Below are 113,771 nucleotides of genomic sequence, written 5' to 3'. Positions count from 1 at the left end.
CAGGTCCACCCGGCGTGCGCGAACTTCACGCGGTACGCCGAGTGGGACTTCGAGGCCACCGTGGGCCGGTACCCGCTCATCCTCGATCCACCGACGCGGATTCTTTGGTGATTGATTTCGGGTCGGGGCCGTTCACCCCTGGGTGGGCGTGGGGTAGTCGCCGGTGTGCCCGGCCTTTTCCACTTCGGTGTGTTTCCTCGTGCGGTCAGGAACTGCGGCTCAGGCCGCGGGGGCGAGCGGTGGAGCGAAGGCGGCGTCGTTGAGGGCGCGCCAGGGGTGCTCCCAGGGCCAGTCCTTGGGCAGGTGGAGGCGCAGCCGGCGGGCGGAGGTCGCGAGACGGGCCGGGACGGTGATCAGATGCTTGCGGATGGTGGCGGTCCGGGCTCGGGCGTGCCGGGTCGAGGCGAGGGTGCCGGCGGCGCGGGTGAGGTTGAACGCGATGGCCGCGAGCACGGTCCAGGCCGAATTCGCGGTGAAGACCCCGGAGGGGAGGTGAGCGAGCGGGCCGTCCTTGAGGTCGGCGATGACCTGCTCGATGATCGCGTGGTCGCGGTGGGAGGCCTCGGCCTCGAGCATGGCCAGCTCGGTGTCGGTGAAGACGGCGTGGTGGCGGTAGGCGGCGAACATCTCGCCCTGCCCGGCCGGGACCGACCTGGGATTCAGGCGCTTGACCCGGCGCACGATCAACCGGGCGGTGACGTGCTCGGCCTTCCGGCGGGAGGTGAACGCGACGAAGGGGACCTCGGCGACCTCGGCGTCGGAGATCCACCGTTGCTCGTCGGGGTCCCAGATCGCCGCGGGGTACTTGATCCCCACCCAGTCGGTCTCGGGGATCCGGGAGATTGCCGCGACCACCGCGGGGTCCATCCGGGCGGTGACGGAGAACCGGGCCCCGCCCCTGGAGGCGGCGGCGACGACGGCGTGGGTGTAGTACGCGCTGTCGGCCCGCACGGTGATCTGCCCGCTCACCCCGGCCCGGCGTGCGGTGCCCAGCGCCTCGGTGATCAACGACTTCGCCCCGTGGGGCGAGGAGACGTTGCCCCGGCGCAGCCGGGTGGCGGCGATCACCGGCGCCGCCAGCGGGGTCGAGACCGCCGCGAGCTGGGCGTTGAGGCCCTTGGTCTTGTTGTACCCGTAGGCCACGCCCTGCTTCTGGTACCCGTGGGTCTGCCGCATGGTGTCGTCAACGTCGAGGTAGGCCACCTCCTCGGAACCCTTGAGCAGGTCCGGGACCTCCCCGGCCAGGCCAACCAGAACGGCCGCGGCGACCGAGTCGAGCTGGCGCACATGCCCATGGGTATACGCGCGCAGATGCGTGCCCAACGTCGACGGTGCCCGCAGCCCGGCGAAGACCTTCCCCATGCCGCCGTGGCGCAACAGGTCCATGTCATCGATGCTGTCCGCGCCCGCGACCATCCCCGCCACCAGGGCCGGGACCTTCATCGCGGCATTGGCGCCCGCATCGCCAGGCACCTTCACCCGCTGCCCCGCCAGGTCATGCAGCCCGGCCCGCCGCGCCAACGCCATCGTCGGGACCAGACCCGCCACCGACACCAGATTCGGGTCATCAAAATCCGTGGAAACCTTGTGAGAGACTCGCACCTGCGAAGTGCCCTTCTATCTGCGACGCGGAACCTTAGACAAGTCCCATCGTCCCAGGTCAGAAGGGCACTCGTGCGTCACGACCCGCCCACCCCACCGGTGGATCGAGGCTCATGCTCCACGCGCCCTACGTCCAGCTCTACCGCAAGCAGGTGGTCAAGCAGGCCGACCTCGTCCTGGCGATGGTGTGGCGCACCGACGCCTTCACGGCCGAGCAGAAGGCCCGCAACCTCGACTACTACGAGCGGCGCACCGTGCGCGACTCCTCCCTCTCGGCCTCGCCCCAGGCGATCGTCGCCGCGGAGGTCGGCCACCTCGACCTCGCCCACGACTACCTCCACGAGGCCGCCCTCGTCGACCTGCACGACCTCCAGCAGAACACCGCGCACGGGCTGCACATCGCCTCCCTCGCGGGGGCCTGGACCGCCGCCGTCAGCGGGCTCGGCGGGCTCCGCGAGGACGGCGACGCCGTCCGGCTGGCCCCCGCCCTGCCCGGCCCGGTGCGGCGCATGGCGTTCGGGCTGCGCTGGCGCGGCGCGCTCCTGCGCGTCGAGGTCACCCACGAGCAGGTGCGCCTGTGGCTGCCCGACCAGCCCGGGGCGAGCGTCCCGGTGCTGCTGTACGGCGAGGAGGTGAAGGTCACCGACGAGCCGGTCGAGCACCCCGTCCGGGTGCCCGAGCCGCTGCTGCCGCGCCCCCCGCAACCGCTGGGACGCGCGCCGCGGCCGGCCGCGATCGCCATCGACCACCCCGCCTGAGCCCACCCCGGGTCCGCGGCCCGGCGCCGCCGCCCGGTGGACGGCGGTGACGACGACACCGGATCCACGATGTACCGTCAGCCGCGAGAGATCCGGCCGCGGCCGGCCGCCCACGCCTCGAAGGACGTCATGCCCACCTCCCGCAAGCTCGTGATCGTCGAGTCCCCCGCCAAGGCCCGCACCATCGGCGGCTACCTCGGCCCGGACTTCGACGTCGAGGCCTCGGTGGGCCACATCCGCGACCTGCCCCAGCCCTCGGAGCTGCCGGCGGACATGAAGAAGGGGCCGTACGGCAAGTTCGCCGTCGACGTCGAGGGCGACTTCGACCCCTACTACGTCGTCGACCCGGACAAGAAGAAGAAGGTCGCCGAGCTCAAGCGCCTCCTCAAGGACTCCGACGAGCTGTACCTGGCCACGGACGAGGACCGCGAGGGCGAGGCCATCGCCTGGCACCTCCTGGACGTCCTCAAGCCCAAGGTGCCGGTCAAGCGGATGGTCTTCCACGAGATCACCAAGGAGGCGATCACCCGGGCGCTGGAGCACACCCGCGAGCTTGACACGCGCCTGGTCGACGCCCAGGAGACCCGCCGCATCCTCGACCGGCTCGTGGGCTACGAGGTCTCACCCCTGCTGTGGCGCAAGATCAAGCCGGGCATCTCCGCCGGACGGGTGCAGTCGGTCGCCACCCGCATGGTCGTCGAGCGCGAGCGCGAGCGGATGTCCTTCCGGTCGGCGTCGTACTGGGACGTGCGCGGGGTGTTCACCGGTGGCACGGAGCCGCGGCCGTTCGAGGCCCGTCTGGTCACCCTCGACGGGAAGAAGGTCGCCACCGGCCGGGACTTCGGCGACGACGGCGCGCTGACCGCCTCCGCCGCCCGGGCGGGGGTCCTGCACCTGGAGCAGGCCACCGCGACCGCCGTCGCCGCCGCGCTGGAGGACGCGCAGGCGCGGGTGGTCTCGATGGAGACCAAGCCCTACACGCGCCGTCCGGCCGCCCCGTTCACCACCTCCACTCTGCAGCAGGAGGCCTCCCGCAAGCTGCGGATGAGCGCCCGGGAGACCATGCGCACCGCGCAGGGGCTGTACGAGAACGGCTACATCACCTACATGCGTACCGACTCCTCGGCGCTCTCGGGGCAGGCGATCGCCGCCGCCCGGCGTCAGGCGGGGGAGCTCTACGGGGCCGAGTACGTCCCGGACAAGCCCCGCACGTACGGCAAGGCCGCCAAGGGCGCGCAGGAGGCGCACGAGGCGATCCGGCCGGCGGGTGACTCCTTCCGCACCCCGGCCCAGGTGGCGAACCAGCTCACCGGGTCGCAGTTCAGGCTCTACGAGCTCATCTGGAAGCGCACCGTCGCCTCGCAGATGGCCGACGCCCGGGGCTCGACCGCGACCGTCCGGCTCGCCGCGACCGCCGCGACGGCGGAGGGCGACCGGCGCGCCGAGCTGACGGCGTCGGGCACGGTCATCACCTTCCGCGGCTTCATGGCCGCGTACGAGGAGGGCCGCGACGCCGAGCGCTACGAGGCCGGCGAGGGCCGCGACGAGAAGGAGACCCGGCTGCCCGTCCTGGCCGAGGGCGACCTCGTCGAGACCGACCGGGTCAGCGCCGAGGGCCACGAGACCACACCGCCGCCGCGCTACACCGAGGCTTCCCTCGTCAAGGCGCTGGAGGAGCGGGGCATCGGCCGGCCGTCGACCTACGCCGCGACGATCTCGGTCATCACCGACCGCGGGTACGTCGACCGGCGCGGGCAGGCGCTCGTGCCCACCTGGCTGGCGTTCTCCGTGGTGCGCCTCCTCGAGGAGAACCTGCCGCGCCTGGTGGACTACGACTTCACCGCCGAGATGGAGTCCGACCTCGACCGCATCGCCACCGGCTCGGAGGAGCGGGTGGACTGGCTGGCGCGGTTCTACCGCGGCGACACCGCCACCGAGCGGCCCGGCCTGAAGAACCTCGTCGAGGGCCTGGGCGACATCGACGCCCGCGCCGTCAACAGCATCGACATCGGCGAGGGCATCACGGTGCGGGTCGGGCGCTACGGCCCCTACCTGGAGGTGGCCGGCACCGACGGCGAGGAGGGCCGCCGCGCGTCCGTCCCCGACGACGTCGCACCGGACGAGCTCACCCCCGCCAAGGCCCGGGAGCTCCTCGAGCGTCAGGCCGACGACGGCCGCGAGCTGGGGACCGACCCGGCCACCGGTCACACGATCATCGCGAAGAACGGCCGCTTCGGCCCCTACGTCACCGAGGTCCTCCCCGAGGAGGACGCGTCGGCCCCCGCCGAGGGGGCGAAGAAGCCGGCCCGGAAGAAGGCTGCGGCCAAGCCGCGCACCGCGTCGCTGCTGAAGTCGATGCAGCTCGAGACCGTCTCCCTCGACGACGCGCTGCGGCTGATGTCCCTGCCGCGGGTGGTCGGCACCGACCCCGAGGGCCAGGAGATCACCGCCCAGAACGGGCGCTACGGTCCCTACCTCAAGCGCGGCACCGACTCGCGGACGCTGGAGTCGGAGGAGCAGGTCTTCGACATCACCCTCGCCGAGGCCCTGGCCATCTACGCCCAGCCCAAGACCCGCCGCGGCGCCACCGCCAAGCCGCCGCTGCGCGAGCTCGGCGAGGACCCGGTGAGCAGCCGGCCCGTCGTGGTCAAGGACGGCCGCTTCGGCCCCTACGTCACCGACGGCGAGACCAACGCGACCCTGCGCAAGGACGACGACGTCGAGACGATCACCCCCGAGCGCGGCTTCGAGCTCCTCGCCGAGAAGCGCGCCAAGGGGCCGGTCAAGAAGACCACCACACGCAAGGCGCCCGCCAAGCGGGCCACGACGCGCAAGACCCCCGCGAAGAAGGGCTGACCCGCGGCAGGGCCGTCCCGCGGGCTCCCAGGCACGGCGTGCCGGTCATCCGGGTCGCTGGCAGGATCGCCCCGTGACCGTCGCAGCGACCTTGACCGTGCAGGCTCGGACCGAGGGGTTCATCGCCCGGCTCCGCCGTGCCCTCGCCACCCCGGTGCTCAGCGTCGACGGCGTCGAGACGGACCTGTCCTGGTTGGGCGAGCGGCGCCTCGTGGTCGCGCCCGGCACGCACGAGGTCGGGGTGCACTACCGCAACCGCCGCTCGACGCACGGCCGGGCCACCACCAGCCTCACCGTCGCCCCGGGCGGGGAGGTGGCGCTGGACGCCGTGCTCGTGGACGGGACGTTCCGGCTCGCCGTCAGGCCCTAGCCTGGCCACCATGAGCCTCCTGGCGACGACGCCGCCCTCCCTCCCGATGCCGCCCGACCCGCGTGACGCCCCCGCGCTGCGCTGGGGGATCCTCGGTGCCGGCGGCATCGCGGGCACCTTCGCCCGTGACGTCCCCTCACGTTCCGCCCAGCGCGTCGTCGCCGTCGGCTCCCGCAGCGCGGACAAGGGCGGCGCGTTCGCCGCGGCGCACGGCATCGAGCGCGTCCACGGCAGCTACGAGGACCTCGTCGCGGACCCCGAGGTCGACGCCGTCTACGTCGCCACGCCGCACAGCCACCACCGCGACCACGCCGTCCTCGCGCTCGAGGCCGGCAAGCACGTGCTCGTGGAGAAGGCCTTCACGCGCAGCGCCGCCGAGGCCCGGGAGGTCCTGGCCGTCGCCGAGCGGCAGGGCCTGTTCGCCATGGAGGCGATGTGGACCCGCTTCCTGCCCCACATGGTCGCGCTGCGCGCGGTCGTCGGCTCCGGCGCCCTCGGCGAGATCTGCACCGTCACCGCCGACCACGGGCAGCGGCTGGACCACGTCGAGCGCCTGTTCGCTCCCGAGCTGGCCGGCGGCGCCCTGCTCGACCTGGGCGTCTACGACGTCTCGTTCGCCCACCTGCTCCTCGGCGCACCGGCCGGCGTGCGCGCCGCCGGGGTGCTCACCGACCGCGGGGTCGACCTGCAGGAGGCGGTCGTGCTCACCTACGACGGCGAGCACGAGCGGGCGCTCGCCGTCTGCACCGCCTCGATGTGGACGGCCAGCGCCACGGGCGCGTCGGTGGTGGGCACGGACGGCCGCATCGACGTCGCCGGGCCCTTCTACGGCTCGACCTCCTTCGTCGTCACGCCGCGGGGCGGGGAGGCGTGGCAGTGGCCCCCCGCCGAGCTCGCGGGCCACCGGTACGGCTTCGAGTACGAGGCCGCCGAGGTGGCCCGGTGCGTGAGCGCGGGCCGGCAGCAGTCCGACGTCATGCCCTGGAGCGCGACGCTCGAGGTCATGGGGACCATGGACGAGATCCGCCGCCAGCTCGGCGTGGTGTACCCGGGCGAGTGAGAGGCAAGGCGGGAGCGGTAGGTGTCCACACCGCCGGCGCCGGGCCGGGCCCGCCGGTGGTTACGCTGACCCGGTGACCGACGGCCCGCCCCCCGCCCCCGACCCGGCCGCCGCGACGGCCACGTCCCGCGGGTGCTTCGTCTCCTTCGAGGGCGGTGACGGCGCCGGCAAGACCACCCAGCGTGACCTGCTGGGGCAGTGGCTGCGGACCCTGGGCCACGACGTCGTCCTCACCCGCGAACCGGGCGGGACCGAGCTGGGGCAGGTGCTGCGCGACGCGCTGCTCCACGGCGACGACGTCGACCCGCGCACCGAGGCGCTGCTCTACGCCACCGACCGGGCCCACCACGTCCACCACCTCGTGCGCCCGGCCCTGGACCGGGGAGCCGTCGTGGTGACGGACCGGTACCTCGACTCCTCGGTGGCCTACCAGGGCGCCGCCCGGGCCCTCGGCGCCGACGAGGTGCGCGCCCTGTCGCTGTGGGCCACCGACGGCCTCCTGCCGGATCTCACCGTCCTGCTCGACCTCGAGCCGGTCGTCGCGGCCGCCCGCCGCACCGGACGGCCGGACCGGATCGAGCGCGAGCCCACCGCGTTCCACGCGCGGGTGCGTGAGCACTTCCTCGAGCTCGCCGCGGCGGAGCCGGACCGGTACCTCGTCGTGGACGCCACGCTGGCGCCCGAGGAGATCCAGGAGCGGGTGCGTGGCCGGCTGGCCCCGCTGCTCCCGGCCGTCACCGAGGCAACCCGGCCGTGAGCGTCTGGGACGAGGTGGTCGGCCAGGAGCAGGTCGTGGCCACCCTGCGCGACGCCGTCGCCGCGGCGCGCAGCGGCGGGCCGGGGATGTCCCACGCGTGGCTCGTGACGGGGCCGCCCGGCTCGGGCCGCTCGGTCGCGGCCCGGGCCTTCGCCGCCGCCCTGCAGTGCACCGACCCGGACGAGCCCGGCTGCGGCCGCTGCCAGGGCTGCACGACGGCGCTGGCGGGCACCCACGGCGACGTCACCCTCGTGGGCACCGAGAAGGTCATCTTCAGCATCGACGAGATCCGCCCCCTCGTCTCCCAGGCGCAGCGCGCCCCGTCGCAGGGCCGCTGGCGCGTGATGCTCATGGAGGACGCCGACCGGATGGTCGAGCGCACCTCCAACGTCCTGCTCAAGGCCATCGAGGAGCCCCCGCCGCGCACCGTGTGGCTGCTGTGCGCGCCGAGCCCGGAGGACGTGCTCACGACCATCCGGTCGAGGTGCCGGGCGGTGCACCTGCGGGTGCCCGACCCGCGGGCGGTGGCCGAGCTCCTCGTGCGCCGCGACGGCCTGCCCGCCGACGTCGCGCTCTCGGCGGCCCGCGCCGCGCAGTCCCACATCGGTCTGGCGCGCCGCCTCGCACGGGACCCGGAGGCCCGGGAGCGGCGCCGTCGCCTCCTGGCCGTGCCGACGTCGATCCGCGGGGTCGGCGACGCCGTGCTCGCCGCGGCCGACCTCATCGAGATCTCCACGGTCGACGCCCGCCGGGCCACCGAGGAGCGCGACGCGGCCGAGCGCACGGAGCTCCTGCGCACGCTGGGCGCCGACGCCGGCTCCCGGCTCCCACCCGCCCTGCGCGGCCAGGTCAAGACCCTCGAGGACGACCAGAAGCGCCGCGCCACCCGCGCCCAGCGCGACGTGCTCGACCGGGCGATGGTGGACCTGCTCTCCCTGTACCGCGACGTCCTGGTGGTCCAGCTCGGCGCCGACGTCGACCTCGTCAACACCGACGCCGCCGAGGAGGTCCGGCGCCTCGCCGCCGGCTCGACGCCGGAGCAGTCCGTGCGGCGGATGGACGCCGTCGGTGTCGCGCGCGAGCGGCTCGCCGGCAACGTCGCCCCCCTGCTCGCGGTGGAGGCCATGATGGTGGCCCTGCGCCCCCAGGGATGACGTCCCACCCTGCGGTGGTCTCGCCCACAGACCCGGGCGGCCGGGTGCGGGCGGCACCGGCGGGAAGGTAGCGTGACGGGGTGCGCCGCCCCCGCCCCGCCCCGGCTCTCGTCGCCGCCGCCCTCGTCCTGACCTCGTGCACCTCGGTCTCCGGCGACGAGCCCGCGGCCGCACCGACGACGCCATCGGCGCCGTCCTCCGAAGCGCCGTCGGCATCGCCGACCGCCGGCGGCGAGGCGGACGACGTCCCCGAGGCGCTGGCCGAGTACTACGGCCAGGAGGTCGCCTGGGCCTCGTGCGGGGAGACCTTCGAGTGCGCCGAGATCACGGTGCCGCTGGACTACGACGACCCCGGTGGGGAGAGCATCACCCTGGCCGCCAAGCGGCTGCTCGCGTCGGGGGAGAAGCAGGGGTCGCTGGTCATCAACCCCGGCGGGCCGGGCTCCTCCGGGATCGAGCTCGCGGAGGCCGCCCCCAGCTACTTCACCGCCGAGCTGCGCGACGCGTACGACGTCGTCGGCCTCGACCCCCGTGGCGTGGGTGACTCGACCCCGGTGGACTGCGTCTCGGACGCCGAGCTCGACCGCCTCCGGGCGGCGGAGTACGACCTCGAGACGGACGAGGGCCTGCGGGCCTACCAGGCCGACGCGCAGCTCATCGCCGACGGGTGCGCCTCGACCTCCGGCGACCTCGTGGCCAACGTCGACACCGTCTCGGCGGCCCGGGACCTCGACGTCCTGCGCCACGTGCTGGGCGAGGACGAGCTGGACTACCTCGGCTTCTCCTACGGAACCTACCTCGGGGCGACCTACGCCGAGCTGTTCCCCGAGCGGGTCGGCCGGCTCGTGCTCGACGGGGCCATGGATCCCAGCCTCTCCGCGCACGAGACCACGCTCGCGCAGGCGGTCGGTTTCGAGAGCTCCCTGCGCGCCTACGCCGAGGACTGCCTGGCGGGGCCCGACTGCCCGCTCTCCGGCAGCGTCGACGACGCCGTCGGCCAGGTCCGCACCCTCCTCGAGCTGACGGGCGACACGCCCCTGCCGACGGCGGACGGTCGTGAGCTCACGGCCTCGCTCGCCTTCTCCGGCATCATCGCCCCGCTGTACGACGACTCCACGTGGTTCGCCCTCACCGCCGCCCTCGACCAGGCCATCAACGAGGGGGACGGCTCCCAGCTGCTCTTCCTCGCCGACCTCCTGGCCGGTCGCGAGGCCGACGGCTCCTACCCGGTCAACACCACCGAGGCGAACTGGGCCGTCAACTGTCTCGACTACCCGGTCGAGGGTGACCTCGCCCGGTGGAAGGCCGAGGCGGACGAGCTCGAGGCCGCCGCCCCGACGTTCGGGCCGATCATGGGCTACGGCGCCGTGCTGTGCGACGCCTGGCCCGCGCAGGACCGGGCGGAGCGGGAGCCGGTCACCGCGGCGGGCGCGCCGCCGATCATGGTGGTCGGCACCACCGGCGACCCGGCCACCCCCTACGAGTGGAGCGTCGCGCTCGCCGACCAGCTCGAGAGCGGCGTCCTCCTCACCTACGACGGCGGCGGGCACACCGCGTACGGCCGCTCCAACGACTGCGTCAACGCCGCGGTCGACGGTTTCCTCCTCGAGGGCGTGGTGCCCGAGGAGGGCACGACCTGCTGAGGACGGCCCCGGTGGGCCGCGGGGCCGTTTTGTCGCCGCCCCGGACCTGCCGGTAGAGTGGTCGGGCCGCGCCCGGGAGCTCCCGGGCGAGCACGCCGCCTTAGCTCAGTCGGCAGAGCGATTCACTCGTAATGAATAGGTCGTGGGTTCGATTCCCACAGGCGGCTCCAGATGGTCAGGCCCACCCCGGTGCGGGGTGGGCCTGACCCATTTCCGGGGCGTCGCCGAAGCGGTTCGTCCCGTGCGTGCAGTGCGTCTGGCCGGGCACCGGAGGCATTTTCCGTGGGGAGCTTCGGGAATTTCGTCGGGCGTGCCACCGGCGTCGCCCCCTCAGGTCGGGGCAGTTCTTGCGCCCATTCTGAGGACTGCATCACGTCATTTTGTGGACGGGCCAGTTCTGATATCTACGCCGGCTGACGGTGTATTCGGTCCGTGCGTGAGCGCGGTGAGCCCGGCACCTCGTGACGGCGGGCCACGTGCCCGTCGCTGCGGCTCCGACGCCTCCCCGCCCGGATCGGTGCCTGTCGCGGGCCGGGACCGGCGCACGTCGTGCCTGGCCGGGCAGCCGTCGCCCCGACGTGGACAGAGGTGGCACGTAGACTCCAGGTGTGGACTACCTCATCGCGCTCATCCCGTCCGTGGGCACCGGATTTCTCTTCTTCGTCGTCATTCGCGCCATGGTCAACGCCGACCGGAATGAGCGCGCGGCGCTGGAACGGATGGACCGCGAGGCGGCGAAGCGTCCCGACGGAAGGGACGGATAGCTTCTCCACAACTTCTCCGTGATTGGCGTGACAATGACGTTGCCGCCAATTAGTGTTCTCGGTGGGTGGACCGGTCCCGTTCCACCGCAGGGGGTACTCACTCCGGCTCACACCGGAATGACGAGAGAAAGAATCGAGAAACATGGCGCAAAAGGTTCAGGTGACTCTGGTCGACGACATCGACGGTTCGTCGGCGAGCGAGACGGTGACGTTCGCGCTCGACGGCGTCTCGTACGAGATCGACCTCACCGACGAGCACGCGAACGCCCTTCGTGAGTCCTTCGCCGAGTGGATCGGGCACGCCCGCCGCGCCGGCGGCCGCAAGGCGCCCGCCAAGCGCGGGGCGCAGGCCGGCGCGGGCCGCGCCTCGTCCGGCTCCGACGCGGGGAAGATCCGCGACTGGGCCCGTGACAACGGGTACGAGGTCTCCGAGCGTGGCCGGATCTCGGCCGAGATCCGCGAGGCCTACGAGAAGGCGACCAACTGAGGTCTCCCCGACGCAGGACGTCCTCCGGACGCCTGTACCCGGCCGGCTCCCTCACGGGGGCCGGCCGGTCTGCGTGAGAGGCCGGTGAGTGAGGTCCCTCACCTCGTGACCTGGGTCCCCGGGCCGCCCGTGGTCGGGGATGGAAGAATGGCCGCCATGACCTACACCCTGGTACTGCTCCGCCACGGCGAGAGCGAGTGGAACGCCAAGAACCTGTTCACCGGCTGGGTGGACGTGCCGCTGTCCGAGAAGGGCGTCGCCGAGGCCAAGCGTGGCGGCGAGCTCCTCAAGGAGGCGGGGGTGTCCCCGGACATCCTCCACACGTCGCTGCTGCGCCGCGCGATCTCGACGGCCTACTACGCCCTCGACGTCGCCGACCTGCACTGGATCCCCGTCAAGCGCGACTGGCGCCTCAACGAGCGTCACTACGGCGCCCTGCAGGGCAAGAACAAGAAGGAGATCCGCGAGGAGTACGGCGAGGAGCAGTTCATGCTCTGGCGCCGCTCCTACGACGTCCCGCCGCCGGAGATCGAGCTCGGGTCGCAGTACTCCCAGGACGCCGAGCCCCGCTACGCCGGCGAGCCCATCCCGCGCAGCGAGTGCCTCAAGGACGTCCTCGAGCGGGCGCTGCCGTACTGGGACGCCGAGATCGTGCCCGACCTCAAGGCCGGGAAGACCGTTCTCGTCGCGGCGCACGGCAACTCGCTGCGCGCGATCATCAAGCACCTCGACGGCATCGACGACGAGACGATCGCCGGGCTCAACGTCCCGACCGGCATCCCGCTGGTCTACGAGCTGGACGAGAACCTCACCCCCGTCACCAAGGGCGGGACCTACCTGGACCCCGACGCCGCCGCCGAGGCCATCAAGGCCGTCGCCAACCAGGGCAAGTGAGCCGACCGGCGCGCCCCTGACACGGCAGAGCCCCCGCACCTGGTGGTGCGGGGGCTCTCGCGTGCTCCGACCTGGTGGGCGGCGATCCTGACCGGCGTGCCAGGGCGCCTTCCTGACGGTGCCGGTGCCGGCTCCGGTCAGTCGCGGTGGGCGTCCGTCTCGCCGTCCTTGTGGTCGGTCTCGAACACGGTGTCACCGGTGACGAGATAGGACACCCGCCGCGCGACCGAGACGGCGTGGTCGCCGAACCGCTCGAGGTAACGACCGAGCAGGACGGCGTCGACCACCTGCTGGCGGGTCATGGGCACCGACTCGTCCAGGACGATCTCGAACGAGCGGCGGTGCAGCTCGTCGAGGACGTCGTCCTCCCGCTCGATCTCGGCGGCGAGGTCGAGGTCCCGGTTCTCCAGCAGCTGGGTCACCCGCTGGGCCACCTTGACCGCCTGGGAGCCCATCTCCGAGACCAGGTCGCGCATGGGGCCGTCGAGCGCCGTCTGCGGGTAGCGGCCCCGGGCGACGTAGGCGACGTGGCGGGCGAGGTCGCCCATCCGCTCGATCGTGGCGGACAGGCGCAGCCCCGAGACGACCACGCGCAGGTCGGTGGCGACCGGCTGCTGGCGGGCGAGGACCGAGATGCCCTGGTCGTCCAGGGCGCGCTCCATGCCGTCGATCCGGCGGTCGGCGTCGATGACCTCCTCGGCGACGAGGAGGTCGGCGTTGTCGAGGGCGGACGTCGCCTTCTCGATCGCGACGGCGACGTGGTTCGCCATCTTGACCAGGTCGTCGCGCAAGGCCTCCAGCTCGTGGGTGAACATCTCGCGCATGGCTTCCTCCAGGTGTGCGGTCCAGCCGTCGGCTCGTGACCGGTTCGTGCCGTTGCTCTGCTTCCTACCGTAGTCAAGCCATCCTGGGTGTACACCCGGTGGCGCGCGGGTGAACGGCCGGCGGCCTGCCGGGGCGGTCTCGGTGAAGACGTCCGGCGGGCCGTACGCTCACGGCGTGGACCAGATCTGGCAGCTCGTGGGGGTGGCCCTCCTGGGGGTGCTCGTCGGCGCCGTGGGGGTTCTCGCGTTCCGCCTGAGCGAGCGCGAGCAGCGCGGTCCCGGGCGTTCCGACGACGGGACCGTCGACGACGACGTCGTCTCGGTGCTGAGCGTGCTGCCCCAGAGCGTCATCGTCCTCGAGCCCGACGACGAGGTGCTGCGGGCCTCGCCGGCCGCCTACAGCTTCGGCCTGGTACGCAACGACGCCCTCGTCCCCGCCGAGCTGAGGGCGCTCGTCGAGGGCCTGCGCCGGGACGGGCAGATCCGCGACACCGAGCTGACCCTGCCGCGCAGCACCGTCGAGGGTGCCGGCACGTTGCGGATGCAGGTGCGCGTCGCCCCCCTCAAGGCCGGCCGGGTGCTCGTGCTGGTCGAGGACCGCACCGCCGCCCGCCGCGTCGAGGAGATGCGTCGTGACTTCGTCGCCAACGTCTCCCACGAGCTCAAGACCCCCGTCGGTGCCATCTCGCTGCTCGCCGAGACCGTCGCGGACAGCGCGGACGACCCCGGCACCGTGCGCCACTTCGCCGGCCAGATGGGCAAGGAGTCCCGTCGCCTGGCGGCCCTCGTCCAGGAGATCATCGAGCTCTCCCGGCTCCAGGAGCCGGACGCGCTCGTCGAGCCGGAGCTCGTCCACGTCGACGACGTCGTCACGGAGGCGGTGGACCGGGTCCGCGTCGCCGCACGGGACCGCCGCGTGTCCGTCGTCGTCGGCGGGACAACCGGGCTGAAGGTCTACGGCGACGCGTCCCTGCTCACCACCGCGGTGCGCAACCTCCTCGACAACGCCATCCGGTACTCCCCGGCGCAGTCCCGGGTGTCGGTGGGGGTGTCCCGGCACGACGCCCTGGTGCGCATCGCCGTCGTCGACCAGGGCACGGGCATCCCCGTGGACCAGCGCGAGCGGGTGTTCGAGCGGTTCTACCGCCTCGACGAGGCGCGCTCGCGCGAGACGGGCGGCTCCGGGCTGGGACTGAGCATCGTCAAGCACATCGCCAGCGACCACGGCGGCCGGGTCGAGCTGTGGTCCGCCGAGGGCCGCGGCTCGACCTTCACCCTCGTCCTGCCCGAGGCGATCGAGCCCGGCGAGAGCCCGGATGAGGCCGGCGGGACCGAGGACGCCGACGACCGTGACGACGCCGCCGTCCCGGCCCGCGGCACCGGCCCGGCCGGGCCGGGCACCACCTCGCGCGACGAGGTCGGCGACGCCGACGACGAGACACGCGCCGCGCGGCGGCGCGGCAGGAAGGAAGCACGCCGATGACGACGATCCTGCTGGTGGAGGACGAGCAGTCCTACCGCGAGCCGCTGACCTACAAGCTGGAGCGCGACGGGTTCGAGGTCGTCCCGGTGGCCGACGGGCTCGAGGCCGTGGCGGCGTACGAGCGCGGCGGGATCGACCTCGTGCTGCTCGACCTCATGCTCCCCGGGATGTCGGGGACGGAGGTGTGCCGGCAGCTGCGCCAGCACGGCAACGTCCCGGTCATCATGCTCACGGCCAAGGACAGCGAGATCGACAAGGTGGTCGGCCTCGAGCTCGGCGCCGACGACTACGTGACGAAGCCCTACTCCTACCGCGAGCTCCTCGCGCGGGTCCACGCGGTACTGCGCCGCACCGCCGGCGACGACGACCTCGGTGAGCCCGCGGTTCTCACCGTCGGCCGCGTGCGGATGGACGTGGACCGCCACGAGCTCCAGGTCGACGGCGACCCGGTCGCCATGCCGCTGCGGGAGTTCGAGCTGCTCGAGCTGTTCCTGCGCAACCCCGACCGGGTCCTCACCCGCGGCCAGCTCATCGACCGCATCTGGGGCGCGGACTACGTCGGCGACACCAAGACGCTCGACGTCCACGTCAAGCGGGTACGGGCCAAGATCGAGGAGGACCCCTCCCGCCCGGCCATGCTGCAGACCGTCCGCGGGCTCGGGTACAAGCTCGTCAGCGCCCCGGCCTAGCGGCACCCGCGACAGCGGGCGGCGGCCAGGTCAGCCCTGGTCGAGGACGTCGTCGTAGGGCGGGACCGTGCCGTCCAGGACCGGCACCGGAACCTCGACCGCGCCGCCGACGTCGGTCGAGACCGAGGACGGGAGCACCGCACCCGGCGGCACCTCGAGGGAGGCGACGGACAGCCCGGCCTCACCCAGGCTCACGCTCTCGCCGGCGGCGACCTCGACCGGCACCTCGCCGCCGCCCTCGCCCAGGCTGAGGGTGACCTCGACGTCCTCGCGGGAGCGGTTGACCACCGAGCCGATGACGAGGCCCTCCTCGCCCTCGCCCTCGGCGAGGATCATGAGGTTCTCCACCACGACGCCGTCGGTGACCTCCACCCGCACCCCGTCGCTGGGGGCGTAGGGGACGGCGGTGGTGATGGGGTTGGCGACCGAGCACCCCGCGAGCGTGAGCGTCGCGGCGGCGGAGGCGACGGCGACCGTGCGGGCGCGAGGGGCGGTGCGGGCCACGAGATCTCCTTCTTCGGGTGCGGGGCGAGGTGGAGCGCGGCGCTCGCCCACCGCGAGATTACCGGAGAGCGCCAGTCCTTCGTGACGATCCGTCACCTCCGGGGGCGGCCCGGGCCGGGAGCCGCCCGTCAGGTCCCCTCGAGAGCCGCGGAATCTCGCCATTTCGGCGTGTTAGAATAGCCTTACTCACGACTTAGGGAGCACCACGAAATGACCTTCGCTGTCGGCGAGACCGTTGTCTATCCGCACCATGGCGCCGCTCTCATCGAGGAGATCTCGACCCGCATCATCCGCGGGGAGGAGAAGCTCTACCTCCACCTCCGGGTCGCCCAGGGCGACCTGACGATCCAGGTGCCGGCGGAGAACGTCGACCTCGTCGGTGTGCGGGACGTCGTCGGCAAGGAGGGGCTCGAGAAGGTCTTCGACGTGCTGCGCGCGCCGTACACCGAGGAGCCCACCAACTGGTCGCGCCGGTACAAGGCGAACGTGGAGAAGATCGCCTCCGGCGACGTCATCAAGGTCGCCGAGGTCGTGCGCGACCTGTCCCGCCGCGACACCGACCGTGGCCTCTCCGCCGGCGAGAAGCGCATGCTGGCCAAGGCCCGCCAGATCCTCGTCTCCGAGCTCGCGCTCGCCGAGAAGACCGGCGAGGACAAGGCCGAGGCCATCCTCGACGACGTCCTCGCGTCCTGAGCCGCTCCGCCCGCGCCGGTCGTCGTCGCTGACCCGTCGGTGCCTCCCGTGCAGGGTGATGTCGCCGTGAGCCGGCGGGGCAGCGCCGCCGTCCTCACGGCCGCCGGCTCCGGGACCCGGCTCGGCGCGCGTGTGCCGAAGGCGCTGGTCGAGCTCGGGGGCGTCCCGCTCGTCCTGCGGGCAGCACGGGGCCTCGCCGAGGCGGGCTGCCTCGACGCGCTCGTCGTGACCGTCCCCGCGGCCGAGCTCGGTGCCTTCGCGGCGCTCTTCCCCGGTGGTCACGTCCCGGGCACCACCCTGGCGGTCGCGGTCGTCCCCGGGGGCGCCACCCGCCAGGCCTCGGTCGCCGCCGGACTGGCGGCGCTGCCCGCCGAGGTCGACGTCGTCCTGGTCCACGACGCCGCGCGGTGCCTCACCCCGCCGGGGACGGTCCGGGCGGTCGAGGCCGCGGTCCGCGGCGGCCACCGCGCGGTCGTGCCGGCGCTGCCCGTCACGGACACGGTCAAGCGGGTGGGGCCGGCCGACGCCACGGGCGCCGAGCCGGTCACCGCCACGGTGGACCGTGCGAGCCTGCGGGCCGTCCAGACCCCGCAGGGGTTCGACCGCTCGCTGCTCGAGGCCGCGCACGTCGCGGGGGCGTCGAGGGCCGGCGACGAGGCCGCGGCTGCCTCGGACGACGCCGGCCTCGTCGAGGCGCTCGGCGAACAGGTGTGGGTGGTCCCCGGCGACGAGCGAGCCCTCAAGATCACGACACCGCACGACCTGGCCATCGCGGAGCTGCTGCTGTCCGACCGCGGCTGAGCGCACGGGCGTCACCGGCCGCGCCGGGAGCGGTGTGGTGTCGGCAGCGCTGGGACGTCGTGCCCAGGGCGATGTGACGTGGTTGCGGCAGCGGTGTAACGGAGTGGCGGAAGTTCCTCGGCACAGAGCAGCAACAGCGTGACATCGAGCCGAGCCCGCGGTGCCGTCGGCACTGGTGCGGTCCGCAGAGCGAGGGAGCCGGGTGGTCAGCGGCTGGCGCTACGGTTTCGTCCATGCTGCCGCGCACCGGGATCGGGACCGACGTCCACGCCTTCGCCGAGCCCGGCTCGGGGCGCGAGATGCACCTGGCCTGCCTGCGGTGGCCCGGCGAGGTGGGTCTGGAGGGCCACTCGGACGCCGACGTCGCCGCCCACGCCGCGTGCGACGCCCTGTTCTCCGCAGCCGGCCTGGGTGACCTCGGCAGCCAGTTCGGCACCGCGGACCCCGAGTGGGCCGGCGCCGCCGGGGAGCGCCTCCTCGCCGAGGCCGCCCGCCGCGTCCGGGAGGCCGGTTTCGACATCGGCAACGTGGCGGTCCAGGTGGTCGGGGCGCGCCCCAAGGTGGGCCCGCGCCGCGCCGAGGCCGAGGCCACCATGGCCCGCGCGGTCGGCGCCCCGGTGAGCCTGAGCGCCACCACCACCGACGGCCTCGGGTTCACCGGCCGTGGCGAGGGCGTCGCTGCCGTCGCCACGGCGCTCGTGGTCTCCGCGCGGGAGCCAGGCGCCTGAGTCGAGGCTCGTCAGCTCTTCGAGGTGACGCCCGGGATGCGGAGCGGCCAGATCGCCGCCAGCCCCAGGGCGAGGGTGAGGATGATCCCGAGCAGGCCCATCCGCGCTCCCGCCACGGCGGTGAAGATCGCGATGAGCGCCGGGGAGATGAAGCTGACGGCCCGGCCGGCGGTGGCGTAGAGACCGAAGGTCTCGTTCGCCTCGTGCGGGGGCACCACGCGGGCGAGGAGGGTGCGCGAGGCCGACTGCACCGGCCCGACCAGCGCGGCGATGGCCATCCCGAACACCCAGAACACCGCCGTCGAGTCGACCGCCACGATGACCAGGCCGAAGCCGATCATCGCCGCGAGCGACCACACGATCACCGGGCGCGGCCCGACCCGGTCGTCCACCTTGCCGAAGACCCACGTCCCGGCCGCGGCGACGACGTTGGCCGCGATGCCGAAGATCGCCACCTGCACGGTGTCCATGCCGTAGGAGGTGGCGGCGATGACGCCGGCGAAGGAGAACACGGCGGAGAGCCCGTCGCGGTAGACCGCGGAGGCCACGAGGAAGTGCAGGAGCGGGCGCTCCTGCCGCCACATCCGCACCACCCTGGTCGCGATGTCGCGGTAGGCCTGCGCGGGACGGAACGGCTCACGCACCCGCGCGGCGTCCGGGACCTCCTTCGGGCCCCAGATCATCACGGGGATCGAGAAGACCAGGAACCAGGCCGCGCACAGCAGGGCGACGGCGCGGGCGTTGGCGGCGTCCTCGGTGGGGATGCCGAGCATCCCGCCGTCGAGGATGAACCCGAACAGCGCGACGACCAGCGCGATGACGCCGCCCACGTAGCCCAGCGCCCACGCGGTCCCCGAGATGCGCCCGATCGTGCCGGCCGTCGAGATCTGCAGGAGCATGCCGTTGTAGAACACCCCGGCGATCTCCGCGATGACCGAGGCCAGCGCGATGAGGCTCACCCCGAGCAGGAGGTAGGAGTTCTCCGGCCGGACGAACCACATCAGCGCCATGGTCGTGACGACGGCGAGGGTCGCCACGGTGAGCATGAGCCGGCGGTTGCGCACCCGGTCCGCCCAGGCCCCCATGAGCGGAGCGAGCAGCGCCACCCCCAGACCCGCCACCGTCTGGGCGTTGGAGTAGACCTGCTGGCCGTTCTCGGGGTCCGCGGCGACCGCCTGGGTGACGTAGACCGAGAAGACGAACGACAGGATGACGGTGTTGAAGGCGTTTGAGCCGAGGTCCCACAGGCTCCACGCGGCGATCGTGCGCCGTGGTGCGGGCTCGCTCGCGAGCTCCGGGACCACGAGACCGGGGGAGACCGCCGCCGCCGCGGCCTCGGGCGGGGGTTCGGGTGCGTTCGTCACGAGCGCACCGTAGCGGCCCGGGCGCGCTCCCGGGCGCCGACCGGGGAAACGGCACGTGGCAGGGCGCGCCGGTAGCCTGGGCGGGTGAGCCTGCGCCTGTACGACTCCGCCACCCGGTCGGTGCGTCCCTTCGAACCCGTCGAGCCGGGGTCGGTGGGCATCTACCTGTGCGGCGCGACGGTCCAGGGCTCGCCCCACATCGGCCACATGCGCTCCTCGATCGCGTTCGACGTCCTCGCCCGCTGGCTGCGCCGCGGCGGGCTCGACGTGACCCTGGTCCGCAACGTCACCGACATCGACGACAAGATCCTCGCGAAGTCCGCCGAGGCCGGCGTGCCCTGGTGGGCCTGGGCGTACCGGTTCGAGCAGGAGTTCACCGCTGCCTACGACGCCCTCGGCGTCGCCCGACCCACCTACGAGCCCCGGGCCACCGGCCACGTCACCGAGATGGTCGAGCTCATCGACCGGCTCGTCGAGCGCGGTCACGCGTACACCGGTGAGACGGGGAACGTGTACTTCGACGTGCGCTCCCTGCCGGAGTACGGCTCGCTCACCCGGCAGACGCTGGAGAACCTCACGCCCACCGAGGACGGCGACACCGAGCCCGACAAGCGTGACCCGCGCGACTTCGCCCTGTGGAAGGCACCCCGCCCCGGCGAGCCGGCCACCGCGGCCTGGCCCACGTCCTACGGCCGCGGCCGGCCGGGCTGGCACCTGGAGTGCTCGGCCATGTCCCAGCGCTACCTCGGGCAGACCTTCGACATCCACGGCGGCGGGATCGACCTGCGCTTCCCCCACCACGAGAACGAGCAGGCCCAGTCCCACGGCGCGGGGTACGGCTTCGCCCGGTACTGGGTCCACCACGCCTGGGTGACCATCGGGGGGGAGAAGATGAGCAAGTCGCTCGGCAACTCCCTCGTCGTGTCCGCCCTCCTCGAGCACACCCCTGCCGTCGTCCTGCGCTACGCCATCGGGACGGTCCACCACCGCTCCACCGTCGAGTTCTCCGAGGTCACCCTCGCCGAGGCGGCGACGGCGTGGGAGCGGTTCTCCGGGTTCGTCACCCGGGCCGTGGAGGTGGTGGGGGAGGTCCCCGCCGAGGAGGTCGCGGCCCTGGGCCGCGCCGAGCTCCCGGCACCGTTCGTCGAGGCGATGGACGACGACCTCAACCTCGCCGCCGCCATGGCGGTGGTGCACGAGCACCTGCGGGCCGGCAACACCGCCCTCGCCGAGGACGACCACGCCGCCGCCCGTGGTGCCCAGCTCAGCGTCCGGGGGATGCTCGACGTCCTCGGCCTGGACCCGCTGGCCCAGCCGTGGCGCACCGGCGCCGGGGCCGCCGGCTCCGCCGAGCACGAGGCCCTCGACGCCCTCGTGTCCACCGTCCTGGCCGAGCGGGTCGAGGCCCGCCAGGCGAAGGACTGGGCCCGGGCGGACGCCCTGCGCGACCAGCTGGCCGCCGCGGGCATCGTCGTCGAGGACTCCAACGCCGGCGCACGCTGGCAGCTGAAGGGAAAGAACTGATGGCCGGGAACTCCCAGCGCCGCGGCGCCGTCCGCAAGCCGGGCTCGAAGAAGGGGCAGGTCGTCGGCTCCGGCGGCCAGCGCCGCCGGGCCCTGGAGGGCAAGGGCCCCACGCCCAAGGCCACCGAGCGCCCGCACCACCCCGCCGCCAAGCGCAAGGCGGCCGTCGAGCGTGCGGAGGCCAAGGCGCCGGCCCGGGCGGGCCAGGCCGGGCGCGACGCCGCACGCAGCGCGACGGTCGCCGCGAAGGTCCGCGAGGCGCTGCGGGTGGGCTCGGACCACGAGCTCATCGCCGGGCGCAACCCCGTCACCGAGGCCGTGCGGTCGGGCATCCCCCTGGCGAAGGTCTTCCTCGCGGGCAACATGGCCAGCGACGAGCGTGTGGCGGAGGTGGTCCGCACCGCCACGGCCCTCGGCGCCCCGCTCGTCGAGGTCTCGCGCTCCGACCTGGACAACCTCACCGAGGGCGCCGTGCACCAGGGCGTCGTCATCGAGGTGCCCGCCTACGCCTACCGGGACGTGGAGGACCTGCTCGCGCGGGCCGAGCGCGCCGGCCACCCGCCGCTCATCGTCGCCCTGGACTCGGTCACCGACCCGCACAACCTCGGTGCCGTCCTGCGCAGCGCCGGTGCCTTCGGCGCCGACGGCGTCCTGCTGCCCGAGCGGCGCTCCGCCGGGGTCAACGCCACGGCGTGGAAGGTCTCGGCGGGCGCGGCCGCCCGGGTGCCGGTCGCCCGGGCGACGAACCTCGTCCGGGCCCTGACCGACCTCAAGGACGCCGGGTGCTTCGTCGTCGGGCTCGACGGCGACGGGCCCACCGCCGTGGGCGACCTCGAGCTGGCCGACGGCCCGCTCGTGCTCGTCACGGGTTCGGAGGGCAAGGGCCTGTCCCGCCTCGTGCGCCAGACCTGCGACGTCGTCGCCTCGATCCCGATCGCCGCACAGGTGGAGTCCCTCAACGCCGCCGTGGCCACCGGGATCGCCCTGTACGAGGTGTCGCGGCGCCGTGCCGCGACCCCGCCGGTGGCCTGACCACCGGCGCACCCCACCGCCGAGAAGGAGTGAGCACGTGAGCGAGACCGTCACCTGGACCGTCCACAGCGGCGGGCTCTACGGCGACGCCGTCGACCATGCCGCCCTCGAGGAGGCACTGCGCGAGACGAAGGCCGTCGCGCTGGTCCGGGAGGAGTCCCCGGACGCGCTCGGGGTGGTCCTGGCCGTCACCGGCCGCACCCGCCGCGTGGCCGTGGTCGAGGGCGGCGAGGTCGTCCCCGGCCCACCGCTGTTCCGGTTCGTCGACGACCTGGCCGCCGCGAGCGGTACCGAGGTCGCCGTCGGCGACGTGTGGGCGGGCGGCGAGGTCTACGTCGACGACCTGGACGAGCTCGAGGCCGACGGCGAGGACCTCGGTGCGGAAGGGACCGGCATCGGCCCCGCCGGGGACGTCGCGGGGACCGACCTCGCCGACGAGACGGACACCGATAGGACGGACACCGACGAGACGCCTGACGCCGGCCCGGACGAGGCGCAGCCGGGCGCCGAGCCCGTGACCCGGCGCGGCCGCCGGGGCCGGCGGCGCGCGGCCGACGACGACGCCGAGCACGTGCGCGTCGCCGCCGTCACTGCGATGCCCCTTCGTGAGGTGCCGTTCTGGACCGAGGACCTCGGCGTCCCCGTGGCCGTGCTCGACCGCGGCGACCGCCGCCTGGTGCTCGCCGAGCGGCCGCTCGGCGTGGGCGGCTGGGGGCGCCACGCGCTGCCGGTGGTCGAGCTCGACGTGCAGGACGGCGAGCCCTCCGTCGTTGTCACCCGCCCCGCCCCGGCCCAGCCACGGACGTGGCGGTGGGTGCCCGGCTGGCGCCCGCTCGGGCTCGTCGGGGACGCCGACGGCAAGGCCGCCGCGACCTTCGCCGAGGACGTCCTCGGTGCCGGCGGCATGGCGACCGCGCTCGCCGACGCGCTGCCCGACCTCGACCGCACCGCGGTGCGCGATGCACTCCTGGACCGCACCGACGGCCTCAGCCGGCTGGCGCGGGCGCTGGGCCTCCCGCAGGAGGCCGACGACGTGCTCCACGGCCGGCTCACGCCGCTCGCGGTGCCGGGCGCGCGGGTCTACGAGCCCCGCGGCATCGCGCACGCCATCGGCGAGACCGTCGCCCTGGAGACCCGTGGCTACGGCGCCGTCCCGGCGTTCTGGCGCACCTACCGCGGCATCGCCGTTGACCGGCCGTGGGTGATGCGCGGTGCCACGGCCACCGAGGCCCTCATCGGGGCCGCGGCGCTGACGACGGCGCTGCGCAGCGCCGGGCGGACGCGCCGGGTCGGTGCGGCCGTCGGTGCGTGGATGCTCGTCGACGCCGCGGCCGAGCTCGCGGCCGCCCGCTGGGTCTCGCGGCACACGACGCCCGAGGGCCGGTTCCTGCCGCCCGGCGGTCCCGGCCGCGAGGACGGCTGACCCCGCGGCAGCCGCCCGCGCCGGCTGGTCCCGGCCCCGACGCCCGCGCCGCCTGCTGCCGGCCCCGACGATTCTGCTCGCCTGGTCGTGGATGACGACCGGATGAGCAGAATCGTCGGAACGAGGGCCGGGGGGACGGCCGGACCGCCGGCCGGGGGGACGACCGGACTGCTACGGCTCCGTGGCCTCGTCGGCGATGCCGCCGTGGTGGAGGAACGAGCGCTCGTCGGGGCGGTGGCGCAGCACCGTCTCGACGTAGTCCTGCACGGCCTCGGCGGTCGGCACGTCACGCCGCTCGCGCTGGGACATGAACCAGCGGTGCTCGAGCAGCTCGTGGAAGATCTCGGCGGGCTCGAGCTTGCGTCGCAGCTCGCGGGGCACGGCGCGCACGGTGGGCTCGAACACCTCGGCGAGCCAGTCGTGGGCGACGACGACGGCGTCGTCGTTCTGCCGGTCGGTCAGCGCCCGGTAGGACTCGAGGTCGTTGAGCATGCGCCGGGCCTGGTTCTCCTGAACGTCCAGGCCCGTGAGCCGCATGATCTGACGGTGGTAGTGACCGGCGTCGACGACCTTGGGCTGGATCGAGACCGTGGTGCCGTCGATGTCGGTGGTGATGGTCAGCTCGCCCACGTCGAAGCCGAGGTCGTTGAGGCGGTTGATCCGGCGGGTCACGCGCCAGCGGTCGCCGGACTCGAAGGACTCCTTGCGGGTCAGCTCGGCCCACAGCGACTCGTAGCGCTCGACGATCTGGTTGCCCACGGCGATGGTGTCGACGTCCTCGTCGAGGACCTCGCCGGCCTGGAGGTCCATGAGCTCGCCGATGATGTTGGTCCGGGCGAGGTCGAGGTCGTAGGCGCGCTGCCCCGGGGTGAGCGTGGGGTGGAGCTCGCCCGTCTCGGCGTCGACGAGGTAGGCGGCGAACGCACCGGCGTCACGGCGGAAGAGGGTGTTCGAGAGCGAGACGTCGCCCCAGTAGAAGCCCAGCAGGTGCATGCGCACGAGGAGGACGGAGAGGGCGTCGATGAGCCGGTCCGCCGTCTCGGGACGCATGTACTGGCTGAAGAGCGCGCGGTAGGGCAGCGAGTACTGCAGGTGCTCGGTGACCAGGGCGGAGTTGAGATCCTCCCCGCTGTGGTCGCGCCGTCCGGTGATGACCGCGAGGGGCTGGACGGAGGGGGCACCGAGGCGGCCCAGCGCCCGGAGCTGCTCGTACTCGTGGTAGGCGACCGTCTCACCGATCTCCTTGACGGCGATGATCCGTCCGCCGAGCTTGACGAACCGCACCACGTGACGCGAGAGGCCCCGGGGGAGTGCGGCGAGGACCTCGCCGGGCCACTCCTCGAGCGGGACGTCCCAGGGCAGGTCGAGCAGCGCGGGCTCCACCGAGGCGGCGGTGATCTGGAGCTCCTGGGCCATGCGGCCATCCTCCCAGGTGGTCCGGTCGTCGCGCGGGGTGCGGGCGCGACGGTGGTGTGACGTGCCCGACACGAACGCACGGGGCGGGTCCTGCTGGACCCGCCCCGTGCGGGGTTCGAACGACGTGCGGCCCTACGGGCCGGACGTCACTGCGGCAGGCGCTTGCCCGTCGCGGAGGAGAACACGTGCTGCTCGCCCTCGCGGATGCTCACGTGGATCGTCTCGCCCTTGGCCGGGACGTCCCGGGGGTCGATGCGGACGATGATCTGGCTGGAGTCCTCGCCCGAGCCCAGGTGCTCCTTGAGCTCCTTGGACCCGGCGAGCTCGCCGTAGACGAACGCGTCGGAACCGAGGTGCTCGACGATGTTGACCGTGACCGGGATGGTGCCCTGGCCCGAGCCGGACGCCCGGTCGAGGGACTCGGGCCGGAACCCGAGGACGACCTTGCCGTTGTCCTCGGAGGTGAGGGCGTCGAGCGTGGTGCGGGTCAGCGGGACGTTGGCCTCGCCGAGGACGGCGTGGCCGTTCTCGATGTGGAAGTCACCCAGGTTCATCGCCGGGGAGCCGATGAAGCCCGCGACGAAGACGTTCGCCGGGGTGTCGTACATCTGCGCCGGGGTGCCGACCTGCTGCAGGACGCCGTCCTTGAGCACCGCGATGCGGTCACCCATGGTCAGGGCCTCGGTCTGGTCGTGGGTGACGTACACCGTCGTGACGCCCAGGCGGCGCTGGAGCGAGGCGATCTGCGTACGGGTCTGGACGCGGAGCTTGGCGTCGAGGTTCGACAGCGGCTCGTCCATGAGGAACACGCGCGGCTGGCGGACGATCGCGCGGCCCATCGCCACACGCTGACGCTGGCCGCCGGAGAGGGCCTTCGGCTTGCGCTGGAGGTACTCGGTGAGGTCGAGGATCTTCGCCGCCTCCTTGACGCGGGTCTCGATCTCGGCCTTGGGGGTGCCGGCGATCTTCAGGGCGAAGCCCATGTTGTCCGCGACGGACATGTGCGGGTACAGCGCGTAGTTCTGGAACACCATGGCGATGTCCCGGTCCTTGGGCTGGACGTCGGTGACGTCGCGGTCACCGATGAAGATGCGGCCGGCGTTGACGTCCTCGAGGCCGGCGAGCATGCGCAGCGACGTGGACTTGCCGCAGCCGGAGGGCCCGACGAGGACGAGGAACTCGCCGTCGGCGATCTCCAGGTCGAGGGCGTCCACCGCGGGGCGCTCGCCGCCGGGGTAGATGCGGGTGGCTTTGTCGAAGGTGACTGAGGCCATGGTGATGTACATCCCTTCACCGGCAGGTACGTGCCGGACGATCCGTTGTGGAGGGTGTCGAGAGCGTGTCCGCACTGACACAGCGGGCGGCCCCCGGGAAGGGGCCGTCGCTGGGGTCATCCTTGCACAGGTTTGTTACGAACGCGTGACGGAGGTCTCTTGACGCAGCTCCGCCAGGCGGACGAGGACGGCGGAGAACTCCTCCGGGTCGGCCACGCGCCAGCCGGCCAGCGTCTCGCCGTCACCGACCTTGATCCCGACGTCGTCGCCGGTCAGGACGGCGAAGGCGTCCTCGTCGGTGGTGTCGTCCCCGGCGTACAGCACGGCGTCCGCGCCGACGTCGGAGCGCAGCGTGGTCACGGCGTCCCCCTTGGTCACCGCGAGGACGGCCATCTCGACGACCTCCTTGCCCACCACGACGTGGACGCCGTCGTGGGCGGCCGGCCCGGCCAGGACCCGCCGGGTGAGCTCGGCGCCGTCCTCCGGGGCGGCGGGGCGGGTGTGCAGGACGACGGCGGCGGGCTTGGCCTGGACCCAGGCGCCCTCCACCGCGGCGGCCAGCTCCTCGGTCTCGCGCAGGAGCTCGGCACGCAGCGCGGCCTGGTCCTCGCTCAGGCTCAGGGCCTCGGCGTCCACCCCTCGCTGCCCGTCCGGGGTGAGCGTGACCCGGCCGAGCTCGGCGCCGTGGCTGCCGATGACCCGGGTGCCGTCGGGGACGTCGGCGAGCGTGGCGAGGTCCGCGGCGTTGCGGCCGGAGACGAGGACGACGTCGACGCCGTCGAGGACGGCGAGGTCGGCCAGCGCCCGCGCGGAGACCGGCAGGATCCGCGACGCCGTCGGGTCGACGACGATCGGGGCGAGCACGCCGTCGAAGTCCAGGGCCACGAGGAGCCGGCCGGCGCCGGCGAGGTCGCGCAGTGCGGCGTCGAGCCCCTCCTCGAGGTGGGCGGTGAACAGCGGCGCGTCCACACCCGGGCCCGGCACGCCGGCGTCGTCGGGGGCGCGCTCACCGTGCGGGACGTCGCGGTCCGGGCGGTCGGGGGTGGGGGCGGGCTCGGTGGTCACTGGGTCTCCGTGGGGGCGGTCATGGCGAGGTAGCCGAGGAAGTCGTCGGCCCACCGCTGGACGTCGTGCTCGAGCACGCGCCGGCGGAGGCTGCGCATGCGGCGGCGGCCCTCGCGGGGGTCCATCCCGATCGCGCGCATGACGGTGGCCTTCGTGCCGTCGATGTCGTGGGGGTTGATGAGCAGGGCCTGGGCCAGCTCGTCGGCGGCGCCGGTGAACTCGCTGAGGACCAGCGCCCCGCCGAGGTCCGAGCGGGCGGCGACGTACTCCTTGGCGACGAGGTTCATGCCGTCGCGCAGGGAGGTGACGAGCATGACGTCGGCGGCCCGGTACAGGGCGGCCATCTCCTCCATCGGGTAGGAGTGGTGGAGGTAGTGCACGGCGGCGCGCCCCAGGGTGCCGAAGTCGCCGTTGATGCGCCCGACCGTGACCTCGACCTCGTCGCGCAGCTGGCGGTACTGCTCCACCCGCTCCCGGGACGGGCTGGCCACCTGGACCATGGCCGCCTCGGGCACCCGCAGCTGCCCGTCCTCGAGGAGCTCGCCGAAGGCCTTGAGCCGGTGGCGGATCCCCTTGGTGTAGTCGAGCCGGTCCACACCGAGGAGCAGGACCTCCGGGCTGCCGAGGTTCCTGCGGATCTCCTCGGCGCGCGCCAGCACCTCGGGCGTGCGTGCGAGCTCGTCGAAGGAGGCGGCGTCGATGGAGATCGGGAAGGCCTGGGCCCGCACCTGGCGGTCCGGGCGCGACCAGCGGCCGGGGATGGTCACCTGCGGGCCGCGGACCTGGAGGTCGGTGAGCCGGCGGACGGCGCGGAGGAAGTTCGAGGCGTCGCCCGGCCGCTGGAAGCCCACGAGGTCGGCCCCGAGGAGGCCCTCGACCACCTGGCGCCGCCAGGGCAGCTGGGCGAAGATCTCGACCGGCGGGAACGGGATGTGGTTGAAGAACCCGATCTTGACGTCGGGGCGCAGCAGCCGCAGCACCGACGGGACCAGCTGGAGCTGGTAGTCGTGCACCCACACCGTCCCGCCCGGGGCGGCGGCCTCGGCCGCGGCGGCGGCGAAGCGCCGGTTGATCGAGACGTACGCGTTCCACCAGTTGCGGTGGTACTCCGGCGCCACGATGACGTCGTGGTAGAGCGGCCAGAGGGTGGCGTTGGAGAAGCCCTCGTAGTACTCGGCGACCTCGCGCTCGCTCAGCGGCACCGGCCACAGGCGCATGCCCTCGGCGTCGAACGGCTCGTGCGTGAAGTCCGGCTGGCCCGACCAGCCCACCCAGGCGCCGTCGTTCTTGCGCATGATCGGCGCCAGGGCGGTGACGAGGCCGCCCGGCGAGCGCTCGGTGCGCAGGCCCCCGTCCGGCTCGACGGTGATGTCCACGGGCAGTCGGTTCGCGACGACGACGAACTCATGCTCTCCGGCCGGCATTGGTGACTCACAGCTCCCTGGTCGACTTCCGTCCCACCGTATCCGTGCCCGTGGTGACGTGCCCGGTGGGGCGGGGGCCACGTCCCGCACGTGGCCGGGCACGGCGGGTGTCCGGCCGGGCCCTCGGCGGACCGGCCGGACGGGCCGGCTGGGTACGTTGGACCCATGACGGCGCAGGCCTCCGGGCGCTCGGTGGGCGGCTACCGGCTCGTGCGCACCCTCGGTGCCGGCGGGATGGGCACCGTCCACGAGGCCGTGGACGGCGAGGGCCGGCACGTGGCGATCAAGCTCTTGCACCCCCACATCGGCGCCGACCCGCAGGCGCGCCGCCGGCTGGCGCGGGAGGTCGCCCTGCTCCACCGGGTGCGCGACGCCGGGGTGGCGAGGGTCCTGGACGCCGAGGTGGAGGACGCCGAGGCGTTCGTCGTCACCGAGCTCGTCGAGGGACCCACGCTCGAGGAGGACGTCGCGCGGGACGGGCCCTTCGACGCCGAGGAGCTCTCGGTCCTCGCGCACGGCCTCGCCGACGCGCTGCGCTCGATCCACGCCGTCGGGGTGGTCCACCGCGACCTCAAGCCGGGCAACGTCATGATGAGCGACACCGGGCCGGTGGTCATCGACTTCGGCATCGCGCAGGTCGCCGACGACGCCCGCCTCACCCAGACCGGGATGGTCACGGGCACGCCGGGCTACCTCGACCCCGAGATCATCGCCGGCGCGGAGCCCGGGCCCGCGTGCGACTGGTGGGGGTGGGCGGCGGTGCTGGTCTTCGCCGCCACTGGCCGGCCCCCCTTCGGCCGGGGCCCGACCGACGCCGTCCTCGCCCGGGTGGCCACCGGCCAGGTGGACACGGCCGGGCTGCCGGCCGGCACCGCCCGCGCCCTCACGGCGGCCCTCGCCGCCCGGCCCGGCGACCGGCTCGGCCCCGACGACGTCCTGGCCGCGCTGGACGGGCGACCCGGGTCGGCCGAGCTCACCCGAGTCCTGGCCGCCGCGCCGCGCGTCCCCGGCCACGCCGCCCCCGGTGATCCCGAGGAGTGGCGCACCCGGGCGCTGCCGGACGTCGCCGGAGCCGGGCCGGCCACCCGCACCCTGGGCGCCGCGGAGGCGGCGACCGCGCCCGTGTACCCCCCGGGCGTCCCGCCCGTGCCGCGGCGGGAGGACGGACCGCGACGGCCCGTCGAGCAGCCCACCTGGCCGGGAGGCGCACCGGTCGAGCCGCAGGTCCGGCCGGGCCAGGTCGGGCCCGCGGCGCGGTGGGCGCCGCCGGAGCGGTGGGCGCCGCCGGCGCACGACACGCACCCCCAGGAGTGGGCCCCGGAGGGCCCGCCCGTCGCCCCGCGGTGGGCCGTGCCGCCGCGGCGGCGCAGCCTGCTCGTCGGCGTGGTCGGGCTGGGCGTGGCCGCCATCGCGACCTCCTACCCCGGTGTCTTCCTCCTCGTCGCGGCCGTCGCGCTCGTCCTCACGGCCACCGCCGGCTGGGCCGGCCGCTCGCGCCGCACCGCCCGGCTCCGCCGTGGCCCGCGGCCCGGCGACGACGCCCGCATGCTCGCCGGCGTCCCCTGGCACCTCCTGCGGGGCCTGCTCTCGGTCGTGCCCGGCCTGGTGCTCGGCCTCCTCACCGGCGCCGCCGCCTGGTGGGTCGGGATCTCGGCGGGGGATCCGCGTCTCACCCCGCCGCTGGTCCTGTGGGGCGCGGCGGCGGCGGCCCTGGGCGTGGCCTGGCTCACCCCGACGACGCTGCCCGCCCGTGAGGGCGCCCGCGCGGCGGTCGACGTGCTCACACCCACGGCCGGCTTCCGGGCGCTCCTGGCCGTGCTGGTCCTCGTCGTCGTCGTGGCGGTGGCGGCGGTCGTGCTCCTCGCGCCGCCGTCGCCGACCTGGGCGCCGCTGCCGGAGCCTGCCTGGCCCCGGTGACCACCGCTGGTCCCGCACGAGCGGGGCGCCGGGCGCCCTACCCTTGTCAGGTGCGCCGTCGCCGTCGCCGTCGCCGCACCGGACCCACGAACAGGAAGAGTCATGCCGAGCAACCCCACCAAGGCCGAGCGTCGCGAGGCCGCCCGCGAGCAGGCCGAGCAGCTGCGCGATGCGCAGGCCCGGCGTGACCGCCGCAACCGGAACATCCTCATCGGCGGTGTCATCGCCCTCATGGTGGTCGTGGCCATCGCCCTCTACGTGATCATCAGCCAGGGCTCGAAGACCGTCGCCGAGAGCGTGGACACCGTGCCGGCCAACGTCTCGGTGGAGGACGGCGGCATCTCGCTCGGTTCGGACCTCGTGGCCGGCACGGCCAACGAGGGTGCCCCGGTGCTCGACGTCTACCTCGACTACACCTGCAGCTTCTGTGCGATGTTCGAGGAGATCAACGCCGGCGACGTCGAGGAGATGGTGACCGCCGGCGACGCGACGGTCGTGTTCCACCCCGTGGCGATCCTCGACCGGACCGGGGAGTTCTCGGGCTACTCGGGCCGGTCCGCCCAGGCGGCCGCCGTCGTCGCGGACGCCGCGCCCGAGGCGTTCGCCGACTTCCACGCCGCCCTGTTCGCGCTCTGGGCCGAGGCCGTCGACGCCGGGGCGAGCGAGTCCGGCGGCGACGTCGAGCCCACCGACGAGGACATCGCCGCGGCGGCCGTCGAGTCCGGTGTCCCCCAGGACGTGGCCGACTCCATCGCCGAGGGCCGCTTCACCGAGTGGGTCTCGGCAACCACCGAGCAGTTCGGCCGGGACGGGTTCACCGGCACGCCGACCGTTCTGGTCGACGGCGAGGTCTTCCAGGAGTGGAACACCCCCGGCGCGCTCGTCGAGGCGGTCACCGGGGAGTGACGGCTCGCGGGGTGGCCGGCCGTCCGCCGGCCACCCCGCGCCGCGCAGCCCGGCTCGGCCCGGCCTCGCCGGTCATGGCAGACTGCTGCCCGCCCCGCCGCCTTAGCTCAGCTGGTAGAGCACCCGCCTTGTAAGCGGACGGTCGTCGGTTCGATTCCGACAGGCGGCTCCACAGCATGTCTGACGACTCCCGGGCATGACGGACGACGCCCGGGCATGACGGACGACGCCCGGGCATGACGGACGACGCCCGGGCCGCTCGGCTCACTCACGGGCCGGCCGGATCACTGCCGGGCCGGTCGGACGACGTCCGGGCCCGGTGCGTGAGGACGTGCCGGTCAGATGATCGAGCCCGAGTCCTGGCCGGAGTCGCCGTGGACGAACTCGTCCTCGTCGTCCGGGCCCGCGCCGACGAGCTCGGAGTCCCGTCCGTAGCTCTCGGCGTCGGTACGGGGCGCGCCCGCGGCGTGACCGCCCTTGAGGAGGTCCCGGACCGGGTGGTCACCGTGCTCCTCGGGCCGCACGAGGCCGCGGTGCACGAGGGCGTCGTTGACCAGCTCCGGGCGCCACCCGGGCTCGCGCGTCGTCTCCGGGGTTCCCATGGTCTCCTCCTCGAGGGGGCCGGCCCGACGGTCGGTGTGACCCCCGGTACTCATGATGCCCCGCGACGCCGCGGGCGTGCGACACGACCCCGCGTGGCGGACACCCCGTCAGCCGGCGAGCGACCAGTCCACCGGCTCGGCCCCGAGCTCGGCGAGCAGCGCGTTGGCCCTCGAGAACGGCCGGGAGCCGAAGAATCCGCGCGAGGCGGACAGCGGGCTGGGGTGCGCGGACTCCACGACCGGGGTGTCACCGAGGACCGGCTTGAGCGTGGCGGCGTCGCGGCCCCACAGGATCGCCACGAGCGGGGTGCCCCGGGCCACGAGCGCCCGGATGGCGTGCTCGGTCACCTCCTCCCAGCCGCGCCCCCGGTGCGAGGCGGGCGTGCCCGGGCGCACGGTGAGCACGCGGTTGAGCAGCATGACGCCGTGCCTCGCCCAGGGCGTGAGGTCGCCGTCGTCGGGGGCGGCCACACCGAGGTCGTCGTGGAGCTCGCGGTAGATGTTGCGCAGCGAGCGCGGGACCGGCCGCACGTGCGGCTGGACGGAGAACGACAGGCCCATGGGGTGTCCCGGGGTGGGGTAGGGGTCCTGGCCGACGACGAGGACGCGCACGTCGGCCATGGGGTAGGTGAAGGCCCGCAGGACGTCCGGCCCCTCGGGCAGGTAGCCGTGACCGGCCGCGAGCTCGGCGCGGAGGAAGTCGCCCAGGGCGTGGATGCGCGGCTCGACCGGGGCGAGGGCGTCGGCCCAGGCCGGGTCCACGGGGAGTGGGCTCATCGCGACGAGGCTACCGGCGCGCCGGTGTGGTGGGATGTCGGCCGCGCCCGTCGCGGGAGGTGCGGGTGGTCCTCGAGCGCGGGCCGGGCGAGGTGCCGCCGGGCTACGGCCGGTCGCAGGGCCGGGCCTCGGCCCCGGCGCAGGTCGCCTCCTTGCGGCGCGTTACCGGCTCACCGACGTGGGGCCCGCGTCGCGCGGGGACGACCGCCGCATCCTCCGGCTGGTGTGGGCGGGCGACGTCGCGCAGCTGCTGGTCGACGGCGTCGTCGTCGCCGACCGCGGACGGCTCGCCGTGGGACGTCGACCTCGACGTGCTGCCGGGCACCGAGCGCGACCGGGTGAGCGTGCGGATCCTGCCGCTGCACCCCCGCGCGGAGGTCTGGCTGCCCGCCGAGGCGCTCGACCGGGCGCCGGTCGGTCCCCGACGCGCCGACGCGACGCGCTGAGGAATGACACGGGTGTCGTTCGCTGCTCTAGCATGACGGTGGTCGGTGTGCGCCCGGCCCGAGAGGTCCCAGCGAGGAGGAGAGCCGTGACGGCAGCCCAGGCACACGAGGTCACCCCGGCCGACGCCCTCAGCGAGACCGAGCAGCAGATCCTCGCCTTCGAGCGGCAGTGGTGGAAGTACGCCGGCGCCAAGGAGACGGCGATCCGCGACCTGTTCGACATGACCGCCACCCGGTACTACCAGGTGCTCAACCAGCTCCTGGACTCCGAGGCCGCGCTCGCGGCCGACCCGATGCTCGTCAAGCGGCTGCGCCGCATGCGCTCCGCCCGCCAGCGCGAGCGCTCCGCCCGCCGGCTCGGCTCGGGGCTGTAGCCCACCCTGGCCGTGCGCCGTCACGGCGGGGGATGCGCGGGCGTGTCCACGGAGCAGATAACCTCACCTGCGTGAGCACGCACCACGAGGACTACGAGGACGAGTTCGACGTCGCCGGCCGCGACCGCGCCCCCGAGGGCGTCCACCGCAGCCCCCGTCCGCTCTGGCGCGCGCTGCTTCCCGTGGTCGCCGTCATCGTCCTGGCCCCGCTGCTGGCGTGGGGGGCCATCTCCCTGCTCGGCGGCGGCGAGGACCCCACGGCGGCACCGACCGTGGCCGCGACATCCACCGCCGTGGCCACCGAGGGCGGCACCGACAGCGCGACCGAGGGCGCGACCGAGGGCGGCACGGCCACCGCCGAGCCCACCGGCGGCGCGAGCGAGGAGCCGACGGGCGGCGCCGCCACGCAGACCCCGGAGGAGACCGAGCCGGCCGCGGGCGTCGAGCTCGGCACCCCGATCGCCGTGCTCAACGGCGCAGGCGTCGGCGGGCTGGCCGGTCAGGTCGTGGACCAGTTGGCGGCGGAGGGCTTCACCGGAGGCATCCCCGACAACTACGCCTCGGCGACCCCCGCCACGACCACCTTGTACTACAACAACGCCGGCCTGCAGGCCACCGCCGAGGAGGTGGCCTCGGTCCTGGGCATCACCAACCTCGTGGAGTCCGCGAGCGCCACCCAGGCGATCGCCATCGTCCTGCGCGCGGACTTCACCGGCTGAGTGCCGTGACGGCCCGGCGGGAGGTGCGCGACGCCGTCGTCGTGGGCGCCGGGCCCAACGGCCTGGCGGCCGCCGTCACCCTCGCGCGGGCCGGCCTGGACGTGCTCGTCCTCGAGGGGCAGCCGACGGCCGGGGGCGGCTCGCGCACCGTCGACCTCGGCCTCGCCCCGGGCATCGTGCACGACCTGTGCTCGGCGGTGCACCCCCTCGCCCTGGCGAGCCCGTTCCTGCGGGCGTTCGACCTCGCGGCCCGCGGCGTCGAGCTCGTCGTCCCCGAGGTCTCCTACGCCCAGCCGCTGGTCGGCCGGCCCGCCGCGCTGGCCTACCGCTCCCTCGAGCGCACCGCCGAGGAGCTGGGAGCCGACGGCGCCGCCTGGCGCCGCCTGCTCGGGCCGCTGGTGCGCGGGCGCGAGGCGGTCGTCGACCTGGCGCTGGGCGACCACCGGTCGGTGCCGCCGTCGCTGCTGACCCCCGCCGGTGCGCGCGCCGCCGTCGCGTTCGCCGCGGGCGTCGTCGAGCAGGGCGGGCCGTGGTGGGGGGCGCGCTTCCGGGAGGAGGCGGCGCCCGCCCTGCTGACCGGCGTCGCCGCGCACGCCATCACCGCGCTGCCGTCCCTCGCCGGCGCCGGCACCGCGCTCATGCTCGCCACCCTCGCGCACGACCCCGGCTGGCCGGTCCCGGCCGCCGGTAGCCAGGCCATCGCCGACGCCCTGGTGGCCGACCTGCGCGCGCACGGCGGCGAGGTGCGCACCGGCGAGCCCGTCCGGACCTGGCGGACGCTGCCCCGAGCGCGCGCGTACCTCTTCGACACCTCCCCGGCCACGCTCGCGTCGGTGTGGGGCGGGCGGATGCGCCCGTCCGCACGCCGCGGCTTCGGGCGGTTCCGCTACGGCGACGCCGCCACGAAGGTCGACTTCGTCCTCTCCGGCCCCGTGCCGTGGTCCGACGAGCGGGTGGGCGCGGCCGGCACGGTCCACGTCGGCGGCACCCGGGCCGAGATGGTCGCCGCGGAGCGCGACGTCGCCGCCGGGCGGCTGCCCGCCCGGCCCATGATGCTCGTCTCCGACCCCACGGTCGTGGCACGCTCGCGCGGCGCCGGCGGGCTGCGGCCGCTGTGGACGTACGCGCACGTCCCGGCGGGCTCGGCCGCCGACGTCACCGAGCTGGTGACGGCGCAGCTCGAGCGGTTCGCACCAGGCTTCCGCGACGTCGTCGTCGCCGCGCACGTCATCCCCGCCGCCCGCATGCCGGAGCACGACGAGGCGTTCGTGGGCGGCGACATCGCCTCCGGCGCCGTGACGATGCGGCGGATGGCCCTCGGCGCCCGGGTGGCGTGGGACCCCTACGACGGCGGCGTGCCAGGGGTGTACCTCGCCTCGCAGTCGACCGTCCCGGGTCCCGGCGTGCACGGCATGGCGGGCTGGTACGCCGCCCGCCGGGCGCTCGCCGAACGGTTCGGGCGCGACGTCCCCGACCTCGGACCGGTCACGCCCCGTGAGGCGCTCAGGTCCGGGGCGTGAGGACGACCGGCTCGACGTGCTTGGGCGGGCGGGTGTCGCCCGAGGATCGGCGCCGCAGCCGCCGGCCGATCCACGGCGTGGCGTACTGCCGGGCCCAGAGCAGGTCGGACCGGAGCCGCTCGGCACGGGCCACCGGCGGCAGGGGAGCCAGAGGGTCGTCCCAGGCCGGGTCGTCGGCCCCCACGCCCAGCGCCACGAGCGCCGCCTGCGCCACGCGTTCGTGACCGGCGGTCGTGAGGTGGATGCGGTCGGGCGCCCACATGCGCCAGTCGCGGAGCGAGCGCATGCCCCACACGTCCACGACGGACGCGCCGTGGCGACGGGCGAGCGACCAGACGTGGGCGTTGTACACCGCCACCCGCGCGCGGGTGGCGCGCAGGAGCGGTGAGCCGTGCGGGTCCATCCCGGTGGCGAGCAGGACGTCGGCGCCGGTCGCGCGCACCCTGACCACCGCGTCCTCGAGGACGCCGGCGAGCGCGTCCGGGTCGGACCCGGGGCGCAGGAGGTCGTTGCCGCCACCGACGAGGCTGACCAGGTCCGGGCCCAGCGCCAGGGCCTCGGGCAGCTGCTCTTCGACGATGGTGCCCAGGAGACGGCCCCGGACGGCGAGGTTGGCGTACACCAGCCCGTCGTCACCGTCCGCGCTGCTGGCGTCCCCGGGTGCGGCACCGGCCGCGAGACGGCCGGCGAGGATGTCCGCCCACCCGCGCAGACGGTCGGGGCGGGCCGGGTCGGGGAGGTCCCACAGGCCCTCGGTGAAGGAGTCGCCCATGGCGACGTACCGCGACCACGTGGGGACGGCGCCCGTCGGGCCGGGCGGCGGTTGCGTGCTGCTCACGCCCACGATCCTGCCCCGCCCGGCCCTCGTCGCGCGAGCGCTGCCGCCTCGGGGCACACCGGGACCTGGGTCCCTGGTGAATGACAACGGTGTCGATAGGTTCGGCTAGACGTCCGTCCCGACCCGCGCGAGCGCGGGTCCACCTCGAGGAGCCCTCGTGACCCCTGGCCAGATCTTCCCCCCGGCCGACGACCAGCGTGAGCGCAGCGTCCAGGACGGCGTCGACCTCGAGTAGCCCTCCCGCCCTCCTGCAGCCGGGCCGCCGGGCGCTGCCGCCCTACAGGGCGCCGGCGTCCTCCAGCGCGGCCACCGCCAGGACGACGTTGGCGCTGGACCACGTCAGCGGGGCGACCGCGGCGGGGGCCCCGCCGGCGAGGACCTTCTCAGGGATGGCTCCCGAGCCGGTGCGGTGGGCCGAGACCCAGTCAAGCCACGCCGTCGCGCGCTCGGGGTGGTCGTTGCGGGCCGCCGTCAGCGCGTACAGCGTGGTCTCGGGGGTCCAGGAGATGCCGTCGCGCTTCCATCCCGAGCCCGGTGCGAGGCCGCCCGCGGGCCGGGCCATCTCCTGCGCCGAGGCCAGCCAGGCCTCCTCCGCGCCGGCCGGGGGCTCGGCGACGAACGGCGGCAGCAGCATCGCCGTGGCGGCGTCGCGGCCGTCCCCGCCCAGCAGGGCCGTCATCGGTCCGCCGTCGCCGGCGTAGCGGGTGTAGCCGTCGGGTCCGAACGTCTCCTCGACGGCGGTGCGGAGCAGCCCGGCACGCTCGGTCACCGCGTCGGCGCGGTCCGGCTCACCCGCACCGGCGTAGATCCGTGCGGCGGCCTCGAGCCCGGCGAGCATCGGTGCGGCCGTGCCGAGGGTGAGCTCGTCCTCCTGGACCTCCCAGTAGTCCGCCGACGGCGGGGGCAGGTGCGGCGGGTCGTCGGTGAGCTCGAGGATGCGGTCGGTGGCGCGGTCGATCAGGGGGCGCAGCCGCTCCAGCGCCGTCTCGCGCGGGGCGCCGTCCGGCAGGGTGTCCAGGACGGTGGCGGCCGACCACAGCACCCAGCCGGTGCCGTCGAGCTGGATCCCCCGTCCGTCCGGCACGCCCGAGGCGTCCGGGAGGTAGCGGGCCTGGAAACCGCCGCCCGCGCTCTGGGCCTGCTCGACGAACCCGAGGACCTCGACGGCGTCGTCGGGGTGGCCGGACCGGGCCAGCGCGGCCGCGACGAAGGAGGCGTCCCGCGGCCAGACGTACCGCCAGCGGTCCGTCCAGCCCGCCACCGCCGCGCCGGGGGCGGCCGCCGTCTCGCGACCGGGGTCGTCGAAGGTGGCCCCGGTGAGGGTGCGGATGTCCAGGAGGGCGGAGGAGACGAGCTCCTCGTACCTCGTCCCCTCGCCGGGCACCGAGCCGGCGGCGAGCCAGTCGCGCTGCTCCTGGGCGAGCGCGCGCGCCCGGGGGTCGTCGGCGTCCCGGGCCAGCACCCGGCTGCCGGGCAGGTACTCGACCGACTCGCGGGCCGGGACGTCCCCGACCGTCCCGTCGGCGCTCAGGTGCACGCCGTCGAGGTAGAGGTCCACGAAGGCCTCGGTGGACTCGGTTGCCGTGAGGTGGAAGGACCACAGCGCGACGACGGCGTACACCACCACCGCCGCCGCCCACCCGACGGCTCGGCGGAGCCGCCGACGACGGCGCGGCGCCGGGCTCTCGACCGGTGCGGCGGTCCGGGGCAGAGTGGCGACCGACATCCCAGAAGGTTACGTCCACGGCCGGGGGCGCCTTGCACTCGGACAGGGAGAGTGCCAGACTCGGCGTTAGCACTCTCGGTCCGAGAGTGACAGAACATACCGGCTGGCCGGTGAGGCCGGGCGGGTGGCGGGACGTGACCGCCACCTGTCTGGTCGTCCGTCGCGGGCGCTCGCCAGCTGCGTCAAACCGCCACCACTGGAGGAACGAACGCATGGCCAAGACCATCGCCTTCAACGAGGAGGCCCGCCGCGGAATGGAGCGAGGCCTCAACATCCTCGCCGACACCGTCAAGGTCACCCTCGGCCCGAAGGGCCGTAACGTCGTGCTGGAGAAGAAGTGGGGCGCCCCCACGATCACCAACGACGGTGTGTCCATCGCCAAGGAGATCGACCTCGAGGAGCCGCACGAGCGCATCGGCGCCGAGCTCGTCAAGGAGGTCGCCAAGAAGACCGACGACGTCGCCGGCGACGGCACCACCACCGCCACCGTGCTGGCCCAGGCCCTCGTCAAGGAGGGGCTGCGCAACGTGGCCGCCGGCGCCAACCCGATCGCCCTCAAGCGGGGCATCGACAAGGCCGTCGAGGCTGTCATCGAGCACCTCTTCAAGCAGGCCAAGGAGGTCGAGACCAAGGAGCAGATCGCCGCCACCGCGTCGATCTCCGCCGGCGACCCGGCCATCGGCCAGCTCATCGCCGAGGCCCTCGACAAGGTCGGCAAGGAGGGCGTCGTCACCGTCGAGGAGTCCAACGCCCTGGGCCTGGAGCTCGAGCTCACCGAGGGCATGCGCTTCGACAAGGGCTACCTGTCGGCGTACTTCGTCACCGACGCCGAGCGTCAGGAGGCCGTCCTGGAGGACGCGTACGTCCTGCTGGTCGAGTCCAAGATCTCCAACGTCAAGGATCTGCTGCCGCTGCTGGAGAAGGTCATCCAGTCCGGCAAGCCGCTGGCGATCATCGCCGAGGACGTCGAGGGCGAGGCCCTGGCCACGCTCGTCGTGAACAAGATCCGCGGCACCTTCAAGTCCGTCGCCGTCAAGGCCCCGGGCTTCGGCGACCGCCGCAAGGCGATGCTGCAGGACATGGCCATCCTCACCGGTGGTCAGGTCATCTCCGAGACCGTCGGCCTCAAGCTCGAGAATGCCGACCTCGACCTGCTCGGCCGCGCCCGCAAGGTCGTCGTCACCAAGGACGAGACCACCATCGTCGAGGGTGCCGGCGACGCGGACCAGATCGAGGGCCGCGTGGCCCAGATCCGCGCCGAGATCGACAACTCCGACAGCGACTACGACCGCGAGAAGCTGCAGGAGCGTCTGGCGAAGCTGGCCGGCGGCGTCGCCGTCATCAAGGCCGGTGCCGCCACCGAGGTCGAGCTCAAGGAGCGCAAGCACCGCATCGAGGACGCGGTGCGCAACGCCAAGGCCGCCGTCGAGGAGGGGATCGTCGCCGGTGGTGGCGTGGCCCTCATCCAGGCCGCCAAGGACGCGTTCGAGGGCCTGTCCCTCGAGGGTGACGAGGCGACCGGCGCGAACATCGTCCGCGTCGCGGTCGACGCTCCCCTCAAGCAGATCGCCATCAACGCCGGCCTCGAGGGCGGCGTCGTGGCGGAGAAGGTCCGCAACCTGCCCGCGGGTTCCGGCCTCAACGCCGCGACCGGCGTGTACGAGGACCTGCTGGCGGCCGGCGTCGCCGACCCGGTCAAGGTCACCCGCTCCGCGCTGCAGAACGCGGCGTCCATCGCCGGCCTCTTCCTCACCACCGAGGCCGTCGTCGCCGAGAAGCCGGAGAAGGCCGCGGCCGCCCCGGCCGGCGGCGGGGACGACATGGGCGGCATGGGCTTCTGATCCCGTCCGTCTGACCCCCGACCGGACCGTTCCGGACCGGCCGGGGAGCACGGCACACCGAAGGGCGGCACACACGTGCCGCCCTTCGGCGCGTCACGGAGCGTGCCGCCCTTCGGCGCGTCACGGAGCGTGCCGACCCTCGGTGCGGGGGGTGCTCGTCCTCGGCGCGGTGACGCAGGTGCCGGCCCGTGCGGCGTGCGCGCCGCACGGGCCGGGCGGCTCAGGCCGCGTCGAGGCGGTGCCGGGTCCCGTGCTGGGCCAGGTGGGTCATGTGCTGGAGGTGCTCCAGGGGGTACGGGTGCAGCCTCGCCGGGGCGACGAGGGCGTCCGGGCCGGGGAAGACCAGGGCGACGTGGCCGTTGTCCGACCAGCGCACCAGGAAGGGCGGGGTGCCGTCCGGGCCGCGGGCCTCGAGGACCTCCCCGTCGCGGGAGACCGCCCCGAGGCTCCGGGACTGGATGACGATGCGGTCACCGGGCTCGGCGCGCATCACGCTCACCTCCGCTCCGCCGGGACCCCGTGTCGGGGCCGTGCGTCACCTCCAGCGTCGGAGGCCGCGGCACGGGTCGCAAGGGTCGTTGGTCGCGACCGGCCGCCCAGCGGTGCCGGCCCTAGCCGCGGACGAGAGCGTCGTAGAGGGCGGCGAACCGTGCCCCGCGGTCGGCGTAGTAGCCGGACCGTCCGGCGACGGGCTCGTACGTGGCCCCCGTCTCCGGCGACGACCTCGCCACCCCCGGGGCCAGGACGTCGAGCGCGATGAGGGCCGTGCCGCGCAGGGTCGAGCGGCGCGCCGTGACGTGCGTGACCGGCCGGCCCAGCACGTCGGCGAGGATCTGCAGCCACTCGGGCAGGTCCTTGGCCACCCGGCCCGAGGCCATGATCCGGTCCGCGCGCGGCGCGGCCGGCGCCAGACGGTCCGCCACCCGGGCGTAGGTCAGCGCGACACCCTCCAGCGTGCCGCGGTAGAGGTCGTCCGGCGTGGTGGCCGCCCCCACGCCGGTGAGGACGGCGCGGGCGTCACCGGCCCAGCCCGGCGCGCGTTCCCCGGAGAGGTAGGGCAGCACGAGGGGGGTGGTGGCGGAGGGTTCCGCGAGGAGGACGGCGCCCCGCGTGCCGTCGATCCGGAGGGTCTCGGAGAGCCAGGTCACGGCGCGGCCGACGTCGTTGAGCGCCCCGCCGAGGAGGGAGCGCCCGGCGTCGACCCGGTAGCTCCACAGCCCGTCGGGGACCTTCTCCGGCGGGGCGTCCAGGAGCACGCGCAGGGCCCCCGAGGTGGCTGCCGCGGCCGCGATCGAGGTCGCGTCCACGGCGCCCGCCCCGACGTTGCTCGCGAAGCCGTCCGAGACGACGGGGAACCACACGGCCCCGGCGAGGGTGGGCCACCGCCGGGCGACCGCGCCGGTGGCCGGGGTCAGGGGCGCGCCCGGGTCGTGGACGGGCGAGAACCGCTCGGGGCTGGTCCGGGTCGCCTCGAGCAGCTCGGTGTCCCAGGCACCGGTCCGCCGGTCGAGCAGGCCGGTCCACGCCGCCGTCGAGGTGCCAACGGCGGTCGTCCCGAGAAGGTGGAAGTAGACGTACTCGCCGAGGGACCACCACGACGACGAGCGCGCGACGTCCGGTGCGGTGGCCGCCAGCCACCGCAGGCGGGGCGCGTGGTACGAGGGGTGGATCATCGTGCCCGTGCGGTCGTGGACCGCGCGGACGTCGAGCTCCTCGCGCAGGGCGGCGGCATGGGCGGCGCTGCGCGAGTCGGCGTAGGTCAGGCAGGCCGTGACGGCGGTCCCGGCGGCGTCGACCCCCACGAGGCTTGCCGCGAAGGTGTCCAGCGCGACGCCGCGGACCCGGGCGCCGAGCCGGCTGTCGTCGAGGGCGTCGAGGATGTCCGCGACCTCCCTCAGCACCTGCGCCGGGTCGATCTCGGACGTGCCGTCGGGCCGGGTGGTGAACGCGTGAGGAACCTTGTGGCGCAGGCCGCGCACCGGGCGGCCCGTGGCGTCGTAGACGCCGCCGCGGGTGCCGGTCGAGCCGACGTCCAGGGCGACGACGAGCGGGTCGATCGCCTCGGCGAGCCCGATGCTCGTCGTTGCGGTCACGGCTGGCCCTCTCACTGTCGGCCTCCTCGAGCCTGATGGCGCTCCATCATGCCGCTTCCGGTTCGCGGCGGCGCGCGCTCGAGCCCGCGTGCGTCGGGGCCGGCCTACCGGGCGAGATGGACCCGGTGGTGCTCCAGCGCGGAGATGTCGTCCGAGCTCGCCCGGAGCAGGCGGTCCGCCAGGTCGCGCAGCGCTCGCGCGGCGGCGAGCTCCTCGCCGACCTCGGGCACGTCCGGGTCACCGGGGTTGCGCCTGGCGCGGCCGTACCCGTTGAGGGTCGTCCCCGCGGACGTCGTCAACGTCGCGTGGGCGGTGGTGAGGGGTTCGTCGGAGCGGACCTCGCCGGCGTTGAAGAGGTCGATCTGCACCTTCCACGTGTGTGCCACCGTTCTGCTCCTCCCCGCCCACCGGCCCGGTCGCGCCGGTCCGGCCTCGCCGACCTGACCTCTCCATCGTCCGGCCCGGGCGACGGGGAGGCCAGGGACCATCGGGCAGCCGCCCCTCAGCCGCCCCTCAGCCGCCCCTCAGCCGCCCCTCAGCCGCCCCTCAGCCGTCCTCAGCCGTCCTCAACCGCCCTCAGCCGCGTGCCTCCAGCGACGCGAGCTCGCGCGCGACGTTGTCGCGGGCGGGGCGCTCCCAGCGGCGTCGGGCGGTCGACGTGGTGAAGAGGTGCCCCCGCCCCAGGAGACGCCGCAGGACCTCGGCCCGCCCACGCCGGAAGTCCTCGTCGGTGACGTGCGGGTACTCGCGCCGCACGCCGGCGACGTACCGGGCGTAGCGGCGCGGCGAGGCGGCCAGGACCGCGAGGTCGGCGTCGCACAGCGCCGCGGCGTCGGTGTCCGCCACGTCCGGCAGGTGGCCGGCGGTCACCCGGACGAGGCGGGCCACCTCGTCGGCCGCCGCGACCCCCCGGGCGTGGAGCGCTGCCCGCGCCAGCTCCGCCGAGTCGGTCTCGTCCTGTCCCGGACGGCCGCGGTAGACCGCGTCGTGGAACCACGCCGCCAGTACCGCCGGCCGTTCGAATCGCTCGCCGCTCTCGGCGAGCACGTCGAGGTGGACGAGGACCTCGTGCAGGTGGCCGACGTCGTGGTAGCCGCGGTGCGGCTCCGCCCACCGACCCAGGAGGTCGGTGCCGGCCGGCATCCACGCCCCGACCGGCAGCTCGGGAGCCAGGCGCGCCCAGCGGCGCACGAGGTCGTCCCGTCGACGGGCGGCGGCGAGCGCGTCCCGGTCCGCCCCCCGTACCCGCAGCCCCGAGGCGGTGAGCCGGGCCAGGAGCTCACGGGCCGCGACCTGGTCCGCCCCGGCGGCGACCAGGTCCGCCACCCGGTCGGCCGGCACGTCGTAGTGGTCGAGGTCGAAGGCCCGCGCCGGCAGCCCGGCCACCCGGGCGAAGGCGTGCAGCTCGACGAGGGAGGAGTCGGAGACGAGGTGGGCCCACCGGGTTCCGTGGGCCGGCCACTGCGGTGGATCGACGAGGAGGGCCACCTCGCGATCGTACGGACCGCGGCGCCGGCCCGCTCAGCGCAGGAACAGGCTCTGCGCGCTCGCCTCCGCCTCCGCGTAGGTCCGCGACGCGGTGTCGAGGGCCTGGGTGACCTGCTCGAGGGAGAGCTCCACCTGCGTCTGCGTCGCCCGCCAGCTCTCGGCGCACCCGGCGAACGCGGCGGCCGCGGCGCCCGTCCACCCGGCCTGGAGCGCGGAGAGGTGCGCCATCATCGCGGTCACCTCGTCGCGGATGACCGCCGTGCTCGCGCGGGTCAGCGCAGCCGCGCGGGCGACCTCCGCGCTGTCCACCTGGAATCTCGACATCGTCACCCCTTCACGCCGCCCGCCGGGTGCGGGCGTCCACGGCCGAGGTTAGGCAGGTGCAGGACCGGGCCGTGGTCGCGCTCCGCGGGGCTGTGGACGCGGGCTCGCGGCGTCGACCGGTGGACGGGCTCGGCGGACGGAGCCTCGCGGGCGGACGTCAGCGACGGTGGCGGTCTTTGCGCCAGTCCCGTCGGTGCCCGAAGAGCTCCGGCTCCCGCTCGATGCCGCTGTGGGGGGTGAGGTCGGGGCGCTCGAGCTCCCCGGTCACCGGGTCGGGCTCGATCTCCTCGGGCACCCGGTCCACCGCCGAGCGCTGCTCCACCGGGGTGGCGACCGCGGGCGGGGCGTCGGCTGCTGCCTCCGCGGGGGTGGCGGCGGTGAGGAGCGCGCCGGAGGGGTCGAGCGGCTGGGCGCCGCGGTCCGCCCCGCGCTCGGTCCGGGCCGGCTGCGCGGCCTCGCGCGCCGCACGGGCGGACGCGAGCCGCTCGCGCTGGCGGCGGTCCCGCTCGGCCCGCTCGGCGCCGTGGCGCACGGCCTCCTCGATCCGTTCGCGCGAGGTGCGGGCGATGAGCTCACGGCCGGCGCGGTTCGTGTTCGCGGCTCCGTCGCGGCGTCCGTCGAGGTCGTCCGGGAAGGACTCCAGGGAGGATGCGCGGACGCGCGCCCGGCTGTCGGCGCTGTCCGCCGCCCGTGAGCCGGGTGCGCCGGCAGCAGCAGCGGCCGCAGTCACCGCGGCGGCCGCGGCGACGGTCGCCGCCGGGGCGTCGGCGGGGGGAGCCGGCGCGTCGTGCCGCTCCGCCGCGTGCCGCTCGGTCGGTGCGTCGTACGGACCGGCCGTCCGCTCGGCCGTGCCGTGGGAGGCGGTGAACACGTGCGAGGCGCCGTCACGACGGATCGGCTGGCTCTCGTCGAAGACCTCGCCCTGAGCGGCCTCCGCAGCGGTCACGGACTCCTCGGGCATCGCCTCGCCCAGGGTGGCCAGCTCGGCGTCGAGCCGGTTGAGCTCTGCAGTGAGGTTCTCGCGGGCCCGGTCCTCCCACTGCGCGCCCATGGGGCTGAGGAAGAGGTGCCGGCGCGCGAGGAGCTTGGAGACGATGCTCCGCCGCGCCTCGACGTAGTGCCGCACCGGCAGGTGTGCGTACTCCTCCCGCACGGCTCGCCGGTAGGCGCTGTAGCGCTGCGGGTCCGCGGCGAGGGTGGCCAGGTCGGCGTCGCACAGCGCCAGGCAGTCGATGTCCCGCACCGCCGCCTCGTGCCGCTTGAGGTTGACGATGAGCTCGGCGATGCGGCCGACGGTGCGCTCCGGCACGCCGAGGGCGAGGAGCTCCTCCGTGGCGAGGTCGGCCGAGGCGACCTCGTCCTCCCCGCCGCTGCGGGAGTAGGCCTTCGTCGCCGTCGAGCTGAAGACGGCTCCGTGGTACCACGCCGCCAGCCGCACCAGGTCGGGGTCGTGCGTCTCCTCGGCGAGCTCGTCCACCCGGGCGAGGACGTCGATGAGGTGCTTGACGTTGTGGAAACGCCGGTCCGGTCCGGCCCAGCGCTCGAGGAGCCGGCGGCAGGTGGCCTCGATCTCCTCCCGGGGTGCCGTGGCACCGGCCGCGAGGACGCTGCGGATGAACGCGGCGGGCAACCACTGCGGTACGTCGGTGACGCCCATGGCTCCTGGATTCGTCGGTGGCAGGGAACAACTGCAACCTCCGATCGTAGACCGATGGGGGGCCCCGTCAAACCAGGGGTGGACGGGCCTTGCGTGAGACGTCCCACGTGCTGACCGCGGGACGGTCCCGGTCGGACTGTCCGGCGCACAGCGGTATCGTCTGCGGAATGTCCAAACCGCTCGACGGCGCCCACGTCCTGCTCACCGGGGCCACCGGCTTCGTCGGCCAGGCCGTCCTGGAGAAGCTCCTCTCCGCCTACCCGACCACGCGCGTCAGCGTGCTCGTCCGTCCGCGCGGGGAGCTGTCCGCGCAGGCCCGGGTCGACAAGCTCCTGCGCAAGCCCGTCTTCCGCCCCTGGCGTGCGCGGCTGGGCGAGGAGGCCGCGGCGGCGGCCGTCGACGAGCGGGTCACCGTGATCTCCGGCGACCTCGGCGACCTGCCCCCGCTGCCCGGCGACCTCGACGTCGTCCTGCACTCCGCCTCGACGGTCTCCTTCGACCTGCCGATCGACGAGGCGTTCACCGCGAACGTCGGCGGACCCGTCTCGCTGTACGAGGCCCTGGCCGCCGCGGGTGGCGACCCCCACGTCGTCCACGTCTCGACCGCCTACGTCGCGGGCCTGCGCAAGGGGGTCGCCGAGGAGCGTCCCCTCGACCACGGCGTCGACCGTGACCTCGAGCAGACGCAGGCCCTCCTGGCCCGCGAGGAGGCCGAGGCCGCCTCCCGCCGTCCCGACGTCCTGCGCCGCCTGCTCGACGACGCCCAGGCGCAGCACCGGCGGGCGGGTGCGGCCGCGGTCGCCGAGGCGGCCGAGGAGGCCCGCCGCGAGTGGGTGCGGGCCGAGCTCGTCGAGGCCGGCCGCACGCGCGCACAGTCCCTGGGCTGGACGGACGTCTACACCTTCACCAAGGCCCTGGGCGAGCGGGCGGCCGAGGAGCTGTGGGCCGGCGCCGGGCACCGCCTGTCCGTGGTGCGGCCGACGATCATCGAGTCCTCCCTCAAGCACCCCTACCCGGGCTGGATCGACGGGTTCAAGGTCGCCGACCCGCTCATCGCCGCCTACGGGCGCGGGCTGCTGCCGGAGTTCCCCGCCCTGGCCGACACCGTCCTGGACGTCATCCCCGTCGACTTCGTCGTCAACGCGATCCTCGCCGCGGCGGCCGCTCCCGCCCCGGCCGGGGAGCCGCAGTTCTTCCAGGTCTCCTCGGGCATCACCAACCCGCTGCCCATCGGGCGGCTCTACCGCCTCGTGCGCGAGTACTTCGAGGCGCACCCGCTCAAGGACGCCGAGGGCGCGCACGTGCAGGTGCCGTCGTGGTCCTTCCCGCACACGGGCGCCGTCGAGCGGGCGCTGGGCCGGCGCGAGAGGGCGGTCGACCTCGCCGACAAGGCGCTGGGCCGTCTGCCCGCCAACCAGCGCACCCGGGGCTGGATGTCGACCCTGGACAAGGCCCGGCGCGACCTGGGCACCCTGCGCAAGTTCACCTCCCTGTACCAGCCCTACACCCAGACCGAGGTGATCTTCGACGACGCCCGCACGCGCGCGCTCCACGCCGGCCTGCCGGCCGAGCGGCGCACCGAGCACGGGTTCGACGTCACCGAGATCGACTGGCAGCACTACCTCCAGGAGGTCCACATCCCCGGGGTGCCCGGGCTCATGCGGGACCGTCGGTCCAAGGACGCCGGCGGCCCGCCGCCGGCGCTGCCGCAGCGCACCGACGTCGTCGCCGTCTTCGACCTCCAGCGCACCCTCGCCGCGGCCACCCTGGTCGAGCACTACCTGTGGATCGAGCTGGCCGCCCGGCCGGTGCGGCACTGGCCCGGCTCGCTGGCGAACCTCCTCGCCCTCGGCCCGCGCTACCTCGGCGCCGAGCGCCGGGACCGCTCGGACTTCATCCGCACCTTCATGCGGCGCTACGAGGGCATCGCCGAGGAGGAGCTGCGCGGCGTCGTCGCGCGCGTCGTCGAGCCCTCGCTGCGGCGCGGCCTGCTCACGGAGGCGGTCGAGCAGGTGCGGGCGCACCGGGCCGCCGGCCACCGCACGGTGCTGGTGACCGGGGAGATCGACGTGTTCGTCGAGCCCCTCGCGGGCCTGTTCGACGAGATCGTGGCCGGCAGCATGGAGAAGGACGCCGAGGGCCGGTGGACCGGGCACCTGGCGGCGTCGCCGCTGGTGGGCGAGGCGCGCGCGGCGTGGCTGCGGCGCTACGCCCGTGAGCGCGGCGTGAACCTGGCCGAGTCCTATGCTTACGGCGACAGCTACGCGGACCGCTCGTGGCTCGAGGTCGTCGGCCACCCCAACGCCGTCAACCCCGACGCCAGCCTGTACCGGTACGCCAGTGCGCGGCGGTGGCCGGTCCACGCCTGGACCACCACCGCGGAGGGGCGGCTCTCGCCGGTCCTGCGGAGCATCAAGGGGGCGCAGAGGGCATGACCGAGCGGGGCAGGGCCGACGCCGCACGTCCGGCCGCCGGCGCACGTCCGGCCGCCGGTGCGCGTCCGGCCGCCGACGGTGCGCGTCCGGCCGGTGCTCGCAGCGTGCTCGACGGCCGCGCCCTCGTCACCGGCGGCACCTCGGGCATCGGGCTCGCCTTCGCCCACGCCCTTGCCGCCCGCGGCTGCCCCCTCGTCATCGTCGCGCGCGACGCCACGCGCCTGGAGAAGACCGCCGACCAGCTGCGCTGGCGCTACGGCGTCGACGTCGAGACGATCCGGGCGGACCTGTCGGAGGTCACGGACGTCGCGACGGTCGTCGAGCGACTGGTCGACCCCACCTCGCCGGTGGAGATCCTCGTCAACAACGCCGGCCGGGGCCTGCACAGCCCGCTGCTGGGCGAGGACCTCTCCGAGCACGACGACGCGCTGGACCTCATGGTCCGCGCCGTCCTCCACCTCGGCGGGGCCGCCGGGCGCGTCATGGGCGAGCGTGGCCACGGCGTCATCGTCAACGTCGGCTCGGTCCAGGCGTTCATCGCCATGGGCGCCTACTCCGCCCTCAAGGCGTGGGTGTACAGCTACTCCGAGGTCCTCGCGCTCGAGCTGGAGGGCTCCGGCGTCCAGGTGACCACGCTGTTGCCGGGGTGGGTGCGCACCGAGTTCCACGACCGCGCCGGGGTCTCGCGCTCGAAGATCCCCGAGGTGCTGTGGCTCGACCCCGAGCGCGTGGTCGCCGAGTGCCTCGCCGACGTCGAGCGCGGCCGGCCCCGGTCCACGCCGTCCCGCCGGTACAAGGTGCTGGCCTTCCTCGCCCAGTACGCCCCGCGCCCCGCGGTCCGGTTCGTGGCCGCGCGCATCGTCCGGCTGAGGAGGCGCTGATGGAGCAGCTCACCCGCTTCCGGTCGGTGACGCACCGGTGGGCCCGGTTCTTCGCGCAGCGGTGGATCCTCGGCGGGATCGTCGGGACGTTCACCTCCACCTCGGTGGAGGGCGCGGACAACCTCGAGGGGCTGACCGACCCGTTCGTCGTCGTCGCCAACCACTCCAGCCACATGGACGCCACCGTCCTGGTCACCCGTCTGCCCTACCGTGTCACGCGCCGCCTGGCGGTCGCGGCCGCGGCGGACTACTTCTTCAACACGTGGTGGCGGCGGTTCCTCACCGGGCTGTTCTTCAACTCCTACCCCGTCCATCGCACCGGCCAGGGCAAGGGCAAGGGGATGTCGCAGCGGCTGCTCGCCGAGGGGGTGCCGATCCTCATCTTCCCCGAGGGCACCCGCGCGCGGGACGGCGTGATGAAGGCCTTCAAGCCCGGCGCGGCGGCGCTGTGCATCAAGGAGAACGTGCCGTGCGTGCCCGTCGCGCTCATCGGTACCCACGACGCCATGCCCGTCGGGCGGAGCTGGCCGAAGCCCGGCCGGCCCCCGATCCGGCTGCTCGTGGGCCGGCCCATGCGGCCTCGCTCGGGCGAGAGGGCCCGCGAGTTCAACGACCGCGTCGCCGCCCGGGTGCGCGCGATGCTCACCATGCAGACCCCGTACGTCCTGGGTGACCACGTGGTCCCCGGCGGGGAGGACGACCACGCCGACGGCACGGGCGGGCAGCGCCCCGACCAGCCGCCGGCGCAGCAGGAGGAGGCCTCGTGAACGGAGTTCGGCACCAGAAGTGGTGGGGCTGGGGCGAGGAGGGCATCGCCTTCAACCACCGCGACAAGCCCAAGCTGGCGCCGTTCGTCCTGGACCGGGTCGGCATCGACCTGCACGCCCCGGGGACCCCGCCGCCGGCCCTGAGCGACATCGCCGTCCCGGCCTCGCGTCTGGGTGGGGACCTCGCCGCCGTCCTGCGCGGCGCCGTCGGGGACGGGCACGTCGTCGTCGAGGACGAGGACCGGCTGGTCCACACCTACGGCAAGGGCCTGGCCGACCTCGTGCGCGTCCGCGCGGGCGACCTGCCGCGCGTTCCCGACGTCGTGGTCTACCCGGCCGACGAGGACCAGGTGCGCGCCGTCGTCGACACCGTCGTCGCGGCCGACGCCGTCCTCATCCCGTTCGGGGGCGGGTCGAACATCTCGGGCTCGCTCACCCCGCCCGCGGCGGAGGAGCGCACGATCGTCTCGCTCGACCTCGGTCGGATGAACCGGGTGCTCGAGGTCGACGAGGCGGCAGGTCTCGCGCGGGTGCAGGCGGGCGTCCTCGGCCCGGACATGGAGGACCAGCTCGGCGCCCGCGGCTGGACCATGGGCCACCAGCCGGACTCGTTCCGCCACTCCACCCTCGGTGGGTGGATCGCGACGCGCTCGTCGGGCATGCAGTCCGACAAGTACGGTGACATCGCCGACATCACCCGTGGTCTGCGCGCGGTGCTCCCGGGCAAGGTGGTCGTGCTGCGACCCCTGCCGAGCACCTCCTCGGGGCCCAGCGTGCGCGAGATGATCCTCGGCTCCGAGGGGCGGCTCGGCGTCATCACCGAGGCGTGGGTCAACGTCCACCGGGTGCCGGAGAACCGCGAGATCATCGCCTACCTCTTCCCGTCCTGGGCGGCCGGCATGGCGGCCATGCAGGAGATCGCCTCCTCCGACGCCACCCCGTCGGTGACCCGCGTGTCCGACGCCAACGAGACCCAGTTCTCGCTCTCGACGCAGAAGAAGTCCAAGGGGATCAAGGGCAAGGTGTCCAAGGCGCTGTTCGCGGTGCTGGAACGGCGCGGGTGGGACCTCGGCAACGCGTGCCTGTCCTACATCGGCTACGAGGGCGGCAAGGACCTCGTGCGCCGCAACAAGGCCCTCGTCGGCAAGATCGTCAAGAAGCACGGCGGGATCAGCCTCGGCACGGGGCCCGGCGCGCTGTACGACCAGAAGAAGTTCGACACGCCCTACATCCGCGACTTCCTGCTCGACGTCGGGGGGGTCGCGGACGTCTCGGAGACGGCGGCCCCGTGGTCGCGGCTCATGGACGTCCACTCCGGCACGGTGCGGGCGGCGCAGGCGGCCTTCGACGAGATCGGCGTCAAGGGCTTCATCATGTGCCACCTCTCGCACAGCTACCACTCCGGTGCGTGCCTGTACTTCACCTTCGCGTTCCCGCCGGGCACCACCGACGCCGACGCCCAGCTCGAGAAGTACTGGACCGTGAAGAACGCGGTGCAGCAGTCCTTCATGGACAACGCCGCGACGATCTCCCACCACCACGGCGTGGGCACCGACCACGCGCGCTGGCTCGCCGACGACATCTCCGAGGCCGGCACCGACGTCATGGTCGCGCTGCTGCGCGGGGTGGACCCGGGGCGCAACCTCAACCCCGGCACGATCCTGCCTCCGTCGCGTGAGTGGTGACGTCGGAGCGGTTGACGCGGCAGTGGTGACCGCGCTGCGCTGACGCGGCAGCACGCCGCGAGTCGGTGCGCAGGCGGGGTCCGCGCCGCGAGCGATCCCTGAGTTGCCGAGCGACCTCTGTCGCCGAACGATCCCCGCACACCGCTCTCAGTCGGTCACCGAGGGATCGGTGGCGCCGAGCAGGGCGCCCTCGGCGCGGTCGGCCGCGGTGGGTGCCGGTCCCTCGACCGGCAGCGCGACCTGGACGGTCGTGCCACCGCCGGGGGTGGGCAGCACCCGCACGCCGCCGGCGTGGGCGCCGACGACGGCCGCCACGATCGCCAGGCCCAGGCCGGACCCGCCGGAGCTGCGCGTACGCGAGGGGTCGATGCGGTAGAAGCGCTCGAAGACCCGGGGTGCGTCCTCCTCGGCGATGCCGGGACCGTGGTCGCGGACCTCGAGGAGGGCCCAGCCCGGTTCGGGATGCCCCACGGCGATCTCCACCGGCGTCCCCGCAGGGGTGTGCTGGACGACGTTGCCCACGAGGTTCGCCACCACCTGGCGCACCCGGTCGGCGTCGGCGGAGACGGGCACCGCGTCCACGTGCCCCGTCCCGACCGCCGGGCCGTCCGGGTCCAGCGGCACGACGGCAGCCCGGCGGTCCGGCGCCAGCGCGCCGAGGTCGGCGACGGCGTCGCGGGCGACGGCGGCGAGGTCCACCTGGCTCAGCACGAGCGGGCGGCCCTCGTCCAGCCGCGCGAGCTGGAGGAGGTCCTCGACGAGGTTGCCCATCCGCTTGGCCTCGGTCTCGATGCGGCCCATCGCCTGGTCGACGTCCTCCACCCCGCCCATGCGGTAGAGCTCACCGTACCCGCGGATGGTCGACAGGGGCGTGCGGAGCTCGTGGGAGGCATCGGAGACGAACCGGCGCATCCGCCGCTCGGAGGCCGCCCGCGCCGCGAAGGACTGCTCGATCTGGGCGAGCATCGCGTTGAGGGACAGCGCGAGCGACCCGACCTCGGTCGACGGCGGGGCGGCCGGCACCCGGCGCGAGAGGTCGCCGGCCGCGATCGCTACCGCCGTCGCCTCGATCTCGCGCAGCGGCCGCAGGGAGCGGCGCACCGCCAGCCAGGCGGCCACCGCGCCGAACGACGCGATTCCCAGCCCCGCCATGGCCACGAGCTGCGCCGTCCTGGCGAGTGTCTTCTCCTCGGCGCCGAGCGGGAGCGCGACGGTCGCCGCACCGACGACCTGCCCGTCCGGGCCGCTGACGGGCAGCACCACCGCCCGCCACGGGACGGTGGTGCCCCGGCCGGCGAGCGTGACGGGCTCGAGCGGCTCGGCGGCGTCGCGCAGCGCGTCGAGGTCCGCCGCCGGGGTGCGCGGCACGCCCAGGCTCGCCTCGACGTCGTCGTTGACGATGGTGCGCTGGGTGCCGTCGGCCATCTCGATGCGCACGAAGAAGTTCGACGGCAGGAACTGGTCCTCGCCGTCGCCGCGGGTGATCTGGTCCAGGACCCGCTGGGCGATGCCCCGGGCCGAGCCGGTGAGCTCCTCGTCGACCTGGCTGACGAGCTGGACGCGCAGGGCCGTGAGGGTGGCGGCGGAGATCGCGGCGAGACCGAGGAGCAGGAGGGCGGCGATGATCGCCACGAGCCGCCCGCTGAGCGGCACCGCCCGCCACCGTGCGTGCAGCCTGCCGACCATCAGCGGCCCTGGTGCCGCAGGACGTACCCGACGCCGCGGCGGGTGTGGATGAGCGGCGGCAGCTCGGTGGCCGGCTCGAGGCCGAGGACGGCGGGGTTGTCGAGCTTGCGGCGGAGGTAGGAGATGTAGGACTCCACGATCGCCGCGTCGCCGGCGAAGTCGTAGTCCCACACGTGGTCGAGGATCTGGGTCTTGGAGACCACTCGTTCGGCGTTGACCATGAGGTAGCGCAGCAGCTTGAACTCGGTGGGGGAGAGCTCGACCTCGCGGCCGGCGCGGCGCACCTCGTGGGCGTCCTCGTCGAGCTCGAGGTCGGCGTAGGTGAGCACGGCGCCGTCCTCCGGCTCGGGCCGGGTGCGGCGCAGCACCGCCCGGATGCGGGCGACGACCTCCTCGAGGCTGAACGGCTTGGTGACGTAGTCGTCCCCGCCGACGGTCAGGCCCTGGACCTTGTCCGACATGTCGTCGCGGGCCGTGAGGAACAGGACCGGGACGTCCTGGTGCGTGCGCAGCCGCCGCAGCACGGTGAAGCCGTCCATGTCGGGCAGCATGACGTCGAGCACCACGAGGTCGAGCTCGTTCTCCGAGGCCGCGCGCAGGGCGGAGTTGCCGTCCTCGGCCGTGAGGACCTCGAACCCGGCGAAGCGGAGCGAGGCCGAGAGGAGCTCGCGGATCGAGGGCTCGTCGTCGACGACCAGCAGCCGGGCCTCCGGAGCCCGCTCGGGGCCGCCGCGGGAGCCCCGCGCGGGGGTGCGCGTGGTGTCCATGCGGCCCAGTCTCCGCCGGTCGACTGGACGTTTCCTGGGAACGGGCTGGACGTCGCGCGGCTACAGGCTCGCCGTCGACCACACCCGGCCGCTGGCTGCGACGAGCTCGAGCCGGTCGAGCCGGCCCTCGGGGACGGGGACGATCCACGTGGCCTCGGCGCCGTACTCGTCCAGGCTCCAGCGGCCGACGCTCTCCCGCGTGCCGTCCGAGCCCACCAGCCAGCACTCGTACAGCGCGCCGGGCGGTCCGTCGGTCACGACGACGACGAGGACCGGCTGGCCGTCGAACCAGGTCTCGCTCACCGAGCCGACGGCGGTGCCGTCGTCCTTGACGAGGGCGATGCCGGCGGACCGGGCGGGCTCGGCGGTCTCGGCGGGCGCGGCGGCGGGTGGCGGTTCCTCGGCGGTCAGCTGCGTCAGGACGGCGGTCCCGGCGACGCCGAGCAGGACACCGGCCAGCGCTGCGGTGAGGAGCGCCGGCCACTGACGACGCCGGCTCCGGAACGTCGGACCGGTGCCGTCGTGGTGCCCGCCGCGGCGGCTCCCGGGGCGCGCGGGCGTCGCCCCGCGAGCCGTGCGCCCGTGGTGGGCGGTGGTGGCCCGAGCGGCGTCCGGACCGCGCTCCTGCTCCGCGCGGAGCACCTCCGGGCGTGCCGGGCCGACGTCGGGCGCGGACCAGTCGGACGGGTGCGACGGGCGTGCGGCCGGACCGGCACCGCCGGCCGCAGCCATGGCGGCGAGGACCCGGGAGGAGAACCCCGCGGGTGGTGCGACCGCCGGCGCGGCGGCGAGCACGTGGTCGGCGGCGTCGGCGATCGCCGCGTACTCCGCCCGGCAGCCCTCGCACACCGCCAGGTGCGCGGTGACGGCGTCGCGCTCGGGCTGCCCGACGTCGCCGAGGGCCAGGGCGTACAGCTCGTCCTGGTCCGGGCACTGCCTGCTCATTCTCCGGCCTCCATCGATTCGCGCACCCGGCGTAGCCCGGTGCGGATGCGGGTCTTGGCGGTCCCCAGCGGGATCCCCTCGTGCTCGCAGACCTCCTGCGCGGTGCGGCCCCCGATGACCGCGAGCACCACGGCCCGGGCCTGCTCGGGGGGCAGCGACTTCAGCCGCCGCAGGGCGTCGTCGCGCTCCACGTGACGCAGGGCCTCCTCGTCCGAGGCCGGCGCCTGCAGGGTCGCAGCGATCATCTCCTCCAGCACCCCGTCGTCGGTGGGTGTCTGCCGACGGGCCCGGACGACGTCGATCGCCGCGTTGCGTGTGATCGTGAGGAGCCACGTCAGCACGGACGCCCGTCGGACGTCGTAGGTCCCGGCCGCGCGCCAGGCGCGCACGAACACCTCCTGGGCCACGTCCTCGGCGAGGGCGGCGTCGCGGGTGATCGAGACCGCCAGGCCGAAGACCGGCGCCTGGAACCGGCGCACGAACGCGGCGGCGGCCGGCTGGTCGTCGACCGCCAGGCCCGCCACCAGGGCGGCGTCGGCCGTCCGGTCCGTGCGCGAGAAGAGGTCCACGTCGGGGGATACGCGCGCGGACCCGTCCGGGATTGCCTCGCCCCCAACGGATGTGCCACAGATTCTCGGGTCGCGCAATCCCGGGCCACCTCCGGTGCGTACCACGGGGGACGGCCCGACCCGGCCGTCGTCAGGACCTGAGGGAGGAACCATGAGAACCAGATCCGGGCTCGGGGCGGTGGCGGCGGGTGTGCTGCTCGCGGCGACGCTCGCCGCGTGTGGCGACGACGACCCGCAGGGGGCGACGACGGTCGAGGAGACCACCGTGGCCGGCGGCGAGGAGGCCACCACCGAGGAGGAGACCACCGCGTCCGAGGAGGCGACCACCGAGGCGACGACCGAGGAGTCGACCGAGGACGGCGCAGCTGCCGGTGCGGCCACCGTCATGACCGCCGAGACCGACCTCGGCACGATCCTCGTCGACGGCGAGGGCATGACGCTGTACATGTTCACCAACGACACCCAGGACTCGGGCGAGAGCGTCTGCGAGGGCGACTGCCTCGTCGCCTGGCCGCCGCTCGAGGGCGAGCCCACGGCCGGTGAGGGGGTCGACGAGTCCCTCCTGGGGACGATCGAGCGCTCCGACGGCTCCATGCAGGCGAGCTACAACGGGTGGCCGCTGTACTACTGGGCGCAGGACACGGCGCCGGGTGACGTCACGGGCCAGGGCGTCGGTGACGTCTGGTACGTGCTCGACCCGGCGGGCGAACCCATCGGGATGCCCTGACGCGTTCTCACGGCGGGGTCGTGGCCGTTCGGGCCGCGGCCCCGCGGGGCGTGGGTGGGTCGGCGGCGTCATCGTCCGTCCTCGGTTCCGGCACGGCCCGCCCCCGCTCGCCCGTGCGTCGTGCGCACAGTGTGGCGGTGGCGGGCGCCCGGTGTCGAGGGCCGGGGGTGCGGCCGGGTGCAGGGCGGCGGTTCGGTGCCGAGCCCGCGGCGTCAGAGGCCGACGGTGCCGGTCACGACGGTCGTCGTGCGGCCCCCGACCCAGATGTCGTCACCGTCGACCCGGACGTGCACCCGACCCGCGCGACCCAGGACGGTGCCCTGCGCCGCGACGTAGCGGTCGGGAGCGCGGCCGGTGTCGACCAGCCAGCGGGCCAGGCCGGCGTTGAGGCTGCCTGTGACGGGATCCTCCTGGCCGGTGCCCATGAGGCCGCGGACCTCGAACGCCGGTGTGTCGTCGGCGCCCGCGGGCACCGGACCGACGAGGCCGACGAACAGTCCGTCCAGGACGGCGCCGTCGGGCCGGACGGCGAGCACCGCGTCGGCGCTGCCCAGGAGGATCCCGATCCACTCGGGGCCGTTGACGAGCCACGACGCGTCGACGACGTCGGCCGGGTCGAGCCGGAGCGCCGCCGCCGCGCGGGCGAGGGTGACGGCGTCGACCGGCTCGTACCGGGTCAGCGGCGGGGCCGCGAAGGCCCAGCGGTCGTCCTCGTGCCGCACCCGCACCAGGCCCGCCGCGCACTCCTGCACGACCTCGCCGGCGGCGCGTGGACGGCCGCCCGCCTCGAGCCAGGCGTGCGCCGAGCCGAGGGTGGGGTGGCCCGCGAACGGCAGCTCGCCGTCGACGGTGAAGATCCGCACGCGGTAGTCCGCAGCGGGGTCCGCCGGCGGCAGCAGGAACGTCGTCTCGGAGAGGTTGGTCCAGGACGCGAACCGCTGCATCTCCTCCTGGTCGAGCCCGTCGCCGTCGACGACCACGGCGACCGGGTTGCCCCGGACGGGCTCGGCGGAGAAGACGTCGACCTGGGCGAAACGACGGGTGCGCACGGCAGCCACGATAGCCGCGCGGGCGGGGAGGGTTCCTACAGCGCCAGGTGGGTCACGCGACCGCCGACGAGCGTGGCGGCCACCCGCGTCCGGCGCAGCCGTGCCGCTGCCTCGTCCGTGGACGCCGCGGGCGCCAGGGGGTCGGTGTCGAGGAGGACGACGTCGCCGCGCCCGCCCACGGCGAGCGTGCCCTGGCCGTCGGTCGAGGCGGCGAGGGCCTCGGCGGGGGTGATGTGCTGCTCGGGGTGCCACGGCTCGCGCGAATCGGCGCTGCGGTGGACGGCCGCGGCCATCGCCAGCCACGGGTCGAGCGGGGAGACGGGGGCGTCCGAGCCGAGCGTGAGCCGGACCCCGGCGTCGAGCAGCTCACGCAGCACGAACGTGCGCCCCGCCCGGTCGGGCCAGCGCTCCTCGGTGACGTCGCGGTCGTCGAGGAGGTGGGCGGGCTGCACGCTCGCCACCACCCCCAGCCGGGCCATCTCGGCGCTGTGGGCGGGGGTGAGGAGCTGGGCGTGCTCGATCGACCCGCGGGCGCCGGTCGCCGCGAACGCGTCCAGGGCGATGGAGACGGCGGCGTCGCCGATGGCGTGGACGGCGACGTCCAGGCCGCCGCGGCGCGCGCGGCGCAGGAGGTCGCGCAGCTCGTCGGCGGGCACGTTCTGGACACCGTGCGGGTGGCCGGGGTCGATCGGGTCGGGGTAGGGCGCGAGGCAGTGCGCGGTCGCGGTGGTGAGCGAGCCGTCGGAGATGATCTTGAGCGGGCCCATCCGGACCAGGCCCCGACCCCCGGGAACGGCCTCTCCGGTGCGCAGGGCGACGGCGAGGACGTCGTCGAGACCGTCGGCGTAGGTGGCGGTGCGCACCCGCAGGGTGTCGGCGCCGTCGGCGACCCGGTCCGGCCACTCGAAGGCGTTGGCCGCCCATTCCATCTCGGTCACCCCGACGACGCCGCGCGCGGCCGCCTCCGCCAGGGCGCGGCCGTAGGAGACCGGCTCGTCGCCGGGCAGGTCCGCCAGGCGCCCGAGCGCGGCGAACCAGGCGTTCTCCCGGACCAGGGCGTCGCCGTCGGCTGCCTCGGGGACGCCGAGCAGCTCACGGGCGCGCGCGGAGAACCAGCCGGAGTGGAAGTCGCCGGACGCGAGCACGACCGCGGCGTCACCGGCGACGGCGTCCAGGGCCGCCTGGTCGGGGGCATCGGGCCAGGCGGCATCGCGGAAGCCGAACCCCACCAGCGGGGTCCGGGCCCCGGTGAGGCGCTCACGCACCCGGCGCAGGACCTCGGCGGCGCTCGCGGCGTCGGTCAGGTCGAGCCGGTCGAAGGTGCGCGCCCACTGACCGAGGTGGACGTGGTGGTCCCACAGCCCCGGGGCGGCCCACCGCCCGGCTCCGTCGAGCTCCTCCTCACCCGCCCGGCGGGACAGGTGCGGGCCGACCTCGGTGATCCGGCCGCCGGTGATGCGGACGTCGACCGGCCCCGGCGCGGGCGGCGCGGGGGGATGCTCTCCCGTCGGGGAGCCCTGCGGTGCTGAGGGGCCGGCGACGGGGACGAGGCGGACGTCGCGCAGCAGCACCGAGGCGGAGGCGGTGACCATGGGGGAACTCTAGAGCCGGCCGCGCGTGCCTCGGACGGGCACCGAGCGGTCGGGCTTCAGGTAGCGGTCGGGCTACAGGTAGCGCGAGGGGTCGAAGGCGGCGAGCGGGATGATCCGCACGCGCGGCAGCACGGCGTTGAAGGCGCCGAGATCGTCCTCGAGGTCGTAGATCTGCAGGCCCCGCTCGGTGAGGTCGGCGAGCTGGCCGTTGAGGAACTCGCGGAAGCACAGCACGCCCACCTTGCGGCCGGCGTCGAGGAGCCGCTCGACCTGGGGGATGTAGTCGCCGTCGTGGGAGGCCAGGACGACGTCGCCGTGCCCCTGCTCGAGGATGGCGTCCATCGTGCGCTGGATGCCGATGTCGACGACCTTCTCCGTCCCGGTGCCCGCCAGCGGGATCGGGTGGTAGCTCATGGCGAGGAGCGCCTGGACGAAGCTCATGGGCATCTGCCCCGAGGTGGCGTTGAGGAAGAACAGCCCCCTGGCCTGGCCGTGCCAGACCTCCTGGGTGAAGTGGAGGATGCGGTCCCAGCGCGGACGCTCCTCGGGGGCGGGCCGCCGGCCCAGCACGCTCATGCCCAGGGTGGCGTCGATGTTCTCGCCGTCGACGAGCAGGTACGTGTCGGTGGCGGGCGCCGGGAAGTCTGACATGGGGCCAGCGTAGGGGCGCCCGCCCCGTCGGTGGCGCCCGCGCGGTGTCGGCGCGCCCCCTGCCCCGGCGCACCCGCCCCAGGAGGGGGTTACACGACCGTTCCCGGCCGGTCACACGCCCGAAACGTCCGGCGGCGACCATCGGGTACGCCCGCCGGACGCGGGGGAACGCCCCGGGAGGGCCGATGCACCTGACACCGTCGGAGCAGGAGAAGCTGCTGCTCGCCGTCGCCGGCATGGTCGCGCGCGACCGGCGCGAGCGCGGCGTCCGCCTGAACTACCCCGAGACCGTCGCCCTGCTGACGACGTGGGTGGTGGAGCGGGCCCGGGAGGGGTGCACCGTGGCCGACCTCATGGTCGAGGGCCGGGCGGTGCTCGGCCGGGACGAGGTCATGGACGGCGTCGCCGACATGCTCCCCGACGTCCAGGTCGAGGCGACCTTCCCCGACGGGCGCAAGCTCGTCACCATCCACCAGCCGATCGCCTGAGGAGCACCATGGCAGGGATCTCCGCCTCCGGACCGGGCGCCGTGCGCGCGGCCGCGGGCACCATCGAGCTCAACGCCGACCGCACGGCGGCCGAGCGGGTCGAGCTCGTGGTGCTCAACACCGGCGACCGGCCCGTGCAGATCGGCTCGCACCTGCACCTGCCGGACGCCAACGCCGCCCTGGCCTTCGACCGTGCGGCCGCCCACGGCTTCCGCCTCGACGTCCCGGCCGGCACCTCGCAGCGCTTCGAGCCGGGCGCCTCGCGCACCGTGGCGGCCGTCGCGCTGCGCGGGGCCCGGCGGGTGCCCGGTATCCAGCGGGGCAAGGTCGACGGCGGACCGCTCGACGCCAAGGACGACGGCGGAGCGGCCCACGGCGGTTCCGCGACGACCGAGGGGACGGGGCGCACCGATGGTTGAGATCTCGCGGGAGCGCTACGCCGCCCTGTACGGACCCACGGTGGGCGACCAGGTCCGCCTGGGCGACACCGACCTGTGGATCGAGGTCGAGGAGGACCGCACGGTCGGCGGGGACGAGGCGGTGTTCGGCGGTGGCAAGTCCATCCGGGAGTCCATGGCGCAGGGCACCACCACCCGAGCCGAGGGGGCGCCGGACACGGTCATCACCAACGCCGTCGTGCTGGACTGGTGGGGGGTGGTGCGTGCCGACGTCGGCATCCGCGACGGCCGCATCACCGCGCTCGGCCGGGCCGGGAACCCCGACATCGCCGACGGCGTGCACCCCGACCTGCGCATCGGCCCGTCCACCGACGTCATCAGCGGCGAGGGGAAGATCCTCACCGCCGGCGGGTTCGACTCCCACGTCCACCTCATCTCGCCGTCCCAGGTGCACGAGGCCCTGGCTACCGGGATCACCACCATCGCCGGCGGCGGCACCGGCCCCTCGGAGGGCACGAAGGCGACGACCGTGACGCCCGGCGCCTGGCACCTCGCCACGATCCACCGCAGCCTCGACGCCCTGCCGGTCAACGTCATCCTGTTCGGCAAGGGCAACACGGTCAGCGCCCCGGGACTGGCCGAGCAGGCGCTCGCGGGCGCCGGCGGGTTCAAGGTCCACGAGGACTGGGGTTCGACCCCGGCCGCGCTGGACGCCGCGCTCACCGCAGCGGGGCAATGGGGCCTGCAGGTGGCGCTGCACTCCGACTCGCTCAACGAGGCGGGGTTCCTCGAGTCCACCGTCGCCGCGATCGGCGGCCGGTCCATCCACGCCTTCCACACCGAGGGGGCCGGTGGCGGGCACGCCCCCGACATCCTGCGCCTGGCCGGCGAGCCGTACGTCCTGCCCGGCTCGACCAACCCCACCCTGCCGCACACCGTCAACACCGTCGCCGAGCACCTCGACATGCTCATGGTCTGCCACCACCTCAACCCCGGCGTCCCCGAGGACCTCGCGTTCGCCGAGTCGCGGATCCGGGCGACGACGATCGCGGCGGAGGACGTCCTGCACGACATGGGGGCCATGTCCATCACCTCCTCCGACGCCCAGGCGATGGGCCGCATCGGCGAGGTGATCACGCGCACCTGGCAGGTGGCGCACGTGATGAAGGCCCGTCGCGGGGCGCTGTCCTCGGAGCTCCCCGCGGACAACGAGCGGGCCCGGCGCTACGTGGCCAAGTACACGATCAACCCGGCGATCGCCCACGGCGTCGACGCCCACATCGGCTCGGTCGAGCCGGGCAAGATGGCCGACCTCGTCCTGTGGGACCCGAAGTTCTTCGGCTTCCGACCCGAGGTCGTCATCAAGGGCGGGGCCATCGTGCGCGGCGCCCTGGGCGACCCCAACGCCTCGATCCCCACCCCGCAGCCCGTGCTCGAGCGGCCGGCCCTGGCCGACGCCGTCGCCCCGGACCTCTCGGTCACCTTCGTCGCACCCGCCGCGCTCGACGACGGCCTCGCCGGCCGGCTCGGGCTGCGGCGCACCCTGCTCCCGGTGGCCGACACCCGCGGGGTGGGCAAGGCGCAGATGGTCAACAACGACGCCCTCCCGCGGATCGACATCAACCCCGAGACGTTCGCCATCGACGTCGACGGCGAGCGCATCGAGCCCGCCCCGGCCGACTCGCTGCCCCTGGCCCAGCTCTACTGCCTGTTCTGATGGCGCCCGGACCCACGCCCCTGCTGCTGGCGATGCTCGCCGACGCCCGGCTGCCCAGCGGGGCCCACACCCAGTCCGCCGGGCTCGAGCCGGCGCTGCGGGCCGGCATGCCGCCCGCGCAGGTGCCCGCCTACCTCGCCGCCCGGCTGCGGACCGTGGTGCTGGTCGAGGCCGGGACGGCCGTCGTCGCGCGGCACGTGGCGCTCGCCGGCGGCGACCTCGCCGTCGTGGAGACGGCGTGGGCCGCCCGGACCCCCAGCTCGGCGCTGCGGTCGGCCTCGCGCCGGCTCGGCCGGGGGTACCTGCGCCTGACGGACCGGCTGTGGCCGGTCGCTGGTGCGCCTGGTGCGCCGGCTGGTGCGCGGGCCGGTGCGCCGCCCGGTGCGTCGGCGGGCGTCCGCCCTCCGCGCCCGTCCCGGCCCGTCGCGCTCGGCCTCCTCGCCGCCCGCGCCGGCCTCGGCGCCACCGACACCGCGCGCCTCGTCGGCTACGACGACGCGCAGACGGTGGCCGCCGCGGCGCTCAAGCTCGCCCCGGTCGACCCCGTCGACGCCACCGCCTGGGTGCTCGCCGCACACCCCCTCATCGAGGAGCTCGCCGGCCGGGTGGCGAACCTGACCGCCCCCCACGAGATCCCCGCCACCGGTGCCCCGCTCGTCGAGCTGTGGGCCGAGATCCACGACACCACCACAGAGAGGCTCTTCAGTGCCTGAGAACACCTCACCCACCCGGTCCCTCCGGCTCGGCGTCGCCGGTCCCGTCGGCACCGGCAAGAGCTCCCTCATCGCGCTGCTGTGCCGGGAGCTGTCGGCCGACCTGTCCCTCGGGGTCATCACCAACGACATCTACACCGACGAGGACGCGCGCTTCCTGCGCTCGGCCGGCGTCCTCGACCCCGACCGGATCCGGGCGGTGGAGACCGGTGCGTGCCCGCACACGGCCATCCGCGACGACGTCACGGCCAACCTCCTCGCCGTGGAGGACCTCGAGGAGGACTTCGCCCCGCTCGACGTCGTCCTCGTCGAGTCCGGCGGGGACAACCTCACCGCGACCTTCTCCCCGGCGCTGGTGGACGCGCAGATCTTCGTCCTGGACGTCGCCGGCGGCGGCGACGTCGCACGCAAGGGCGGCCCCGGCATCGCCCGCGCCGACCTGCTCGTGGTCAACAAGACCGACCTGGCGCCCTACGTCGGCGTCGACGTCGAGCGCATGGTCGCCGACGGCGAGGCCGCTCGCGAGGGCCGGCCGGTGCTGGCGCTCTCCAGGGAGAATCCCGCCTCGGTGGCCGAGCTGTGCGGGTGGGTCCGCGGCGTCCTCGCCGAGCACACGGGCGGCCGCCTCGTCCCCGCCGACCCCGGGCCCATGGCGCCGCACTTCCACGCCGACGAGGACGGCGGGGGCTTCTTCCACAGCCACGAGGACGACGACGACGCCACCGCTGGTACCTCCGGTACCTCCGGTGCCGCCGACGCCTCCGGTGCGTCCGAGGTCGCAGGCACGTCGCCGGGGAGGGCGTTCGTCCACCGTCACGACGGGGCCGGCGCGCACCGGCACGCCGACGGCGCGCACCCGGTCGAGCACGTCCACCACGAGACCTACCTGGGGGAGGAGCTCGCCCCGACCGCCGGCGGCCCTGGTGGCCTGCGCGGCGCCGCGCGCGGGTGAGGATCGCCGTCGAGCGGGGCCCGGACCGGGTCCGTACCCGGCTCGAGGGCGGCGCGCTCAGCCCGCGACTGCTCCGCTCCGACGCCTCCGGGGCCGCCGTCGCCGTGGTCGCCACCGGAGCGCTGCTCCTGGGCGGGGACCACGTGGCCGTCGAGGTCGAGGTGGGCGACGGCGCGAGCCTGGAGATCGTCGAGACAGCCGGGACGGTCGCCTACGACGCGGGCGGGGAGCCCTCCTCCTGGTCGGTGCGGGTGCGGCTCGGGGCCGGCGCCCGGCTCACGTGGGAGGGGCTGCCGTTCGTGGTCGCCGACGGTGCGGACGTCCTGCGGACCACCGACGTCGAGCTCGGCGACGGCGCGCGGGCGCTGCTGCGCGAGGTCCTGGTCCTGGGCCGCACGGGGGAGACCGGCGGCGCCCTGCGGGCCCGCACGTCGGTGCGGCAGGCGGGGGCCGAGCTCCTCGTGGAGGACCTCGACCTCGGCCCGACCGCGCGGACGGCGCCGGGGGTGCTGGGGCGGGCGCGCGTGGTCGACACCGTGCTGGCCCTCGGGTGGCGACCCCCCGCCGGGGACCCCTCGGCGCGCGGGACGAGGTTCGACCTCGACGGCGCCGGCGCCCTCGCGCGCCTGCTCGGGACGGCAGCGCACAGCGCGAGCCTCTCGCCCTGGTGGAGCTCGTGGGGTGCGGGCACGGCAGCTCCGCCGGCGGCTTCCCCTGCGGCTCCCGACGAGGTGGCGCTGCTGCCGTGCACCGGGGTGGCTGCGGTCTGATCGGTGGGCCGATCCGCCTCATCGGCAGACCCGTCACATCTCGACGCCGGGCCGCGTCGCCTGCCCTCGCCGGTGGGCTGCGAGCAGCGTTTACCCACCCGAAACGGTGAGGGCGGTCCCACGAAACAGGGGGCTCCTAGCGTCACAGATGTCGCGACACGGCGTCGCGACCCCCAGCCCCGGCCCCCGTGGCCCGAAACAAGGGAACCTGTGATGACCCCCAAACCCCTGCGGACCCGCGTGGCGCTCGCCGCCGTTGCCGCCCTGGCCATGACGCTGAGCGCCTGCGGCGCGCGCGTGGCGGGCGGTGACGAGGCGGACACCTCCGCCGCGTCGGCCGAGTCCTGCGTGGACACCTCCGGCGACACCGTCAAGATCGGCTTCCTCAACTCCCTCTCCGGCACCATGGCCATCTCCGAGCAGACGGTCTTCGACTCCCTCACGCTGGCGGCCGAGGAGATCAACGCCGACGGTGGTGTCCTCGGCAAGCAGCTCGAGGTCGTCTCCGAGGACGGCGCCTCCGAGCCCACCGTGTTCGCGGAGAAGGCCGAGAAGCTCATCGTCTCCGACTGCGTCGCGGCGGTGTTCGGCGGCTGGACCTCCGCCAGTCGCAAGGCGATGCTGCCCGTCTTCGAGGGGAACGACGCCCTGCTGTTCTACCCCGTGCAGTACGAGGGCCTCGAGGCGTCGGAGAACATCTTCTACAGCGGCGCCACCACGAACCAGCAGATCATCCCCGCGCTGGACTACCTGCGCGAGCAGGGGGCGACGTCGCTGTTCCTCGTGGGGTCGGACTACGTCTTCCCCCGCACGGCGAACAAGATCATCAACGCCTACGCGCAGGAGCACGGCATCGAGGTGCTCGGCGAGGAGTACGCCCCGCTCGGGCACACCGACTTCGCCACGATCGTCGGCAAGGTGCGCTCGGCGGGCGCGGACGCCGTCTTCAACACCCTCAACGGCGACTCCAACGTCGCCTTCTTCAAGGAGTACCGCAACATCGGCCTGACCGCCGAGGAGATGCCGGTCATGTCGGTCTCGATCGCCGAGGAGGAGGTCGGCGGCATCGGCATCGACAACGTCGAGGGCCAGCTGACCGCCTGGAACTACTACCAGACCGTGGACAGCCCCGAGAACGACGCGTTCGTCGCGGCGTTCCAGGAGGCCTACGGCGAGGACCGGGTGACCTCCGACCCGATGGAGGCCGCGTACACCTCGCTCCACCTCTGGCGCGCGATGGTGGAGGAGGCGGGCTCCTTCGACGTCGCCGCCGTCCAGGAGGCCGCGGACGGCACGACGTTCGAGGCGCCCGAGGGCACGGTGACGATCGACGGCGAGAACCACCACCTCAGCAAGACCGCGCTCATCGGCCGGATCGGACCCGACGGGCTCATCCACACCGAGTGGAGCTCGGACGGGCCCATCGAGCCCGACCCGTTCCTGGAGTCCTACGACTGGGCCGCCGGCCTCTCCTGACCACCGCCGGTCCCCCGCCCCGGCCGCGCGGCCGGGGCGGGGGACCGCCCAGCAGACGGAGGCACGATGGACGCCGTCCTTCCCCAGCTCTTCGCGGGCCTGAGCCTCGGCTCGGTCCTCCTCCTGGCCGCGCTCGGCCTCGCCCTGACCTTCGGCCAGATGGGCGTGATCAACATGGCCCACGGCGAGTTCATGATGGCCGGCGCCTACACCACCTTCGTCGTCCAGCAGGTCCTGGCCGACCCGGGCGTCTCCCTGCTCGTCTCCGTGGTGGTCGGCTTCCTCGTCGGCGGCCTCATGGGCGTGGTCCTCGAGGTGCTGCTCATCTCCCGGATGCACCGCCGCCCGCTCGACACGCTCCTCGTCACGTGGGGCGTCGCCCTGGTGCTCCAGCAGGTGGCCCGCGACGTCTTCGGCGCACCGAACGTCGACGTCCGCGCCCCGTCGTGGCTCGCCGGTCCCGTCCAGCTGCTCGGGGTGTCCGTGCCCCGCTCGCGGCTCTTCATCCTGGCGCTCGCCGTGGTCTGCGTCGCCGCGGTCGCCCTCGTCCTGGCCAGGACGTCGCTCGGACGCCGGATCCGGGCGGTCGTGCAGAACCGCGACCTGGCCGAGACGTCGGGGATCTCCACGGCGGCCACCGACCGGCTCACCTTCTTCATCGGCTCGGGCATCGCCGGCGTGGCGGGCGTCGCGCTGACCCTCCTCGGCTCCATCGGGCCGACGCTGGGCCAGAGCTACATCGTGGACGCGTTCCTCGTGGTCGTCGTCGGCGGGATCGGACAGATCAAGGGGGCGGTGGTGGCCGCCTTCGGCCTCGGCATCATCCAGGCCTTCCTCCAGCTCGGCACGACGGCGAGCCTGGCCAAGGTCCTCCTCCTCGCCCTGGTGGTCCTCTTCCTCCAGTGGCGGCCGCAGGGTCTTGTCACCGTCCGGACGAGGAGCCTGGCATGAGCGGCGGCAGCACCACCCTGCCCCGGTGGGCCGCGGTCGTCCTCCGCCCGGGTCCGGCCCGCACCTGGGCCCTGGCCGCCCTCGCCGCGCTCGTCCTGCTGGTCCTCGCGCCGGCGGTGCTCAGCGACTTCCGGCTCAGCCTCCTGGCCCGCTTCCTGTGCCTGGCGATGGTCGCCGTCGGCATCGGCCTGGCCTGGGGGCAGGGAGGGATGCTCACCCTCGGCCAGGGCGTGTTCTTCGGCCTGGGCGCCTACATCATGGCGATGCACCTCAAGCTCGCCGACGCCGGCCCCGGCGGCGTGCCGGACTTCATGCTCCTGTACGGCACCGGCGAGGTGCCCGGGTGGTGGGAGCCCATGCGCTCACCCGCGACGACGGTCGTCCTCGTCGTCGCCGTGCCCGCGCTCCTCGCCCTGGTGCTCGGCACCGCGGTGTTCCGCCGGCAGGTGCGCGGCGCCTACTTCGCCGTGCTCAGCCAGGCCCTCGCCGCGGCGTTCGCGATCCTGCTCGTGGGTCAGCAGCAGACCACCGGCGGGACGAACGGGCTCAACGGCTTCCGGTCGTTCTTCGGCTACGACCTCGCCGACCCGGTGAACCGGCGCATGCTCTACCTTCTCGCCGCCGGCACGCTGCTGGTGATGGTCCTGGCCGTGCGCGCCCTCATGCGCTCGCGCTACGGCGAGCTGCTCGTGGCGGTGCGCGACCAGGAGAACCGCGTGCGCTTCCTCGGCTACGACCCCGTGCGGGTCAAGGTCTTCGCCTACGTGGTGGCCGCCGTCTTCGCCGCGATCGGCGGAGCCCTGTTCGTGCCGATCGCCGGCATCATCTCGCCCGCCGACGTCGGCGTCGTCCCCTCGATCGGCTTCCTCGTCGGTGTCGCGATCGGCGGCCGGGCCACCCTGCTCGGCCCCGTGCTCGGCTCGGTCGTGGTGGCCTGGGCCGAGACGGGCCTGTCGGAGTCGTTCCCGTCGTTCTGGACCTACTTCCAGGGTGCGCTGTTCATCCTCGTGGTCGCCTTCCTCCCCGGTGGGCCGGCCCAGCTCGCCGGCGTCCTCCGACGGCGCCGCGGGGCGGGGCACGCGCCCGGTGCCGGTCGCGCCGGCGCCGACACGGACCAGCCGGCGGGAGGCGGCCGCGGCCGGCGTCCCGACGCCGGCGGCGACACGGCCGATGCCACGGACACGCTCGAGGACGGACCCGGCCGGGCCGCCACCGGGCACGGCGACCCGCCCGTCGTAGCAGCGAGCGGCCCGCCCGCCGCAGCGGCGAACGATCCCGACCACCACCTGGCCGCCACCACGGAGAGGCACCCATGAGCGACCACGACACCACCCGTGACCCGGCGCGGGCCGACCGGCTCCTCACCCCCCAGGACGTCGCCCACGACTACCTCGAGGTCCGCGGGCTGCGTGTGAGCTTCGGCGGGTTCGTCGCCGTCGACGGCATCGACCTCACGGTCGTCCAGGGTGACCTGCGCTTCCTCATCGGCCCCAACGGCGCCGGCAAGACCACGGTCGTCGACGCCATCACGGGCCTGACCCCGGCGACGGGGTCGGTCCGGTTCGGTGGCACCGAGCTCATCGGCCGCAAGGTCCACCAGGTCGTGCGAGCCGGTGTCGGCCGCACGTTCCAGACCGCGAGCGTCATCGAGGGCCTCACCGTGGTCCAGAACCTCGACATCGCGGCGGGAGCTCGGCGCCCGGTGCACCGGCTCCTCCGGCCACGTCGTTCCGTCGAGGTGGTGGAGGAGGCCATGGAGACGGTCGGTCTGGCCGCGGAGCGCGACCGGCCCGCGGGGGAGCTGGCCCACGGCCAGAAGCAGTGGCTCGAGATCGGGATGCTCCTCGTCCAGGACGCCCGGCTGCTCCTCCTCGACGAGCCCGTCGCCGGGATGAGCCAGGCCGAGCGTGAGCAGACGGGCGAGCTGCTCCGCACGGTGGGGCGACGACGGACGGTGGTCGTCGTCGAGCACGACATGCAGTTCCTGCGCTCGTTCGCCGACTCCGTCACGGTGCTGCACCAGGGCAGCGTGCTCAGCGAGGGCACCGTGGCCGAGGTGCAGGCGGACCCGCGCGTCATCGAGGTGTATCTCGGCGCACCCGCCGGGACGAGGGGGGCATGATGCTCGAGCTGTGCGACGTCCATGTCGGGTACGGACCGGCCGTGGTCGTGCACGGCGTGGACCTCACGGTGCCGGACGGCGGCCTCACGGCCGTCCTGGGCCACAACGGTGCCGGCAAGACGACGCTGCTGCGGGCGGCCGTCGGGCTGCTCCGGCCCGTCCGGGGCTCGGTGTGGTTCGACGGCGACGACATCACGCGGCTGCCCGCGCACCGGCGCGTCCGGCGCGGTCTGGCGTACGTCCCGCAGGGTCAGCAGTCCTTCGCCGACCTCACCGCGGGCGAGAACCTGCGGCTCGTGGCCGACGGCCGGCGTGACGGGCGCGGCCGGCTCGCCCAGGCGCTCGACCTGTTCCCGGCGCTGATGCCGCTGCTGGACCGGCGCGCCGGCCTGCTCTCCGGCGGCCAGCGCCAGCAGCTGGCCATCGCCCGGGCTCTCATCACCGGGCCGCGGGTGCTCGTCCTCGACGAGCCCACCGAGGGCATCCAGCCGTCGGTGGTGGCCGAGATCGAGCACGCCGTCCTCGAGCTCACGGGCGCAGGGCTGTCGGTGCTGCTCGTCGAGCAGCACGTCGGCTTCGCGGTGACGGCGGCGCTGGAGTTCGCCGTGCTGGAGTCCGGGCGGGTCACCGCCACGGGGGCCGGCGGTGCCGGGGCCGCGGACGAGGTGCGCGCGGCCATGGCGATCTGACGACGGCGCCGCAACCCTCCTCACACGGCCGTGAGCGGCACCGTCCGGGTGGCGAGCAGGCGCAGCCCGGCGGCGCCGGGGACCCAGTCGAACCAGTCGACGTGGATCTCGTAGGGACCGGCCTCCGGCGGCAGGAGGAGCATGTCGTAGCGCTCGGCGGCACCGAAGGCGAGCCGGTCGGTGACGAGCCGGTTGCCGAGGTCCTCCGGCAGGGGGCTGCCCGGGCGAACGGTGTCCCGGTAGGCCCGGCCGTCGTGGGCCACGAGGGAGGCCATCCGTACCGGCTCGCCGCCGGCCCGGGTGAACCGCACCCTGGTCGGGATGAAGTTGAGGTTGAGCACCCGCAGCAGCGTCGGGTGGCCCGAGACGTTCGCCCGCACCTGCCGCGGGACCCACACCCGGTCCTTCGGCTGCCCCTGGGCGAGGTGCCCGCCCAGGACGTAGAAGTGCCGCGCCCGGAACCGGTTGAGGCCGACGTCCTCGCCGGAGAGCCCCGCGGCGTGGTTGAGGTGGTGCCAGGTCGGGTCGACCGCGTAGGGCACGAGCATGAGCTCGGTGGCGATGTCGTACAGGGGTCCGTCGACGAACGGGCGGCGGGCCCCCGCCGGCACCGGGAAGCTCGGGTGGACGACCGGGTCGACGAGCATCGGCCCGACCATCCCCATCTGCACGTGCAGGACCGTGTTGACGTGGCAGTGGTAGAAGTACGTGCCCGCGGAGCCCTCGTTGGGGTCGCCCGGCACGCCGGCGTCGGGGCGGAACTGGTAGGTGTACGAGCCGCTCACCTCGAACGAGGTGTGCCCCACGCCGTCGTTGCGCGGGTCCGGCTCCATCCCGTGCAGGTGGATGGTGTGCGGGCCCTTGCTGGGCTTGACCCGGACGTGGACGAGCTCGTTCTCGGTCATCCGGATGACCGGCGCCGGGAAGCCGCGCCCCGACGTCTCGGACTCGAAGCTCCACATCTCGTGCTCGGCGCCGTCGGGGAAGCGCAGGCGCCGGCCGAAGACGTCCCGCTCGAAGGAGCGGTCGGGGCGCTGGCGGAACTCGGTGCGGGGGTCGTCCTCCTTCGGCTGGTCCGAGGCGAAGTCGGCCTGGCTGCGGTAGGTGTGGTGGGGCGGGCTCACCCGGCCGGCGAGGACCCAGCCGGCGACCATGCCGCCCGGGTAGAGCCCGCCGGCCGCGGTCTGCGACGGCTCCGCGTGGCAGTGCATGGGGTAGTGCCAGTCCTCGGTGCGGGCCGCCCACACCGGCTCGACGACCTGCGGCGGCTTCTTCAGCGGCAGGAGGGTCTCCTTGCGTGAGCGCGGGTCGAGCTCGACGACGTCCTCCCACTGCTGCAGGAGCACGTGCCCCTCGGCGTCGACGAGGCCGAGGAGCCCGTCCCGGGGGAAGTCGACGCCGTTGCGCCGCACCGTCCAGACGTGGTTGCCGTGGAAGTGCAGCTGGTGGACGACGACGCCGGCGTTGACGCACCGCAGGAGCTGGCCGCTGCGCACCGTGCCGGGGCCGCCGGCGGACAGGTCGCGCACGTCCACGCGCCGGGGGAAGCCGGAGGGCAGGGTGTCCTCGTGCGCGGCCTCGTTGGACCGGGCGTCGCGGGACATGCCGAGGGAGGCGTACCCGGAGCGGTCGTTGATCATGAAGTACCGCGGCACGGGGGGAGTGGCCTCGGGGTCGATGTGCTCGCCCGCCTGTGCACGGCGGCCCCAGTCGGGGTCGACGTCCTGGCAGATCCACAGCCACTGCCGCTCGAACTCGGCGCCCCCCTCGCTCAGCCGCCAGCGCTGCGCGGCCGGGACGACGACGAGCACGCCGTGCAGGCCGAGCAGCCGCTCGACCGGGGCGTTGCCGGGGTCCTCGTACGGTACGTGCCGGCGGCCGGGGCGGCGACGTCGACGGCGGCCGAGGCGCCAGGGGCGATGTCGCCGGTGTCGAGGACACCCGGGACGCTGAGGCGGTGCACGCCCGCGAGGCCGTTGTGCACCCGCAGCCGCAGGCGGGCACCCGTCTCGGCCACGATCGTGCGTGGCGGGAAGTAGCTCGCCCAGTACGCGCGCCGCACCTCGTACAGGCCCTGGGCGTCGGGGCCGGATGCCGCGGCCGGGCGCCCGTGCGGCGGGGCAGGCGCGTCGAGCGGGTAGGTGGCGGAGGCGTGGAGCGTGCCGTCGGCGAGGAAGACGTGCGGCGCGAGCCGGAGACTGGGCGCGGGGTCGTCCGCGGCGGTGGGCCGGTCGCCGAACCCGCGCATGTAGACCAAGGTGCCGTCGACCATGGGCACCCGGCCCTCGTTGACGTACAGGTCGAGCACGCCGGGGGTGACGGCGGGGAGCGCCGCGCGCTCGGAGGTGAGGGAGCCGACGCCCCGTGCCGGCCGGACGGCCGCGGCGACGGTGGGGGCGCCCACGAGGCCCAGTGCCGCGACCGTGGCCCCGGCCGCCGCGAGCCGCAGCAGCTCACGACGGTCGGTGGGTCGGTCGGATGCAGCGATGGCGTCTCGCTCGGCGCGGCGCTCGTCCGTGCGGCCGCCGGTGGACCGCTCGTCGGTGGTGCTCATCGGACCTCCACGGCGTGCAGCGCCAGCGACAGGGTCGCGGCGGTGTCCTCGAAGCTGAGCGACAGGAGCGCCGGGGACGCCGGGACGAGGAACGTCAGCCAGGTGCGTACCGTCCGTCCGGCGGCGAGGGCGCCGGGGGTGAGCTCGGTGTCGAGGGCGGTGACGGTGGGTCCGTCCGCACCCACCCGCAGGCGGAACTGGCCCGGGGAGAACGCCACGGCCCGCTCGAGGAGGTTGGCGATCGCGACGTCGACCCGGAGCAGACCGGGCCAGGTGCGGTGCGCGGCGAGGGTCGCGGCGGCGGCGGCTGCCGCCCCGGCAGCCGCGGTGGTCGCGGTGTCGTGGCCGTGCGAGGCGGTCCGCCCGCTCACCCGGGCACCGAGCAGGGACACGGTGCCGAACGAGGTGGGGACCGGCACCGCGGCGGGCGGCCCGAGCGCACCGGCCCACGACCACGTCAGCAGGCCGGTCGCGGCCACGGCCGCCCCGCCGGTCAGCACCTGCCGTCTGCTCAGCTCGACCATGGTGTCCCACCCTTCGGGCGCATCCTCCGGAAAGGGTCAGCGTCGCTCCCGACGCTTGGGAAAACCTTGCCGACAGGGGCCGTCCGCGGGGCGCCGAACCGGGACCTTGGGCCTAGGCTGGTAGTGGTGCGAGGACCTCACCCACGGTCCGAGCGCCGCGCATCCACGAGATGACGAAGGAGTCGGACCCGTGACCACCCTCTCGCGCCCAGACGCACGACCCCAGACGCTCAGGCCCGCCACGACGTTTCGTGCCCCCGGGCCCTTCGACCCGCTCCACGGCCACGAACAGGTCGCCTACCTCAACGACCGTGCCAGCGGCCTGCGGGCCATCGTGGCGATCCACTCGACCGCTCTCGGCCCCGCCCTCGGCGGCACGCGCTTCTACCCCTACGCCCGCGAGGACGAGGCGCTCGCGGACGTCCTGCGCCTCTCGCGCGGCATGACCTACAAGAACGCCCTCGCGGGCCTCGACCTCGGCGGCGGCAAGGCCGTGATCATCGGCGACCCCGCCGAGGTGAAGTCCGAGGCGCTCCTGCGGGCGTACGGCCGGTTCGTCGAGTCCCTCGGCGGGCGGTACGTCACGGCGTGCGACGTCGGGACCGTCGTCGCGGACATGGACGTCATCCACCGGGAGACGGCGTTCGTCGCCGGTCGCAGCGAGGTCCACGGCGGCTCGGGCGACCCCTCGGTCCTGACGGCCTTCGGGGTGTTCAACGCCATGCAGGCCGGCGCGGACCACGTGTGGGGCCGGGCCTCGCTGCGCGGCCGGACCGTCGGCGTCGCCGGGGTCGGCAAGGTCGGCCGCGTCCTCGTGGACCACCTCGTCGCCGCGGGCGCCCACGTCGTCGTCACCGACGTCAACGAGCTGGCCGTGGAGGCGGTCCGGGCCCGGCACCCCGAGGTCGAGAAGGTCGCGGGGACGGACGAGCTCGTCCGGTCGGCCATCGACGTCTACGCCCCCTGCGCGCTCGGCGGGGCGCTGGACGCCACGACCGTGGAGGCCCTGGCCGCCCGGCTCGTGTGCGGCTCGGCGAACAACCAGCTCGCCGACGACGGCGAGGGGGGCATCCCCGAACGGCTGCTGGAGCGCGGGATCACCTACGCCCCCGACTACCTGGTGAACTCCGGCGGGGTGATCCAGGTGGCCGACGAGCTCGAGGGCTATGTCTCCGACCGTGCGAAGCACCGTGTCGAGAGCCTGTTCGGGGCGACGCTGGCGGTCCTGCGACGCGCCGATGAGCACGGCATCAGCCCGGCGCACGCGGCAGACCACCTGGCCGAGGAGCGCATCGCCGCCGTCGGCTCGAACCACCCGTACCTCCCGCGCCACTAGGCGAGGACGTGCGCGGCCCCCGCCCGGAGGCGGGGGCCGCGCACCGTCACCTCGGCAGGACCGTCGTACGGTCCCGCGGGCACGTCAGTAGGTGGTCCTGTCCTCGTCGGCGACGTACTCGGCGTCGAGGTCGGCCGAGCCCTCGTCGGTCGCGGTGTCGGACGTGATCTGCTGACGCGGGCTACCGCCCTTGAGCGCGGCCAGGCGAGCCTCGATCTCGGCGCTGCGACCGTAGTCCTCGAGCTCGGCGAACTGGTCCTCGATCGAGCCGGCCTGGATCTCGGCATGGCCGGCGACCCGGGCCTCCTCGCGGCGCACCTGCTCCTCGTAGCGGGAGATCTCGCTCGTGGGGTCCATGATGTTGATCGAGGAGATCGCGCCCTGGACGGTGGCCTGGGCCTCGGCGGTCTTCGAGCGCGCGACGAGCTGGTCGCGCTTGGACTTGAGCTCGTCGAGCTTGACGCGCATCTGCTGCAGGCCGACCTTGAGCTTGTCGACGACCTCGTTCTGGGAGGTGATCATCGGCTCGGCGGCCTGGGCCTCGTTCTCGGCGGAGATCTGCTTGCCGATGGCGACCTTGGCGAGGTTGTCGAACCGGGCGGCCTCGGCCGGGTCGCCCGCGGCGCGGAGCTCGTCGGCCTTGCTCGACGCCGCGAGGGCCTTCTGGCCCCAGTCGCGGGCGTCGGCGAGGTCCGCCGCGTGGTCCTGCTCGGCCAGGCGGAGGTTGCCGATGGTGACGGCGACGGCGTCCTCGGCCTCGGCGATCGAGGAGGTGTAGTCGCGCACCAGCTGGTCCAGCATCTTCTGGGGGTCCTCGGCGCGGTCGATCAGCGCGTTGATGTTGGCCTTCGTCAGCTGGGCGATGCGCCCGAGGATGCTCTGCTTCTCTGCCATGTCCGTGCCCTTCTTGGTTGGGGTAACGCGGGAAAGTCTTGTCGAGGTCGCCGGGCGGCGCCTGCGGAACGGGTTGAGCCTCAGAAGCCACCACCGCCGCCGCCGAAGCCGCCGCCTCCGCCGCCGAAGCCGCCACCGCCGCCGCCGAAGCCGCCGCCACCGAAGCCGCCGCCGCCGCCCCAGCCGCCGGAGTGCCCGCCCCCGCCGCCGAAGAGAATGCCGCCCAGGACGAGCGAGCCGATGTCGAGACCGCCCCGCCGGCCGCCGCCGAAGCCGCCGGTGAAGGAGTCGTCGAACCGGTTGGCGTCGCGCTCGGCCAGCTGCTGGGCCGACAGGGCCATCTGCTCGGCCCGGGTGACGAGCTGCAGGGCTGCGACCGGGTCGGACCCGGCCAGCCGGTTCGCCTCGGCGGCGAGGCGCGTGGCCTCGGACAGCCGGGTGCGGGCCTCGGTGCCGACCGAGCCCCGGCGGGTGTTGATGTAGTCGGTGGTCGCCCGGAGCTGGGAGTCCAGCCGCCCCATCCGGTCGCCGAGCTGGGCCAGGGCGCGCCGGTTGGTGTCGTCGGCCTCGCGGGCCGGCGCGAGGGCCGCGTCGATGGCGGTCTCGGCCGCGGTGAGGCGCTGGATGGCGGCGAGCGGGTCGCCGCCCTCACGGGCCTGCTGGCCGAGCGCGATCGCGGCCTCGGCGTCCTTGCGCCGGGCGGCGACGACGGGGTCGGCGGGCGCGAGCCGCGCGGCGTCGCGGACGTCGGCGGTGATGGAGGCGATGGCGGAGTCCAGTCGCTGGCCGGCCTCGGCCAGGGCGCCGCGGGCGCCCGCGACGGACTTCAGGAGCGTGTCCGCCTGGCCGATGGCCTCCTCCGCCACGCGGATGTGCGTGACGGCGGTCGCCCGGTCACCGGCCTCGACCTTGGCCCGGCCCTCGGCCACCGAGGTCCGCGCGGACTCGAGCAGTGCCCGGGCATGGTCGGGGTTGCGCGAGACGGAGGCCAGCGCCGCGGGCGGGTACTGGTTGGACAGCGCGGCGAGCTGGGCGCGGGCGCCCTCGATCTGCCGCGCCACCTCGCCGGCGCGCTGCTCGAGCTCGTCGAGGACCTGCGGGGCGCGTGCCTGCATGTTGCGCAGCCGGACGAACTCCTCCGCGTGCTCCGCGAGGCCGCGCTCCACCTCGCCGGTGAGCTGGAGGATGTCGGCGTACATCTGCCGCTGCTGCTCCTCCGTCTCCGGCTGGTCGTCGTCGAGGAGCTGGCGGATGTGGAAGGCGCGCTGCGCCTTCTCCTTCGCGACCCCCAGCGCGGCCGTGAAGGCGTCGGTGGCCTGCAGGCCGAACTGGGCCTTGGCGAAGCCGAGCTCCTGCTCGGAGGACCGGATGGCGTCGTCGGCGCCCAGCAGCGCCGAGCCGGCCCGCTTGGCGAGCTCCGGCGTCGGTAGGTTCAGGGGGTGGTCGGGCGGCAGGCGACGAGCCTGGGCGGGCCGGTCCTGCGCGGACCTCTTCCGGCTGCGGAACATCGCCACGCCGCCGATGACGACGATCGCGAGCAGCCCGAAGCCGAGGAGCCCGCCGAGGATCGAGCCGCCGCCCACGTCCGCCACGCCGCCGCCGTCGCTCGTGCCGGTCGCTGCCGCTCCGACCTCCTGCGCGAACGCCGTCGCCGCGGCGGCCCAGGCGCCGTCGGACAGCTGCGGGACGACGTCCTGCGCGAGGAGGTCCTCCAGCTCGGCCTCGGAGATGGCGGAGGAGTCGTGGAGCGCGTAGCCGTAGGAGTTCACGTCGACGCCGACGGCCAGGAGGACGTTCGCGGGGCCGAGGTTGGACAGCTCCGCCGTCTCCACCGCCCACTGGTTCGAGCCCATGCCGGTGAAGTCGTCGACGTACGCCACGTAGACCAGCTGGCCGGTCTCGTCCTGGACCTGGTCGATGACGTCCTGGACGTTCTGCTCCTCCGCCGTCGACAGGACGTCGGCGACGTCGGTGACCTGCTCGGTGAGCTGCTCGGGCGGCACCGCCCCGGCCGGTCCGGCGATCGCCAGGGCGGGCAGGGTGAGGAGCGCGACGGCGAGGGACCGGACGGTGAGGTGCTTCACCCTTCGATCCTCGCCGGACCTCCGCCACCGCGCAACGACAATGGCGCGCCGTCCTCCGACAGCGCAATCGTGGAACGACCTGCGGGCTCAGGCGGTGGCGAGGTCCTCGGCGTCGACGATGGTGTAGGCGTAGCCCTGCTCGGCGAGGAACCGCTGCCGGTGCGCGGCGAAGTCCTGGTCGACCGTGTCCCGGGCGACGACGGCGTAGAAGTGCGCCGACTTCCCGTCGGACTTGGGTCGCATGAGGCGGCCGAGCCGTTGCGCCTCCTCCTGGCGGGAGCCGAACGACCCGGAGACCTGGACGGCCACCGAGGCCTCGGGCAGGTCGATGGAGAAGTTCGCCACCTTGGACACCACGAGCACCTGGACCTCGCCCGCACGGAAGGCGTCGAAGAGTCGCTGGCGCTCGGTGACCGTGGTCTGCCCCGTGATGAGCGGGGCGCCGAGGGACTCGGCGAGCTCCTCGAGCTGGTCGATGTACTGGCCGATGACGAGGGTCTGCTCGTCGGGGTGCTTGGCGAGGATCTCGCGGACCACCCGCGTCTTCCCCGCGGCAGAGGCGGCGAGGCGGTACCGCTCCTCGGGCTCCGCGGTGGCGTAGACCATCCGGTCCGACTCGGGCAGGGTCAGGCGGACCTCGACGCAGCTCGCGGGCGCGATGTAGCCCTGCGCCTCGATGTCCTTCCACGGCGCGTCGTAGCGCTTGGGCCCGATGAGGGAGAAGACCTCGTCCTCCCGTCCGTCCTCCCGGACCAGGGTGGCGGTGAGGCCGAGCCGGCGGCGGGCCTGCAGGTCGGCCGTCATGCGGAAGATGGGCGCGGGCAGGAGGTGGACCTCGTCGTAGAGGATCAGGCCCCAGTCGTGGGCGTCGAGGAGCTCGAGGTGGGTGTAGACGCCCTTCCGCTTGGTGGTGAGCACCTGGTAGGTCGCGATCGTCACCGGCCGGACCTCCTTGCGCGAGCCGGAGTACTCGCCGATCTCGTCCTCGCTCAGCGACGTGCGGCGGACGAGCTCCTCGCGCCACTGCCGCGCCGAGACGGTGTTGGTGACGAGGATGAGGGTGGTGGTGGAGGACCGCGCCATCGCGCCGGCACCCACGAGGGTCTTGCCCGCGCCGCAGGGCAGGACGACCACGCCGGAGCCGCCGTGCCAGAAGGTCTCCACCGCCTCCTCCTGGTACGGGCGCAGGTGCCAGCCGTCCTGCTCCAGGGCGATGGGGTGCGCCTCGCCGTCGACGTACCCGGCCAGGTCCTCGGCGGGCCAGCCGAGCTTGAGCAGCACCTGCTTGAGGTGGCCGCGCTCGGAGGCGTGGACGACGACGTCCTCGGCGTCCAGGCGTTCGCCCACCAGGCCTTTGACCCGCTTGGAGCGCAGCACCTCCTCGAGCACCGGCACGTCGAGGGCGTGCAGCACCAGCCCGTGGGTGGGGTGCTTGAGGAGCTGGAGGCGGCCGTAGCGGTCCATCGTCTCGGCGACGTCGACGAGGAGCGCGTGCGGCACGGAGTACCGGGAGAACTCGATGAGGGCGGAGACGACCTGCTCGGCGTCGTGCCCGGCGGCCCGGGCGTTCCACAGGCCGAGCGGGGTGAGCCGGTAGGTGTGGACGTGCTCGGGCGCGCGCTCGAGCTCCGCGAACGGGGCGATGGCCCGCCGGGCCTCGCCGGCGCGCGGGTGGTCGACCTCGAGGAGGAGGGACTTGTCGGACTGGACGATCAGGGGGCCGTCGGGCATCCGACCATTGTCACCCGGGCGCAGGGTGCTGGGCGCGCCGGGGATGCGTGCGCCGGGTCACGTGGGCGGCCGGGCGTCAGTCCTTGGCGCGCACCTCGAGGCGGTCGCCGACGGTCCGGACCTCGTAGGCGATCTGGGGGACCGACGCCGGCCCGCGCGCCACCGAGCCGTCGTCGAGCCGGAACGTGCTGCCGTGCCACGGACACACGACGCAGCTGTCCGCCGTGATGTCGCCCTCGTCCAGCGGGCCGCCGAGGTGGCTGCACACGGCGCCGAGAGCGTAGAGCCGCCCGCCCTGCCGGGTGATCATCACGGGCTGGCCGGAGACCTCGATACGGATCGTCCCGGAGTCGAGGTCGGACGCCGGTGCGACGTCCGTCCACTTCCGGGGCTTCGGCGTGCGGTCGGCGTTGCGGCTGACGGCTACGCCCTGGGAGTAGACCAGATGTCCGCCGAGGTACCCGCCCGCGGCGAGTCCGCCGGCGCCGAGAAGTGCCAGCAGGGCGCCGCGGCGGTGGTGACCGCTCCGACGTGCGAGCCAGGACGCGGCGTAGAGGCTCGTGGCGACGACGTTGTAGCTCGCGTGGACAAGCCCGACGCGCTTGGGACGCTTCGACGAGCCGAGCTCGGACCAGTCCGCCAGGCCTGAGGCCGCCGTCGGCAGGACCGAGAGCACCGCTGCCCCCACCAGCCGCTGCGCTGCCGGCTGGTAACGCTCACCGCCGGTGAGATCCAGCATCGACGCGCCCGTGCTGAGCCCGATGGGGAGGGCGACGAGCAGGGGGTGCAACGCGTGTCCGAGCGGCCGGCCGTGGAGGGCGTCCTTGACGGGCCCTGGCGGCAGGATCCCGTTCACGATCTTGGTCACGGTCTCGACCACGGGGTCGATCGCCGCGGCCTGCTCGAGCTTGTGGACCGCCTTCGTGAGGAACATCGCTGCCTCCACCTCCGCCGTTGCCAGGGTGCCCGCGAGCGTAGCGACGATCCGACACGCTCGCCCCTTGTACGGCCACCGCCCGCTCACGGATTCCGGAGTGGCGCGAGTGGCCGATCGGGAAGCTGCGGTGTCCGGTCGCCCGGTCCTCGGCAACGAGCCCGCTCGGGTGGGTCGGGCGGCGTGCGCTCGGGGTCAGGCGGCGAGGTGGTGGGTGGTGGGGAGGATCTCGGTGTTGTCGTGGCGGTGGAATCGCCATCGGTGGTGCTCGCGGGTGATGGTGATGCGGCGGGCGTGGACGTGGTCGTGGTGGTGCCAGCAGAGGAGGATGCCTTTGTTGGTGTCGGTGGGGCCGTGGTGGGCGTACCACCACAGGTTGTGGTGGATCTCGCCCTCGCCGGGTGGGGCGGTGCAGTCGGGGTACTGGCAGTGCCGGTCGCGGGCGATGATCGCCCGGGTCTGGGCGGTGGTGTAGAGGCGTTCCTCGCGGCCGACGTCCAGGGGTTGGGAGTCGGGGCCGAAGATGACCCGGTGCAGCGCGGAGGAGCAGGCCAGGCGGGCCAGGAGGGCGTGCGGCAGGGGGGTGCCGTCGGCCAGGGTCGCGGGGTCGGCGTCGACCATGGTGGTGGTGTCGTAGTCGGTGGAGATCACCGTCCCGCACCCGCTCTGGCCGCACCCGCACCCGGCCGGGGCGGCCGGCGGGTGGAACGCGCTGCCCGCCGCCCCGGCAGCCCCGGCAGCCCCGGTGGTGTCGGGGTGGTGAGGGCCGGTGGTGGTGAGGCGGTGGAGGGTCTCGAAGGGCACGGTCACGCTCAGGTGGGGGCGGGTGCGGGCGTGGGGGCGCAGGGTCCCGGAGTCCAGGGCCAGGCGGGCGATGCCGGTCAGGGCCCCGGCGCGGCGCTGGGCCGGGGTGGCCGGGTCGGTGTGGGCCGGGGTGCCGGTCCGGGCGGTCAGGGCGGTGTTGAGGACCTCCCCGTTGGTCTCGGAGAGCCAGCCCTTGAGGGACCACCCGCCGGTGGTGCGGGAGAGGTAGAGCTCTTCCCGGTCGGTCTCGGCGCGGTAGCGCTCGTCCGCCGCGGCCGGGTCGGCCCGGATCGCCCACGCCTTGACCAGGTGGGTGAACGCGGACGCGTCCATGCCCTGGGCGTGGCCCAGGAGGAAGTCCTCACCGGTGTCGGGGTCCGCCAACCGCCCCCGCAGGGTGTCGGTGGTCAGGGCGTGGCGGACCAGGGCCGCGGCGTGGTCGGGGCTGACCCGCCCGGCGGCCAGCGCCGCCGCGGTGGCGGGCAGGTGGTCGCGCAGGGCCCGGGTCCGGGCCACCTCGACCCGGGCGGTGACGTCGGTACGCCCGGTCCGGGCGCGGTACCACGCGGGCAGCGACCGGGCCCCGTCGGCCGCCCACAGCCCGTGGGCGTCCACCGCCGCGAGGACCCGGCCCGCGAGGGCCTCGACCTGACGGCGCAGCCCCTCCACGACGGTGACCGCGTCCAGGACCTCCTGCCCCGCCGCGCCCAGCACGTCGACCTCGAGCACCGCCGCGACCTCGACCGCGACCCGCGCCAACCCCACCGACAACGACACCGGCCCAGACGACTCGGACGCGGCCGGCGCGGCCCCCGGGCGGCCGGCCTCGGACGAGACGCCGTCGGTGCCGTCGGTGCTCATCCACCCCACCCCTTCCCGGGTCCGGTCCCTCTCCTTCCCACCACGATATGGAACGCACGTTCGACACCGCAAGAGGTCCGACTCGTGTACTTCAATTTGTGGAAAACCGCGCCAATCCACAGGGCTTCCGCGGGGCCGGCCGGCATGCCCTGAGCCCCGGTGCGCGAGAGACGCGACAGGCTCGGCGCCGCGACGCGGGAGGCCGAGGCTGGTGCCGCGGGACACGAGAGGCGGGTGCGAGACGCCGGGGCGTCGCCGGCCGAGCCCAGGCATCCGACACGAGAGCCGGAGCGCGAGACGCAGGGACGTCGCCGGCCGGCCCGGGGACCCGAAACCGTGGGACCCCGAGCCCGGCCAGTGAGCGTCGCGGCAGAACGCCGCGTCAGGCGTGGCCGATCTTCTTCCCGTCCGCACGCCAGACCGTCACCACGGAGGGCCGCGGGAGGGAGTTCCCACCGTCCGGCCAGTGCGAGACCCGGTTCTCGAACGAGGCACCGTCGGCCTCACCCGGATGTTGCACCGCGACCATCACGCGCTCGTCGGTGACGATCGGCCCGCATGTCTCGGCCCCGAGTGGCACCGTGAGGAAGGTGCGCACCTCGCCCCGGCGGGTGCCGTCGACCGCGACGCCGTGCAGGGCGTCGTTGAACCCGATGCTGCTGCCCGCACCGTCGGTCGACACCCACAGGTTCCCGTACTTGTCGAAGGCCAGGTTGTCCGGGCAGGAGATCGGCGAGACCTCGCTCTTGTCGTAGCCGCCGAAGTATGTGCTCGGGTCCTCGGGATCGCCGCAGACGAGGAGGAGCCGCCACACGAACGCCGAGCCCGTCGCGTCGCCGTTCACGTGCGCGAGCTCGAGGACCTGACCGAACTTGTTGAACGCCCGCGGGTTGGGCTCGTCCACCTGCGCAAAGGTGCGGGCGGTGTTGTTGGTGAGTGCCGCGTACATCACCCCGGTCTTCGGGCTGACGTCGACGTCCTCCGGGCGGTCCATCTTGGTGGCCCCGGCCAGGTCCGCGGCCTCGCGGGCGTAGACCAGGGCCTCGACGCCGGTCAGGCCGGGCACGTGCGAGGTGGCCACGCCGTCGGAGCTCGTGACGAGGGCGACCCACTCGCCCGTCCCGTCGAACTCACCGTCCGTGGGCAGCGTGCCCTTGCCGTCGATCTCGCCGGGAGAGTCGCCCTGGAACCGGGCGACGTACAGGGTGCCGTTGTCGAGCAGGGTGGCGTTGTGCGCGTCGTCGCCGGCCCGGTAGGCGTCCCGGGAGACGAACTTGTAGATGTACTCGAACCGGGCGTCGTCGCCCATGTAGGCCACCACCCGGTTGCCGCGGTCGAGGGCGACGTTGGCGCCCTCGTGCTTGAACCGGCCCATGGCGGTGCGCTTGCGAGGGGTCGACGTCGCGTCGTAGGGGTCGACCTCGACGATCCAGCCGAAGCGGTTCGGCTCGTGCGGCTCCTGTGCGAGGTCGAACCGGGGGTCGTACCGCTCCCACTTCCGCTCCGACGCGCCGGACGGGACGCCGAACCGGGCCAGGCTCGCGGCGGCCAGGGGCTCGGTGACGGCGGAGCGGTTGGCGAAGTACTGGTCGAAGTTCTCCTCGCCGCTGAGCCACGTGCCCCATGGCGTCAGGCCGCCGGCGCAGTTGTTGAGGGTGCCGTGCACCGTCGTCCCCGCCGGGTCGGCGCCGGTGCGGACCAGCTCCGAGCCGGCCACCGGCCCGCTCAGCTCGAACTCCGAGGAGGTCCCCTCGTCACCCGTGAGGTCCGGTGACGTCACGAAGCGGCGGTTGAGCGGGTGGCCGACGACGACGTCGAGAGCGCCGGACCGCTTGCCCTGGTGCTTTCCCGTGACGACGACGACGCTCAGCCCGTGGGCGGCCCAGCCGACCTTCACCTGCTCCTCGGTGGGGGCGGCGGAGTCCCAGCCCGGGAGCATCATCTCCTCGGTCGTGTACTCGTGGTTGACGCACAGGAGGTGGTCGTCGCCGCCGAGCGGGAGCAGGCCGAGGAAGTCGTTGTTGTAGCCGAACTGGCGCGCCTGGGCGGCCCCCGTCTGGTTCATCGGGTCGAAGGCGGGGGCGTCGGGGAACAGCGGGTCGCCCCACCGGATGACGACCTGCTGGAGGTACCCGCCCGGCGTGTGCACCGCGTCGGCCGTGTTCGGCGCGACCGGGGTGTACCGCAGGCCCGGCGCGGGCGGTGCGCCCGCCCGTCCGGGGGCCGCGAGGGCGCTCTGACGGTCCAGAGCCGGGGCGGCGAGGCCGGCCAGGGCGACGACGGCGCCCGCGCGCAGGACGCTGCGCCTCGAGAGCGCGCGGGTGACGACGTCGCCGAAGTACGCGTTGTCCGAGGGGTTGGTGGGCTCGTGCAGGCAGGCGTTGCCGCAGCGGTAACGGCAGGTCAGCGCCGAACGGCCACCGGTGTGGGCGGGCAGTAGCGGCAGGAGCCGCCGGGTGGGGATGGTCTCGGTCATCACGTCCTCCATCTACTCGGGTGCGCGGCGGTGCGCACGGTCCGAGGAGCCGGCGACGGTGCCGATCTGTCCGGGTTCGTCCGATACCCGGCCCTCGGACGACCGATCCTCACCAGGGGGCGTTCAGGGTGTCAAGGATTCGTCCCCGACCTGCGGCGGGGCCGTGCCGGCCCGGCCGAGGACCCGGCGGAGCCGGTCGGCGTACTCCCGGGCCTCGTCGTCGTCGTAGCGGCTGCGCGGCCAGAAGAAGCCGCGCAGCCCGTCACCCTTGGTGCGCGGGACGACGTGGGCGTGCAGGTGCGCCACGCTCTGGCTCACCACGTTGTTCATCGCGACGAAGGAACCCTGGGCGCCGAGCCCGGAGGTCATCGCGGCGGCCACGCGGCGGGTGGCGTCCAGGAACGGGGCAAGGAGGTCGTCGGGCAGCTCGGGCAGCGTCACGACGTGACGGCGCGGCACCACGAGGGTGTGGCCCTTGAAGACCGGTCGGGTGTCGAGGAACCCCACGACGTCACCGGTCTCGAGCACCACGTGGGCCGGCTCGGTCCCCGCGGCGATGCGGCAGAAGAGGCAGTCCACGGTTCACGCGATGGAGGAGGCGTCGTCGGGCACGTCGACGGCGAACTGTCGCAGGATCTCCAGCGGCACCACCTCCAGGGCGCGCTCGTGGGTGGCGGCCAGGACGACCGGCGCGGCGACGCCGGCCTCGTAGGACTGCCACCAGCGCAGCGCCACGACGCACCAGCGGTCCCCGGGCCGCAGCCCGGGGAACATCCACTCGGGCCGGGCGGTGAGGAGGTCGTTGCCGACCTCCTGCTGGTGACGCAGGAACTCCTCGGTCATGACCGTGCAGACGCTGTGGTTGCCCAGGTCCTCGGGCGTGGCCATGCACCCGCCCGTGCGGTAGTAGCCCGTCACGGGGTCGCTCCCGCACTCGGCCAGCTCCCCGCCCAGGACGTTGCGATCGGCCATGGCCCGATCATGGCAGCGATCGGCCCTCCTGCCCACGCCCCGCCTGTGGGAACCTGGCCGTGTCGAGAGGGGAGCGGGCATGACGCTGAAGGTCGCGCGCCGGGCGGCGGTCCCGCCGTTCGAGGTGATGAACATCCTCGACCGGGTGGCCGAGCTGCGGGCCGCGGGCCGGGACGTCATCTCCCTGTGCGCGGGGGAGCCGTCCGGCGGGGCCCCCGCCGACGTCGAGCAGCTCGCCGCGCGCGCCCACACCGCCCGGTCGGACATGGGCTACACCAGCGCGCTCGGGCTGCGGAGCCTGCGCCAGGAGGTCGCCGGGCACTACCGGCGCTGGTACGGCCTCGACGTCGCAGCCGAGGAGGTCGCGATCACGACCGGCTCCTCCGGCGCCTTCGTCCTGGCGTTCCTCGCCGCCTTCGACGCCGGTGACCGGGTCGCCCTCGCGCGCCCGGGCTACCCCGCCTACCGCAACATCCTCCACGCGCTGGGCTGCGAGGTGGTCGAGATCGACTGCGGTCCCGACGTCGGCTTCCAGCCCACCCCCGAGGTCCTCGACGACGTGGTCGCGCGCACGGGCGCCGTCGACGGGCTGGTGGTCGCCTCCCCGGCCAACCCCACGGGCACGATGATCGGGCGCGACCAGCTCGTGGCCCTGACGTCGTGGGCCGGCGCCAACAGGGTGCGGCTGGTGAGCGACGAGATCTACCACGGCATCACGTACCCGCCCGCGGGTGCGCCCGACCCGCGTGGGGTCAGCGCCTGGGAGCTCGACCGGACCGGCATCGTCATCTCCTCCTTCAGCAAGTACTGGGGGATGACCGGGTGGCGGCTGGGCTGGGCGCTCATGCCCGCCGACCTCGCCCCCGCCTTCGACGCCCTCGCCGGCAACGTCGCGCTGTGCCCGCCCGCCCCGGCGCAGGTGGCGGGCCTCGGTGCGTTCACCGACGACGCCTACGCCGAGGCCGACGCGCGCGTCGCCGGGTTCGCCGGCACCCGCGCCGTCCTCCTCGGCGAGCTCGACCGGCTCGGCTGGGGACCGGTGGCCCCGGCCGACGGCGCCTTCTATCTCTACGCGGACCTCGCGCGGAACCTCGACGGCTTCGAGGGCTCCCCGCACTGGTGCGCCGAGCTGCTCGAGCGCGAGGGGGTCGCGGTGGTCCCGGGGACGGACTTCGACGCCGTGCACGGCTCGCGCTTCGTCCGGCTCTCCTTCGCGGCCGGGCGCGAGAACGTGGCCGAGGCGGTCGAGCGGATCGTCCGGTTCCAGGCGCGCTGACCCCGGCCGCTTCTCAGCGGGCCGCGGGCGCGACGGCGGAGATGCGGTGCACCGCCACCGTCAGCTCGGTGTCCCGCTCGAGGTCCGTGGCCCGGACCCGGCCGCCGTCCACGCTCACGGGCTGCACGCGGCGCCGCTCGGGCTTCCCCAGCGCGCCGACGACGACCATCTCCACCGGTGTTCCGGCCCGGGCCGCCTCGCGCAGCACGGCGAGGGCGTGGACCGGGTCGGTGGCCGGCGGGGCGTCGCCGGCGTGCCGGGCGGCGTCGCGGCGAGCCTGCTCCTCGCCCGCCCGCATGCGTGCGACGACCGGTCCGAGCTCCGTCGGGGACGTGCGGCGCAGGTACGTCGTGGGTGCCGCGCCGGGATACGTCGGCAGCCCGGCGGTACGCCGGGACCCTCGACCGACGCGCCCACCGCGCCGGGGCGCGCCGCCCGGGGTCCCCCTGGGGCCGACGTCGAGGACGACGGCACCGTCGCTGCCCTCGAGGACGGGGGCGAGCCCGGCCTCGCGCAGGACGTCGAGGACGTCCCCGGGGTGGGCGGGCGAGACGAGGACCGTCGGGGCGATGGTGCGCAGACGCAGCCCCCTCAGCGCGGGGTCGCCCAGCAGGCCGGCCACGGCCCCGGCGTCGTCGACACGCAGGTACGCCCCGGCAGCCCCGACGCGGACCTGCCCGTGGCGGCGGGCCGTGTCGCGCACGAGGTACTCCAGCGGCTGGGGCAGCGGCGTGCGTGAGTAGGCGGCCAGGCCCGCGAGGAGCTCGTCGGCGCCGTAGCCGGTGTCGAGGGCGTGGCGGAGCGACTCCGCCGTGAACCGCACCGTCAGGGCAGACCCGCGCGACTCCACGGCCGCGCACAGCCCGAGGAGGTCGGCCAGCTCGGGCACGGCGCGGCCCGGGACGACGGCGGTGAGGTCGCCCTGGACGAGGAGCTCGCCGACGGCCTCGGGCAGCGCGTCCGCCAGGGCGGCGGCGACGTCGTCGGCCGGGGCGCCGTCGAGGAGCGCCCGCCCGGCAGGGGTCAGCGCGCCGGCGCCGGTGAGGCCGATCCGTTCCGCCTCGGCCAGCACGGCCGCGACGGTCGGCTCAGGGGCGGTGGCGCGCGGCCTCTCCCACGCGAGGAGCGCCCGGACCTGGGCGGCCGTCGGGGCCGTGCCGACGGGGAGGGAGGCGAGGGCCGCAAGGACCCGGGTGCGCAGCCCGGCCGCCCAGCCGCGCTCCAGCGTGGGCTCCAGCACCGCCCGCAGCGTCCCCTGCTCCGAGCGGGTGCCCACGAGCCACGGCGTGCGGGCCGAGCCGAGCCACGCCGCGGCCAGGGCCGCCCAGCGCTCGGTGACCGTGTCCTCGAGGAAGTCCGCGGTCGTGCGTGCGGGGGCCCACGCGACCTGCTCGTCGCCGTCCTGGGTGAGCAGGCCGGCCATCCCCGCCAGCTCGGCGAGCAGGGCGACGTCGCCCTCGCCGACCTGAAGGGACGCCGCGGTGCGCCGGACCTCACGCACACCCACCCCGCCCGCGCGCAGGACGGTGGCGGGGCTGTGCTGCCAGGCCTGCAGCAGCGCGACGACGAGGCGGACCACCTCCTCGGCGGCACGGGCGCCCTCGGCCGCGACGACGTGGGGCGGGACGTGCCGGGCGTCGCCGAGGTCCGGCGCGGCCGGCGGGACCGGGTGGGTGAGGCCGCCGCGGGCGGCGAGGGCGACCTCGCGGGGGAGGACCACCTGGGTGGGGGAGAGCGCCCGCAGGACGCCGCGCGCCACCAGCCAGGCGGCGCCCTCCGGGAGCGTGGCGGCGGTGCCGACCGGCGGTCCCCAGGTCATCGCCTCCAACGTGCGCACCGCGCTCTCCGGCGCACCGGTCATGGCGGTCCGCAGGGCGGCCCGCGTCGTGGGCGCCGCCGCGGGTCCGAGCAGGGCCTCGAGCTCGCCCAGGGCCGGGCCGAGACCCGCCGGGTGGGGGCCGAGCGCCTCGGCCAGCGCGGCGACCGGGAGGTCCTTGACCAGCAGGGCCAGGTCGTGGAGCCGGGCGTGGGCGGCCTGCGCGGGCAGGCCGGTCGCCCGGGTCAGCGCCGCGGCGGTGGGCCGTCGCACCGGGGCGAGGGCGACGGCGGCCTCGGCGACGGCGAGCTCGGTGGCGTCCAGCAGCGCCAGGGCACGCTCGACGCTGGGGCGTGAGACGGCGCGGGCGGCCATCGCGGTCAGCGACGGCGGGGCGGCCAGGTCCGGACGGGCCGCGAGGAGGTCGGCGATCTCGGCGTCGGTGCGGGCAGCGAGCGCCGTCGCCAGCTGCTCCGTGGTGGCGCTGCGCGGCCCGGGCGTGCGGGGATCGGCGTCGCCGGTGGTCCTGGACATCCGTCCCACCCTACGACCGGTCCGCTGCGGTGCGGCGACTCAGGCCGGCGGGAGCCCCAGGAAGCGGCGGACCTGCTCCGCCGGGATCTCGGCCTGCGGCCCGCCGGGGTTGATGCGCAGGACGTCGAGCCCGTCCGAGGTCACCTGCTCCAGCACCCGGTGGACCTCCGTCCGGCGGAAGGGCAGGGACCGGTCGTGCGCGGCGACCTCGACGGCCGAGCTGAAGGCGAGGAGCGTGCCCGTGGTGGCAGCCCCCTCACCGAGGAAGAGGAAGCCGCCCTCGGTGCGCAGCGCGTCGAAGAGCACCTGCATCGACGGCGGTCGGTCCGGGTGCGGGCCGAGCGGGACGCCGGTCGGGCCGCAGCCCATGAGGGCGTTCTTGACCGCCGCGTTGTGCCCGGGCCGCAGGGCGAGCTCGACCTGGTCACGGTGGATGCCCAGCGGTGGGCCCGCGGGGTTGATGTAGAGCCAGGCGGCGTCGCCGTCGGCCACGAAGAACTCCAGCACCCCGTGGGCGGGCTGGACGAGGGACCGGGCGGCGCCGTCGTCGTCGCGGCGGAACGCCACCAGCTCGGAGTGGTGGGTGAACGCGGGCAGGGCCTTCTCGCCGTCGGGTGCCGTCACGAAGTTCACGACCACCCTGGTGGGCTCGCCGTCCGGCCCCAGCACGGTGCCGGTGCAGTCGAGGAGGAGCTGTCCGCCCAGCGCCTGCCGCAGGACGTCGAGGCCGCGGTCGGCGCCGGGGGCCGCGGAGTAGCGCTCGAGCGCCCGCCGCACCGGCAGGTTGTCCGCCACCGCGCCCCGCGGCCGGGTCGGCGTCCAGGTCTCGTCGAGCTCCGCCGCGGCCACGACCTCCGCGGGCGGTCCCGGCACCGAGCGGTAGTAGAGCGCGAGCTCGCCCTCCTCGTCGGCCAGCTGCCAGGGCTCGAGGTCGGTCGTCACGTGCACCACCGCACCCCCGCCCTCCTGGACGACGACGCCCAGCGTGTGCGCGCCGTCCGCCCCGCTCGTGCCGCGCACGACCATCCAGGTGCCGTGCCCGTCGACGAAGAGCAGGGGCAGGCCGAGGCCGTCGAGGATCTCGCGGACCGAGGCGCTGCCGGGGACGGTCCGACGGTGCTGCTGCGGGCGGCGGCCGTCCTCGTGGGGGATGCCGTCACGGTCGACGAGTACCGTCAGCCGCTCGGGCGGCGCGGCGAGGCGGGGCACGTGGCGGTGGCCCGAGCGGGTGTCCGTCACAGCCCGGGGCGCGGCGGCGCCGGGACCGTCGGCCCCGCCGAGCGAGCCCGCGTCGACCACCGGCCACCGGCCGGGGGCGGACTCGCCCGCCGGGATGTAGGGCAGGTGCAGCCCGGCCTCCGCGACCCGGCGCACCACCCACTCCGGCGTCGCCTCACGGGTGCGGGGGTAGGTCGTGTAGTCCTCGAGGAGGTCCTCGGCGGAGAGGTCGGCGCTCTCACCCTCCTCCCAGTGCGGCGGCTCGTCGTCGTAGTCGGCGACGCCGTCCACCGACACGGTCGGCACCGGCCAGGCCCGGGCGTGGAGGTGGATGAGGAAGGTGTGCCAGGTGCCCGACGGGTGGGTGTAGAGCAGGTCCCGCAGCTCGTGGACGTCCGCGTACGCCTGCGATCCCGGCGCCAGCTCGCCGGTGCGGACGACCGAGCCGCGGCCGCGGACCTCCTCGATGCGCACGTGGACGGCCTCACCGACGGGCTTGAGGAGGAGCCGGATCTCGTCCCATCCCGGCGCCGAGGCGCGGTGGACCCACATCCCCAGGTCCTTCATGAGGGCGGCCTGGCGGGTGAGCGGTGTCTCGGCCATCGAGATCCTCCGGGCGACGCGGTCGCCTCCAGCCTCGCGCACCGTCCGCCGCCGCGCTACCGGCCCCGCCGGACCTGTTCACCGGACCTGCTCGCCGCCCTGTTCGCCGCCCTGTTCGCCGCCCTGTTCGCCGGACCTGCTCGCCGCCCTGTTCGCCGGACCTATTCGCGGCCGTGGCCCCGGCGCGCGAAGGCGGCGCCGAGGTGGCCGGCGTCCCGCTACCCTGGACCGGTGGCGCCGGCGACCGCCGGCGCTTTCGTTCGTGACGACAGAAGAGGTAAGAACCGTGCCTACCGGCAAGGTGAAGTGGTACGACGTCGACAAGGGGTTCGGTTTCATCGCGTCCGACGACGGCGGTGAGGTCTTCCTCCACGCCTCGGCGCTCCCGTCGGGGATCACCCCGAAGCCGGGCACGAAGGTCGACTTCGGCATCGCCGACGGCCGCCGTGGTCCCCAGGCGCTGTCCGTCACGGTCGTCGAGGCCCCGCCGTCGGTGGCCAAGGCGCACCGGATGCCCGCCGAGGACATGGTCCCGATCGTCGAGGACCTCATCAAGACCCTCGACCGCACCTCCAACAGCCTCCACCGCGGTCACTACCCGGAGAACGGTCAGAAGCTGGCGCAGCTCCTGCGCGCCGTCGCCGACCAGTTCGACGCCTGACCTGCCCGAGAAACCGACCGATAGAATCGACACCGTGCCAGCAGCCACCGCGTCCCCCCGCACCCCCGTCCGCGCCGCCAAGGAGGCGGTGCTCGTGGGTGCGGTCGACGTCGCCCGCCTGGCGGCCGAGGAGATGGCGCTGCCCGGCCAGGTCGGGGAGCACCGCGGGGCGGTCGTCGAGGACGAGCGGCTGGTCACCCACCGCTTCGAGTCCCTCGTCCCGGGCTACCGGGGCTGGCACTGGGCGGTGACGGTCGCGCGCCCGCCGCGCGGACGCGTCGCCACGGTGTGCGAGGTCGAGCTCCTGCCCGGCGACGGCGCCCTGCTGGCGCCGGAGTGGCTGCCGTGGTCCGAGCGCCTCCGCCCGGGCGACGTCGGCCCCGGGGACGTCCTGCCCTACGACGGCGACGACGAGCGCCTCGAGCAGGGGTACGAGGCGACCGGCGAGGACGCCGACGAGCTCGCCATCTACGAGCTCGGGCTCGGCCGGGCCCGCGTGCTCTCCCGCGAGGGACGCGCCCAGGCGATGACCCGGTGGTACGAGGGCGACCACGGGCCGCAGGCACCGGTCGCCAAGGCCGCGACCGCGCAGTGCTCCACCTGCGGCTTCTTCATGAAGATGGCGGGCTCGCCCCGCACCGTCTTCGGTGTGTGCGGCAACGAGTGGGCGCCCGACGACGGCCGGGTGGTCTCGGTCGACCACGGCTGCGGCGCGCACTCCGAGACCCACGCGCCCGAGGCGCAACCCCTGTGGCAGCCGTCGCGCCCCGTCCGTGACGAGATGGACCTCGAGGTCGTCGCGACCGCGAACGTGGGGGCCGTCATCGCCGGCGAGGACGAGTCCGAGACCGCCGTCGACGCCGTTCCCGACGTCACGACCTCCACGGCCGTTCCCGACGTCACGACCTCCACGCAGGACGACGTCGCCTCCACCGGGGACGTCGCGGACCAGGAGTGACCGCCGACGCCCCGGCTCGGGTCCTGGTCCTGACCGGTCGGCCCCGGTCGTGACCGAGGTCCTCCTCCCGGCGGCGATCGGCCTGGGCGTCGGCGTCGTCGTCGGCGCGCTCGGCGGCGGCGGCGGGATCCTCACCGTCCCGATCCTCGTCTACCTCCTCGGGACCGTCCCCTACGAGGCGGCGACCGCGTCGATGGTCATCGTGGGGGCCACCTCCGCCGTCGCCCTCGTCTCGCACGCCCGCGCCGGCAACGTCCGCTGGGCGCCCGGCCTGACCTTCGGCCTGCTCGGCGCGGTGTGGGCGTTCCTCGGCTCGCGGCTCTCCGCCGGGGCGGACCCGGCCGTGCTCATGACGGCGTTCTCGATGCTGCTCACGCTCGTCGCGGTGCTCATGCTCCGCAAGGCGCTCATGAGGTCGGGCGAGCCCGCGCCGCCCGCCGGACCGGCAGCGCTCGACGCCGCGCCCGAGGGGACGGCGAGGGGCGACGACGCGGAGCCGGACCTCGCACCGGGGCCCGACGTCTCCCGGCACGCCGAGCTGCTCGACCCGCGGCGTCGCACCCGGCTGCGGCGCGCGGGTGTCGTCGTCGCGGCCGCGAGCCTGGTGGGCCTGCTCACCGGCTTCTTCGGCGTCGGTGGCGGGTTCGCGGTCGTGCCGGCCCTCGTCCTCGCGCTCGGGCTGCCCATGCGCCACGCCGTCGGCACCTCGCTGCTGGTCATCGTCGTCAACTCGCTCACCGGTCTGGCCGGTCGGACCGAGAGCCTGCCGACGGTGGACTGGGCGACCGTCGTCGCCTTCGCCGCGGCGTCGATGGCGGGCGGCTTCGCCGGGTCGAGGCTCTCTGCGCGGACCGCGCCGCACCGCCTGACCACCGCCTTCGCGGTGCTGCTCGCCGTCGTCGCGGTCGCGACGGCGACCCAGGCCGTGCCGGACCTCCTGCGATGAGCCGCCCCCGGGCCGGGTCGACGGCGCGACGGAATGCCGGCGGCCGGTGCGCCGTTGTCCCGACGTGCGAGACGAAGGAGTGCCGGGCGTGACGACCCCGCCACACGCGACCCGTGCCCGGGACGAGAGCAGCCCCACGACCGCCGGCGGGGCCCGCCGGCCGATCGGCGTCCTCGTCGTCAGCAACGTCCTGGGCGGCATCGGGGTCGCCTCCGGCATCGCGGTCGGCGCCATCCTCGCCCAGCGGGTCGGCGGGACCGCGGTCGCGGGGCTCGGACAGGCGATGAGCGTCCTCGGTGCCGCCGTCGCGGCCGTCCCGCTCGCCACCGCCGCGGTGCGGCTGGGCCGGCGCTGGGCGCTGACGGTGGGGTACACCCTGGCCACGCTCGGTGGCGTCGTCATCATCAGCGGCGCCGTCCTGGACTCCCTGGTCGTCCTGCTCGTCGGTCTGGGCCTCTTCGGGGTCGCCCAGGCGACCAACCTCCAGACCCGCTACGCCGCCTCGGACCTCGCCGAGCCGGCCTCGCGCGGGCGCACGATGTCCGTGGTCATCTGGGCGACGACCGTCGGGTCGGTGGCCGGGCCGAACCTCACCCCGGTGGGCGAGCGCCTGGGCACCTCGGCCGGGCTGCCCGGCCTCGCCGGCCCGTACCTGTTCTCGGTGGTGGCCTTCGCCCTCGCCGGGACCGTGCTGGCGCTGTTCTACCGGCCCGGTCGTGCGGGCCTGACGGCGGAGGCGGTCGGACCCACCACGCCCTCGGGGGCCCCGGTCGCCGCGGCCGCTGCCCGTCCCGCACGCCCGGTCAGCGCGGCGGCGTCCCTGCGCTGGGCCGGTGGCCACCCGGTGGCCCGGTTCGCCGTCGTCCTCATCGCCGTCGCCCACGCGACGATGGTCATGGTGATGGCCATGACCCCGTTGCACATGACCCACGGCGGCATGGGGCTCGAGCTCGTCGGGATCGTCATCAGCGCCCACGTGCTCGGGATGTACGCCCTCAGCCCCGTCTTCGGCTGGCTCGCGGACCGGCTCGGTGCCCTGCGCGTGGCCGTCCTGGGCATCACCGTGCTGGCTGCTGCGATCGCCCTCGGGCTCGTCGCCGCGCGCAGCGGCTCCTTCGCGGTGACGATGACCGCCCTGGTGCTGCTGGGGCTGGGCTGGTCCGCCAGCCTCATCGCCTCCTCCGCCATGATGGCGGGGGTGGACTCGGGCGACGTCCGGGTGCCGCTCCAGGGCGCGACCGACGCCCTCATGAACTACGCCGGCGCCGGGGCCGCCGCGCTCGCCGGTCCCATCCTGGCCCTGGACGGCTTCCGCGGTGTCAACCTCGCCGCGGCTCTCCTGCTCGTCCCGGCCGTGCTGCTCGCGGTCGCGGCCGTGCGTCGCGGCGACGCAGGCGTCGACGACGCCCAGGTGCACGGCACGCACGGCGCGGACGGCCACCACCAGCCCGACGCGGACAGCCCAGGCCCGCACTCCGCCGGACGGCGGTAACCCGGCCGGCCCTGGACGGCGGACACACGTCCAGCGTCCCCCGGACAGGGGAGGGCCACAGCCCTTGTGGACCGCCGTCGGACGCTCCTACCATGGGGTCACAGACAACGGGTCTCGCTGTCGCGCGCCGGAGGGAGGGTCGATGTCGTCCACCACGGTCTCGAACGCCGACGTTCGTACGACGGGCGCCCACACCGGCTGCGCCGGTGCGCCGCCGGGCAGCACTCGCAGAAGGGCGAGCCGAGCGCATCGGCCGCCCGGCGAGTGATCACTCCGACAGCAAGCCGGGGTCGCCACCGACGGTGACCCCCGTCGTCGTCCCTGACCCCGATGACATCGCAGGTGGAAGACGCCCCCTGCGCCACTCCACCCGGCCCGGCAACGACGCCGCACCGCAGTCCACCCGCCGCCACGAGCGGAACAGGAGCACGACATGACCTTCGACCGCACCCTGCACAAGCTGATCACCCAGCTCGACGAGCTCACCGAGGAGCAGATCGAGACCATCCGCACCGCCCAGACCACGAGCCGTCACCGCCTCGGCGCCAGCTACGTCAAGGCGTTCGACTCCGGCCGGCGCATCCTCGTCACCGGCGGCCACGGGGCGGAGATGGCGGCCGCCGACGACGCCGCACGCTCGGCACGGCACGACCTGCCTCCGGACGTGCGCATGGCCTTCCGCTGGAAGGTGATGGCCACGGCGTTCCCCGAGTCCTTGAGCGAGGCCCAGTACGAGGCCCTGACGAACGCCTGGGACGCGGCCACGGCCAGGCGGCCGGCGGCCCGGTCCAAGCGACCGGCGGTCGCCTGACGGGGCCGGGCCGCCCTGCTCTACCCACGCCGGAGCAGGGCGCCTACCCTGGCCGCGGGAGGCCCCATGGCACCGCAGCCGACGCTCATCAACTCGGTGGTGCGCGCACTGAGCCTCCTCGACGCGGTGGCGGCAGCCGACGGCCCCGTGCCCGCGAAGCGTCTCGCCCACGCCACCGGGCTGCCGGTGGCCACGGCGTACCACCTCCTGCGCACGCTCGTCCACGAGGGGTACCTGCTGCGCACCGACGAGGGCTACGTGCTCGGTGACCACGTGGACGCGCTCGCCGGCGCGCGCCACACGCCCGTCCCGCCCCAGCGCACCCACCAGATCCTCCAGCAGCTCCACGTCGAGCTCGGGGCCGCGGCCTACCTCTCCGTCCTCGACGACGGCGAGATCCGTCTCGTCGACATCGTGGACTCTCCGGCCGCGCCGCGCACCGACCTGTGGGTGGGCTTCCACGACGCCGCCCACGCGACGGCCCTGGGCAAGGCGGTGCTCGCGACGCTCCCGGAGGACGAGCGCCGCGACTACGTCGAGAGCCACCCGCTCGCCGACCTGACCCCGCGCACCGTGACGAGCCGGAAGGTCCTCATGCACCAGCTCGCCGCCACCACCGACCTGGCGGTCGACCGGGAGGAGTACTCCCTCGGGACGGTGTGCCTGGCCGCACCTGTGCCGGCGCCGGGGATCTCCGCGGCGGTCGCGGTCTCCGTCCCGGCCGCGCGCGCCGGCAGCGTGCTCGGCCACCGCCACGAGCTGCGCCGGGCAGCCCGGCTCATCGCCATGGCCGGACGCCCCTGAGGGGCTCTGCAGCCGCGCGAGGCCAGGTCACCAGCCCGCGCCGAAGCACACGAGCGGGGCGACGTCGTCGGCCTCTCCCAACGCGGCGGCCAGGGCGGCCGCAGGCGGGAGCCCGGAGCGCACACCGCGGTGGTGGGCGACGGCGACCTGCTCGGCCACCTCGTCGCCGACCCGTCCCACCGACCCCACCACCGTCCGGGCGCCGCCGTGGAGGAACGCGGCGGTCATCCCCAGCGCCTCGTCGCCGGTGCGGATGCTGGCCAGTCCCGTCTCGCACGCGGAGAGGACCACGTGGCGCGGGAGCGCGGCGACCGACTCCAGGTCGTGACCGAACAGGGCGCCGTCGGTGAGGACGAGGGAGGAGAAGAGGGGGTTGTCCGCCTCGTGGCTGCCGTGGGCGGCGACGTGGAGCACGGCCGCGCCCTCCATCGCGGCGAGCACCTGCCGGGTCGTCGCCGCTGAGCCGGTGAGCACCGTGGCACCCGGCCCGGCGCTCGCCGTCACCTCCGCCGCACCCCGCGGCACGTCGGGCCCGGCGACGAACACCTCGGCGCCCTGGACCCGGTCGCCGGCCGCGGTGCCCCGGACCCCGGCGGTGCCCCCCACCCCGGTGCCGGCCCCGACGGTCGCACCGGGGCCGGTGACCCGGTCGACCCACCAGGTGGCCGACGGCACCACGCTCACCGCCCGGCCCGTGAGGGACGGCAGCATCGGCCACGGCACCTGGGCGCTCAGGCCCGCCGGGACGACGACGACCGGGCCGTCACCGCCCGCGGCGCCCGCCGTGAGGGCGTCGAGCGAGCCCAGGCCCCGGCGCAACGAGGACAGCACGGTCCCCCGCATCCGGGCGGGCAGGCGGCCGGCGAGCACGTCCAGGTCCGCGCGCACCCGGAGCACCGTCTCGCGCACGTCGGACGCCGCGGCGACGGGGACCAGCCGGGCCCGGGAGCCGGTCACGGTCAGCGCGCGGACGACGCCGTCGGTGATCACCAGCGAGACGAGCGTGGCGTCGGCCAGCACGGCGCGGACGTCCTCGAGCGAGGTGGCGCGGACCGCCCGGTCGGGGGCCCGGTGGTGCCAGGTGAGCCGGGTGACCTCCTGCTGGAGGTCGCGGATGGCCGCGGCGCGGCGGGGGTCGTGAGGCGCGCCCGCGAGGCGCTCGGACCGCTCGGTCTCGCGCAGGATGCGCAGCCGCGCGAGGGCCGCGACGACCGCGGGGTCGGCCGACCCGCGGACCGGGGGCAGCCGGGAGGACGTGGCCCGCACCCGTTCCGACCACGCAAGGACCGCCGTGGTGCGCCCGCTGCGCAGCGCCTCCGCGAGCCCCGCGCGGGCCAGGTCCGCACCGACGGCGGTGGCGGCGGTGGCCAGGTCGAGGCTGCCCAGACGTGACTGGAAGGTGGCGAGGTCGCGCAGGCCGGCGGCCCGGAGCCGCTGGGCGACGGCGGACCGGCCCGTGGCGGCGGCGAGGTTCGCCCGGGTCTCGTGGGCCAGCATCCTCGTGGCGAGGCGGGACCGGTCGGTGACGGCGGCCCAGCCGCCGGCGGCGCTCGTCGCCTCCGCGGTGCGCCCGGCGGCGAGCAGGGCCTGGACGCGCAGCAGGCGGGCGGTCCGTCCCTCCTCGGTGAGCCCGAGGTCGGCGAGCCGGCGCTCCAGGGCTGCGGCGCCGTCGGCGGCCCGCTCCGCGCGCGCGACCGCCCGGCGTCCCGGGAGTGCGGCGAGGTCGGCGCGCAGCACCTCCAGGCCCGCGACCGCCGCCCAGCCGCTGGCGCCGCGCCGGGCGAACCTGGCCTGCGCGCGGGCGGCGAGCCGGCGCGCACGGCGGACGTCGTCGTGCAGCCGGGCGACCTCGGCGGCGGTGAGCTCGGCCTCGGCCTGGTCCTGGACGAGCCGGGCCCGGCCCAGGACGGGGATCGCCGCGTCGAGCGCCGCCGCCGACTCGGTGAGCAGGCCGGCGGCGGCGAGGGCCCGCGCACGGTCGAGGGCGGCGACCGCACCGAGCACGGGCGACTCGGCGGCCAGCGCCGGGGTGGCGTCGTCGAGGAGCCGCAGCGCCCGTGGGACGTCGCCGCGCAGGTGCGCGAGGTAGGCGAGGTTGGCGCCGGCCTTGGCGGCGTGCACGTGGAGCCCGGCGCCCTCTGCGACGGCCAGGCAGCGGCCGAAGTCGGCCTCGGCCCGCTCGAGGTCGGCCGCGCCCATGGCCAGGACGCCCCGGTTGAGCAGGACGCGGGCGAGGTCGACCGGGCTGCCGGGGCCGATGAGCTCGGCGGCGTGGTCGAGGTCCACCGCCGCCTCCGCGAGGCGTCCCGCCCGCAGCAGGAGGAGCCCGCGCTGGCCGTACCAGAGCCCGAGCACGAGGGCGGACGCCCCGGAGCTCGGTCCCGGCGCGGCCCGGTCGAGCTCGGTGAGGCCCTCGCCGACCCCGGCGGACTCCGCGCGGGCGTGCGCGAGACTGATGAGGATGCGGACCCGCAGGTCGGGCGAGGGGTCCTGGGTCAGTGCACGCTCGAGGAGCCGGACGGCCGCCACCGGGCGCCCGCGCTCGCTCGCGGTGACGGCGCGCTCCCACAGCAGGGCCGGGTCGGCGGGCACCCGCCCACTGTGGCACAGCCGGGGGGCGTCCCGGGCCGGGTTGCCGGGGCTACAGCTGCACGGGCGGCGCGGCCACCGGGCGCACGAGGTCGCCGCCCGGCGCGGGGACGTAGACGAGCTGGACGAGCCCGGCGGCGACGTCGTCCAGGACGAACCGGCCGTCGTCGTCCACCGCGGCGCGGTCGTCGCCGTCGCCGGCGCGGCGCAGCTCCACCTGCCCCGCGAACGCCGGCGCCACCCAGCCGTCCAGACGGAACCGGCCCGCCGTGCGGGGCGTGAGGGTCACCATGACGCTGGCGTGCTCGCTGGTGAAGGTGAGGCTGCGGGTCGGCTCGGCCGCCCGCGCCCCGACCGGCAGGTCGACCTCCGCCTCGAGCCGGGCGAGCTCGGCGTCGAGGTCGGTCAGGGCGAGCGCGAGGATCACCCGGTCGGCGAGGTCCTGCGCCGGCGGGTCGCGGCGCTCCCACTCCGCGCGGAGCAGCTCGAGCAGGTCGGCGTCCTCGGGCGGGAGCTCGGGGAGGTCGGTGGTCATGCGGGGCTCCAGGAGGGGTCGGCGGTGCACAGGGCCCGCAGCTTGCCCAGGCACCGGGCGCGGGTGGGTCCGATGCTGCCCACGGGCATGCCCAGCTCGACGGACAGGGCGCGGTAGTCAGGCTTGTCCTGGAAGGCCAGGACCCGCAGCAGCCGCTGGCAGCGCTCGGAGAGCGCGGCGAGGTGACGCCACAGCAGGGCGCCGGTGTCGCGGGCGACCACCTCCTCCTCGATGCCCGGCTCGGGCTCGAGCACCGCTGCGAGCGTCTCGTCCTCGACGGGCGCGGCCCGGGCCGCCGACCGCGACAGGCGGGCCGCCTCGCGGCGCACCGCCACGCTGAGCCACCGCAGGACCGCCTGCGGGTCGCGGACCGTCTCGCGGTGCCGGACGAGCGCGATCCAGGTGGCCTGGACGGCGTCCTCGGCCGTGGCGGCGTCCAGCCGGTAGGCGCGGGCGAGGTTCCACAGCATCGGCGTCAGCAGCCGAACCAGCCGGTCCAGGCCCGTGGGGTCGCCGCCGACCCACTCCGCGAAGGCGGTGCGGGCCTCGTCGGCGACGGGCGAGGACGTCGCGGTCCGCTCGTCCGAGGTCGCGGTGTGCTCGGTCACGACCCCGCCTCGGCCTTGCGTCCGGGCGTGGCGTAGGCGGCCACGAGCTCGTCCACCAGCGCCGCCATGCGTGCGACGGGATCCACGGCGGGCTCGGTCCCCGTCGAACCGCTGTCCGTGGCCGCGCCGGGGGTTCCGGCCGCGGCGAACAGGCCCACGGCGGTGCCCTCGCCGGCCGTTCCCGTCGAGGTCCCGTCCAGCAGACGCGCCGCGAGGAGCCCGGCCATGACGGGTGCGGCGAAGGAGGTGCCGCTCCACACCGCGAAGCCGGAGCCGAAGTCGTCGGGGTCCAGGGTCGCGCGGCGGTGCCCGCCCGGCCCGGCGTAGGACACCCGCGGCTGGCGACCGCCCTGGAACGTCACCGGCATCGTCGAGACCAGCGCGGCCCCGGGGTGCCAGCAGCTCACCCAGGCGCCGGCGTTGGCGAAGAGCGCGACGCTGCCGTCGGGGTTCGTCGCCGCCACCGACGTCACCGGCACGCAGCCGTCGGGCTGCACCGGGCCGCCGTCGTGCGGGGCGAACGCCGCCGGGTACAGCGGGTCGGTCGTCGCGCCGTTCCCCGCCGCCGCGACGACGGCGACGCCGAGCCCGCCCAGCGCGCGCAGCGCCCCGAGCAGGGGGGTGTCGAACGCGGCGTCCTCGGGGACCTCGTGGTGGTAGCCGAGGGAGAGCACGACGACGTCGACGGGCACCCCGCCGGGGGTCCCCGCGCGGTCCAGCTCGACCAGCTCGGTGATGACGGCCAGGGCGTGGAGCAGGTCGCTCTCGAGGACGACACCGTCGCCGGCCATCACCGGGACGGCCACGAGGTCGGCGTCCGGGCAGAGCTGGCGGAGGATCCCGCAGATGAAGGTCCCGTGGCCGGCGTGGGAGTCGAGCTCGCCGTCGAGCGGGCCCACCACGTCCCCGGACTCCTCCGGCGTGGGTCCGGGCAGGCCCGCCGGGGTGCCGTCGGGCAGGGCGAGGTCGCGCACGACGTCGGTGAGCCAGGGGTGCTCGCCGCACCCGGTGTCGACGACGGCGACGACGGGCCGGCGGCCGGGCAGGTCCGCCGCGGCCCGGCGGGTGGGGCGCGCCCCGAGCCACGAGACGGGCTGGCGTCCGCCGGAGCCGGCCCGGCCGTACTCCTCGACGCCGTGGCCGGAGGTGAAGGGGGCGCCCTCCACCCCGTGCCCGGAGGTGAAGGGGGCGCCGCCGATGTCGGGACCGGTGCCCATGAGGATGTGGTCCAGGCCCATGGCGGCCCGGACCTCGGGGCGCACCGCGGACCGGGCGAGCTGGAGCACCTCCCAGGCGTCGGGGGCGGCGACGACCTGGGTCGCCAGCTCGCGCACGGCGGCGGGCTCGAGGGTCAGGGTGCGTGGGGCCCGGCCGGCGCGGCGTGCCGCGAGGCTGCGGCCGCGCGTGTCCTCGACGGCGGCGAGGCTCAGCCGGCGGGCGGCGTCCTCGATGGCCGCGTGCGCCTCCTCGGCGTGCTCGCCGGCGACGACGAGACGGTCGGCCCGGTACGCCGTCGGCAGGGGGGCCGGCTCGCCGGGCAGGCGAGATGCGGTGAGCGGGTCGAGCACCCGCCCGCCGTGCCGGACCACCCGCGCCGGGGTGGGCAGGGGCACGCCCGCCCGGGCCGCACCCGGCGGGCGCCCGCGGCCGGTGGGGGGTCGCTGCTGGTCGTCGGTCTGGCTCACGCGCCGCTCCTCGTCATCCTGACGGCCCCCCGGCTCCCGCAGTGTAGGGGCCCTGGTCAGGGCCCCGGAAGGGCCCCGCTCGACGAGGAGCGCACCGGAGGTCCCCCTGATACACGCCGAGCGGCCGAGCGGCTGCCGGCCGCTCGGTACTCCACGTGCCGACCGATTCCTCCGGCACGGATGTATCAGGACCGTGGTCACCGTTCTCCTCAGGGTGTTCGGCGCCGGAGGGATCCGGAGCCGTCCCCCACCCGGGGCCCGGTGGCTGGTCGCTACCGGAAAACCCCCCCCTGCCGGTCGCCATGAAATGCGCCCGGTCGCCGGGCGCCGGGTGCGGGACCGTCAGCGGGCCCGGGAGGCCCGGCCGCGGCGCCCCTGCCGTCCGGTGGCCTCCCGGGCCGCCGCGCGTCCGCCGACGTCGCCGCGTGTCTGCCGACGTCGTCGCGTGTCCGCCGACGTCGTCGCGTGTCCTGCCGACGTCGTCGCGTGTCCTGCCACGCCGCCTCGCGTCCCGCCGCGCTATCACCATCTGAAATATCGACCGTTGCCGCCCGGTGCGGCGCGTCCCACAGTGGTGGGACACGCGCCAATGGAGGCACACATGTCGACATCACTCTCCGCGGCGGCGCCGGTTCCCGAGACCACCGACTCGGGGTCCGCCGGCAGCCACCTGCCCGACGAGGTCCGGCTCTCCCTGTACGAGACGATGGTCCTCTCACGCACGTTCGAGGAGGCGATCCTCCGGGAGTACCACGCGGACAAGGGTCCGGGCTTCGACATCGGCAAGGGCCTCGTGCCCGGCGAGATGCACCTCTCCGCCGGGCAGGAGCCGGTCGCTGCGGGTGTCTGCGCCCACCTGACCACCGACGACGCCGTCACCGCCACGCACCGGCCGCACCACTTCGCCGTCGCCCACGGGGTCGACCTGCGCAAGATGACCGCAGAGATCTTCGGTCGAGAGACCGGCCTGGGGCGGGGCCGGGGCGGCCACATGCACCTGTTCGACCCCGACACGCACTTCTCCTGCTCGGGGATCATCGCCGAGGGCTACCCCCCTGCGCTGGGGATGGCCTTCGCGTTCCGTCGGCGCGGCACCGACCGGATCGCCGTCGCGGTCACCGGCGAGGGCGCCGCCAACCAGGGCGCCTTCCACGAGTCGCTCAACCTCGCGGCGCTGTGGCGGCTGCCGGTCGTGTTCGTCGTCGAGGACAACGAGTGGGGCATCTCCGTGGCCCGCACCGCCTCGACCGCCGTCGCCTCCAACGCCGACCGGGCCGCCGGCTATGGCATCCCGGGTGTGCGGGTGGAGGACAACGACGTCGAGGCCGTCCACGCCGAGGCCGCCAAGGCGGTCGCCCGGGCCCGCGCGGGCGAGGGGCCGAGCCTCATCGAGGTCGCGACCCTGCGCATGTGGGGCCACTTCGAGGGCGACGCCCAGGGATACCGCCCCGAGCTCGACTCCGTCGCCGGCCTCGACCCGATCCCTCGGTACGAGCAGCGGCTGCGGGAGGCGGGCGTCCTCGACGACGCCGTCGTCGCCCGGGTGAAGGAGTCGGCCTCGGCCCGGGTCGAGGACGCGGTCGCCTTCGCGAAGTCGTCCCCGACCCCTGACCCCACCGACGTCATGACGTACGTGTTCGCGGAAGGAGCGGCGCGATGACCCTCACCGAGAGCCCCGTCCCGCCCCCACGGGCCGACCGGCGCCTGAGCACCTCCAAGGCGATGGTCGAGGCCATCGCCCTGGAGATGGACCGGGACGACGCCGTCATCTACCTCGGCGAGGACGTCGGTGCCTACGGCGGCATCTTCTCCTCGACCACCGGGCTGCTGGAAAGGTTCGGCAAGGACCGCGTCATCGACACGCCGATCTCCGAGACGGCGTTCGTCGGACTGGGCATCGGAGCCGCGACCGAGGGCCTGCGCCCGATCGTGGAGCTGATGTTCGCCGACTTCATGGGCGTGACGCTGGACCAGATCTACAACCACATGGCGAAGATCCACTACTTCTCCGGCGGGAACGTCAAGGTGCCGATGGCGCTGACGACGGCGGTCGGCGGCGGGTACTCCGACGGCGGGCAGCACTCGCAGTGCCTGTGGGGCACCTTCGCCCACCTGCCCGGGATGAAGGTCGTCGTCCCAGCCACACCGGCCGACGCCAAGGGTCTGATGACCTCGGCCATCCGGGACGACAGCCCGGTCGTCTACATGTTCCACAAGGGGATCATGGGCCTGCCGTGGATGGCGAAGAACCGGCGCTCGATCGACGTCGTGCCCGAGGGGGAGCACCTCGTGCCCATCGGCCGGGCGAACGTCGTCCACGAGGGGTCGGACATCACGGTCGTGACGCTCTCCCTCTCGGTCCACCACGCGCTCGACGTCGCCGAGAAGCTCGCAGGGGAGGGGATCGGGGTGGAGGTGCTCGACCTGCGCTCCCTCGTCCCGCTCGACCGCGAGGCCATCCTCACCTCGGTGGGCAAGACCGGCCGGCTCGTCGTCGTCGACGAGGACTACCTCTCCTACGGGCTGTCCGGGGAGGTCGTCGCCACGGTCGTCGAGCACGACCCGACGATGCTCAAGGCGGTCCAGCGCCTGGCGATGCCCGACGTCCCCATCCCGTACGCGCACGACCTGGAGTACGCGGTGCTGCCGCGCCAGGACAAGATCGAGGCGGCCGTCCGCAGGGCCCTCGGGTGAACGTGACCTTCCCGCCGCTGGACGCCTCCCGGCCCGACGCCGAGGGCGTCCTGGCGACGTGGTACGTCGCCGACGGCGAGCAGGTCACCGAGGGCCAGCTCCTGGGCGAGGTCCAGGTGGACAAGGTCGACGCGGAGGTCGCCGCCCCCGCGGCCGGCACGGTCCGCCTCCTGGTCGCGGAGGACGACGCGGTACGGCAGGGCGCACCGATCGCCACCATCGAGTGAAGACCGAGAGAAAGGGGGTTCAGCTGGACGCACCCGGCCTCGTCCCGTGCGTCACCACGACCCGGGTGACGCACGGGACCCTCGGTGGTCGGGCGGCGGGTTAGGTGACCTGTGCCCCTGACCGCCGCTCGATTCCCGAGGGCCCGCCCCAGAGCGCCTCTGACCGGACTCTCCCGGTTCGAAACTTCCGCTGGCGTGTCGTGCGGACCGGGCCTAAGGTCCTACAAACCCATCGGGCGGCACGGAGGTGGACGGTGAGCTTCAACGGGATGCGACGCGACGGGCACCCACGGTGGTCGGCACGCAACGGCTGGTTCCTCGTCGGCCTCGGTCTCACCGCGACCTTCTACCTCGCCGCCACCGGCCCGGTGAACCCCGTGGTCGCCATGGCCCTGTCGGTGGTCATGGGCCTGGGCCTGGTCCTCGGACTCAACGGCCTCTTCAGCGGCGCGCCGCGCACCGCGGGTGCGCCTGGTGCGCCGGCTCCGCAGCGGTCGGCACGCGCGACGGGGGAGACCACGCCCGCGGCGAGCCCGCGCGTCAGGTCTCGCCGGGGCGCCTTCGGCAAGGTCCCCGCATCCTGGGAGTTCTACGAGACGTTCGGTCGCTGAGTCTCCGCCGGGCACGGGACCGCTCCGACGCTGGGTGCCACGGAGGTGACGCCGGTCACCATGAGCGGGGCGAGCGCGACCGCAGTGGCGGGACTGCGCCGATCCGGGCCGCGCGTCGCATCCCACGAAGTTGCTACTCCCGGCCGTCCCGAATTCACGGCAGGGTCCTCGACCGTGGAGATCATCGGCCTCGCGATCGTCGTCGGCCTCGTCCGGGCGACGGCCTTCCTGCTGAGCACCCGACGCTGACGCCCGCGAGCACGCGCCGCTGAGTCGCGGCGCGACCTCGCCCGGTACCGCTTCACTCCCGTCGCCTCACCCTCCCGCCCGAGAGGGTGGCGCCCCGGATTCATCCCGACATCACCCTCCGCGCGCCCTTCGGTGCGTGGTATCGCGTCGCACAGTTGCACCACGACGCTCCGCCGAGGGAGGCGACCGTGGAGGCCTTGGTGCGAATTCAGGTGCTCCGCGACCTGGGTGCCCGCCTCGGCCCCCGGGTGGCGGTCCAGGTCGTGCAGCACTACCTCGAGCGGCTCCCGGTGCGGGTCGCCCAGCTCGAGCGCCTGCTGGCCGAGCCCGACACCGCACGCGCCCACACCGTGGCCGACGTCCTTGCCGAGTCCTCCTCCACGGTGGGTGCGGCCGCGCTCGCGGGCCGGCTGGCGCCCGTCGTGGCGGCGCTGGGCGACGGGGACGTGGAGCCGGCGCGTGCGGCGCTGAAGGAGATCAAGAAGCTCGCCGCCGGTACGGCCCTGGAGCTCGAGGCCGTCATCCACCGGGCGGCATGATCCCGCCACGGTCCCTGGGACGGTGGTGGTCGGCACCCCTGCGGCCCACCACCACCGCCCCGGCCGGACGTCGCCGGGGGCGACGGGGCCCCTGCGCCCCGTCGCCCCAGGGACCGGTGACCGCATCACGTCCCGACGGTGGTGAGCCCCCTGCGCGTCACCACTGTCGGAACGGGCGGTCCTGGTGCGCCGAGTCGGCGATGGCGAGCCCCCTGCGCGTCGCCGGCGCCGACGGCGCACGTCCTCAGCCCGTGACCCAGGCTCGGTGAGGTGCCCTGCCGGTCACGAGATCTCTCGCGCCCGCCGCCAGCCGACGAGCGACCGAGCGGAGGGCGACCGCGTCCGCGGTCCGGTTGAGCGACCCCCACAGCGCGCCGTGCGGCCGGTGGGCCGGGAAGTCCTCGGGCGGTAGCGCGACAGGGTCGTCGAACGGCCGCTCGTGTCCGCCGAGGCCGGGCTGCGGGCTCCCGCCGGGCTCGGTTCCCGCGTGGTCCTCAGCTCTTGCCGCGTGCAGCCCGCCTCGGATCAGAGAGCGAACGGTGCTGGTGGTGCTCGGTGCGCCAGGCGCACGGGAAAGGTGGTCGCGCACGGGATCTCTCCTTGCGTGATGGAGGTGCGCCCGTCAGGGCGCGCGGACGTGCCGGATCGGCGCGTCACCATCAGGCGGGTGAGACCGGGATCTCCTCGAAGACGTCGGTGAGAACCGCGCGCTGTGCGACGGCACAGGCCCAGGTGAGCTCGGCCTGGGCGTGGGCATGGACGCGCGCGTCGTCGGCGTCGCTGCTGCCACCGGCGCGCTGGCTCGGGGAGGCGTTGCCGCCCGAGGCCTCGGCGTCGGAGGTAGGAGGCACAGCGATGGGTGCGGCCGGCGCGGACTGGATCTCTGCGACGCCGTCGCCGTCATTCCGCGGGCCGGTCAGCGGCCGAGCGTGGGGGACGGGACCGGTGCCCGGGGTCGAAGAAGCGGCGTCCTCGGTGGGGACCGGACCGTGCGCCGTGGTCGCGGCCGCCTCGGCGGCGAGGCCGGCACCGTGCCGGTCGAACGTGTCCGCGCCGGCCGGCAGCACCTCCGGCAGCCCCTCGGGCGAGCCGACAACAGCGGACGTGTCGTCGGGACCGTGGCGATGCGGCCGGTCGACGGTGAGGGCCGCGGTGGCTACCGCGGTGCGGCCGACCTCCCGGGCGTCGCGGTCGTCGGCCTTCCCGCGGTCGTCCCTCCGGTCGTCGGAGCTCTGCTCGGTGTCGCGGTCCTCGCTGTCGCGGTCGTCATTCTTGCGCTCGCTGTCGCGGTCGTTCTTCTTGCTGTCCTCGCTGTCGCGGTCGGCGTCGCGTTCGTCCTTCTTGCTGTCGTCGTCCCGCTCGTCACCCTCGCCCTGGTCGCTCACCCCGACGCCAGCGCGCAGACCGTCGTCGTCCCTGTCGTCGTACGTGCGGTCGGCGTCGCGGTCGTCCTTCTTCTCGCTGTCGGCGGTCCCGACGGTGGCCGTAGCCGCGTCGTCCTTCTCCACTGTGCTGCCACCGACCGACGCGATCGTTCCCTTGCCGGGTGCTGCGTCACTGCTCGGCGGCTCCGCGGCAGTGCCGGCCTCGTCCGCCGCCGGCTCGGGGGCGGAGTCGTCCCCGACCGGTGATCCGGGCTCAGCCTCGGAGGGTGCCGGCTCGGGTGCCGGCTCGGCCGTGGGCTCGGGTGCGGGTGCGGGCTCGGCGGGCTCTGGCTGGGCCGGTGGCGCCGGCTGCGGGACGGGCTGCCGCTCGGCCGCGGGAGCGGGCTCGGTCGCGGGTGCGGGCTCTGGCTGGGCCGGGGGCGCGGGTTCCGGTGCAGGTGCTGGCTCGACCAGGGTGGCCGGCTCCGGCTCGCTCGCGGGTTGAGGCTGCGGCTCGGCTGCGGGCTCGGCCGCCGGTGCGGGCTCGGAGGCGGGCTCTGTGGCCCCGTCGGGCTCGACAGTCCCGGTCGGAGCGGCGGCGTCCTGCACGGTGGCCGCCGGCTGGGCGGGCGCCTCGTCCGCGGCGGCTCCGCCGGCCAGCCCGAGCGTGAGGAGCGCACCTGCGGAAGCGCCACCCACCGCGAGGAGGCAGCGACCTGCCCACCGCGCCAGGCGTCGGTTGCCTGGGCGGTCCGAGGGGTGGGCAGGAGCGGTCATGGGACTCCGGGGTCTCGGGCGTCGAGCACAACCTACTCGCGGCCCCGGGCTCCCGGGAAGGGTGCGGCCGGGCGGTCTAGCGTCGCTCGAGCACCACGTCGGCGATGATGCGGACCGCGGGGACGATCTCGTCCATCGAGCGCTGGTACACCTCGGGCGCTCGGCGGAAGGGGTCGATGACGTCGTCCAACGAGGGGTCGACCTGGGCCCGGTAGGCGGAGGCGAGCGGCAGCAGCGCCGCCAGTCGCTCGGCCGGGGACGCCTCGGCGCCCGCTGCCTCGGCGAGGGCGGCGGGGTCGACCTGCTCGGCCAGCCGCGCGAACTCACGCAGCGTGAAGGTGCGCCGCACCGCCGCGGGCACGAGCTCGACGACGTCGGCCCGGTGCTCCCGGGTGAGGGCGAGGATGAGGTCTGCCTCGCGCACCATCGCCTCGGTGATCCGGCGGGCCTCGTGCGCGTCGGCGTCGACCGACAGGTCGCGTAGGAGCCCGGCCACGGGGTGGTGGATGGGCTCACCGACGAGGGCGCCCGTCCCGGCACTGTGGACCCGGATCCCCGAGCCCGTCCCGAGCTCGGCCCGCAGCAGCCGCTCGACCGCGGGGGAACGGCAGATGTTCCCCGTGCACACGGTCAGGACCGTGAACTCCTCGTTCACGTCGTACAGCGCCCTGCGCCCCATCCGTCCTCCTGGTCGTCCGTCGGCCGGCACGTCCGTCGGCCCCAGGCTAGAGGGCGGGCGCCGATGCCGCGTCCTCGGGCAGGATGACGGGCACCATGCCCCAGCACCCGCACGCCCCGCAGCCCCTGCCCGCACCGCAGCCCGTCACCGGTCCGATGTTCCCCCGGCGCCTGGTCCTGGGCACGTTCGTGCCCTCGTTCCTCTTCGACGTCGGCCTCGGCGCGATGCTGCCGATCATCGTCCCGGCCGCCGTCGGCCGCGGGGCAGACCTCGCCACCGCGGGCGTCGTCGCCGCGATGCTGCCGGTCGGCCAGATCCTCGCCGACGTCCCCGCCGGCCAGCTCGCCGCCCGCGTCGGCGACCGGCGGGCCATGGCCCTGGCCGGTGTGGTCGCGGCAGGTGCGTTCCTCGCCGCCGCGCTCTCCCCCTCGCTCGTGCTCCTCGCCGCGGCGGTGCTCCTCACCGGTGCCGCGGCGGCCGTATTCAACCTCGCCCGGCACGCCTACCTCACCGAGGTCACCCCGCCGCTGCGCCGGGCGCGGGTGCTGTCCACCCTGGCCGGGGTCCACCGCATCGGACAGTTCGTCGGTCCGTTCGTCGGGGCCGGCGTCATCGCCCTCGCGGGCCTGCGCGCGGCGTTCGCGCTGGGCGTGGTGACGGCGGTGCTCGCCACGGTCATCGTCGTCGCGGTGGGGGAGGACGGCGACGGCGGGACGCTGCGGCAGCGCAGCGCCGCCCGGCGAGCGGCCCGCGCTGCCGGGGAGCACCTGACCCTCGGTGGGGTGCTGCGCGCGCACCGCGCCGTGCTGAGCACGCTCGGCGTCGCCGTGCTGCTCGTCGGCGCCGTCCGTGGCGCGCGCATGACCGTCCTGCCGCTGTGGAGCGAGCACCTCGGCTTCGACCCGGCGACGACGTCCCTCATCTTCGGTCTCGCGGGCGGGGTCGACATGCTCCTCTTCTACCCCGCGGGGCGGGTCATGGACCTCTACGGCCGGCTGTGGATCGGGGTGCCGTCCATGCTCGTCATGGGGGTGGCGATGTCGCTCCTGCCGCTGACGACGACGATCGGCGGGGTCGCCGTCGTCGCGGCGCTGCTCGGGCTCGGCAACGGGATGAGCTCGGGCATCCTCATGACGCTCGGTGCTGACGTCTCACCCGACCGTGGCCGGGCCCAGTTCCTCGGGCTGTGGCGCGTGCTGCAGGACGGCGGGTCGGCCGCCGGTCCGCTCATCGTCTCCGCGGGTGCGGCGCTGGGGTCGCTGGCGGCGGGCATCTGGGTCACCGCGGCGCTCGGCGCGGCGGCTGCCGGCGCCCAGGCCCGGTGGGTGCCGCGGTGGTCCCCGCACGCCAACCGCACCACCCGGCGCGCCGCCGGGATCCGGTAGCGGCGACACGCCGGCTTGCAGTCCGAGGGGCAAGACTGGGTCGCTGCTAGTTTCGCAAACGTGCCGTATCTGCATTCTTGCAGCCATAGGCTGTGCGAGTGCAGACGGCGGGGGTGAGGGTGGCTGGGGCCGCCATGCCCTTGCACGGGGTCGTCCCGGGGGGGACCGGGACGACCGCCGGCGCCGATGACGGCCCGCAGGGGGGACCGTCAGCGGACACGGCCGCACCGCGCACGACCCAAGCACCGTCGACCGCGGAGACGCCGCCCGGCGCGGAGGCGGGCGTCGCGCCGGGCCGCGCCCCGCGCGGGCCGGCGACGCCTGCCCGGCGCCCGGAGGTCCCGACGGCCGGGGAGGGCCACCTCAGCGTCTTCCTCCGGCAGCTGCCCTTCACGGGCGTGACCCTGGCGATCCTCGCCGGGGTCCTCGTCTACGCGCCCACGATGCTCGACGACAGCACGTTCCTCGCGGCGTTCGCGGTCGCCGGCTCGGCGGTGGCGCTCTCGGTGCTCGTGCCCTGGCGCCGGCTACCCGTCTGGCTCTCGGCAGCCGTCCCGCTCCTCGACATGCTCGCGATCGGCCTGGCCGTGGAGTCGGGCTTCCGCGTGAGCATGCTGCTGGTCCTGCCCGTGCTGTGGATGGCCACGGTCTTCGGCGCGGCGGGCGTCGTGGTCGCGGTGGCGGTCGGCACCCTCGCGGCGTGGGGCACCCGGGTGCTGGGCACCGCCCACTTCGACGGCGACGACATCCCGCGGCTGTTCATCCTCCCGCTCGTCCTGCTCGCCGTCGCGCTGTACGTCCACCTCGCCGAGCGCCGCTCCGCCGCGCGGCGTGACCTCCTCGCCCGGCAGAGCTCCCTCGTCGAGGAGATCCTCGCCGACGCCCGGTACAACGAGCGGCTCCTCCAGTCGATCCTCAACACCGTCGACGTCGGCGTCGTCGCCCTCGACGCCGACGGCCGCGTCACGCTCGTCAACCGCGCCTACACCACCGCCACGCAGGGCCGGCTGCGGGTGGGCGACGACGCCCGGGAACGGGCCCGCGCCCGCGGGGAGAGCCCGGACCGACGCCGCGGTCCGGTCACCACCTACGCCGCCGACGGCCAGAGCCCGCTCCGCCCGGACGAGAGCCCGCTCGCCCGGGCCGCCGGCGGTCGTGACATCGAGCGCGAGCTCATCTGGTGGGACTTCGGGCCGGGCCTGGCCCGGCGGGCCTACCGGGTCTCGGCCAACCAGCTCCAGCGGGCCGACGGCCGGCCCGCCGGCGCCGTCGTGGTCTACCAGGACCTCACCTCGGAGATGGCCGCGCTCGCCGAGCGCGAGGACTTCGTCTCGGCCGTCTCGCACGAGGTGCGCACCCCGCTGACCTCGGTGGTGGGCTACCTCGAGCTGGCCGCCGAGGACCCGAGCCTGCCGCCGGTGGTGCGCGAGCACCTCGCCGTCGCCGAGCGCAACGCCGAACGCATCCAGGGCATCGTCGAGGCCCTGCTCGACGCCGCGACGGTGCGCGAGCGGGTCGAGATCTGCCACGACCCGCTCGACCTGCGCGACGTCGTCGCCGAGGCCGTGGAGGACCACCGTCCGCGCGCCACGGCGGGCGGCGTCGTCGTCGAGCTCCACGACGGGATGCCCCTGCCCGTCGACGGCGACCGGCTGCGCCTGGCGCAGGTGGTGGCCAACGTGCTGTCCAACGCGGTGAAGTACTCCCGCGCGGGCGGCCGGGTCGACGTCGTCGCCGAGCCGGTCGACGACGAGGTGGTCGTCCGGGTGGCCGACACCGGCATCGGCATCGCCCCCGAGGACCAGGCGCGACTGTTCACCCGCTTCTACCGGGCCGCGGCCGTGCGCCGCGGTGACGTGCCCGGCACCGGCCTGGGCCTGCACCTCGCACGCGAGATCGTCGAGGCCCACGGCGGCACGATCGCGCTGCGGAGCGCCCTCGGCGAGGGCACCGAGGTCACCATCGTGCTGCCGCTGGCGGGCCGCCCGAGCGCCCGGCGCGCCGGAGGTGCGGGGTGAGCCTGGACCTGCCGACGCTGCTCGTCGTCTCCGCGCTCGTCATCGTCCTGACGGCCGGGATGTTCATCTCGCACGCCTGGACCGAGACGGGCGAGGACGTCGACCGGGTCTGGGCGCTGGCGTTCGTCGCCGCGGTCGCGACGACCACCTTCCTCCTCGTCGCCGTCCTCGCCCCCGACCTGTGGCCGGCGGTCCCGCTCGTCAACGGCTTCACGGCCCTGACCGTGTGGGCGATGTGGGCCGGCGTGCGCCTGCACACCGGGCGGCGACCGCTCGTCGGGGTCCTGTACGGCGTGCCCGTGCTCACCGCCCTCGCCTCCGCCGTCCATGGTCCCGACGGCGGGTACTGGGCGGGGGAGGAGGCGCTCCTGGCGGCGACGGCGGCCGGCGGCTACGCCACCGGTGCGGCCATCCTGCGCTCGCACCTGCGCCGGGACCGGCTCGGGGTCATGCTCGCCGTCATCCTCCTCGGGCACGCCCTCTTCTACACGTTCCGGCTGGTCCTCTTCGTCGTGGTCGGGCCGGCGGGGCGGGCCTTCCTCACCTACGCCGGCACCGAGGTCGCCACGCTGGTCAACGTCCTCGTCATCGTCGGGGCGGCGTTCTGCATGGTGGCGCTGCGCGCCTCACGGGCCCAGGACCGGCGCGTCGACGCCGCGAACTTCGACCCCATGACCGGGGCTCGGACCTCGCGCACCTTCCCCCGCCGCGCGCAGGACGTGCTCGACGGCGCCCGCGGCACCGGGCGCCCCGCCGTCCTCGTCGCGGTCGCGCCCGAGGGTGTGCAGACCCTCGGTGCGGCGTTCGGCGTGGGGTGCGCGGAGCAGGCGATGGCCGTGTGCGGGGAGGTCCTGCAGATGGTGCTGCCGGCCCGGGCGGTCCTCGGCCGTGACGCCCTCGACGGACGCGCGTTCCAGGTGGTCCTCACCGGGTGCACGGTGGAGGAGGCCCACGAGTGGGCCGACGAGCTGCGCAAGGAGCTCATCGACACCCCCGTGCCCGTGCCCGGCGGGCACATGCGGGTCACGGCGAGCGTCGGCGTCGCCGACGCCGCGGAGCACGGCTTCGACCTCGAGGCCATGTGCGACGCCGCCCGGGACCTCTCGCGCTCGGCGACGGCGGCCGGCGGGAACCGGGTGGCCCGGGCCTGAGACGCACCTCACGGCTCTTGAGGTGATCTTGAGCGGACATGAACCGCGACGGTGCCCGCTCCTGAGGAACGCCCGCGAGTCTTCTCACCAGCAGCCCGGCAGCACGCCGGCGCACCGAGCCGGAAGAGAAGACCATGAGCGCCCCCCACACCCGCACCCGCACCCGCACCCGCAAGGCTGTCCTCGCCGGCGTCGCCGGTATCGCCCTTCTCGCCGCCGGTGGCGGCTCGTTCGCCACCTGGTCGGACAGCGAGGACCTCGGGGGCGCGACCATCACCTCGGGCTACCTGCGTATCGACGGCTCCAGCGTCGTCTGGACCGCCGGCGGCAAGGAGATCGCCCTCGACGACTACCTCGTCATCCCGGGCTCGGTGCTCACCTACACCGCCACGGTCGACGTCGACCTCGCCGGCGACGGGCTCGAGGCTGAGCTGGCCACCACCCTGCCGACCGCCGTGACCGCGGCCACCGCGGCCAAGGAGGCCGACGTCGCTCTCGCGGGGGGCCTGACCGTGGACGTCCAGG

The 113,771-nt window shown here is 74.8% G+C and carries 101 protein-coding genes, 2 tRNA genes and 2 pseudogenes (2 of these 105 cut by a window edge); 61 read left to right on the top strand and 44 right to left on the bottom strand.

The features are described 5' to 3' along the window. Window positions 1-93, top strand: a pseudogene (locus tag EDD32_RS04725) (glycoside hydrolase family 65 protein) (its annotated part extends 1,656 nt beyond the left edge of the window); the annotation flags it as partial. A gap of 126 nt (window positions 94-219) precedes the next feature. Here the strand turns inward: EDD32_RS04725 and EDD32_RS04720 are convergent. After that, a complete protein-coding gene (locus EDD32_RS04720) occupies window positions 220-1,602 on the bottom strand; it encodes an IS1380 family transposase (RefSeq protein ID WP_123914576.1) in 1,383 nt (460 codons plus the stop codon). A 113-nt stretch (window positions 1,603-1,715) separates the two neighbouring features. On the opposite strand from EDD32_RS04720, the gene EDD32_RS04715 reads away from it, so the two are divergent. From EDD32_RS04715 to EDD32_RS04670, 11 genes are all read left to right on the top strand, one after another. Continuing rightward, complete coding sequence (locus tag EDD32_RS04715; protein WP_123915186.1) at window positions 1,716-2,360, top strand: glycosyl hydrolase family 65 domain-containing protein; 645 nt, start codon at window positions 1,716-1,718, stop codon at window positions 2,358-2,360. A 129-nt stretch (window positions 2,361-2,489) separates the two neighbouring features. Next, on the top strand, window positions 2,490-5,216 hold the full coding sequence (gene topA / locus EDD32_RS04710; protein ID WP_123915183.1) for a type I DNA topoisomerase: 2,727 nt from the start codon (window positions 2,490-2,492) through the stop codon (window positions 5,214-5,216). A 73-nt stretch (window positions 5,217-5,289) separates the two neighbouring features. Further along, entirely contained in the window at window positions 5,290-5,586 is a 297-nt protein-coding gene (locus EDD32_RS04705; RefSeq protein ID WP_123915180.1) for a hypothetical protein, read from the top strand. 10 nt (window positions 5,587-5,596) lie between these two features. Beyond that, window positions 5,597-6,646, top strand: coding sequence for a Gfo/Idh/MocA family protein (locus EDD32_RS04700; RefSeq protein ID WP_123915177.1), 1,050 nt, complete (start codon window positions 5,597-5,599; stop codon window positions 6,644-6,646). 73 nt (window positions 6,647-6,719) lie between these two features. Continuing rightward, a complete protein-coding gene (gene tmk, locus EDD32_RS04695; protein WP_123915174.1) occupies window positions 6,720-7,403 on the top strand; it encodes a dTMP kinase in 684 nt (227 codons plus the stop codon). Continuing rightward, the gene (locus EDD32_RS04690; RefSeq protein ID WP_123915171.1) at window positions 7,400-8,557 is read left to right on the top strand and encodes a DNA polymerase III subunit delta'; all 1,158 of its coding nucleotides are present in this window, start codon (window positions 7,400-7,402) and stop codon (window positions 8,555-8,557) included. Before tmk ends, EDD32_RS04690 begins: the two co-directional genes overlap by 4 nt. A gap of 80 nt (window positions 8,558-8,637) precedes the next feature. Then, window positions 8,638-10,200, top strand: a complete 1,563-nt coding sequence (locus EDD32_RS04685) for an alpha/beta hydrolase (protein ID WP_123915169.1) — start codon at window positions 8,638-8,640, stop codon at window positions 10,198-10,200. A 94-nt stretch (window positions 10,201-10,294) separates the two neighbouring features. Next, window positions 10,295-10,370 (top strand) — tRNA-Thr (locus tag EDD32_RS04680). Between the two features lie 438 nt (window positions 10,371-10,808). After that, a complete protein-coding gene (locus tag EDD32_RS18745; protein ID WP_170175212.1) occupies window positions 10,809-10,964 on the top strand; it encodes a hypothetical protein in 156 nt (51 codons plus the stop codon). Between the two features lie 142 nt (window positions 10,965-11,106). Further along, the gene (locus EDD32_RS04675; protein WP_123915166.1) at window positions 11,107-11,451 is read left to right on the top strand and encodes a histone-like nucleoid-structuring protein Lsr2; all 345 of its coding nucleotides are present in this window, start codon (window positions 11,107-11,109) and stop codon (window positions 11,449-11,451) included. A gap of 156 nt (window positions 11,452-11,607) precedes the next feature. After that, window positions 11,608-12,345 (top strand): phosphoglyceromutase, encoded by a 738-nt coding sequence (locus EDD32_RS04670; RefSeq protein ID WP_123915163.1) that lies wholly within the window; start codon window positions 11,608-11,610, stop codon window positions 12,343-12,345. Window positions 12,346-12,482: 137 nt separating this feature from the next. Here EDD32_RS04670 and phoU read toward each other — a convergent pair whose 3' ends face one another. Next, window positions 12,483-13,169, bottom strand: a complete 687-nt coding sequence (phoU, locus tag EDD32_RS04665; RefSeq protein WP_123915160.1) for a phosphate signaling complex protein PhoU — start codon at window positions 13,167-13,169, stop codon at window positions 12,483-12,485. A gap of 175 nt (window positions 13,170-13,344) precedes the next feature. Between phoU and EDD32_RS04660 the strand changes: the two genes are divergently transcribed. Both EDD32_RS04660 and EDD32_RS04655 read left to right on the top strand, forming a co-directional pair. After that, window positions 13,345-14,652 carry a sensor histidine kinase gene (locus EDD32_RS04660; RefSeq protein WP_123915157.1) on the top strand — a complete coding sequence of 436 codons (1,308 nt, stop codon included), beginning with the start codon at window positions 13,345-13,347 and terminating at the stop codon, window positions 14,650-14,652. Next, window positions 14,649-15,341: a response regulator transcription factor gene (locus EDD32_RS04655; RefSeq protein ID WP_123915154.1), complete on the top strand. Its 693-nt coding sequence runs from the start codon at window positions 14,649-14,651 to the stop codon at window positions 15,339-15,341. Before EDD32_RS04660 ends, EDD32_RS04655 begins: the two co-directional genes overlap by 4 nt. A gap of 30 nt (window positions 15,342-15,371) precedes the next feature. Here the strand turns inward: EDD32_RS04655 and EDD32_RS04650 are convergent, their stop codons facing one another. After that, window positions 15,372-15,845, bottom strand: a complete 474-nt coding sequence (locus tag EDD32_RS04650) for a hypothetical protein (RefSeq protein WP_123915151.1) — start codon at window positions 15,843-15,845, stop codon at window positions 15,372-15,374. Between the two features lie 210 nt (window positions 15,846-16,055). Here EDD32_RS04650 and EDD32_RS04645 point away from each other — a divergent pair, with 210 nt between their 5' ends. The 3 genes from EDD32_RS04645 to ispF all read left to right on the top strand — a co-directional run bounded on the left by EDD32_RS04645 (window position 16,056) and on the right by ispF (window position 18,067). Continuing rightward, entirely contained in the window at window positions 16,056-16,538 is a 483-nt protein-coding gene (locus tag EDD32_RS04645) for a CarD family transcriptional regulator (RefSeq protein WP_123915148.1), read from the top strand. Window positions 16,539-16,604: 66 nt separating this feature from the next. Beyond that, window positions 16,605-17,339 (top strand): 2-C-methyl-D-erythritol 4-phosphate cytidylyltransferase, encoded by a 735-nt coding sequence (gene ispD / locus EDD32_RS04640; RefSeq protein ID WP_123915146.1) that lies wholly within the window; start codon window positions 16,605-16,607, stop codon window positions 17,337-17,339. Between the two features lie 233 nt (window positions 17,340-17,572). After that, window positions 17,573-18,067: a 2-C-methyl-D-erythritol 2,4-cyclodiphosphate synthase gene (ispF, locus tag EDD32_RS04635; protein WP_123915143.1), complete on the top strand. Its 495-nt coding sequence runs from the start codon at window positions 17,573-17,575 to the stop codon at window positions 18,065-18,067. Between the two features lie 11 nt (window positions 18,068-18,078). On the opposite strand, the gene EDD32_RS04630 is transcribed toward ispF, so the two are convergent. Next, on the bottom strand, window positions 18,079-19,431 hold the full coding sequence (locus EDD32_RS04630) for an MFS transporter (protein WP_246005977.1): 1,353 nt from the start codon (window positions 19,429-19,431) through the stop codon (window positions 18,079-18,081). An 84-nt stretch (window positions 19,432-19,515) separates the two neighbouring features. On the opposite strand from EDD32_RS04630, the gene cysS reads away from it, so the two are divergent. Genes cysS through EDD32_RS18740 form a run of 3 tightly spaced genes read left to right on the top strand, consistent with a single transcriptional unit; the run spans window position 19,516 to window position 23,409 of the window. Beyond that, a complete protein-coding gene (gene cysS, locus EDD32_RS04625) occupies window positions 19,516-20,955 on the top strand; it encodes a cysteine--tRNA ligase (protein WP_123915140.1) in 1,440 nt (479 codons plus the stop codon). Then, window positions 20,955-21,986: a 23S rRNA (guanosine(2251)-2'-O)-methyltransferase RlmB gene (gene rlmB / locus EDD32_RS04620; protein WP_123915137.1), complete on the top strand. Its 1,032-nt coding sequence runs from the start codon at window positions 20,955-20,957 to the stop codon at window positions 21,984-21,986. Before cysS ends, rlmB begins: the two co-directional genes overlap by 1 nt. A 37-nt stretch (window positions 21,987-22,023) precedes the next feature. Then, a complete protein-coding gene (locus EDD32_RS18740; RefSeq protein WP_170175211.1) occupies window positions 22,024-23,409 on the top strand; it encodes a hypothetical protein in 1,386 nt (461 codons plus the stop codon). A gap of 171 nt (window positions 23,410-23,580) precedes the next feature. On the opposite strand, the gene EDD32_RS04610 is transcribed toward EDD32_RS18740, so the two are convergent. The 4 genes from EDD32_RS04610 to EDD32_RS04595 form a co-directional block, all read right to left on the bottom strand. Beyond that, window positions 23,581-24,825: a DUF4032 domain-containing protein gene (locus tag EDD32_RS04610; RefSeq protein WP_123915134.1), complete on the bottom strand. Its 1,245-nt coding sequence runs from the start codon at window positions 24,823-24,825 to the stop codon at window positions 23,581-23,583. A 146-nt stretch (window positions 24,826-24,971) separates the two neighbouring features. Beyond that, on the bottom strand, window positions 24,972-26,099 hold the full coding sequence (locus EDD32_RS04605; protein ID WP_123915131.1) for an ABC transporter ATP-binding protein: 1,128 nt from the start codon (window positions 26,097-26,099) through the stop codon (window positions 24,972-24,974). A 135-nt stretch (window positions 26,100-26,234) separates the two neighbouring features. Beyond that, the gene (gene otsB, locus EDD32_RS04600) at window positions 26,235-27,164 is read right to left on the bottom strand and encodes a trehalose-phosphatase (protein ID WP_246005976.1); all 930 of its coding nucleotides are present in this window, start codon (window positions 27,162-27,164) and stop codon (window positions 26,235-26,237) included. Further along, window positions 27,161-28,588: an alpha,alpha-trehalose-phosphate synthase (UDP-forming) gene (locus EDD32_RS04595; protein WP_123915128.1), complete on the bottom strand. Its 1,428-nt coding sequence runs from the start codon at window positions 28,586-28,588 to the stop codon at window positions 27,161-27,163. The genes otsB and EDD32_RS04595 overlap by 4 nt, the downstream gene beginning before the upstream one ends. Before the next feature lie 165 nt (window positions 28,589-28,753). On the opposite strand from EDD32_RS04595, the gene EDD32_RS04590 reads away from it, so the two are divergent. The 3 genes from EDD32_RS04590 to EDD32_RS04580 all read left to right on the top strand — a co-directional run bounded on the left by EDD32_RS04590 (window position 28,754) and on the right by EDD32_RS04580 (window position 31,583). Further along, window positions 28,754-30,505 carry a protein kinase domain-containing protein gene (locus EDD32_RS04590; protein WP_123915126.1) on the top strand — a complete coding sequence of 584 codons (1,752 nt, stop codon included), beginning with the start codon at window positions 28,754-28,756 and terminating at the stop codon, window positions 30,503-30,505. A 102-nt stretch (window positions 30,506-30,607) separates the two neighbouring features. Continuing rightward, window positions 30,608-31,411, top strand: coding sequence for a DsbA family protein (locus EDD32_RS04585; protein ID WP_123915123.1), 804 nt, complete (start codon window positions 30,608-30,610; stop codon window positions 31,409-31,411). 96 nt (window positions 31,412-31,507) lie between these two features. Further along, window positions 31,508-31,583: transfer RNA gene (locus EDD32_RS04580), tRNA-Thr, on the top strand. Window positions 31,584-31,749: 166 nt separating this feature from the next. Here EDD32_RS04580 and EDD32_RS04575 read toward each other — a convergent pair. Both EDD32_RS04575 and EDD32_RS04570 read right to left on the bottom strand, forming a co-directional pair. Beyond that, the gene (locus tag EDD32_RS04575) at window positions 31,750-32,013 is read right to left on the bottom strand and encodes a hypothetical protein (RefSeq protein WP_123915120.1); all 264 of its coding nucleotides are present in this window, start codon (window positions 32,011-32,013) and stop codon (window positions 31,750-31,752) included. A 108-nt stretch (window positions 32,014-32,121) separates the two neighbouring features. Then, a complete protein-coding gene (locus EDD32_RS04570; protein WP_123915117.1) occupies window positions 32,122-32,790 on the bottom strand; it encodes a uracil-DNA glycosylase in 669 nt (222 codons plus the stop codon). 65 nt (window positions 32,791-32,855) lie between these two features. Between EDD32_RS04570 and EDD32_RS04565 the strand changes: the two genes are divergently transcribed. From EDD32_RS04565 to EDD32_RS04550, 4 genes are all read left to right on the top strand, one after another. Beyond that, window positions 32,856-33,236: a hypothetical protein gene (locus tag EDD32_RS04565; RefSeq protein ID WP_123915114.1), complete on the top strand. Its 381-nt coding sequence runs from the start codon at window positions 32,856-32,858 to the stop codon at window positions 33,234-33,236. Between the two features lie 32 nt (window positions 33,237-33,268). After that, a complete protein-coding gene (locus EDD32_RS04560; protein WP_123915111.1) occupies window positions 33,269-33,610 on the top strand; it encodes a DUF3263 domain-containing protein in 342 nt (113 codons plus the stop codon). Window positions 33,611-33,681: 71 nt separating this feature from the next. After that, on the top strand, window positions 33,682-34,329 hold the full coding sequence (locus tag EDD32_RS04555) for a LytR C-terminal domain-containing protein (RefSeq protein ID WP_123915108.1): 648 nt from the start codon (window positions 33,682-33,684) through the stop codon (window positions 34,327-34,329). Between the two features lie 5 nt (window positions 34,330-34,334). Next, on the top strand, window positions 34,335-35,849 hold the full coding sequence (locus EDD32_RS04550) for a phytoene desaturase family protein (protein WP_246005974.1): 1,515 nt from the start codon (window positions 34,335-34,337) through the stop codon (window positions 35,847-35,849). On the opposite strand, the gene EDD32_RS04545 is transcribed toward EDD32_RS04550, so the two are convergent. Together EDD32_RS04545 and EDD32_RS04540 are read right to left on the bottom strand one after the other, a co-directional pair. Continuing rightward, window positions 35,833-36,621 carry an SGNH/GDSL hydrolase family protein gene (locus tag EDD32_RS04545; protein ID WP_123920164.1) on the bottom strand — a complete coding sequence of 263 codons (789 nt, stop codon included), beginning with the start codon at window positions 36,619-36,621 and terminating at the stop codon, window positions 35,833-35,835. The two genes, EDD32_RS04550 and EDD32_RS04545, sit on opposite strands and share 17 nt — an antisense overlap. Before the next feature lie 343 nt (window positions 36,622-36,964). Next, complete coding sequence (locus tag EDD32_RS04540; RefSeq protein WP_123915105.1) at window positions 36,965-38,413, bottom strand: glycoside hydrolase family 15 protein; 1,449 nt, start codon at window positions 38,411-38,413, stop codon at window positions 36,965-36,967. Between the two features lie 212 nt (window positions 38,414-38,625). On the opposite strand from EDD32_RS04540, the gene groL reads away from it, so the two are divergent. Further along, window positions 38,626-40,254, top strand: a complete 1,629-nt coding sequence (gene groL / locus EDD32_RS04535; RefSeq protein ID WP_123915102.1) for a chaperonin GroEL — start codon at window positions 38,626-38,628, stop codon at window positions 40,252-40,254. Between the two features lie 220 nt (window positions 40,255-40,474). Here the strand turns inward: groL and EDD32_RS04525 are convergent, their stop codons facing one another. From EDD32_RS04525 to EDD32_RS19885, 6 genes are all read right to left on the bottom strand, one after another. Then, window positions 40,475-40,744, bottom strand: coding sequence for a DUF1918 domain-containing protein (locus tag EDD32_RS04525; protein WP_211338915.1), 270 nt, complete (start codon window positions 40,742-40,744; stop codon window positions 40,475-40,477). A gap of 121 nt (window positions 40,745-40,865) precedes the next feature. Continuing rightward, window positions 40,866-42,347 (bottom strand): gluconokinase, encoded by a 1,482-nt coding sequence (locus EDD32_RS04520; protein ID WP_123915098.1) that lies wholly within the window; start codon window positions 42,345-42,347, stop codon window positions 40,866-40,868. 104 nt (window positions 42,348-42,451) lie between these two features. Next, window positions 42,452-42,733, bottom strand: coding sequence for a dsRBD fold-containing protein (locus EDD32_RS04515; RefSeq protein ID WP_123915095.1), 282 nt, complete (start codon window positions 42,731-42,733; stop codon window positions 42,452-42,454). Window positions 42,734-42,923: 190 nt separating this feature from the next. Further along, entirely contained in the window at window positions 42,924-43,835 is a 912-nt protein-coding gene (locus EDD32_RS04510) for a DUF4031 domain-containing protein (protein WP_123915092.1), read from the bottom strand. A 33-nt stretch (window positions 43,836-43,868) separates the two neighbouring features. After that, complete coding sequence (locus EDD32_RS04505) at window positions 43,869-44,159, bottom strand: WXG100 family type VII secretion target (RefSeq protein WP_123915089.1); 291 nt, start codon at window positions 44,157-44,159, stop codon at window positions 43,869-43,871. Window positions 44,160-44,316: 157 nt separating this feature from the next. Further along, window positions 44,317-45,816 (bottom strand): HD domain-containing protein, encoded by a 1,500-nt coding sequence (locus EDD32_RS19885; RefSeq protein ID WP_342771391.1) that lies wholly within the window; start codon window positions 45,814-45,816, stop codon window positions 44,317-44,319. Window positions 45,817-45,983: 167 nt separating this feature from the next. Between EDD32_RS19885 and EDD32_RS04495 the strand changes: the two genes are divergently transcribed. Genes EDD32_RS04495 through EDD32_RS04480 form a run of 4 tightly spaced genes read left to right on the top strand, consistent with a single transcriptional unit; the run spans window position 45,984 to window position 51,584 of the window. Then, window positions 45,984-48,251, top strand: a complete 2,268-nt coding sequence (locus EDD32_RS04495; protein WP_123915086.1) for an HAD-IB family hydrolase — start codon at window positions 45,984-45,986, stop codon at window positions 48,249-48,251. Beyond that, on the top strand, window positions 48,248-49,132 hold the full coding sequence (locus tag EDD32_RS04490) for an SDR family NAD(P)-dependent oxidoreductase (RefSeq protein WP_123915084.1): 885 nt from the start codon (window positions 48,248-48,250) through the stop codon (window positions 49,130-49,132). Before EDD32_RS04495 ends, EDD32_RS04490 begins: the two co-directional genes overlap by 4 nt. Beyond that, window positions 49,132-49,899, top strand: coding sequence for a lysophospholipid acyltransferase family protein (locus tag EDD32_RS04485; protein ID WP_123915081.1), 768 nt, complete (start codon window positions 49,132-49,134; stop codon window positions 49,897-49,899). Before EDD32_RS04490 ends, EDD32_RS04485 begins: the two co-directional genes overlap by 1 nt. Then, entirely contained in the window at window positions 49,896-51,584 is a 1,689-nt protein-coding gene (locus EDD32_RS04480) for an FAD-binding oxidoreductase (protein ID WP_123915078.1), read from the top strand. Before EDD32_RS04485 ends, EDD32_RS04480 begins: the two co-directional genes overlap by 4 nt. Window positions 51,585-51,731: 147 nt before the next feature. Here the strand turns inward: EDD32_RS04480 and EDD32_RS04475 are convergent, their stop codons facing one another. The 4 genes from EDD32_RS04475 to EDD32_RS04460 are packed head-to-tail and all read right to left on the bottom strand — an operon-like array spanning window position 51,732 to window position 55,551. Further along, on the bottom strand, window positions 51,732-53,237 hold the full coding sequence (locus EDD32_RS04475; RefSeq protein WP_246005973.1) for a sensor histidine kinase: 1,506 nt from the start codon (window positions 53,235-53,237) through the stop codon (window positions 51,732-51,734). A 32-nt stretch (window positions 53,238-53,269) separates the two neighbouring features. After that, a complete protein-coding gene (locus EDD32_RS04470; RefSeq protein ID WP_123915072.1) occupies window positions 53,270-54,037 on the bottom strand; it encodes a response regulator transcription factor in 768 nt (255 codons plus the stop codon). 60 nt (window positions 54,038-54,097) lie between these two features. Beyond that, the gene (locus tag EDD32_RS04465) at window positions 54,098-54,982 is read right to left on the bottom strand and encodes a zf-HC2 domain-containing protein (protein WP_123915070.1); all 885 of its coding nucleotides are present in this window, start codon (window positions 54,980-54,982) and stop codon (window positions 54,098-54,100) included. Next, entirely contained in the window at window positions 54,979-55,551 is a 573-nt protein-coding gene (locus tag EDD32_RS04460; RefSeq protein ID WP_211338721.1) for an RNA polymerase sigma factor, read from the bottom strand. Before EDD32_RS04460 ends, EDD32_RS04465 begins: the two co-directional genes overlap by 4 nt. 151 nt (window positions 55,552-55,702) lie before the next feature. Here EDD32_RS04460 and EDD32_RS19395 point away from each other — a divergent pair, with 151 nt between their 5' ends. Continuing rightward, entirely contained in the window at window positions 55,703-56,278 is a 576-nt protein-coding gene (locus tag EDD32_RS19395; protein WP_246005972.1) for a COG4315 family predicted lipoprotein, read from the top strand. A gap of 212 nt (window positions 56,279-56,490) precedes the next feature. Here EDD32_RS19395 and EDD32_RS04450 read toward each other — a convergent pair whose 3' ends face one another. The 3 genes from EDD32_RS04450 to EDD32_RS04440 form a co-directional block, all read right to left on the bottom strand. Then, window positions 56,491-57,327, bottom strand: coding sequence for a PhzF family phenazine biosynthesis protein (locus EDD32_RS04450; protein WP_123915064.1), 837 nt, complete (start codon window positions 57,325-57,327; stop codon window positions 56,491-56,493). 35 nt (window positions 57,328-57,362) lie between these two features. Beyond that, window positions 57,363-58,919 (bottom strand): amidohydrolase, encoded by a 1,557-nt coding sequence (locus tag EDD32_RS04445; protein WP_123915061.1) that lies wholly within the window; start codon window positions 58,917-58,919, stop codon window positions 57,363-57,365. A gap of 72 nt (window positions 58,920-58,991) precedes the next feature. Continuing rightward, window positions 58,992-59,570 (bottom strand): NYN domain-containing protein, encoded by a 579-nt coding sequence (locus EDD32_RS04440; RefSeq protein WP_123915058.1) that lies wholly within the window; start codon window positions 59,568-59,570, stop codon window positions 58,992-58,994. 185 nt (window positions 59,571-59,755) lie between these two features. Between EDD32_RS04440 and EDD32_RS04435 the strand changes: the two genes are divergently transcribed. The 11 genes and pseudogenes from EDD32_RS04435 to EDD32_RS04385 all read left to right on the top strand — a co-directional run bounded on the left by EDD32_RS04435 (window position 59,756) and on the right by EDD32_RS04385 (window position 69,846). Next, entirely contained in the window at window positions 59,756-60,058 is a 303-nt protein-coding gene (locus tag EDD32_RS04435; RefSeq protein ID WP_123915056.1) for an urease subunit gamma, read from the top strand. Between the two features lie 8 nt (window positions 60,059-60,066). Next, a complete protein-coding gene (ureB, locus tag EDD32_RS04430) occupies window positions 60,067-60,477 on the top strand; it encodes an urease subunit beta (protein ID WP_123915053.1) in 411 nt (136 codons plus the stop codon). Then, a complete protein-coding gene (locus EDD32_RS04425) occupies window positions 60,470-62,173 on the top strand; it encodes an urease subunit alpha (protein WP_123915050.1) in 1,704 nt (567 codons plus the stop codon). The genes ureB and EDD32_RS04425 overlap by 8 nt, the downstream gene beginning before the upstream one ends. Beyond that, entirely contained in the window at window positions 62,173-62,886 is a 714-nt protein-coding gene (locus tag EDD32_RS04420) for an urease accessory protein UreF (protein WP_123915047.1), read from the top strand. Before EDD32_RS04425 ends, EDD32_RS04420 begins: the two co-directional genes overlap by 1 nt. Continuing rightward, window positions 62,879-63,595: pseudogene (ureG, locus tag EDD32_RS04415) on the top strand (urease accessory protein UreG); the annotation flags it as partial. The gene EDD32_RS04420 and the pseudogene ureG, both read left to right, overlap by 8 nt. A 239-nt stretch (window positions 63,596-63,834) precedes the next feature. Then, window positions 63,835-64,608: an urease accessory protein UreD gene (locus EDD32_RS04410; RefSeq protein ID WP_123915041.1), complete on the top strand. Its 774-nt coding sequence runs from the start codon at window positions 63,835-63,837 to the stop codon at window positions 64,606-64,608. Window positions 64,609-64,821: 213 nt separating this feature from the next. Further along, entirely contained in the window at window positions 64,822-66,084 is a 1,263-nt protein-coding gene (urtA, locus tag EDD32_RS04405) for an urea ABC transporter substrate-binding protein (RefSeq protein WP_123915038.1), read from the top strand. Window positions 66,085-66,150: 66 nt separating this feature from the next. Continuing rightward, on the top strand, window positions 66,151-67,035 hold the full coding sequence (urtB, locus tag EDD32_RS04400; protein WP_123915035.1) for an urea ABC transporter permease subunit UrtB: 885 nt from the start codon (window positions 66,151-66,153) through the stop codon (window positions 67,033-67,035). Continuing rightward, window positions 67,032-68,351 carry an urea ABC transporter permease subunit UrtC gene (gene urtC / locus EDD32_RS04395; protein ID WP_123915033.1) on the top strand — a complete coding sequence of 440 codons (1,320 nt, stop codon included), beginning with the start codon at window positions 67,032-67,034 and terminating at the stop codon, window positions 68,349-68,351. Before urtB ends, urtC begins: the two co-directional genes overlap by 4 nt. Continuing rightward, window positions 68,348-69,157, top strand: a complete 810-nt coding sequence (gene urtD / locus EDD32_RS04390; RefSeq protein ID WP_123915029.1) for an urea ABC transporter ATP-binding protein UrtD — start codon at window positions 68,348-68,350, stop codon at window positions 69,155-69,157. The genes urtC and urtD overlap by 4 nt, the downstream gene beginning before the upstream one ends. Continuing rightward, window positions 69,157-69,846, top strand: coding sequence for an ATP-binding cassette domain-containing protein (locus EDD32_RS04385; RefSeq protein WP_123920158.1), 690 nt, complete (start codon window positions 69,157-69,159; stop codon window positions 69,844-69,846). The genes urtD and EDD32_RS04385 overlap by 1 nt, the downstream gene beginning before the upstream one ends. 20 nt (window positions 69,847-69,866) lie before the next feature. Here EDD32_RS04385 and EDD32_RS04380 read toward each other — a convergent pair whose 3' ends face one another. Genes EDD32_RS04380 through EDD32_RS04375 form a run of 3 tightly spaced genes read right to left on the bottom strand, consistent with a single transcriptional unit; the run spans window position 69,867 to window position 72,924 of the window. Further along, window positions 69,867-71,657: a multicopper oxidase domain-containing protein gene (locus EDD32_RS04380; protein ID WP_246005970.1), complete on the bottom strand. Its 1,791-nt coding sequence runs from the start codon at window positions 71,655-71,657 to the stop codon at window positions 69,867-69,869. Continuing rightward, window positions 71,618-72,400, bottom strand: a complete 783-nt coding sequence (locus tag EDD32_RS19390) for a hypothetical protein (RefSeq protein ID WP_246005969.1) — start codon at window positions 72,398-72,400, stop codon at window positions 71,618-71,620. The genes EDD32_RS04380 and EDD32_RS19390 overlap by 40 nt, the downstream gene beginning before the upstream one ends. Next, on the bottom strand, window positions 72,397-72,924 hold the full coding sequence (locus EDD32_RS04375; protein ID WP_123915026.1) for a twin-arginine translocation signal domain-containing protein: 528 nt from the start codon (window positions 72,922-72,924) through the stop codon (window positions 72,397-72,399). The genes EDD32_RS19390 and EDD32_RS04375 overlap by 4 nt, the downstream gene beginning before the upstream one ends. A 190-nt stretch (window positions 72,925-73,114) precedes the next feature. Here EDD32_RS04375 and EDD32_RS04370 point away from each other — a divergent pair, with 190 nt between their 5' ends. After that, entirely contained in the window at window positions 73,115-74,260 is a 1,146-nt protein-coding gene (locus EDD32_RS04370) for a Glu/Leu/Phe/Val family dehydrogenase (RefSeq protein ID WP_123915023.1), read from the top strand. 84 nt (window positions 74,261-74,344) lie between these two features. On the opposite strand, the gene EDD32_RS04365 is transcribed toward EDD32_RS04370, so the two are convergent. The 8 genes from EDD32_RS04365 to EDD32_RS04330 form a co-directional block, all read right to left on the bottom strand. Beyond that, the gene (locus EDD32_RS04365) at window positions 74,345-75,154 is read right to left on the bottom strand and encodes a PspA/IM30 family protein (RefSeq protein WP_123915020.1); all 810 of its coding nucleotides are present in this window, start codon (window positions 75,152-75,154) and stop codon (window positions 74,345-74,347) included. Between the two features lie 80 nt (window positions 75,155-75,234). Continuing rightward, entirely contained in the window at window positions 75,235-77,238 is a 2,004-nt protein-coding gene (locus EDD32_RS04360) for a TPM domain-containing protein (RefSeq protein WP_123915017.1), read from the bottom strand. A gap of 87 nt (window positions 77,239-77,325) precedes the next feature. Further along, entirely contained in the window at window positions 77,326-78,969 is a 1,644-nt protein-coding gene (locus tag EDD32_RS04355) for a DNA repair helicase XPB (RefSeq protein ID WP_123915014.1), read from the bottom strand. A gap of 76 nt (window positions 78,970-79,045) precedes the next feature. Next, entirely contained in the window at window positions 79,046-79,903 is an 858-nt protein-coding gene (locus EDD32_RS04350) for a Rieske (2Fe-2S) protein (RefSeq protein WP_123915011.1), read from the bottom strand. Between the two features lie 195 nt (window positions 79,904-80,098). Then, complete coding sequence (locus EDD32_RS04345) at window positions 80,099-81,568, bottom strand: HNH endonuclease signature motif containing protein (protein WP_170175210.1); 1,470 nt, start codon at window positions 81,566-81,568, stop codon at window positions 80,099-80,101. Window positions 81,569-81,950: 382 nt separating this feature from the next. Beyond that, a complete protein-coding gene (locus EDD32_RS04340) occupies window positions 81,951-84,044 on the bottom strand; it encodes a PhoX family protein (RefSeq protein WP_123915006.1) in 2,094 nt (697 codons plus the stop codon). Window positions 84,045-84,167: 123 nt separating this feature from the next. Further along, a complete protein-coding gene (locus tag EDD32_RS04335; RefSeq protein ID WP_123915003.1) occupies window positions 84,168-84,623 on the bottom strand; it encodes an HIT family protein in 456 nt (151 codons plus the stop codon). 3 nt (window positions 84,624-84,626) lie between these two features. Next, window positions 84,627-85,016 (bottom strand): DUF2237 family protein, encoded by a 390-nt coding sequence (locus tag EDD32_RS04330; protein ID WP_123915000.1) that lies wholly within the window; start codon window positions 85,014-85,016, stop codon window positions 84,627-84,629. Between the two features lie 79 nt (window positions 85,017-85,095). On the opposite strand from EDD32_RS04330, the gene EDD32_RS04325 reads away from it, so the two are divergent. Further along, window positions 85,096-86,292 (top strand): aminotransferase class I/II-fold pyridoxal phosphate-dependent enzyme, encoded by a 1,197-nt coding sequence (locus EDD32_RS04325; protein WP_123914997.1) that lies wholly within the window; start codon window positions 85,096-85,098, stop codon window positions 86,290-86,292. A gap of 13 nt (window positions 86,293-86,305) precedes the next feature. Here the strand turns inward: EDD32_RS04325 and EDD32_RS04320 are convergent, their stop codons facing one another. Both EDD32_RS04320 and EDD32_RS04315 read right to left on the bottom strand, forming a co-directional pair. Beyond that, the gene (locus tag EDD32_RS04320; RefSeq protein WP_123914995.1) at window positions 86,306-88,642 is read right to left on the bottom strand and encodes a helicase-associated domain-containing protein; all 2,337 of its coding nucleotides are present in this window, start codon (window positions 88,640-88,642) and stop codon (window positions 86,306-86,308) included. Between the two features lie 39 nt (window positions 88,643-88,681). Next, entirely contained in the window at window positions 88,682-90,463 is a 1,782-nt protein-coding gene (locus EDD32_RS04315) for an SseB family protein (RefSeq protein ID WP_123914992.1), read from the bottom strand. Between the two features lie 286 nt (window positions 90,464-90,749). Here EDD32_RS04315 and EDD32_RS04310 point away from each other — a divergent pair, with 286 nt between their 5' ends. From EDD32_RS04310 to EDD32_RS04285, 6 genes are all read left to right on the top strand, one after another. Next, the gene (locus tag EDD32_RS04310; RefSeq protein WP_123914989.1) at window positions 90,750-91,124 is read left to right on the top strand and encodes a cold-shock protein; all 375 of its coding nucleotides are present in this window, start codon (window positions 90,750-90,752) and stop codon (window positions 91,122-91,124) included. A gap of 34 nt (window positions 91,125-91,158) precedes the next feature. Next, complete coding sequence (locus tag EDD32_RS04305) at window positions 91,159-92,082, top strand: DUF3027 domain-containing protein (protein WP_246005968.1); 924 nt, start codon at window positions 91,159-91,161, stop codon at window positions 92,080-92,082. A gap of 49 nt (window positions 92,083-92,131) precedes the next feature. Beyond that, entirely contained in the window at window positions 92,132-93,028 is an 897-nt protein-coding gene (locus EDD32_RS04300; RefSeq protein ID WP_123914986.1) for a sulfite exporter TauE/SafE family protein, read from the top strand. A gap of 88 nt (window positions 93,029-93,116) precedes the next feature. After that, the gene (locus tag EDD32_RS04295; RefSeq protein ID WP_211338720.1) at window positions 93,117-94,520 is read left to right on the top strand and encodes an MFS transporter; all 1,404 of its coding nucleotides are present in this window, start codon (window positions 93,117-93,119) and stop codon (window positions 94,518-94,520) included. Window positions 94,521-94,953: 433 nt separating this feature from the next. Further along, window positions 94,954-95,331 (top strand): hypothetical protein, encoded by a 378-nt coding sequence (locus EDD32_RS04290; protein ID WP_123914982.1) that lies wholly within the window; start codon window positions 94,954-94,956, stop codon window positions 95,329-95,331. A 66-nt stretch (window positions 95,332-95,397) separates the two neighbouring features. Further along, entirely contained in the window at window positions 95,398-96,135 is a 738-nt protein-coding gene (locus tag EDD32_RS04285; RefSeq protein ID WP_123914979.1) for an IclR family transcriptional regulator, read from the top strand. Window positions 96,136-96,162: 27 nt separating this feature from the next. Here EDD32_RS04285 and EDD32_RS04280 read toward each other — a convergent pair whose 3' ends face one another. Genes EDD32_RS04280 through EDD32_RS04265 form a run of 4 tightly spaced genes read right to left on the bottom strand, consistent with a single transcriptional unit; the run spans window position 96,163 to window position 101,552 of the window. Continuing rightward, window positions 96,163-98,727: a CHAT domain-containing protein gene (locus EDD32_RS04280; RefSeq protein ID WP_123914976.1), complete on the bottom strand. Its 2,565-nt coding sequence runs from the start codon at window positions 98,725-98,727 to the stop codon at window positions 96,163-96,165. Between the two features lie 49 nt (window positions 98,728-98,776). Next, window positions 98,777-99,259, bottom strand: coding sequence for a carboxypeptidase regulatory-like domain-containing protein (locus tag EDD32_RS04275; RefSeq protein ID WP_123914973.1), 483 nt, complete (start codon window positions 99,257-99,259; stop codon window positions 98,777-98,779). Further along, window positions 99,256-99,867 (bottom strand): RNA polymerase sigma factor, encoded by a 612-nt coding sequence (locus tag EDD32_RS04270; RefSeq protein ID WP_123914970.1) that lies wholly within the window; start codon window positions 99,865-99,867, stop codon window positions 99,256-99,258. The genes EDD32_RS04275 and EDD32_RS04270 overlap by 4 nt, the downstream gene beginning before the upstream one ends. Further along, window positions 99,864-101,552 carry a S8 family serine peptidase gene (locus tag EDD32_RS04265; RefSeq protein ID WP_123914967.1) on the bottom strand — a complete coding sequence of 563 codons (1,689 nt, stop codon included), beginning with the start codon at window positions 101,550-101,552 and terminating at the stop codon, window positions 99,864-99,866. The genes EDD32_RS04270 and EDD32_RS04265 overlap by 4 nt, the downstream gene beginning before the upstream one ends. A gap of 670 nt (window positions 101,553-102,222) precedes the next feature. Here EDD32_RS04265 and EDD32_RS04260 point away from each other — a divergent pair. The 5 genes from EDD32_RS04260 (at window position 102,223) to EDD32_RS04240 (ending at window position 105,872) form a co-directional block, all read left to right on the top strand. Continuing rightward, the gene (locus EDD32_RS04260) at window positions 102,223-103,212 is read left to right on the top strand and encodes a thiamine pyrophosphate-dependent dehydrogenase E1 component subunit alpha (RefSeq protein ID WP_170175368.1); all 990 of its coding nucleotides are present in this window, start codon (window positions 102,223-102,225) and stop codon (window positions 103,210-103,212) included. Beyond that, the gene (locus EDD32_RS04255) at window positions 103,209-104,246 is read left to right on the top strand and encodes an alpha-ketoacid dehydrogenase subunit beta (protein ID WP_123914961.1); all 1,038 of its coding nucleotides are present in this window, start codon (window positions 103,209-103,211) and stop codon (window positions 104,244-104,246) included. The genes EDD32_RS04260 and EDD32_RS04255 overlap by 4 nt, the downstream gene beginning before the upstream one ends. After that, window positions 104,243-104,473 carry a biotin/lipoyl-containing protein gene (locus tag EDD32_RS04250; protein ID WP_123914958.1) on the top strand — a complete coding sequence of 77 codons (231 nt, stop codon included), beginning with the start codon at window positions 104,243-104,245 and terminating at the stop codon, window positions 104,471-104,473. Before EDD32_RS04255 ends, EDD32_RS04250 begins: the two co-directional genes overlap by 4 nt. Before the next feature lie 254 nt (window positions 104,474-104,727). Then, window positions 104,728-105,084 carry a hypothetical protein gene (locus EDD32_RS04245; protein ID WP_123914955.1) on the top strand — a complete coding sequence of 119 codons (357 nt, stop codon included), beginning with the start codon at window positions 104,728-104,730 and terminating at the stop codon, window positions 105,082-105,084. A gap of 437 nt (window positions 105,085-105,521) precedes the next feature. Continuing rightward, window positions 105,522-105,872 carry a hypothetical protein gene (locus tag EDD32_RS04240; RefSeq protein ID WP_123914952.1) on the top strand — a complete coding sequence of 117 codons (351 nt, stop codon included), beginning with the start codon at window positions 105,522-105,524 and terminating at the stop codon, window positions 105,870-105,872. Between the two features lie 659 nt (window positions 105,873-106,531). On the opposite strand, the gene EDD32_RS04235 is transcribed toward EDD32_RS04240, so the two are convergent. After that, complete coding sequence (locus EDD32_RS04235) at window positions 106,532-108,013, bottom strand: hypothetical protein (RefSeq protein ID WP_123914949.1); 1,482 nt, start codon at window positions 108,011-108,013, stop codon at window positions 106,532-106,534. Window positions 108,014-108,089: 76 nt separating this feature from the next. Beyond that, on the bottom strand, window positions 108,090-108,692 hold the full coding sequence (locus tag EDD32_RS04230; RefSeq protein ID WP_123914946.1) for an arsenate reductase/protein-tyrosine-phosphatase family protein: 603 nt from the start codon (window positions 108,690-108,692) through the stop codon (window positions 108,090-108,092). A gap of 95 nt (window positions 108,693-108,787) precedes the next feature. On the opposite strand from EDD32_RS04230, the gene EDD32_RS04225 reads away from it, so the two are divergent. The 4 genes from EDD32_RS04225 to EDD32_RS04200 form a co-directional block, all read left to right on the top strand. Further along, a complete protein-coding gene (locus EDD32_RS04225; protein ID WP_123914943.1) occupies window positions 108,788-110,077 on the top strand; it encodes an MFS transporter in 1,290 nt (429 codons plus the stop codon). Between the two features lie 134 nt (window positions 110,078-110,211). Then, window positions 110,212-112,095 (top strand): sensor histidine kinase, encoded by a 1,884-nt coding sequence (locus tag EDD32_RS18735; protein WP_170175209.1) that lies wholly within the window; start codon window positions 110,212-110,214, stop codon window positions 112,093-112,095. Continuing rightward, window positions 112,092-113,246: a GGDEF domain-containing protein gene (locus EDD32_RS04205; protein ID WP_123914940.1), complete on the top strand. Its 1,155-nt coding sequence runs from the start codon at window positions 112,092-112,094 to the stop codon at window positions 113,244-113,246. The genes EDD32_RS18735 and EDD32_RS04205 overlap by 4 nt, the downstream gene beginning before the upstream one ends. A 134-nt stretch (window positions 113,247-113,380) precedes the next feature. Further along, window positions 113,381-113,771, top strand: the 5' portion of a protein-coding gene (locus tag EDD32_RS04200; RefSeq protein WP_123914937.1) for an alternate-type signal peptide domain-containing protein. 170 nt of this gene lie beyond the right edge of the window; 391 of the gene's 561 nt are visible here — the first part of the coding sequence; its start codon is at window positions 113,381-113,383; its stop codon lies beyond the right edge, outside the window.

It is taken from the genome of Georgenia muralis (assembly GCF_003814705.1).
In the GTDB taxonomy this organism is placed as follows: domain Bacteria; phylum Actinomycetota; class Actinomycetes; order Actinomycetales; family Actinomycetaceae; genus Georgenia; species Georgenia muralis.
This window is presented reverse-complemented; position numbering and strand designations above follow the sequence as displayed.

Bases quoted from the DNA above. Each gene is read 5' to 3' on its own strand.
- EDD32_RS04675 (WP_123915166.1), top strand. From the start codon at position 11,107: ATGGCGCAAAAGGTTCAGGTGACTCTGGTCGACGACATCGACGGTTCG.
- EDD32_RS04235 (WP_123914949.1), bottom strand. From the start codon at position 108,013: ATGACCGCTCCTGCCCACCCCTCGGACCGCCCAGGCAACCGACGCCTG.
- EDD32_RS04470 (WP_123915072.1), bottom strand. From the start codon at position 54,037: ATGGACACCACGCGCACCCCCGCGCGGGGCTCCCGCGGCGGCCCCGAG.
- EDD32_RS04670 (WP_123915163.1), top strand. From the start codon at position 11,608: ATGACCTACACCCTGGTACTGCTCCGCCACGGCGAGAGCGAGTGGAAC.
- EDD32_RS04325 (WP_123914997.1), top strand. From the start codon at position 85,096: ATGACGCTGAAGGTCGCGCGCCGGGCGGCGGTCCCGCCGTTCGAGGTG.
- ureB (WP_123915053.1), top strand. From the start codon at position 60,067: ATGGCAGGGATCTCCGCCTCCGGACCGGGCGCCGTGCGCGCGGCCGCG.
- EDD32_RS04290 (WP_123914982.1), top strand. From the start codon at position 94,954: ATGACCTTCGACCGCACCCTGCACAAGCTGATCACCCAGCTCGACGAG.
- EDD32_RS04595 (WP_123915128.1), bottom strand. From the start codon at position 28,588: ATGCCGGCCGGAGAGCATGAGTTCGTCGTCGTCGCGAACCGACTGCCC.
- EDD32_RS04425 (WP_123915050.1), top strand. From the start codon at position 60,470: ATGGTTGAGATCTCGCGGGAGCGCTACGCCGCCCTGTACGGACCCACG.
- EDD32_RS04505 (WP_123915089.1), bottom strand. From the start codon at position 44,159: ATGTCGAGATTCCAGGTGGACAGCGCGGAGGTCGCCCGCGCGGCTGCG.
- EDD32_RS18735 (WP_170175209.1), top strand. From the start codon at position 110,212: ATGCCCTTGCACGGGGTCGTCCCGGGGGGGACCGGGACGACCGCCGGC.
- EDD32_RS04485 (WP_123915081.1), top strand. From the start codon at position 49,132: ATGGAGCAGCTCACCCGCTTCCGGTCGGTGACGCACCGGTGGGCCCGG.
- EDD32_RS04355 (WP_123915014.1), bottom strand. From the start codon at position 78,969: ATGCCCGACGGCCCCCTGATCGTCCAGTCCGACAAGTCCCTCCTCCTC.
- EDD32_RS04340 (WP_123915006.1), bottom strand. From the start codon at position 84,044: ATGACCGAGACCATCCCCACCCGGCGGCTCCTGCCGCTACTGCCCGCC.
- EDD32_RS04715 (WP_123915186.1), top strand. From the start codon at position 1,716: ATGCTCCACGCGCCCTACGTCCAGCTCTACCGCAAGCAGGTGGTCAAG.
- EDD32_RS04225 (WP_123914943.1), top strand. From the start codon at position 108,788: ATGCCCCAGCACCCGCACGCCCCGCAGCCCCTGCCCGCACCGCAGCCC.
- EDD32_RS04350 (WP_123915011.1), bottom strand. From the start codon at position 79,903: ATGTTCCTCACGAAGGCGGTCCACAAGCTCGAGCAGGCCGCGGCGATC.
- EDD32_RS04440 (WP_123915058.1), bottom strand. From the start codon at position 59,570: ATGTCAGACTTCCCGGCGCCCGCCACCGACACGTACCTGCTCGTCGAC.
- EDD32_RS04575 (WP_123915120.1), bottom strand. From the start codon at position 32,013: ATGGGAACCCCGGAGACGACGCGCGAGCCCGGGTGGCGCCCGGAGCTG.
- EDD32_RS04590 (WP_123915126.1), top strand. From the start codon at position 28,754: ATGACGGCGCAGGCCTCCGGGCGCTCGGTGGGCGGCTACCGGCTCGTG.
- urtD (WP_123915029.1), top strand. From the start codon at position 68,348: ATGAGCGACCACGACACCACCCGTGACCCGGCGCGGGCCGACCGGCTC.
- ispF (WP_123915143.1), top strand. From the start codon at position 17,573: ATGCTGCCGCGCACCGGGATCGGGACCGACGTCCACGCCTTCGCCGAG.
- EDD32_RS19395 (WP_246005972.1), top strand. From the start codon at position 55,703: ATGAGAACCAGATCCGGGCTCGGGGCGGTGGCGGCGGGTGTGCTGCTC.
- urtB (WP_123915035.1), top strand. From the start codon at position 66,151: ATGGACGCCGTCCTTCCCCAGCTCTTCGCGGGCCTGAGCCTCGGCTCG.
- EDD32_RS04420 (WP_123915047.1), top strand. From the start codon at position 62,173: ATGGCGCCCGGACCCACGCCCCTGCTGCTGGCGATGCTCGCCGACGCC.
- EDD32_RS04700 (WP_123915177.1), top strand. From the start codon at position 5,597: ATGAGCCTCCTGGCGACGACGCCGCCCTCCCTCCCGATGCCGCCCGAC.
- EDD32_RS04345 (WP_170175210.1), bottom strand. From the start codon at position 81,568: ATGAGCACCGACGGCACCGACGGCGTCTCGTCCGAGGCCGGCCGCCCG.
- EDD32_RS19390 (WP_246005969.1), bottom strand. From the start codon at position 72,400: ATGAGCACCACCGACGAGCGGTCCACCGGCGGCCGCACGGACGAGCGC.
- EDD32_RS04385 (WP_123920158.1), top strand. From the start codon at position 69,157: ATGCTCGAGCTGTGCGACGTCCATGTCGGGTACGGACCGGCCGTGGTC.
- EDD32_RS04655 (WP_123915154.1), top strand. From the start codon at position 14,649: ATGACGACGATCCTGCTGGTGGAGGACGAGCAGTCCTACCGCGAGCCG.
- EDD32_RS04445 (WP_123915061.1), bottom strand. From the start codon at position 58,919: ATGGTCACCGCCTCCGCCTCGGTGCTGCTGCGCGACGTCCGCCTCGTC.
- EDD32_RS04330 (WP_123915000.1), bottom strand. From the start codon at position 85,016: ATGGCCGATCGCAACGTCCTGGGCGGGGAGCTGGCCGAGTGCGGGAGC.
- EDD32_RS04435 (WP_123915056.1), top strand. From the start codon at position 59,756: ATGCACCTGACACCGTCGGAGCAGGAGAAGCTGCTGCTCGCCGTCGCC.
- groL (WP_123915102.1), top strand. From the start codon at position 38,626: ATGGCCAAGACCATCGCCTTCAACGAGGAGGCCCGCCGCGGAATGGAG.
- EDD32_RS04545 (WP_123920164.1), bottom strand. From the start codon at position 36,621: ATGGGCGACTCCTTCACCGAGGGCCTGTGGGACCTCCCCGACCCGGCC.
- EDD32_RS04320 (WP_123914995.1), bottom strand. From the start codon at position 88,642: ATGTCCAGGACCACCGGCGACGCCGATCCCCGCACGCCCGGGCCGCGC.
- urtA (WP_123915038.1), top strand. From the start codon at position 64,822: ATGACCCCCAAACCCCTGCGGACCCGCGTGGCGCTCGCCGCCGTTGCC.
- EDD32_RS04610 (WP_123915134.1), bottom strand. From the start codon at position 24,825: ATGGCCCAGGAGCTCCAGATCACCGCCGCCTCGGTGGAGCCCGCGCTG.
- urtC (WP_123915033.1), top strand. From the start codon at position 67,032: ATGAGCGGCGGCAGCACCACCCTGCCCCGGTGGGCCGCGGTCGTCCTC.
- EDD32_RS04275 (WP_123914973.1), bottom strand. From the start codon at position 99,259: ATGACCACCGACCTCCCCGAGCTCCCGCCCGAGGACGCCGACCTGCTC.
- topA (WP_123915183.1), top strand. From the start codon at position 2,490: ATGCCCACCTCCCGCAAGCTCGTGATCGTCGAGTCCCCCGCCAAGGCC.
- phoU (WP_123915160.1), bottom strand. From the start codon at position 13,169: ATGCGCGAGATGTTCACCCACGAGCTGGAGGCCTTGCGCGACGACCTG.
- EDD32_RS04570 (WP_123915117.1), bottom strand. From the start codon at position 32,790: ATGAGCCCACTCCCCGTGGACCCGGCCTGGGCCGACGCCCTCGCCCCG.
- EDD32_RS04585 (WP_123915123.1), top strand. From the start codon at position 30,608: ATGCCGAGCAACCCCACCAAGGCCGAGCGTCGCGAGGCCGCCCGCGAG.
- EDD32_RS04375 (WP_123915026.1), bottom strand. From the start codon at position 72,924: ATGGTCGAGCTGAGCAGACGGCAGGTGCTGACCGGCGGGGCGGCCGTG.
- EDD32_RS04230 (WP_123914946.1), bottom strand. From the start codon at position 108,692: ATGGGGCGCAGGGCGCTGTACGACGTGAACGAGGAGTTCACGGTCCTG.
- EDD32_RS04560 (WP_123915111.1), top strand. From the start codon at position 33,269: ATGACGGTGGTCGGTGTGCGCCCGGCCCGAGAGGTCCCAGCGAGGAGG.
- EDD32_RS19885 (WP_342771391.1), bottom strand. From the start codon at position 45,816: ATGGGCGTCACCGACGTACCGCAGTGGTTGCCCGCCGCGTTCATCCGC.
- EDD32_RS04365 (WP_123915020.1), bottom strand. From the start codon at position 75,154: ATGGCAGAGAAGCAGAGCATCCTCGGGCGCATCGCCCAGCTGACGAAG.
- EDD32_RS04525 (WP_211338915.1), bottom strand. From the start codon at position 40,744: ATGCGCGCCGAGCCCGGTGACCGCATCGTCATCCAGTCCCGGAGCCTC.
- EDD32_RS04315 (WP_123914992.1), bottom strand. From the start codon at position 90,463: ATGGCCGAGACACCGCTCACCCGCCAGGCCGCCCTCATGAAGGACCTG.
- EDD32_RS04465 (WP_123915070.1), bottom strand. From the start codon at position 54,982: ATGAGCAGGCAGTGCCCGGACCAGGACGAGCTGTACGCCCTGGCCCTC.
- EDD32_RS04490 (WP_123915084.1), top strand. From the start codon at position 48,248: ATGACCGAGCGGGGCAGGGCCGACGCCGCACGTCCGGCCGCCGGCGCA.
- EDD32_RS04540 (WP_123915105.1), bottom strand. From the start codon at position 38,413: ATGTCGGTCGCCACTCTGCCCCGGACCGCCGCACCGGTCGAGAGCCCG.
- EDD32_RS04645 (WP_123915148.1), top strand. From the start codon at position 16,056: ATGACCTTCGCTGTCGGCGAGACCGTTGTCTATCCGCACCATGGCGCC.
- EDD32_RS04255 (WP_123914961.1), top strand. From the start codon at position 103,209: ATGACCCTCACCGAGAGCCCCGTCCCGCCCCCACGGGCCGACCGGCGC.
- EDD32_RS04495 (WP_123915086.1), top strand. From the start codon at position 45,984: ATGTCCAAACCGCTCGACGGCGCCCACGTCCTGCTCACCGGGGCCACC.
- rlmB (WP_123915137.1), top strand. From the start codon at position 20,955: ATGGCCGGGAACTCCCAGCGCCGCGGCGCCGTCCGCAAGCCGGGCTCG.
- EDD32_RS04285 (WP_123914979.1), top strand. From the start codon at position 95,398: ATGGCACCGCAGCCGACGCTCATCAACTCGGTGGTGCGCGCACTGAGC.
- EDD32_RS04605 (WP_123915131.1), bottom strand. From the start codon at position 26,099: ATGGCCTCAGTCACCTTCGACAAAGCCACCCGCATCTACCCCGGCGGC.